The sequence below is a fragment of the Acinetobacter sp. ANC 4910 genome, from assembly GCF_004331035.1.
Lineage (GTDB): Bacteria > Pseudomonadota > Gammaproteobacteria > Pseudomonadales > Moraxellaceae > Acinetobacter.
The window spans coordinates 1-115343 of sequence record NZ_SJNT01000007.1; the positions used below are offsets into that span (position 1 = coordinate 1).

Annotated in this window: 105 protein-coding genes (1 of these 105 running past the window's edge); 50 read left to right on the plus strand and 55 right to left on the minus strand. The window is 38.3% G+C overall.

Annotated features, from left to right (window positions below; translation table 11 throughout):
• Positions 1 to 406 precede the first annotated feature (406 nt).
• The 4 genes from E0H82_RS09055 to ftsY form a co-directional block, all read right to left on the minus strand.
• Positions 407 to 1078, minus strand: coding sequence for a DUF2057 family protein (locus E0H82_RS09055; protein ID WP_131264333.1), 672 nt, complete (start codon positions 1076 to 1078; stop codon positions 407 to 409).
• 251 nt (positions 1079 to 1329) lie between these two features.
• Positions 1330 to 1923, minus strand: coding sequence for a nitroreductase family protein (locus tag E0H82_RS09060; protein ID WP_131264334.1), 594 nt, complete (start codon positions 1921 to 1923; stop codon positions 1330 to 1332).
• 183 nt (positions 1924 to 2106) lie between these two features.
• Positions 2107 to 2793 carry a nitroreductase family protein gene (locus E0H82_RS09065; protein ID WP_131264335.1) on the minus strand — a complete coding sequence of 229 codons (687 nt, stop codon included), beginning with the start codon at positions 2791 to 2793 and terminating at the stop codon, positions 2107 to 2109.
• 174 nt (positions 2794 to 2967) lie between these two features.
• A complete protein-coding gene (gene ftsY, locus E0H82_RS09070; RefSeq protein WP_131264336.1) occupies positions 2968 to 4071 on the minus strand; it encodes a signal recognition particle-docking protein FtsY in 1104 nt (367 codons plus the stop codon).
• A gap of 219 nt (positions 4072 to 4290) precedes the next feature.
• Here ftsY and E0H82_RS09075 point away from each other — a divergent pair, with 219 nt between their 5' ends.
• A complete protein-coding gene (locus E0H82_RS09075; RefSeq protein WP_416224497.1) occupies positions 4291 to 5631 on the plus strand; it encodes a M16 family metallopeptidase in 1341 nt (446 codons plus the stop codon).
• Between the two features lie 15 nt (positions 5632 to 5646).
• Positions 5647 to 7275 (plus strand): M16 family metallopeptidase, encoded by a 1629-nt coding sequence (locus E0H82_RS09080; protein WP_131264338.1) that lies wholly within the window; start codon positions 5647 to 5649, stop codon positions 7273 to 7275.
• A 290-nt stretch (positions 7276 to 7565) separates the two neighbouring features.
• On the opposite strand, the gene E0H82_RS09085 is transcribed toward E0H82_RS09080, so the two are convergent.
• On the minus strand, positions 7566 to 7928 hold the full coding sequence (locus E0H82_RS09085) for a hypothetical protein (RefSeq protein WP_131264339.1): 363 nt from the start codon (positions 7926 to 7928) through the stop codon (positions 7566 to 7568).
• A gap of 219 nt (positions 7929 to 8147) precedes the next feature.
• Between E0H82_RS09085 and E0H82_RS09090 the strand changes: the two genes are divergently transcribed.
• From E0H82_RS09090 to E0H82_RS09100, 3 genes are all read left to right on the plus strand, one after another.
• Positions 8148 to 8381 carry a hypothetical protein gene (locus tag E0H82_RS09090; protein ID WP_131264340.1) on the plus strand — a complete coding sequence of 78 codons (234 nt, stop codon included), beginning with the start codon at positions 8148 to 8150 and terminating at the stop codon, positions 8379 to 8381.
• Positions 8382 to 8520: 139 nt separating this feature from the next.
• Complete coding sequence (locus tag E0H82_RS09095; RefSeq protein WP_131264494.1) at positions 8521 to 8895, plus strand: DUF2750 domain-containing protein; 375 nt, start codon at positions 8521 to 8523, stop codon at positions 8893 to 8895.
• 144 nt (positions 8896 to 9039) lie between these two features.
• Positions 9040 to 9471 (plus strand): CBS domain-containing protein, encoded by a 432-nt coding sequence (locus E0H82_RS09100; protein WP_131264341.1) that lies wholly within the window; start codon positions 9040 to 9042, stop codon positions 9469 to 9471.
• Between the two features lie 58 nt (positions 9472 to 9529).
• Here the strand turns inward: E0H82_RS09100 and trpB are convergent, their stop codons facing one another.
• From trpB to E0H82_RS09145, 9 genes are all read right to left on the minus strand, one after another.
• A complete protein-coding gene (trpB, locus tag E0H82_RS09105) occupies positions 9530 to 10738 on the minus strand; it encodes a tryptophan synthase subunit beta (protein WP_131264342.1) in 1209 nt (402 codons plus the stop codon).
• Positions 10739 to 10815: 77 nt separating this feature from the next.
• Positions 10816 to 12003 carry a vWA domain-containing protein gene (locus tag E0H82_RS09110; RefSeq protein ID WP_131264343.1) on the minus strand — a complete coding sequence of 396 codons (1188 nt, stop codon included), beginning with the start codon at positions 12001 to 12003 and terminating at the stop codon, positions 10816 to 10818.
• 13 nt (positions 12004 to 12016) lie between these two features.
• Entirely contained in the window at positions 12017 to 12868 is an 852-nt protein-coding gene (locus E0H82_RS09115) for an AAA family ATPase (RefSeq protein WP_131264344.1), read from the minus strand.
• A gap of 20 nt (positions 12869 to 12888) precedes the next feature.
• Positions 12889 to 13272: a hypothetical protein gene (locus E0H82_RS09120; RefSeq protein WP_131264345.1), complete on the minus strand. Its 384-nt coding sequence runs from the start codon at positions 13270 to 13272 to the stop codon at positions 12889 to 12891.
• A 20-nt stretch (positions 13273 to 13292) separates the two neighbouring features.
• Positions 13293 to 13595, minus strand: coding sequence for a YcgL domain-containing protein (locus E0H82_RS09125; RefSeq protein ID WP_131264346.1), 303 nt, complete (start codon positions 13593 to 13595; stop codon positions 13293 to 13295).
• 132 nt (positions 13596 to 13727) lie between these two features.
• On the minus strand, positions 13728 to 14870 hold the full coding sequence (locus tag E0H82_RS09130) for a ribonuclease D (protein WP_131264347.1): 1143 nt from the start codon (positions 14868 to 14870) through the stop codon (positions 13728 to 13730).
• Positions 14871 to 15109: 239 nt separating this feature from the next.
• The gene (recR, locus tag E0H82_RS09135; protein ID WP_116760801.1) at positions 15110 to 15706 is read right to left on the minus strand and encodes a recombination mediator RecR; all 597 of its coding nucleotides are present in this window, start codon (positions 15704 to 15706) and stop codon (positions 15110 to 15112) included.
• 56 nt (positions 15707 to 15762) lie between these two features.
• Positions 15763 to 16092: a YbaB/EbfC family nucleoid-associated protein gene (locus E0H82_RS09140; protein ID WP_116760803.1), complete on the minus strand. Its 330-nt coding sequence runs from the start codon at positions 16090 to 16092 to the stop codon at positions 15763 to 15765.
• Positions 16093 to 16119: 27 nt separating this feature from the next.
• Positions 16120 to 17307 (minus strand): O-succinylhomoserine sulfhydrylase, encoded by a 1188-nt coding sequence (locus E0H82_RS09145; RefSeq protein WP_131264348.1) that lies wholly within the window; start codon positions 17305 to 17307, stop codon positions 16120 to 16122.
• 143 nt (positions 17308 to 17450) lie between these two features.
• Here E0H82_RS09145 and E0H82_RS09150 point away from each other — a divergent pair, with 143 nt between their 5' ends.
• The 5 genes from E0H82_RS09150 (at position 17451) to E0H82_RS09170 (ending at position 22251) form a co-directional block, all read left to right on the plus strand.
• A complete protein-coding gene (locus E0H82_RS09150) occupies positions 17451 to 18542 on the plus strand; it encodes an alpha/beta fold hydrolase (protein ID WP_131264495.1) in 1092 nt (363 codons plus the stop codon).
• Positions 18543 to 18552: 10 nt separating this feature from the next.
• Positions 18553 to 19425 carry an NAD(P)-dependent oxidoreductase gene (locus E0H82_RS09155; RefSeq protein ID WP_131264349.1) on the plus strand — a complete coding sequence of 291 codons (873 nt, stop codon included), beginning with the start codon at positions 18553 to 18555 and terminating at the stop codon, positions 19423 to 19425.
• A 724-nt stretch (positions 19426 to 20149) separates the two neighbouring features.
• Positions 20150 to 20419 carry a YARHG domain-containing protein gene (locus E0H82_RS09160; protein WP_131264350.1) on the plus strand — a complete coding sequence of 90 codons (270 nt, stop codon included), beginning with the start codon at positions 20150 to 20152 and terminating at the stop codon, positions 20417 to 20419.
• A gap of 44 nt (positions 20420 to 20463) precedes the next feature.
• Positions 20464 to 20883: an HIT family protein gene (locus E0H82_RS09165; RefSeq protein ID WP_131264351.1), complete on the plus strand. Its 420-nt coding sequence runs from the start codon at positions 20464 to 20466 to the stop codon at positions 20881 to 20883.
• 252 nt (positions 20884 to 21135) lie between these two features.
• The gene (locus tag E0H82_RS09170) at positions 21136 to 22251 is read left to right on the plus strand and encodes a porin (RefSeq protein ID WP_131264352.1); all 1116 of its coding nucleotides are present in this window, start codon (positions 21136 to 21138) and stop codon (positions 22249 to 22251) included.
• Between the two features lie 37 nt (positions 22252 to 22288).
• Here E0H82_RS09170 and E0H82_RS09175 read toward each other — a convergent pair whose 3' ends face one another.
• The gene (locus E0H82_RS09175; RefSeq protein ID WP_131264353.1) at positions 22289 to 23689 is read right to left on the minus strand and encodes a methylenetetrahydrofolate reductase C-terminal domain-containing protein; all 1401 of its coding nucleotides are present in this window, start codon (positions 23687 to 23689) and stop codon (positions 22289 to 22291) included.
• Between the two features lie 148 nt (positions 23690 to 23837).
• Positions 23838 to 24308 carry a DUF6231 family protein gene (locus E0H82_RS09180; RefSeq protein WP_131264354.1) on the minus strand — a complete coding sequence of 157 codons (471 nt, stop codon included), beginning with the start codon at positions 24306 to 24308 and terminating at the stop codon, positions 23838 to 23840.
• Positions 24309 to 24340: 32 nt separating this feature from the next.
• Here E0H82_RS09180 and E0H82_RS09185 point away from each other — a divergent pair, with 32 nt between their 5' ends.
• The gene (locus tag E0H82_RS09185; RefSeq protein WP_131264355.1) at positions 24341 to 25213 is read left to right on the plus strand and encodes a DUF2797 domain-containing protein; all 873 of its coding nucleotides are present in this window, start codon (positions 24341 to 24343) and stop codon (positions 25211 to 25213) included.
• 52 nt (positions 25214 to 25265) lie between these two features.
• Here E0H82_RS09185 and E0H82_RS09190 read toward each other — a convergent pair whose 3' ends face one another.
• The 3 genes from E0H82_RS09190 to E0H82_RS09200 form a co-directional block, all read right to left on the minus strand.
• Positions 25266 to 27134: a SurA N-terminal domain-containing protein gene (locus E0H82_RS09190; RefSeq protein ID WP_131264356.1), complete on the minus strand. Its 1869-nt coding sequence runs from the start codon at positions 27132 to 27134 to the stop codon at positions 25266 to 25268.
• A gap of 131 nt (positions 27135 to 27265) precedes the next feature.
• Entirely contained in the window at positions 27266 to 27538 is a 273-nt protein-coding gene (locus E0H82_RS09195; protein WP_004697018.1) for an HU family DNA-binding protein, read from the minus strand.
• Positions 27539 to 27706: 168 nt separating this feature from the next.
• Positions 27707 to 28171, minus strand: coding sequence for a phasin family protein (locus E0H82_RS09200; protein ID WP_131264357.1), 465 nt, complete (start codon positions 28169 to 28171; stop codon positions 27707 to 27709).
• Between the two features lie 188 nt (positions 28172 to 28359).
• On the opposite strand from E0H82_RS09200, the gene E0H82_RS09205 reads away from it, so the two are divergent.
• The 8 genes from E0H82_RS09205 to fdx all read left to right on the plus strand — a co-directional run bounded on the left by E0H82_RS09205 (position 28360) and on the right by fdx (position 34510).
• Positions 28360 to 29007 (plus strand): hypothetical protein, encoded by a 648-nt coding sequence (locus tag E0H82_RS09205; RefSeq protein WP_131264358.1) that lies wholly within the window; start codon positions 28360 to 28362, stop codon positions 29005 to 29007.
• A gap of 112 nt (positions 29008 to 29119) precedes the next feature.
• Positions 29120 to 29596, plus strand: coding sequence for an Rrf2 family transcriptional regulator (locus E0H82_RS09210; RefSeq protein ID WP_016166295.1), 477 nt, complete (start codon positions 29120 to 29122; stop codon positions 29594 to 29596).
• 1 nt (position 29597) lies between these two features.
• A complete protein-coding gene (locus E0H82_RS09215) occupies positions 29598 to 30815 on the plus strand; it encodes an IscS subfamily cysteine desulfurase (RefSeq protein WP_131264359.1) in 1218 nt (405 codons plus the stop codon).
• Positions 30816 to 30916: 101 nt separating this feature from the next.
• Complete coding sequence (iscU, locus tag E0H82_RS09220) at positions 30917 to 31303, plus strand: Fe-S cluster assembly scaffold IscU (RefSeq protein WP_116760828.1); 387 nt, start codon at positions 30917 to 30919, stop codon at positions 31301 to 31303.
• 36 nt (positions 31304 to 31339) lie between these two features.
• Positions 31340 to 31660 carry an iron-sulfur cluster assembly protein IscA gene (gene iscA / locus E0H82_RS09225; RefSeq protein WP_116760830.1) on the plus strand — a complete coding sequence of 107 codons (321 nt, stop codon included), beginning with the start codon at positions 31340 to 31342 and terminating at the stop codon, positions 31658 to 31660.
• A gap of 87 nt (positions 31661 to 31747) precedes the next feature.
• Positions 31748 to 32263 (plus strand): Fe-S protein assembly co-chaperone HscB, encoded by a 516-nt coding sequence (gene hscB / locus E0H82_RS09230; protein WP_131264360.1) that lies wholly within the window; start codon positions 31748 to 31750, stop codon positions 32261 to 32263.
• Positions 32264 to 32297: 34 nt separating this feature from the next.
• Positions 32298 to 34157 (plus strand): Fe-S protein assembly chaperone HscA, encoded by a 1860-nt coding sequence (gene hscA, locus E0H82_RS09235; RefSeq protein WP_131264361.1) that lies wholly within the window; start codon positions 32298 to 32300, stop codon positions 34155 to 34157.
• Positions 34158 to 34171: 14 nt separating this feature from the next.
• A complete protein-coding gene (gene fdx / locus E0H82_RS09240) occupies positions 34172 to 34510 on the plus strand; it encodes an ISC system 2Fe-2S type ferredoxin (protein ID WP_116760836.1) in 339 nt (112 codons plus the stop codon).
• Positions 34511 to 34607: 97 nt separating this feature from the next.
• On the opposite strand, the gene E0H82_RS09245 is transcribed toward fdx, so the two are convergent.
• From E0H82_RS09245 to E0H82_RS09260, 4 genes are all read right to left on the minus strand, one after another.
• Positions 34608 to 36011 (minus strand): adenylate/guanylate cyclase domain-containing protein, encoded by a 1404-nt coding sequence (locus tag E0H82_RS09245; protein WP_131264496.1) that lies wholly within the window; start codon positions 36009 to 36011, stop codon positions 34608 to 34610.
• Positions 36012 to 36133: 122 nt separating this feature from the next.
• Positions 36134 to 36568 carry an HIT domain-containing protein gene (locus E0H82_RS09250; RefSeq protein WP_131264362.1) on the minus strand — a complete coding sequence of 145 codons (435 nt, stop codon included), beginning with the start codon at positions 36566 to 36568 and terminating at the stop codon, positions 36134 to 36136.
• Positions 36569 to 36791: 223 nt separating this feature from the next.
• Complete coding sequence (gene mfd, locus E0H82_RS09255; protein WP_131264363.1) at positions 36792 to 40250, minus strand: transcription-repair coupling factor; 3459 nt, start codon at positions 40248 to 40250, stop codon at positions 36792 to 36794.
• A 181-nt stretch (positions 40251 to 40431) separates the two neighbouring features.
• Positions 40432 to 40788, minus strand: coding sequence for a hypothetical protein (locus tag E0H82_RS09260; RefSeq protein ID WP_131264364.1), 357 nt, complete (start codon positions 40786 to 40788; stop codon positions 40432 to 40434).
• A gap of 741 nt (positions 40789 to 41529) precedes the next feature.
• Between E0H82_RS09260 and putP the strand changes: the two genes are divergently transcribed.
• Positions 41530 to 43041, plus strand: a complete 1512-nt coding sequence (gene putP / locus E0H82_RS09265) for a sodium/proline symporter PutP (protein WP_131264365.1) — start codon at positions 41530 to 41532, stop codon at positions 43039 to 43041.
• A gap of 45 nt (positions 43042 to 43086) precedes the next feature.
• Here putP and E0H82_RS09270 read toward each other — a convergent pair whose 3' ends face one another.
• Positions 43087 to 43578, minus strand: a complete 492-nt coding sequence (locus E0H82_RS09270; protein ID WP_131264366.1) for an Lrp/AsnC ligand binding domain-containing protein — start codon at positions 43576 to 43578, stop codon at positions 43087 to 43089.
• A 118-nt stretch (positions 43579 to 43696) separates the two neighbouring features.
• On the opposite strand from E0H82_RS09270, the gene putA reads away from it, so the two are divergent.
• The 3 genes from putA to E0H82_RS09285 all read left to right on the plus strand — a co-directional run bounded on the left by putA (position 43697) and on the right by E0H82_RS09285 (position 49218).
• Positions 43697 to 47446, plus strand: a complete 3750-nt coding sequence (gene putA / locus E0H82_RS09275; RefSeq protein ID WP_131264367.1) for a trifunctional transcriptional regulator/proline dehydrogenase/L-glutamate gamma-semialdehyde dehydrogenase — start codon at positions 43697 to 43699, stop codon at positions 47444 to 47446.
• 222 nt (positions 47447 to 47668) lie between these two features.
• Positions 47669 to 48751, plus strand: a complete 1083-nt coding sequence (gene trmA, locus E0H82_RS09280; RefSeq protein ID WP_131264368.1) for a tRNA (uridine(54)-C5)-methyltransferase TrmA — start codon at positions 47669 to 47671, stop codon at positions 48749 to 48751.
• 239 nt (positions 48752 to 48990) lie between these two features.
• Positions 48991 to 49218, plus strand: a complete 228-nt coding sequence (locus tag E0H82_RS09285) for a hypothetical protein (protein ID WP_026441170.1) — start codon at positions 48991 to 48993, stop codon at positions 49216 to 49218.
• A 66-nt stretch (positions 49219 to 49284) separates the two neighbouring features.
• Here the strand turns inward: E0H82_RS09285 and E0H82_RS09290 are convergent, their stop codons facing one another.
• The gene (locus tag E0H82_RS09290; protein WP_213073961.1) at positions 49285 to 50010 is read right to left on the minus strand and encodes a phosphodiester glycosidase family protein; all 726 of its coding nucleotides are present in this window, start codon (positions 50008 to 50010) and stop codon (positions 49285 to 49287) included.
• A 171-nt stretch (positions 50011 to 50181) separates the two neighbouring features.
• On the opposite strand from E0H82_RS09290, the gene E0H82_RS09295 reads away from it, so the two are divergent.
• Positions 50182 to 50718, plus strand: a complete 537-nt coding sequence (locus E0H82_RS09295) for a lecithin retinol acyltransferase family protein (RefSeq protein WP_131264370.1) — start codon at positions 50182 to 50184, stop codon at positions 50716 to 50718.
• A gap of 145 nt (positions 50719 to 50863) precedes the next feature.
• On the opposite strand, the gene E0H82_RS09300 is transcribed toward E0H82_RS09295, so the two are convergent.
• Complete coding sequence (locus E0H82_RS09300; RefSeq protein ID WP_131264371.1) at positions 50864 to 52588, minus strand: glutamine--tRNA ligase/YqeY domain fusion protein; 1725 nt, start codon at positions 52586 to 52588, stop codon at positions 50864 to 50866.
• Between the two features lie 167 nt (positions 52589 to 52755).
• Between E0H82_RS09300 and E0H82_RS09305 the strand changes: the two genes are divergently transcribed.
• Together E0H82_RS09305 and E0H82_RS09310 are read left to right on the plus strand one after the other, a co-directional pair.
• Positions 52756 to 53265 (plus strand): peptidylprolyl isomerase, encoded by a 510-nt coding sequence (locus tag E0H82_RS09305; RefSeq protein WP_131264372.1) that lies wholly within the window; start codon positions 52756 to 52758, stop codon positions 53263 to 53265.
• A gap of 87 nt (positions 53266 to 53352) precedes the next feature.
• Entirely contained in the window at positions 53353 to 54072 is a 720-nt protein-coding gene (locus E0H82_RS09310; protein ID WP_131264373.1) for a UDP-2,3-diacylglucosamine diphosphatase, read from the plus strand.
• A 64-nt stretch (positions 54073 to 54136) separates the two neighbouring features.
• Here E0H82_RS09310 and hpaI read toward each other — a convergent pair whose 3' ends face one another.
• Positions 54137 to 54934, minus strand: coding sequence for a 4-hydroxy-2-oxoheptanedioate aldolase (gene hpaI / locus E0H82_RS09315; protein WP_131264374.1), 798 nt, complete (start codon positions 54932 to 54934; stop codon positions 54137 to 54139).
• Positions 54935 to 55179: 245 nt separating this feature from the next.
• Between hpaI and nfsB the strand changes: the two genes are divergently transcribed.
• Positions 55180 to 55833, plus strand: a complete 654-nt coding sequence (gene nfsB, locus E0H82_RS09320; protein WP_131264375.1) for an oxygen-insensitive NAD(P)H nitroreductase — start codon at positions 55180 to 55182, stop codon at positions 55831 to 55833.
• Positions 55834 to 56123: 290 nt separating this feature from the next.
• Here the strand turns inward: nfsB and E0H82_RS09325 are convergent, their stop codons facing one another.
• The 4 genes from E0H82_RS09325 to E0H82_RS09340 all read right to left on the minus strand — a co-directional run bounded on the left by E0H82_RS09325 (position 56124) and on the right by E0H82_RS09340 (position 59829).
• The gene (locus E0H82_RS09325; protein ID WP_131264376.1) at positions 56124 to 56990 is read right to left on the minus strand and encodes an EamA family transporter; all 867 of its coding nucleotides are present in this window, start codon (positions 56988 to 56990) and stop codon (positions 56124 to 56126) included.
• A 90-nt stretch (positions 56991 to 57080) separates the two neighbouring features.
• Complete coding sequence (gene fba, locus E0H82_RS09330; protein WP_131264377.1) at positions 57081 to 58118, minus strand: class II fructose-bisphosphate aldolase; 1038 nt, start codon at positions 58116 to 58118, stop codon at positions 57081 to 57083.
• 120 nt (positions 58119 to 58238) lie between these two features.
• The gene (locus E0H82_RS09335) at positions 58239 to 58499 is read right to left on the minus strand and encodes a hypothetical protein (protein ID WP_131264378.1); all 261 of its coding nucleotides are present in this window, start codon (positions 58497 to 58499) and stop codon (positions 58239 to 58241) included.
• A 142-nt stretch (positions 58500 to 58641) separates the two neighbouring features.
• Complete coding sequence (locus E0H82_RS09340; protein ID WP_131264379.1) at positions 58642 to 59829, minus strand: phosphoglycerate kinase; 1188 nt, start codon at positions 59827 to 59829, stop codon at positions 58642 to 58644.
• Positions 59830 to 59966: 137 nt separating this feature from the next.
• Here E0H82_RS09340 and E0H82_RS09345 point away from each other — a divergent pair, with 137 nt between their 5' ends.
• Genes E0H82_RS09345 through E0H82_RS09355 form a run of 3 tightly spaced genes read left to right on the plus strand, consistent with a single transcriptional unit; the run spans position 59967 to position 62122 of the window.
• A complete protein-coding gene (locus tag E0H82_RS09345; protein ID WP_131264380.1) occupies positions 59967 to 60350 on the plus strand; it encodes a DUF2237 family protein in 384 nt (127 codons plus the stop codon).
• On the plus strand, positions 60350 to 60940 hold the full coding sequence (locus E0H82_RS09350; protein ID WP_116760879.1) for a Maf family protein: 591 nt from the start codon (positions 60350 to 60352) through the stop codon (positions 60938 to 60940). The genes E0H82_RS09345 and E0H82_RS09350 overlap by 1 nt, the downstream gene beginning before the upstream one ends.
• A 15-nt stretch (positions 60941 to 60955) precedes the next feature.
• Complete coding sequence (locus tag E0H82_RS09355) at positions 60956 to 62122, plus strand: cupin domain-containing protein (protein ID WP_131264381.1); 1167 nt, start codon at positions 60956 to 60958, stop codon at positions 62120 to 62122.
• A gap of 47 nt (positions 62123 to 62169) precedes the next feature.
• Here the strand turns inward: E0H82_RS09355 and E0H82_RS09360 are convergent, their stop codons facing one another.
• Both E0H82_RS09360 and E0H82_RS09365 read right to left on the minus strand, forming a co-directional pair.
• On the minus strand, positions 62170 to 64059 hold the full coding sequence (locus E0H82_RS09360; protein ID WP_131264382.1) for a 7TM diverse intracellular signaling domain-containing protein: 1890 nt from the start codon (positions 64057 to 64059) through the stop codon (positions 62170 to 62172).
• On the minus strand, positions 64056 to 64745 hold the full coding sequence (locus E0H82_RS09365) for a response regulator (RefSeq protein WP_131264383.1): 690 nt from the start codon (positions 64743 to 64745) through the stop codon (positions 64056 to 64058). Before E0H82_RS09365 ends, E0H82_RS09360 begins: the two co-directional genes overlap by 4 nt.
• A gap of 313 nt (positions 64746 to 65058) precedes the next feature.
• Between E0H82_RS09365 and E0H82_RS09370 the strand changes: the two genes are divergently transcribed.
• On the plus strand, positions 65059 to 66729 hold the full coding sequence (locus E0H82_RS09370) for an FMN-binding glutamate synthase family protein (protein ID WP_131264384.1): 1671 nt from the start codon (positions 65059 to 65061) through the stop codon (positions 66727 to 66729).
• A 64-nt stretch (positions 66730 to 66793) separates the two neighbouring features.
• Here the strand turns inward: E0H82_RS09370 and E0H82_RS09375 are convergent, their stop codons facing one another.
• From E0H82_RS09375 to E0H82_RS09390, 4 genes are read right to left on the minus strand one after another with little or no spacing between them, the layout of a single operon-like run.
• Positions 66794 to 67837: an alpha/beta hydrolase gene (locus tag E0H82_RS09375; protein WP_131264385.1), complete on the minus strand. Its 1044-nt coding sequence runs from the start codon at positions 67835 to 67837 to the stop codon at positions 66794 to 66796.
• Positions 67837 to 68958: a YdcF family protein gene (locus tag E0H82_RS09380; protein ID WP_131264386.1), complete on the minus strand. Its 1122-nt coding sequence runs from the start codon at positions 68956 to 68958 to the stop codon at positions 67837 to 67839. The genes E0H82_RS09375 and E0H82_RS09380 overlap by 1 nt, the downstream gene beginning before the upstream one ends.
• A gap of 3 nt (positions 68959 to 68961) precedes the next feature.
• Positions 68962 to 69996, minus strand: coding sequence for a UDP-N-acetylmuramate dehydrogenase (gene murB, locus E0H82_RS09385; protein WP_131264387.1), 1035 nt, complete (start codon positions 69994 to 69996; stop codon positions 68962 to 68964).
• A 13-nt stretch (positions 69997 to 70009) separates the two neighbouring features.
• The gene (locus tag E0H82_RS09390) at positions 70010 to 70519 is read right to left on the minus strand and encodes a low molecular weight protein-tyrosine-phosphatase (RefSeq protein ID WP_131264388.1); all 510 of its coding nucleotides are present in this window, start codon (positions 70517 to 70519) and stop codon (positions 70010 to 70012) included.
• Positions 70520 to 70639: 120 nt separating this feature from the next.
• Here E0H82_RS09390 and E0H82_RS09395 point away from each other — a divergent pair, with 120 nt between their 5' ends.
• Both E0H82_RS09395 and E0H82_RS09400 read left to right on the plus strand, forming a co-directional pair.
• The gene (locus E0H82_RS09395; RefSeq protein WP_131264389.1) at positions 70640 to 71800 is read left to right on the plus strand and encodes an iron-containing alcohol dehydrogenase; all 1161 of its coding nucleotides are present in this window, start codon (positions 70640 to 70642) and stop codon (positions 71798 to 71800) included.
• A 29-nt stretch (positions 71801 to 71829) separates the two neighbouring features.
• Positions 71830 to 72285: an acyl-CoA thioesterase gene (locus E0H82_RS09400; protein ID WP_131264497.1), complete on the plus strand. Its 456-nt coding sequence runs from the start codon at positions 71830 to 71832 to the stop codon at positions 72283 to 72285.
• 3 nt (positions 72286 to 72288) lie between these two features.
• Here the strand turns inward: E0H82_RS09400 and dnaX are convergent, their stop codons facing one another.
• From dnaX to E0H82_RS09420, 4 genes are all read right to left on the minus strand, one after another.
• Entirely contained in the window at positions 72289 to 74391 is a 2103-nt protein-coding gene (dnaX, locus tag E0H82_RS09405) for a DNA polymerase III subunit gamma/tau (RefSeq protein ID WP_131264390.1), read from the minus strand.
• A 322-nt stretch (positions 74392 to 74713) separates the two neighbouring features.
• A complete protein-coding gene (locus E0H82_RS09410) occupies positions 74714 to 75973 on the minus strand; it encodes a serine hydrolase domain-containing protein (RefSeq protein WP_131264391.1) in 1260 nt (419 codons plus the stop codon).
• An 87-nt stretch (positions 75974 to 76060) separates the two neighbouring features.
• Positions 76061 to 76915, minus strand: a complete 855-nt coding sequence (locus E0H82_RS09415; protein WP_131264392.1) for a MaoC family dehydratase — start codon at positions 76913 to 76915, stop codon at positions 76061 to 76063.
• Between the two features lie 144 nt (positions 76916 to 77059).
• Positions 77060 to 78451 carry a 3-oxoacyl-ACP reductase gene (locus tag E0H82_RS09420; RefSeq protein WP_131264393.1) on the minus strand — a complete coding sequence of 464 codons (1392 nt, stop codon included), beginning with the start codon at positions 78449 to 78451 and terminating at the stop codon, positions 77060 to 77062.
• Positions 78452 to 78694: 243 nt separating this feature from the next.
• On the opposite strand from E0H82_RS09420, the gene E0H82_RS09425 reads away from it, so the two are divergent.
• The gene (locus E0H82_RS09425; protein WP_131264394.1) at positions 78695 to 80221 is read left to right on the plus strand and encodes an acetyl-CoA C-acetyltransferase; all 1527 of its coding nucleotides are present in this window, start codon (positions 78695 to 78697) and stop codon (positions 80219 to 80221) included.
• Positions 80222 to 80287: 66 nt separating this feature from the next.
• On the opposite strand, the gene E0H82_RS09430 is transcribed toward E0H82_RS09425, so the two are convergent.
• Both E0H82_RS09430 and aceI read right to left on the minus strand, forming a co-directional pair.
• On the minus strand, positions 80288 to 80863 hold the full coding sequence (locus E0H82_RS09430) for a DedA family protein (protein WP_131264395.1): 576 nt from the start codon (positions 80861 to 80863) through the stop codon (positions 80288 to 80290).
• Positions 80864 to 81154: 291 nt separating this feature from the next.
• On the minus strand, positions 81155 to 81583 hold the full coding sequence (aceI, locus tag E0H82_RS09435; protein ID WP_131264396.1) for a chlorhexidine efflux PACE transporter AceI: 429 nt from the start codon (positions 81581 to 81583) through the stop codon (positions 81155 to 81157).
• A gap of 133 nt (positions 81584 to 81716) precedes the next feature.
• Between aceI and E0H82_RS09440 the strand changes: the two genes are divergently transcribed.
• The 4 genes from E0H82_RS09440 (at position 81717) to E0H82_RS09455 (ending at position 85726) form a co-directional block, all read left to right on the plus strand.
• Positions 81717 to 82607, plus strand: a complete 891-nt coding sequence (locus tag E0H82_RS09440) for a LysR family transcriptional regulator (RefSeq protein WP_131264397.1) — start codon at positions 81717 to 81719, stop codon at positions 82605 to 82607.
• 87 nt (positions 82608 to 82694) lie between these two features.
• Positions 82695 to 83681 (plus strand): transaldolase, encoded by a 987-nt coding sequence (gene tal, locus E0H82_RS09445; RefSeq protein ID WP_131264398.1) that lies wholly within the window; start codon positions 82695 to 82697, stop codon positions 83679 to 83681.
• Positions 83682 to 83759: 78 nt separating this feature from the next.
• Positions 83760 to 84413 carry a leucine efflux protein LeuE gene (leuE, locus tag E0H82_RS09450; protein ID WP_131264399.1) on the plus strand — a complete coding sequence of 218 codons (654 nt, stop codon included), beginning with the start codon at positions 83760 to 83762 and terminating at the stop codon, positions 84411 to 84413.
• A gap of 140 nt (positions 84414 to 84553) precedes the next feature.
• A complete protein-coding gene (locus E0H82_RS09455) occupies positions 84554 to 85726 on the plus strand; it encodes a benzoate/H(+) symporter BenE family transporter (protein ID WP_131264400.1) in 1173 nt (390 codons plus the stop codon).
• 57 nt (positions 85727 to 85783) lie between these two features.
• On the opposite strand, the gene E0H82_RS09460 is transcribed toward E0H82_RS09455, so the two are convergent.
• Together E0H82_RS09460 and E0H82_RS09465 are read right to left on the minus strand one after the other, a co-directional pair.
• Positions 85784 to 86128 carry a DMT family transporter gene (locus E0H82_RS09460; RefSeq protein ID WP_131264401.1) on the minus strand — a complete coding sequence of 115 codons (345 nt, stop codon included), beginning with the start codon at positions 86126 to 86128 and terminating at the stop codon, positions 85784 to 85786.
• 70 nt (positions 86129 to 86198) lie between these two features.
• Positions 86199 to 87206, minus strand: a complete 1008-nt coding sequence (locus tag E0H82_RS09465; RefSeq protein ID WP_131264402.1) for an alpha/beta hydrolase — start codon at positions 87204 to 87206, stop codon at positions 86199 to 86201.
• Positions 87207 to 87529: 323 nt separating this feature from the next.
• On the opposite strand from E0H82_RS09465, the gene E0H82_RS09470 reads away from it, so the two are divergent.
• Positions 87530 to 87973: a universal stress protein gene (locus E0H82_RS09470; protein ID WP_131264403.1), complete on the plus strand. Its 444-nt coding sequence runs from the start codon at positions 87530 to 87532 to the stop codon at positions 87971 to 87973.
• A 121-nt stretch (positions 87974 to 88094) separates the two neighbouring features.
• Entirely contained in the window at positions 88095 to 88538 is a 444-nt protein-coding gene (locus tag E0H82_RS09475) for a universal stress protein (protein WP_131264404.1), read from the plus strand.
• Between the two features lie 295 nt (positions 88539 to 88833).
• Here E0H82_RS09475 and pepN read toward each other — a convergent pair whose 3' ends face one another.
• Complete coding sequence (gene pepN, locus E0H82_RS09480; protein ID WP_131264405.1) at positions 88834 to 91443, minus strand: aminopeptidase N; 2610 nt, start codon at positions 91441 to 91443, stop codon at positions 88834 to 88836.
• 198 nt (positions 91444 to 91641) lie between these two features.
• On the opposite strand from pepN, the gene E0H82_RS09485 reads away from it, so the two are divergent.
• The 4 genes from E0H82_RS09485 to thiM all read left to right on the plus strand — a co-directional run bounded on the left by E0H82_RS09485 (position 91642) and on the right by thiM (position 94716).
• Entirely contained in the window at positions 91642 to 92085 is a 444-nt protein-coding gene (locus E0H82_RS09485; protein ID WP_131264406.1) for a hypothetical protein, read from the plus strand.
• Between the two features lie 164 nt (positions 92086 to 92249).
• Entirely contained in the window at positions 92250 to 92513 is a 264-nt protein-coding gene (locus E0H82_RS09490) for a hypothetical protein (protein ID WP_131264407.1), read from the plus strand.
• Between the two features lie 163 nt (positions 92514 to 92676).
• A complete protein-coding gene (locus E0H82_RS09495; protein ID WP_131264408.1) occupies positions 92677 to 93834 on the plus strand; it encodes a hypothetical protein in 1158 nt (385 codons plus the stop codon).
• 60 nt (positions 93835 to 93894) lie between these two features.
• Entirely contained in the window at positions 93895 to 94716 is an 822-nt protein-coding gene (gene thiM, locus E0H82_RS09500) for a hydroxyethylthiazole kinase (protein WP_171458281.1), read from the plus strand.
• Between the two features lie 30 nt (positions 94717 to 94746).
• On the opposite strand, the gene E0H82_RS09505 is transcribed toward thiM, so the two are convergent.
• Positions 94747 to 95478, minus strand: coding sequence for a hypothetical protein (locus E0H82_RS09505; protein ID WP_131264410.1), 732 nt, complete (start codon positions 95476 to 95478; stop codon positions 94747 to 94749).
• A gap of 505 nt (positions 95479 to 95983) precedes the next feature.
• On the opposite strand from E0H82_RS09505, the gene E0H82_RS09510 reads away from it, so the two are divergent.
• Together E0H82_RS09510 and E0H82_RS09515 are read left to right on the plus strand one after the other, a co-directional pair.
• Complete coding sequence (locus tag E0H82_RS09510; RefSeq protein ID WP_116760938.1) at positions 95984 to 96469, plus strand: Lrp/AsnC family transcriptional regulator; 486 nt, start codon at positions 95984 to 95986, stop codon at positions 96467 to 96469.
• Between the two features lie 333 nt (positions 96470 to 96802).
• Positions 96803 to 98260: a DASS family sodium-coupled anion symporter gene (locus E0H82_RS09515; RefSeq protein ID WP_131264411.1), complete on the plus strand. Its 1458-nt coding sequence runs from the start codon at positions 96803 to 96805 to the stop codon at positions 98258 to 98260.
• A 137-nt stretch (positions 98261 to 98397) separates the two neighbouring features.
• Here E0H82_RS09515 and E0H82_RS09520 read toward each other — a convergent pair whose 3' ends face one another.
• Positions 98398 to 98619, minus strand: coding sequence for a hypothetical protein (locus tag E0H82_RS09520; protein WP_131264412.1), 222 nt, complete (start codon positions 98617 to 98619; stop codon positions 98398 to 98400).
• A 117-nt stretch (positions 98620 to 98736) separates the two neighbouring features.
• Here E0H82_RS09520 and E0H82_RS09525 point away from each other — a divergent pair, with 117 nt between their 5' ends.
• Both E0H82_RS09525 and E0H82_RS09530 read left to right on the plus strand, forming a co-directional pair.
• Complete coding sequence (locus E0H82_RS09525) at positions 98737 to 98997, plus strand: hypothetical protein (protein WP_131264413.1); 261 nt, start codon at positions 98737 to 98739, stop codon at positions 98995 to 98997.
• 54 nt (positions 98998 to 99051) lie between these two features.
• Positions 99052 to 100686, plus strand: a complete 1635-nt coding sequence (locus tag E0H82_RS09530; RefSeq protein WP_131264414.1) for a hypothetical protein — start codon at positions 99052 to 99054, stop codon at positions 100684 to 100686.
• 61 nt (positions 100687 to 100747) lie between these two features.
• Here the strand turns inward: E0H82_RS09530 and E0H82_RS09535 are convergent, their stop codons facing one another.
• From E0H82_RS09535 to E0H82_RS09555, 5 genes are all read right to left on the minus strand, one after another.
• Complete coding sequence (locus tag E0H82_RS09535; RefSeq protein WP_131264415.1) at positions 100748 to 103387, minus strand: bifunctional aconitate hydratase 2/2-methylisocitrate dehydratase; 2640 nt, start codon at positions 103385 to 103387, stop codon at positions 100748 to 100750.
• 294 nt (positions 103388 to 103681) lie between these two features.
• Positions 103682 to 103951, minus strand: coding sequence for a hypothetical protein (locus tag E0H82_RS09540; protein ID WP_131264416.1), 270 nt, complete (start codon positions 103949 to 103951; stop codon positions 103682 to 103684).
• 247 nt (positions 103952 to 104198) lie between these two features.
• Positions 104199 to 104558: a hypothetical protein gene (locus E0H82_RS09545; protein ID WP_131264417.1), complete on the minus strand. Its 360-nt coding sequence runs from the start codon at positions 104556 to 104558 to the stop codon at positions 104199 to 104201.
• 111 nt (positions 104559 to 104669) lie between these two features.
• Positions 104670 to 105104, minus strand: a complete 435-nt coding sequence (locus E0H82_RS09550; RefSeq protein WP_131264418.1) for an I78 family peptidase inhibitor — start codon at positions 105102 to 105104, stop codon at positions 104670 to 104672.
• 138 nt (positions 105105 to 105242) lie between these two features.
• Positions 105243 to 105446, minus strand: coding sequence for a hypothetical protein (locus tag E0H82_RS09555; RefSeq protein ID WP_131264419.1), 204 nt, complete (start codon positions 105444 to 105446; stop codon positions 105243 to 105245).
• A 407-nt stretch (positions 105447 to 105853) separates the two neighbouring features.
• On the opposite strand from E0H82_RS09555, the gene E0H82_RS09560 reads away from it, so the two are divergent.
• Entirely contained in the window at positions 105854 to 107005 is a 1152-nt protein-coding gene (locus tag E0H82_RS09560; protein WP_131264420.1) for an acyltransferase family protein, read from the plus strand.
• Positions 107006 to 107498: 493 nt separating this feature from the next.
• Positions 107499 to 107735: a hypothetical protein gene (locus tag E0H82_RS09565; RefSeq protein ID WP_228258645.1), complete on the plus strand. Its 237-nt coding sequence runs from the start codon at positions 107499 to 107501 to the stop codon at positions 107733 to 107735.
• 555 nt (positions 107736 to 108290) lie between these two features.
• On the opposite strand, the gene E0H82_RS09570 is transcribed toward E0H82_RS09565, so the two are convergent.
• Together E0H82_RS09570 and E0H82_RS09575 are read right to left on the minus strand one after the other, a co-directional pair.
• On the minus strand, positions 108291 to 112811 hold the full coding sequence (locus E0H82_RS09570) for a translocation/assembly module TamB domain-containing protein (RefSeq protein WP_131264422.1): 4521 nt from the start codon (positions 112809 to 112811) through the stop codon (positions 108291 to 108293).
• Positions 112812 to 112842: 31 nt separating this feature from the next.
• A protein-coding gene (locus E0H82_RS09575; protein WP_131264423.1) for an autotransporter assembly complex protein TamA crosses the window boundary here: on the minus strand, positions 112843 to 115343 show its 3' portion. The gene runs 271 nt beyond the window's last position; the window shows 2501 of its 2772 coding nt (coding positions 272–2772); its start codon lies off the right edge, out of view; the stop codon is at positions 112843 to 112845.

Here is a 115343-nt window from a genome sequence, read left to right on the forward strand (position 1 = left end):
TTTCTCAAATAAACTTCGAGTAATTTCTACCATCAATCAATGAAAATAATTTCGATCAATCAATCAGTAAAAATCCACACAAGTTGTTCTTCATAATCTCTTAATGATCTTTCCAACACCTCGTCAGTGCTAGAAGCTGGACTTCGATAAACTTAACAACTCAGCGCTTCGCGCTTCGTTCGTTTCCGTCTATCTCGTCGGTATGGGGTGCATTCTATACGGTTTTATTACGAGTGCAAGCACTTTTAACCAATAATCGTAGAACACACCATCAAGCGACTAGTAATTAATCAAATCGAACATTTATAACGCTAAATTTAACATCAGAGCGTATTTTTACAGATTGCTATAAAGAAAAAACTCAGTACACATACATATACTGAGTTCATTTATAGTGAAAGATAGCTTAGTTTGCTTGTTCTGCTACCCAACCCATAAATTTTTGTCGTTCTACTTTATTTGCTTTTTTCCATAATTCAATTAATTGTTGATCTACAGCGATAGCATTTGATTTGGTATTTGTCGCAACTTGTAGTGTCGAAGACTGTGGGTTTACCACAGGCTGTGCATATACAGCTGGCGGCTGATTGGCGGGCGTAGAATTCTTTTGTGTTAAATCTAATGCCCCACCAAACATGCTACGGCTTAACCATGGTTTTTGTTCTGTATTTGCACCAGTTTGCTGAACCAAAATTTGTTGCTTTTTATCTAAAAGTGCGATTGTAGGTTGCTGTGCGTATTTTTTTGCATCTTCAAACGTTTTTGGTGCATTGATTAAAGCCAGTTGATAAGTTTCATTGTCTTGAAGGCTGGGTGTTTTTAAAGTAACAACACCCGATTTAACGATATCATGCTCACCAGACATATGTTCAAAATACTGAATGTAGCGAACGCTAATGTCTGAACTACCCGCATCTAATTTATAGGCATTATTTTCTGAACGGAATAAACCTGTATTCACTTCTTGATCATTTACCGCAAGAATCTTGATTGCTTCTGGAGCAGTGATTGTAACCGCTGAAAATACCGAACTACTTACCATTAATGCCGCTGTAGCAAATGTTAAACGTAAAGCCATTTTGCCTTCTCTTGATTCATTGTTAAATTTTAGTTGCACTATGCAAGTTCTAAATGACAATTTTATGACAAAGTCCTTTTTGAAATGCAACCGATATCTTTAACTTATTTTTATATTCTTTACAGAATAGATGATATTGGCATTTGGTCGAGAGCAAAGTCCAAATGTACATCGTATATGTACTTAAATATAGAAATTTGATCATTTAACGATACCGCAATCATCAATAGAGATGACTGCGGCAAAGACATTTAGCTAAATGTTTTAAAGCGAATATTATCGTCTAGATATGTTTTTTCGCCAGCAGGCACTTCGATTGAACCTAATACTAATTGGGCACGTAGTTTCCAATTGCTTGGAATGTCATAAGTTGCTGTAACTTCAGCATCAATTACAGGATTATAGTGCTGCAAGGATGCACCAATATTATGTTCAGCCAATATTGTCCAAACCGCATATTGAGCGATTGCAGATGAATGCTCCGACCATACCGGGAAGTTATCTGCATAAAGAGCAAATTGTTCTTGCAATGATTTCACAACATCTTGATCTTCATAAAAAAGAACAGTAGCGTAACCAGCAGCGAAACTGTCTATTTTTTTACTTGTATTTTCGAATGCTTCCGCTGGAACCATTTTACGCAAGGTTTCGCGTACAATTTCCCAGAACTTATGATGTGATTGACCAAATAAGCTAACAACACGTGAGGTTTGAGAGTTGAAAGCTGATGGGCTTTCACGTACAGCATCTTTAATAAGCTGTTCAACTTCAGCTTGCTCTAACTTTACATTCTTTCCAATTGCATAAATTGTACGGCGTTTTTTCATATGATCTAAGAATGCCATTATTTTGTCCTCATTCATTTGTTCGTTTAAATAGAGAGTTATATCTCAATTGACTTTGAGATATCTTAAGCCCTTTGTAAATTATATAAAGACCTATGATTGTGACAGTCTGTTTTATATTTAGAACGTTCAATGTCTTACAAAATATATCCTATTAAAAATCAAACGAAATTGTTTATTCTCTTACTTAAAAACCAAGAATTCTGCTTCTTTCTCAGTAACATCAACATACTCTGCATCTTGTTCGATAGAACCAAATACCAGTTGAGTTTTCAATTTCCATTTTGGACTTATTTTAAAGTATTGCGCGACTTTGTAATCAATTGACGGACTGTAATAATTAAAGTTCGCACCGATTCCTATTTCTGCCAAAGCCATCCAAACTGCATATTGTGCCATTCCTGAACTCTGTTCTGACCACAATGGTAATTCTGCTGAATTTAAGGGTGAATTCTTTTGTGAGTTTTCGATGGCTGTTTGATCTTCAAAAAATAAAACTGTTCCATAAGCCGCGTTGCATTTCTGAATCTTTATTGCAATTGCTGGAAATAAGTGTTCGGGTATTTGTGTTTTTTGAATTTCTTGAACCAAATGCCAAAATTCGGTATGTGCTTTGGAAAATAGAATAACAATACGTGTGGTTTTCATGTTCACTGCCGATGGGCAACTTAAAGCAGCTGCATGAATCAACTCGGTTAAATATGCTTGATCATATACTAGGTGCTTACCTAATTTCTGTATGGATTGGCGTTGTTGTAATTGTTGAAGATAATCCGATTCTTTTGAATCAGTTTCATTTTTTCTATTAAAAATTAAGTCCGTTGTAATTTCAGTTGTTAGCACTTGGCTAAGTTTATCGAATAGTGCCATTGATTACCCCGTAGAACCCAAATACACATATTTTTTTTAAGGCTTTTATTCTAACGTCAAATTTCCGGGAAATAATCATTTACTGTGGAAAGGCTGTTCTCTTTTAAATCAACTAAATACCCTAAAAAAGATAAACTCCGCATTTTGCGGAGTTTATGTGAAATATACTGCTTTTTATTTTTCTGTTTCAAATAAAGCAGCTACAAATGATTTTGCCGAGAACGGTCGTAAATCATCAATTTTTTCACCGACGCCAATAAAGCGAATTGGAACATGGGTACGACTTGCTATGTTAAACAGAACACCACCTTTTGCTGTTCCATCTAATTTGGTGATCGTAATACCTGTGAGACCAACAGCTTCATCAAACAGTTCTACTTGGTTAATCGCATTTTGACCTGTGCCTGCATCGACCACCAACATAATTTCGTGTGGTGCTGTAGCATCGATTTTTTGCATAACACGCTTAACTTTCGTCAATTCTTGCATCAAATGACTTTTGTTATGTAAACGCCCAGCAGTATCGGCAATTAAAACATCTACCCCTTTTGCACGCGCACTTTCAAAAGCATCAAAAATGACAGAAGCACTATCTGCACCATGACCTTGAGCAACCACGGCGATATTGTTGCGCTCACCCCAAATTTGCAATTGCTCAGTTGCTGCTGCACGGAAAGTATCCCCAGCCGCAAGCATGACTTTTTTACCCTCACCTTGCAAACGCTTAGCCAATTTACCAATGGTGGTAGTTTTACCTACACCATTTACACCCACGACCAAAATCACAAATGGGTTTTTGTTTGGATCGATATGCAAGGGTTTAACCCGCGGAGCCAACAAGTTAACCAATTCTTCTTGCAATGCTTTATATAGTGAATGCGAATAAATTAAATCACCGCGCGCTGTACGCTCAGTTAAATTAGCGATAATTGCTTTGGTCGCATCTACACCAATATCTGCAACCAAAAGCTGCTCTTCAACTTCTTCAAGGAGTTCATCATCAATTTCTTTACCACCGATCAAAATATTGACCATACCATCGGCAAAGTTTTTACGGGTTTTGGTTAACCCTTCTTTCATTCGGTTAAAAAAGCCGCCTGTTGACTTTTCGATAGTTTGCTCATCGGAAGTTTTTTGAACTGGAGTGTTAATTTCTTCAGCTTTTGGAGTCTCAATAATTGGCACATTTACCGCAGGTAAACTTGGTAAAGTTACATCATCATCCCCAATATCAGCATCAATCAAAAATTTATTTTGCCCAGTAGATTGTTGTTGCATGCCGAATCCTTTGAAAAGCAGCGCGTTAAAAGTTAATAATTTTAGCATAAAAGATAAGGATTTTCCTTATCTTGCCGTATCGTGTAAATCAGCTACAAAAAGCTACACCCTTACCTTGCATTTACAAATGATTTTCTTAAGAATGAATTTAAAGACCAAGGTTTGTGAGCCCCCTAAGTGTTTGGCAAAAATAATAATAAACGCCTAGAACAACGCACTATACTCTTGGGTATATTGATCTTCATTTGTCCGATTTATTGCCTTCCAGTTTATGCAAAACCTCAAAACTCCCTAACAAACTCAACCTCAGAATATACTTTAGACAATGGACTGAAAGTCATAATCCGCGAAGACCATCGTTCACCTATGGTCATGACACAAATTTGGTATGCTGTTGGCAGCAGTGATGAATCAGGAAACCTTTTAGGTATTTCTCATGCTTTAGAACATATGATGTTTAAAGGCACAATCAAAGTGCCCAATGATGAATTTACTCGTTTAAGTCGGCTGTATGGTGGCAGTGTGAACGCAGCAACTTTTACCAACTACACCTACTACTATCAACTCTACCAAAAAGACTTTTTACCCTTAGCTTTAGAGTTAGAAGCAGATCGTATGAGCAATTTACTTCTCAGACAGCAAGACTTTGACACTGAAATTAAAGTTGTTATAGAGGAACGGCGGCAAAGAATTGATGATAATCCTCGTGCTCTCGCATCTGAGCGGTTTAAATGGATTGCTTACCCAACCAGCCACTACAGACAACCTGTAATTGGGTATATGAGGAATTTAAATACTCTTCAATTAGACTCTCTTAAAAAATGGTATCAAGACTGGTACGCCCCGAATAATGCTATTTTAGTTATTGTTGGTGATGTAGATACCCAGCAAACACTCAATCAAGTAAAACAATTCTTTTCTGCTATTCCAGCAAAAGTATTAGCTCAAAGAAATGAAGTTCAGGAATATACAAATATTGGCTATCGCTACATGGAGGTTAAACTTCCTGTACAAGTTCCAAATCTCTTTTTGACTTGGAATGTTCATTCTTTAGCTACCGCACAAAATCCACAAGATGTCTATGCATTGATTATTATCAAAAATATACTAGATAGCGGTATAACTTCACGCCTTCAAAACAATTTAGTACGCAATCAAAAGTTAGCGACTTCAATTAGTGCATCTTATGATCCATATAATCGTGGTGATAGCCTTTTTAGTATTACTGCCTTACCCGTAGAAGGCGTTTCACTGGAGGAGATTGAAAAAGCTGTATTGGTTGAAATAGAAAATTTAAAAAACAGCCCTGTATCTGATGATGAGATAAATCGTGTAGTGACAAGATATATGGCCGATTTGATTTACAGCCAAGATGATATTGCGGGACAAGCTCGAATGATTGGAACATTGGAGGTGAATGGTTTGAGTTATCAGTTAATTGATCAATTACAGCAACATTATGAAGCTGTTACCCCAGAAGATATCCAGCGCGTAGCCAATACCTATTTCAACCAGACAAATCTAAGCAATATGCATATTCTTCCTGAACAACAAAAATAACCAAGGGATAAGTAAATGTGGAAATTTCATTTATGTATCATGACCTCTTTTTTATTTTTACCTGCCAGTTTCGCAGAGGTTATACAAAATACAGAAACAACAAACGGGTTCAGCTCAATTGCTCATTTACAGAGCATCAAAAATATTCAGGAAAATACTCATCAAAATGTGCCCTATGTGCATGAACTCAATAATCGCTTTCATGTTCGATCACTCTTTGTGGAATCGCCAACTTTACCAATAATCGACATTCAACTCACATTTAATGCCGGTTCAGCAAGAGACTCTGAAATTGGCACTAATCTTTATGGTTTATCCAATATGGCCGCACAACTTATGGATGAAGGAACAACCAACTACACAGCGCAGGAAATTATTTCAACTTTTGAAAGTGTTGGAGCCAAGTTCAGCGTGGCTGCATATCGAGATATGTTTATCATTAAATTAAGAACTTTATCCGATCCTGAAAAGTTACAACCCGCTTTGGCAATGATGCTTGAAGTATTGAATCACTCTACTTTTAAGACACCAAGTATTGATTTGATGTTAAGTAATACTGCTGTAGGACAAAAACAATTAAAAGAAAATCCAGATCGTATGAAAAATATTGTGTTTTACCGTACTTTATATGGCAAACACCCTTATGCCGAGCCAATTACCGGAACTCAATCCAGTATTAAACGTATAAGCCCTGAAAATTTGATACAGTTTCGCAAACAATTTTTGGTGCGTAATAATTTAAATATTGCAATTACAGGACAATTAACGCTTAAAGAAGCATTAAAACTGTCTGAAAAAATAGCCAAGCAATTCCCCGCAGGAAACAAGGCTGATCCCCTTCTAGCCCCCAATATTCGTACAGATTTTAACATTCGGCATATCCCTTATGCTTCAAGCCAAGCACATATTATTATGGGTGAAATTGGAATGACTCGAGATGATCCAGATTATTTAGCACTTCAAGTGGCTAATCGCATATTTGGAACAGGAGGATTTAATTCCATCTTGAATCAAGAACTCCGTGTTAAACGAGGTCTTACCTACGGTGCATATAGTAATTTTAATTTCATGCAAGTAGCAGGTCCATTTAGCTTAGGCTATTCAACAGAACAAGAACATTTGCTCGAAAGCATTCAGATTGCACATCAAGCCTTGATCAATTTCATTAACACACCAATTGACCAACAACAACTTGAAGAGACCAAACTCGGCATGATGCGAGCTTTTCCCAATAACTATAGTAGCAACGCAACGATTAATGCTCAGTTAGGCGCTATAGGGTTTTATCATTTACCTGCTGATTATTTAAATCACTACGGTGAAAAATTAAATGAATTAACCGCTATTCAAGTACAAAACGCGATCCGAAAGCATTTACATCCAGATCGACTAACTATTGTAATTTTCAGCAAAAACCTAGATAAATCCACCTTAGAACACATCTTGCAAGAAAATTTAAACACGAGTAAAAAATTAGCTCCACCCAAAACAACACTTCCTAAAATGGGCGAACAGTATCATCCGCCAAAGGAGGAAGCTCCTTTGCCTGATTCTTCTCTGTATGATATGCCCTCATCAATTTCAAGTAATGACCTATGGTCACCTGATGCTTATACAAAAGTTGATCTGCCATATCTTGAGTAGAAGGATAATAAGCTTGCCGAGATAACTGTTTAATTTGATGATACTGCTCTGGCGTCACAGGTCTAAATAAGGCAAAAGTAGCAAAAAAAAGAATCGCACCAATAATTAACACGACCAAGAAATAATATAAATTCTCTAATTTAAACTGATAAAAAAAATGAATAATTTTTTGCTTTGCGCTATGCATACACTACCTCGAATGATTAGGTAGTGTAGGTTGACAACAATAGAATCTCAAGTTTATTTGCCCAGTCTTAACTTCAAATGGCTAAAAATGGGCAAATTCTGTCTTAAGCGCTTGTAATATTACGAACTACAGCAAAATAAAGGATAAAAGCAATTAACGCTAATGCCAGTACAATGGTAAATACACCTACACCATGTTCTGCATCTGCAGGATGCAAGTCCTCATCATCTGCAATTCTACGCAGTTCTCCATCATACATTTTATAAAATTCAACACGCTGTTGTGGCTCCAGTGTTCGCGTAAAATCATACACACGCTTACGCTGAGCCAAACAATATTCCCCTAAATGAATTTCATTATGAAAAATAGCCTCGTCTAATTGTTGACGATGATAGTGAGCTAATTCAATAATTTTTTCCGCGTTCAGTGGTAAATCAAAAGTGAAACCATCTATTGTATTTGTCATATTATTCTCCTTTTAATTACAGTATCCTGTAGATCCATAATAATAAAAAAACTTTTTGACTATTGTTTAATCATGTAACTTGAATTTATTCGTACAACCCCCATATGTTATTTGACTTTTCATCTAATCTGTAATATTAGTTTAATAATACTTAGTTAAATTAGTATGAAGACTACAAAAGTCTAGCTGTGCAATCATAATTACAATAAGGAGTTATCTATGATTCAACAAATTTCTCATCATGAATTAGAACATGTGTATGCTAACGCGGTAAACACGATTCAATCGCAAAAAAACTTTGTCGAAGCAGTTCTACAATTGGAAGATGTCGCACGTGCGGGCCATGGTAAAGCTGCAATGTTCTTAGCTGAACTTTATTATCAAGGATTCCGTGTAGAGCGAGATTCTCTTAAAGCTCAATACTGGCAGAAAATGGCCACGATGCAAGCGTAATTAAACGTCACTTAGGTGGCGTTTTTTTGGGCTTTATTTTTTTAAAAAACATATTTACTTACGATTTTTCGCAAAGCTTACACTGAAGTTTAACCTAATCTTTTTACAATAACTCATGACTTCACAACGTTTGTCCAATATGAAACAAATTAGTCAATTACAACCAATCGCAAAAGACTTATTTTTTAAAATTACTGTTCTTAAATCCATGATGTACTGCGGTGTGTTATGGGGTTTATACAATCAAGGTTGGGCAATCATGTCTGACCAAGATGATTTTATTTTTCCGTTCTGGATGAATAGCGCTCAAGCACATAAATATGCAGAAGTTCATTGGCCAAGCTATACGCCCCGTAGGATCACACCTGCTGATTTTCAAAAGTCATTACTACCAACTTTAGCTCGACTCAACGTCATTCCTGCGCTATGTAATTCTTCTAGCCAAAAACTTAAACTAACCACTCAGCTAATGCGCCATTTTTTCTTTGCTGATTTACAGTTTCAACCAGCATAAGCCCAACTTTTAAGCGAAATAAAGTATTTTCTTCAAAGCCCTTATTTCGCTTAAATGCAATTAATGACTCTTCAGGTATTTGCATTTTTATTGTTTCGCGTTAAGTTAAATATCAAACAATAAACAACATCAGAGATGAATAATATGACTAAAGTTGCACAAGTCCTTCAAGATAAATCAGAACAGTCAATTTTTACAATTCGTCCAGATTCTACCGTATTTGAAGCAATTACACTTATGGCAGACAAGGGCATTGGCGCTTTAGTCGTTACACAAGACGAAAAAGTCGTTGGTATTGTTTCTGAACGTGATTACACGCGTAAAGTCGCCTTGATGGAGCGAACTTCTGCTTCCACGAGCGTGAATGAAATTATGACAGCGGCTGTACTTACTGTAACAACAAATACGAGTATTGAAGATTGCCTTGAATTAATGACAGTTCGCCACCTTCGTCACCTACCCGTAGTCGAAGATGATCATTTGATTGGATTGATTTCAATTGGTGACTTGGTAAAAGCAGCAATGGCAGATCAGAAAAATTTGATTGAACAATTACAACAATATATTTCTGGATAATGAAATATAGGTCAATATAAAAAAGGTCAGCGTATGCTGACCTTTTAAAATTCAAGTTTTAATTTAGACCGAGTTTGTCTGCAACATAGTCAGAATCTTTATCACCACGACCAGATAAATTCACCACGATTTTCACATCTCTTGGCAATTTGGGTGCTTCACGCAATGCCCATGCGACCGCATGCGAGCTTTCTAATGCTGGCACAATCCCTTCAACACGCGACAAAGTCATAAACGCATCTAAACACTCTTGATCCGTTGCTGTTGTATATTCAACTCGTCCTAAATCTTTAAGAAAGCTATGTTGTGGTCCCACGCCTGGATAGTCCAAACCAGAAGCAATTGAATGTACAGGTAATGGTTCACCTTGATCATCTTCCAATACATAACATGCCATACCATGAATTTGACTTGGTTTACCCAATGTTAAGGTCGCTGAATGCATAGCTGTATCCAAACCATGACCAGCAGGCTCAACACCCACCAATTTTACATCTGTATCATTTAAAAATGCGGTAAACGCACCGATTGCATTAGAGCCACCACCGACACAAGCAACAATATAATCGGGATTTTGTCCAAAACGGTCTTGAGTTTGTACTTTAATTTCTTTACCAATAATACTTTGAAAATCACGCACCATTTTCGGAAATGGATGCGGTCCCACGACAGAACCAATAGCATAAATATAGTTTTTCGGATCGTTCAAGTACTCCTCAAAAGCACTATCCACAGCATCTTTTAGGGTTGCTGTACCACGCGTAACCGAAACCAGTTTTGCCCCAAGAATCTTCATTTTCACAACATTTGGATGTTCTTTCTCAATATCCACTTGCCCCATATGAATTTCACATGGAATTCCAACTAGAGCACAAGCCGTCGCTAAAGCCACACCGTGTTGTCCCGCGCCTGTTTCCGCGATGACTTTGGTTTTACCCATGTACTTGGCAAGTAATGCCTCACCAAGACAATGATTAATTTTATGTGCGCCAGTATGATTCAGATCTTCGCGCTTTAAATAAATTTGCGCGCCACCCAATTGCTCAGACAAACGTTTGGCATGAAATAAAGGACTCGGTCGACCAACATAATTTGCAAATAAGTCTGCAAGTTCATTTTGAAATTCTGGCGTATGACGAATTTCTTCATATGCCACGTTAATTTCATCCATAGCCTCTTTAAGATGCGGAGGAATAAATTGACCACCATAAGGTCCAAAAAAACCTTCAACATTAGGTAGGTCAACTCCATTAATTTGATGATTCATCTCTTATTCCCCCTAGGCTACATTTATTATTTCTTACTTTATTGAATGCTTAACACGCGTTTAAAAACATGGTGAATTTAACGTGCCAAGTATTTGGTTAAATCCTCTACCCCTTTTAAGGTCATCGGATACATATGTTGTTCAAAAATCTGTTTGATTGCGCTAATCGTTTGGGTGTAATGCCAATAATTTTCTTCTTCAGGATTTAGCCATGCTGTTTTATCAAAATGCTGACGTAAACGATGTAGCCACACTTGCCCCGATTCATCATTCATATATTCAACAGAACCACCGACTGAATTGAGTTCATAAGGTGCCATACTTGCATCACCCACTACAATTACACGATAGTCACGTGCATAGGTATTGAATAAATCCCATGTGTTCATGCGGGTGTTGGAACGACGTACATTATCTTTCCAAACATAGTCATATAAACAGTTATGGAAATAGAAATATTCGAGTGTTTTAAATTCTGTTTTGGCTGCACTAAATAGTTTTTCACATTGTGCAATATGAGAATCCATTGATCCACCCACATCAAACAACATCAATACTTTAACGCGGTTACGGCGTTCAGGCACCAATTGAACATCCAAAATGCCCTGTTTGGCAGTTTCTTTAATAGTGCCATCTATATCCAGTTCTTCGGCAGCACCTTGACGGGCAAACTTACGCAAACGGCGTAATGCCAATTGCATTTGGCGTGTTCCCAAAATCTGTTCATCATCCAAATTACGGTATTTGCGCTGTTCCCAAACTTTTACTGCAGAACGCTTCCGCCCTGGCCCACCAATGCGTACACCCTCAGGATGATCTCCGTAAGCACCAAAAGGAGAAGTCCCTCCCGTACCAATCATCTTGTTTCCACCTTGATGTTTTTTATGCTGTTCGCGTAATCGCTCTTCCAACATTTTCATCAATTCTTCAAGGGAACCTGCTTTTTTCAACTCTTCACGCTGTTCTGGCGTGAGATGCTTTTCTAATAATTCTAGATCAAACCAATCTTTGGGTAATTGCTGAACTTGATTGAGTAATTCATCCAAATTAAAAGTAGAAATACCATCAAAATAGTCTTTCATACCCCGATCAAATTTATCGAAGAAACGCTCATCCTTCACCATGATGGTTTTGGCGAGCTGATAAAACTCTTCTTGATCGGCAAATACCAAGCCTGATGCCACCGCCTCATTCAGATCGATGAGTTCTCGTGTAGATACAGGCACACCATATTTGCGTAAGGTATAAAACAAGCGCACAAACATGCGTGTTTCTCCTTTAGCGACGCGACATAAAAGCTAAACGCTCAAGCAACTGTACATCTTGCTCGTTTTTAATCAATGCACCATAGAGTGGTGGAATCGCTTTAGATTTATCATGATTACGGAGTACATCTTCTGGCATATCATCTGCCATCAACAAACTTAACCAATCAATCAATTCTGAAGTTGAAGGTGGTTTTTTAAGACCAGGCACTTGACGTAATTTAAAGAAAACTTGAAGTGCTTCATTCACTAAAGCAGTTGAAACCTGCGGAAAATGCACATCAATAATTTCACGCATGGTTGCTTCATCTGGAAACTCAATATAATGAAAGAAACAGCGACGCAAAAATGCATCTGGTAATTCTTTTTCATTATTTGAAGTAATGATGACGATTGGACGCTGAGTTGCGGTAATGGTTTCGCCTGTTTCATACACAAAGAAAGACATTTTATCGAGTTCGTGCAATAAATCGTTTGGAAACTCGATATCTGCCTTGTCAATTTCATCAATCAACAACACACAGCGTTCTTCACTGGTAAATGCTTCCCACAATTTACCTGGTTTAATGTAGTTTTTAATGTCGTAGACACGGTCATCACCCAACTGGCTATCACGCAGACGTGAAACCGCATCATATTCATACAAACCTTGCTGTGCCTTGGTTGTAGACTTGATATGCCATGTGATGAGTTTTAGACCTAAGCTTTGTGCAACTTGCTCTGCCAGTAAAGTTTTACCTGTTCCCGGTTCCCCTTTAACCAATAATGGCTTTTGCAATGCACGTGCAGCCTTCACTGCAAGCTTTAAACTATCAGTCGCAATGTACTGACTTGTACCCGTAAATTGTTGAGCATCAACAGACATAAGATAACCTTATTTTTTATTTAAAGTGGTGAACTTTTCTTGTTAACTACAGAAATTTCGCGTCTATCACTATATTTAGACCAGCAATACCCCACGATCAACCCTAAACCAAGAACACATAAAATTGCAGATAAATTAAACCAGATGAGCGGGTTTTCTTTAGTCAGTATGCCAAACATTAGACCAAAAAATGCAGGTGCAATCGAAGCATTTGTCCCTTCAGAAACCGTTGGTGTCAACATAACAGCAAAAACAATCACCCAACTAATTCCACCAAACGGTTTTGGTAGGCGTTTCGCGATTGCATACCAGCACCATAAAATAATGATGCTGCCTAGCAAATACACACTGACTGCAATTGTATCTTCAGGAATTGTGTCTAAAATTGAAAGAAAATTATTCATAGTACAACTCCTGAGAAAAATTAAGCGCCACGTAAGCCTTCTGGGGCTACTGCATTCGGGTTAATTAACCCTTCTGGTGGCATTTGAATAAAGAAACCATTAGTTTCAATCGAATCTATCACGTGTAATACATTCACACGCGCTAACTTGCGTGTCTCGGTCAACTCGATATGCATAACAAACGTCGCGCGACCAAAAGCAATACGTAAAGCTTCTGGAACAACGTCTAATGGATTAGATGCTTCTGCATCATTTTCAGAGGGACGAGCAACATAAAGATACATCTCGTCTTTTTTGCTCGATTTATAGATTGAACAATGCATGCTTGGAACATTACTTAACTTAGAAAACACAGCGCCAAGCATACAACAAAAAATAATCTGATTCAGTAATGATTATTAACGCAGCAGTCGTCAATTTGTCTAAGTGTCAATTCTTTAAACAAATTTGAATGACTATTGTGCAACTTGCATTTGTGTAGATAAATATTGCTGATCTGCATGTAATACTTGAATGAGCGGCTTGGTCAAAAGCTCATAGCGCCATCCTAGTAAATAATTTGGCAAATCTTGTTCAGCGCGCCCAGACACAACATGCTGATACACAGCATTGAGCCACTTTTTACGCAGTAAGACTTCCTTAGGAACCATTGTTTCATTCACCACATTTTGAATGACCGCGTCGACCTTATTACCAATTTCTTTAGACGAGTGGCGAATTGGACGTGCCATGCGTAATGGCCATTCTTCTTGAGCTGGTAAAAACTTCAATAAATCTAAAATGGTTTTCCCGTGCTCACGTAAAATATTCTGACGAATATCTTTGATGTTGCACAATTGGAAATGATTTTTTGGATTCTTCTCAACCAAATCAATCATGCTTGAATTTTTAAGAATAAAACTACGCGGTTGATTTAGTGCTTTAACCATCTGCTCACGCCAAACTGCCAATTGCTGTAATTGCATGAGTTCACGGCGTGAATGTCGATAATTTCCAATATCTTGATAGAGCAAAGCCAGTGGAGTTTCTTGACCAATTTCATAGGTCAGATTTCGGCAGTCTTCCTGAGCAAAATCTAACAAGTGCTTTTCTTGCAACTCAGATCTAACTTTTTGTGCCAATGCCATAATATACAGCACGTCATTCGCAGCATAATTGAGTTGTTCCGGCGACAGCGGACGTGCCAACCAATCTGAACGGGTCTGATCTTTATCAATATCGACATTGAGCATTTGCTTCAGAGCATTTTGATAACTGACTTGCAAGCCATGACCCAAGAATGACATCCCAATTTGGGTATCAAATACATTACTCAGTGACTTATCTTTTGCGTAATGATAAATCAAATCAATGTCTTCACCACAAGCATGAAACACATTCAACTGTGCATTAAATATTTTTTTCCAGAACCCACTTAAATCTAAAGTTGTTCCATCTAACAAGTAGACTTGGTCAGCAACGTTAATTTGGAACACCCCAAGCTTTGGCCACAAGGTATCCACTTTAATAAACTCTGTATCAAGCCCATAAATGGAGTTTTCATCCATGATGGACAAAAAGTTATTTAAATCTGTTTGGTGCTGAATAAACTGAAACATACTGCCGAGTCTAGGAATAGATTCTCTAAAAAGGTATCTTACCTTATATATAACAATTATCTATAAAAATTTTAATTTTCTACTAAAGAATTAGTTCAATTTTAGTATATAAGCTCTATTTATCTGTTTATTGATACTTTTTTTATATCATTGATTTTTATAAAATATACCAAGCGTTAAAATAACATTCAAAAGTTAAAGTACCGCCCCTCTAAAATAAGCATGAAACAAGTATTCACTTATTTCATGCGCATCCGGTTATGTACAGCCTGACTTAAGGTATGGCTGTCGACATACTCAAGCTCCCCCCCTTGTGGCACACCTTGTGCAATTCTTGTCATATGCACTGGCAGATGCTTACAGGCTTCAACCAGATAATGTGCGGTTGCTTGACCTTCAACAGTCGCGTTGGTTGCAAGAATCACTTCTGTAATTTTGCCATCTGTTAAGCGATGTACCAAATGCGGTATACCAATTTCGTCTGGTCCAATACCATCCAGTGGTGACAAATGTCCACCTAAAACATGATATTTACCGCGAAAACTTCCGCTTTGCTCAATTGCCATGACATCTGCTGGAGATTCCACTACGCACAATAGCTGGTCATCACGCTCAGTTGATAGGCAAATATCACACACTTCTTCCTCTGTGAGTGAATGGCAAACACAACACTCATGAATGTGATTTGTCGCCTCTGTCAAAGCATGGGCCAAGCCCACTGCACCTTCCCTATTTTTCATAATCAGATGCAATGCCATACGTTGTGCAGACTTTGGTCCAACACTTGGCAAAATTCTTAAAGCTTGAACCAATTGTTCAAATCGATCACTAAACACTGTTATTCCTATATAAAAATACCTCCCTAAAAAGGGAGGTAAGCAACCACTTGGGATTAGAACATTCCCGCAAGGCCTGGTGGCAAGCCCATACCCGAACTCGCACCTTTTAAGCGCTCTTCAGAAATAACTTCTGCCTGACGTGCAGCATCATTCATTGCAGCCGCAATCAAGTCTTCAATCATATCTGGATCATCTTGCAACAATTCAGGATTAATCTCGATGCGTTTTACTACATTACGGCAAGTCATAGTTACCTTAACCAAACCACCGCCTGCTTCTGCATGAACTTCAGTCTGTGCAAGCTCCTCTTTGGCTTTTTTAAGATTAACTTCCATATCTTTTTGCATGCGTTGTGCTTGTTGCATTAGCATATTAATGTTCATAAAAATCTCCGAACATAAAATTAAAAATTAGATTAAGTCTAAACCACGTGCGATATCACGAATAATATCATCAATATCTTCTAAACCAACAGAAACACGAATTAAACCTTCACGAATACCCGCTGCCTGTTTAGCCTCAGCCGACATTCTGCCATGCGACGTAGTCGCAGGATGGGTAATCGTTGATTTAACATCACCCAAATTACTAGTAATCGATAAGAAGCGAGTGTTGTCGATAACCGTCCAAGCCCCTTCACGCTCGCCTTTCACCACAAAAGAAACCACACCACCAAAACCAGATTGCTGTTTCTTTGCCAGCTCATGTCCTTCATGGTTTGGTAAACCTGCGTAGTACACTTTTTCAACATTCGGATGTGCATCGAGCCATTCTGCTAATTTCTGTGCACTGGCACAATGTGCTTTCATGCGTAAACTTAAAGTTTCCAAACCTTTTAAGAAGATCCACGCATTAAACGGGCTCATAGAATTACCGAGTGTACGAATAACACCGTTAATTTCTTCAACCAATTTATCCTTACCCACAACCGCACCACCTAAAGCACGACCTTGACCATCAATATATTTCGTTGATGAATAGATAATCAGGTCTGCGCCGAACTTAATTGGTTGCTGTAAGATTGGGGTACAGAAAGTATTATCGACTGCAAACAAAGCATCATGTGCATGGGCAATATCAGCAATCGCCTGCATATCACCCACTTGAGCCAATGGGTTCGACGGTGTTTCAATAAATAAAAGACGCGTATTAGGACGAATCGCTTGTTTCCAACCGTCTAAATCTTCCAAGCCTACAAATGTTACATCGACACCAAATTTGATGACATATTTTTCAAAGAGCGAGATGATCGAACCAAAGACAGCACGTGAACACACGACATGATCACCAGCTTTTAAATAGGCCAAAGTTACAGCATGAACAGCTGCCATACCTGAACTAGTCGCCACTGCACGTTCAGCACCATCTAATACAGCTAAACGTTTTTCAAATGCCTGTACAGTTGGGTTGGTATAACGTGAGTAAGTATTGCCTTCAATTTGTCCTGAAAATTTGGCTGCTGCATCTGCCGCATTTTCACATACGAAAGAAGATGTTAGAAAAATTGGCTCACTATGCTCACCTTCAAAAGTACGTGTGTGACCGGTACGAATCGCTAAAGTGTCTAATTGATATTCGATGTCGTCGTATTGGCTCATTTCTACGATTCAGTTCTCAGAACTGCCTTTGTGAATAATTGCCAACATTTTGAGCGTCTACGGCATTTCAGGTCAAGGTAAAATGTAAAATTATCGTTTAGACTTCGAACAAATCTTCATGTAGGTCAATAAATATGCCCACGATGACAAAACTAAAACAACGGATCGCCAGTCAGAAAGTCCAACTCAAAAACTTATCTACCCGCATCTTTAAGCAACATTCACTTATTCTGTCTGAAAGCACACCTTATGAAATTGTCGCCTACAATGATTATGCTAAAGTGCGTTACTACCCAGCTATCTCAAAGCATTATCTAGAACCTCTAGTTTTTGTTGCCCCTTTTGCCATTAATATGGCGATATATGATTTGTTTCCTTATCGGTCTTTAGTAAAGCATTTTCAAAATAAAGGCTTTGATGTGTATTTAGTTGAATGGAAGCAGTTTCGCTTTCGTGACCGACATATTCATTTTCTTACCATCGTCGACTACGCACTGCCTGACTGTATTAACAAGATACGCAGTCATGCTCAATCTGAGCAAATTTCACTCCATGGTTGGAGTATGGCGGGCATTTTTGTTCTACTTTATAGTGCCTTGCAGCAGCCTAATTTTGTTAAAAATTTAATAGTTTTAGGCAGCCCAATCGATAGTTATGCATCAGGATTCATTGGTAAAATTAATCAAAATATGTATCAACTTATCCAAAAAAATGCATCACTCAATCAACTCTTGTTTTCAACCAATATTCCAAAAAAATTTACTCATACGCCAGGGCGTTTAAATTCTATTGGTTTTAAAATTCTAGATCCTAAAGGCTGGTATGCAAGTTATAAGACGCTTTTAAATAACTTGGATGATTTGGAAACCATCAGTGAAAATGCCACAATTAGCCAATTTCTCAATAATATGATTGATTACCCTGGTGGGATTAACCAAGACATGATTTTTAAGATTTGGCTGAAAAATGAACTAAAAAATGGGGTTATTCAGCTTAAAGATAAACAAATCAAATTAAATTCAATTACTTCGTCCTTATTGATTGGCGCAGGTCAAACCGATCAACTTGTTACAGAAGCAGCAATAAAACCATTATGTGAATTGACAAACAGCCAAGATGTCACGTTTACTCTTATCCCCGGAGGGCATTTGGGTTTAATGTCAAACAAGACAAGCGCTGAACATTTTTGGCCCAAACTCACTTCGTGGTTAGAACAAAGATCGACAAAGATATAAAGGAAAAATTATGATTCATTCAGTTGCTTTTATCGGTTTAGGTGCTATGGGCTATCGCATGGCAGCTCATCTCCCTAAACATTTTGAAACCGTGTTTGTTTGGAATCGTAATTTTTCCAAAGCCGAACAACATGCAACTGAATACGGAACCCTTGCCGTATCTTTACAAGATGCAGTTAAAGCAGACATCATTTTTTCTTGCCTTCCAACCAGCCAAGATGTTGAAGCGCTTATTTCTGGACTAGAATTAAAAGCAGGTAGTATTTGGATTGATTGCACGAGTGGTGTACCAGAGTCTGCTAAAAATCTGGCAGAAGCTTTACAGACACAACAAGTGACTTTCTTAGATGCTCCTGTCAGTGGTCAAACCATTGGAGCTGAAAATGCCACACTAACTGTAATGGTGGGTGGTAATGCTGAAGCATTCGAAAAAGCCCTCCCTGCCTTACAAGCGATTGGAAAACTCATTAAGCATGTGGGCAACTCTGGTGCAGGTTTCGCCGTGAAAGCAGTCAATAATATGCTTCTTGCAGTGAATCTCTGTTCTGTTGCCGAAGGCTTTACCACGTTAAAAGCACATGGTGTTAATTTGGGTGAAGCACTGGATTGCATTAATGCATCTAGCGGTAAAAGTGGAGTGACTGAAACCGTACTACCTCAACGCGTTTTAAACCGCAGCTTCCCTCTTACCTTTGCTTTACCGTTGTTAGCAAAAGATACAGGTATCGCTCTAGATTTAGTCCGTGATGCTAAACTTTCAGCACCTGTAATTGCATTGACACAAAGTCTGATACAAGCAGCAAGTGATCTTTCACCTGTAGAAAGTGATTTTTCTAGTGCTGTAAAATTATATGAATCTTGGAGCAAAATTACGTTAGAGTAATTTTTCTATTTAAAATAAATAACTTATACTTATTTTTATTCCATATCGTAAAGTATTTTGAGTTCTCTGGAATGCCTATGAATTTTTAGATTTCACTAGACATTCCAGAGAACCAAATCTTTCACTCTGTTTTTACGTCTTCATTATTGAAAATATTTTAGCAGGCACTCAAGATAAACCTACCGAAGATTTAAATGACCGTAAGTTAGCAGATGATTCAAGATTGGTTTGATATTATTGATAATCAGAATTATTGGTGGTGTAAATTTTCTTCTGTTTGGAATTATTAGCTTCAACTTCTAATTTATTAATATTAAGCAGTTATAAAAATTTTAAATACAAAATTGACCAATTAACCCATTATATTTAAGTCATTTTTAAATTTAAAAATGGTAATTTCTCGTGTTAGATCCGATTTACAAATAAGCATAACAACTTGAAATTAATAGTCACTTTACAAACCCCAAATGACTAAAGAATTTTAGCGCAATTAACTTACAAATAATGCAACATACCGTAGAACGACTAGATATAACTACAACCCCAAAATTAGCCCTTTGTTATCAATTTAACTTTACAAAACTATTGATACATATAAATTTTACCTATCATGTTGAGTAGAATTACGTTAGAGTAATTTATTGCCATTGAAGATGACAAATTAAACCCCAATATTGTAATCAGGTATTAAACATATACTGTTACAAACCATGAGGAAACTCTTATGAGTAAGTTGCTTATTGCTTGTCTTGCAGGTTTATCAACTTTTATTAGTGCGAATTCTTTGGCTGCAACGCCAGAGCAAGAGTGTCAGAAACTTAAAAATGATCATGATGTAATTTATGCATCTAAAGGTTTCTGCTTCAAAGACCCTGAAGCAAAAGCGAAGTTTGGTAATGACAACTGCTACACCACCAAACCTAAATTTTCAGATAAAGAGCAGCAACGTCTTGACGAAATCAAAGCACGTCAGAAAGAACTAAATTGTAAATAACAACTGAATTCCCTCCTTCAATGGAGACTGTTAAAGGAATAATTATGGCTTACGATGATCAAAATATTTTTGCAAGAATCCTACGTGGAGAGCTTCCTGCAATCAAAGTGTATGAAGATGATCAGGTTCTTGCTTTTATGGATATCATGCCGCAAGCTGAAGGACACACCCTAGTCATTCCTAAAACTCCAGCAGTAAACTTGCTCGATCTTCCAGCTGAAACCGCTGCTTACACCATTCAGGTCACACAAAAAATTGCACGTGCAATGGAAAAAGCACTTGGCGTAGATGGCATAATCTTAATGCAATTAAGTGGAGCTGCTGCCGGACAAACTGTTCCGCACATCCACTTTCACCTTATCCCAACCAATGTACATCAGTTAGGCAAGCATGCTGCACAAATGGGTGATCAAGAAAAGATTAAAGCGCAGGCTGAAAAAATTAAAGCTGCTTTAGAAGCATAATTTGATTATCTAAACAACAAATGGAGCCATTCGGCTCCATTTTTTTACTTAAGATAAAAAAACAAAATAAAACTGAGAGTTATCCAATCACATCGCGTCATCAAACTGTCATTTAGTTTTCACTTTGCTGTCACAAAGTTTACAGATACTGCATAGCAAGTTGGTGAGCTATGTAACGAATTGTACAGAAGCGAGCTGAAAATAAGAGTTTGTAGGCACTTGCCATAAAAATCGTGTTTTGGAGAAATCTCAATGAAAAAATTGCTACTTGCTGCAGCAGTCACAACTTTAAGCTTAAACGCAGCACAGGCAGCGCCAACATTGTACGGTAAACTAAATGTATCGATCGACAATGTTGATAACAAAAGTTTTGATGGCAAGAGTGATGTCACTGAAATCAACTCTAATGCTTCACGCTTCGGCATTAAAGGTGAAGAAAAGCTAACAGAAAAGTTATCTGCAATCTATTTAGCAGAATGGGCAATCGCAACTGATGGTTCTGGTTCAGATACAGACCTCAGTGCGCGTAACCGCTTCATCGGTTTAAAAAGTGATGGTATCGGCGCGCTAAAAGTAGGTAAATTTGACTCTTACTTCAAAACTGCTGCTGGCAATAATCAAGATATCTTCAATGACCACACAATTTTAGATATTACCAACACCATGTATGGTGAAGAACGCTCAAACAACGTTCTAGGTTTTGAATCTGACCCTAAATTACTTGCTGGCTTATCATTCAATGTAATGTTCCAACAAGGTGAAAGTTCTTCTAGTGTAACAGCTGGTTCAACAGGTAATGATGATAAACGTGATGGCTTTGGTGATGCTGTTTCAGCTTCAGTCAACTATGAAAATAAAGACTTAGGTTTGGCACTAGCTGTAGCAGGTAACTCAGGTATCCAAGGTAAATACAACGCTTACAGCTTAAAAGATATTTACTCTGATGCTTACCGTGTGACAGGGTCTTATGATTTCAGCACTATTGGTCTTAAAGGTCTTGTACTTGGTGGCTTGTGGCAACATGCTGAACCTAAAGATGACTTAACTGCTTATAACACGGGTAAAACAGATACTAATGGTAATGCTGTTACTGCAAACTACAAAGGCTTAGAAGAAGATTCTTGGATTACAGCAGTAACTTACAAAATCGGTAACACACCTTTTGCTGTAAAAGGACAATACCAATCGGCAAAAACTGCACGTGATGGTCATGACGATCGTACGATTGATCAGTATGGTATCGGCTTAGACTACAAAATTAACAAACAAGCACGTTTCTACGGCATCGTAGCACAACAAAAACGTGATTGGTTAAGTGATGACGACAAACGCACTGTAATCGGCACAGGTATGGAATACAACTTCTAATCCCAATCACTTTAAAAAACACGCTTCGGCGTGTTTTTTATTTGGGATTAAACCAATTTACCCAAGAACTCGTTCCTCGCGACTCAATTGGAACAGTATCAATCATGCGCTTTTTAAGCACATCAACTTGATCCACTTGCTGTGCTAAACGTGCTTTTACCGAGTGAATACACTCTCGATCTCCAAACTCACAACGATCTAAAGTTGTGCCTCCACAAGGACCATTTGCCAAGCCTTTAGGACAAGTTTCAGGACAAATATATAAAGTATCCGCAAGGCGACACTGACCACAACTTTCACAGCCTACAACGCCGTGTTTAGATAAGTATTCAGACTTTATAAGTAATTTATTGGCAAAATGACCAGACCAAAGCTTAGGATTAAAAAATTTGCTTCCTACGTTCCGTGCAATCTTGGAATCAAACATTGAATCATGCATAAACTGCATACTTTTATACTTGAGCACCTGTTCCGTAGATGGTTTTTCTTGAAACACATCAGGCTTAGACTTTAGTTCATCCCCCGACTTCAATTGATGCAGTTCACTCCAAATCTGCATACATTGATCAAAACTTAAATCCCTAAAACAAGTTAGAGCCTGTTCTAACTTTTGCTGCTCTTCGGGTTTATGGCAGGCAGATAAATGCACACCCGCAAATCCCCAAGAACGGCAAATTAAAATCTGCAAAGCGCAACGTGCATAGACATTTTGTTCTGCAAGCACAGCATCAATGCTCTGTTCTTGTTGAAGTAACTGCAAAAGATGTGGGGTCAAAACAATTCCTGCAACTTTTTGCTTGAACATAAATTCTGCACGTGCAGCAGTTAATGGCATTACACAAGCAAACAAATCAATCTTTGAATGCTGATTTGCTAAATATTGCTTCGCTTCTTTTAATGCATCCAAATCAAACCCTAATTGGGTTACAACATAGTCTGCCCCTGCCAACACTTTTTTATCCAATTTATAATATTGGGCATCATGCTCAGCTTTCGTATATTTAAATGGATTTAGCGCCACCCCAACTTTTATTTCAGGCGCGAGTTTTTTGGACTGCATCACAGCATTCACGGATTCTAAATAACGCGTCCGTGAAAAATTTATATCCTGACCATTTTGATGATGCTTTAATTTATCACCTGTTAGCAACAACACATTCGAATAACCGTGTACCTGTGCCGCTCGAATAAATTCATTAAAATCAGCTATATCTCGCCCTTTACCAGAAAAATGTAAGATTTTCGGAATCTCAGCAGCATAATTTTGAGCAATTACCAATGGCTCAGGATCATCATCGGTACGTACACGATCAGCAATCGTCATTGTGACTGGATAGCCACCTATGCACGATGGGACCGGCTGTGTATGCTTGGTCGGTAAGTATTCTAGAAAAATAGAAAATGGCTGATTTTGCAAGGAATCAGTAAGTAAAGGCATCATATCTGGAAGATGTGTGACAAATGTCAAAAAAAGGAAAGCAGCTTATTATAAAAGATGAAAATGCTCATTGGCAAAATAAATAATGAGCTTGTACAAACTTAAAAAGTACAAACCCATTTTTACAATTCTTTCCCAAATGTAGAAATTACCAGCGAAATTTATTCCAGTTTTCAGGATTCGCCCAATATTTCGAGTTAAACCAATCTGGGACATGTTTATAATTTAGAATATTGAATTGCCATATTGCCATATCATGACCCTGCGCTGACTTTTCAATGAGCTGAGTAAAACCAAGTGAACGCATTAATTTATGATCTTGCTCATTCGTGACCACAACTAACTTTTTCGCCATTAAATCTCGTAACTTTACTAAAAATTGTGCTTTGGTCGTATCTGATAAGCTGCTCATCTCTAGGTTATCGAGTACAACAAAACCCAAATCATAACGTTGCGTAAAAGGCAGACTTAGAAACTCAGTTACGTTAAAATAAGTCCAACGAATTGATTGATTCTGGTCATATTGCTCTAAATTTTGACCAATACACAATGCAGTTTGAATAGGCTGTTCCTGAGATAAATCGTCTAGCATAGAAGTGATGACATTCTGTTCAGCCATAACTGCATCCTTATTATTTGAGTGAGCTTTTCATGGAACTACAAGGCATTTGCCATAAAATGCATGCAGGTCTCAAGGACCTTAGTGTAACTGATCAACAGACTCGCAAGGCAAATGTTGAATATAAATTTATCCTAGATCGTGCAGAAATTGAGCTTCCATTCAGTCTAGGCCAAGAAATTGAGTTGGAATGGACTGGAAATATTTCTTGTGTTTCTTGCGGCAGCAAAACACCGAAATCCTATTCACAAGGGCATTGTTTTAAATGTTTTAAAACTAAAGCTTCTTGCGACATGTGTATTATGAAACCTGAGACATGCCATTATCATCTCGGAACTTGCAGGGAAGATAATTTTGCTCACGAAGTCTGTTTTCAACCCCATATTGTATATTTAGCCAATTCTAGCGCTTTAAAAGTAGGAATCACTCGTCTTGGACAAATGCCAACACGCTGGTTAGATCAAGGAGCTACCCAAGCCCTTCCAATTATGAAAGTTGGTTCTCGTCGCTTATCTGGTCAACTCGAAATCATGTTTGGAACTCAAGTTGCCGATAAAACTGACTGGCGCAAACTCCTAAAAGGTGAAGCTGAACCTTTAAATTTAATTGAAGTGCGTGAGCAATTGATTGAAGAATTTTCACCTAAAATTCAAACTATACGAGATGAATTTAGCCAAAATCTTGAATTCAACGAAACTGTTGAATTGCTTGAAAATGAACAGCCTCGTGAGTTCATTTATCCTGTCGACCAGTATCCTGAAAAGATTAAGTCACACAATTTGGATAAAACCCCAATCATTCGCGGCAAGCTGCAAGGGATTAAAGGACAATATTTACTGCTAGATACAGGTGTGATTAACATCCGTAAATATACGGGCTATGAAATTATTCTTCGCGCTGAATAATTTCATAGACATAAAAAAACCAGCCTAGGCTGGTTTTTTTATTACCGTATTTTTATTTAATCTTCGCTTGGCTTTTTAAATATTGAGTATAGTCATCAAGCTCTTGCTGACCACGGAGTTGCTGATAAAGCTTCGCTAACTCAGTCAACTGTTCTGGTGTCAAAGCATTTGCAGCAGTCTTATTCACATTGGAAATTGCAACCACAACAAATTCATTAGGTAAAGATGCAGTTGTTACTGACCACATACCCGCTTTAGGTGCAGGAACACTAAATGCTGCTCGCTCAATCTGACGCTTTAAGCCTTGCGAGCGGGTAAACACGCCAGCATCTTCAAAACTTAATTGATTTTTAGCCAAAACCGTTGCAGCAGGTTGAGTTTTAAACTCATCCAATGCTTTTTGGATCTTCGCTTTTGCAACTGCAGCCGCCTTCACTTCAATCAATTTTGCTTTCACACGTGCGCTTGCTTCAGCTAAAGTTTGTTCACCAGCTGCATGATAATCACGTACTTTTACCCAAACCACGTCACCATTAGCCAATTGAATGTTACTCGAAGCATTGCGATCGCCATTTTTCACATCATCATTAAAGAGTTTAGCTTTAACATTTGCCTGACTTAAAACTGGATGCTGCATGCCTAAAGTTAAACCTTTAATGGATTGAACCTGCACACCTTTAACCTCTTGAGCCACAGTATCAAGTGCGTCACTACCCACTACCATTTCATTCAAGTTATTTACAGTATCAGAGAATGCATTCGCCGTTTTTGCCTTTTGCACTTCAGCAATTAAACGCGGCTTTTCAGTTTCAAAAGATGGCAATTTCATTGCAGGTGCTTCAGCAGAAATAATATGATAACCATATTGGGTCTTCACTGGTGCAGACACTTGACCTGACTTTAATGATGCAACTGCTGTATCAAATGCAGCACCAAATACCCCTTTATCATAGGCAGCAATAACACCACCTTTAGATTTTGAGTCGGTGTCATCCGAATACTTCTGAGCAGCATCATTAAAGCTCATACCTGCTTTAATCTGTGCAGCCACACTGTCAGCTAATTTTTTCGCATCAGCATCTGAGCGCGAATCAGCTGTAATAAGAATATGTTTAACTAAAGGCTTAACTGTAGACTTCTGAGATTCAACAAACTTTGTATAAGCTTGTTGTAATTCTGCATCTGAAATTTGCACATTCGCCGCAGGTACATTAGTTGGACTTAAAACCACAAAATCAACATCTACACTTGCAACTTGTCTAAATGCATTTTTATGTTTGTTATAATAATCAGAAACTTCTTGCTGGCTAACTTGAATGCCTTTTTTATAATCATCAAGCTTGATACTTGCCAAATGAATCGTACGTTGCTCAGTTTGCAAATTCGCAATTTGTTGAAGATCAACCTTACTCACCAAGGTGTAATCCATCACCATTGATGTCATCATTTTCAATGCATGATCTTGGCGTAAATTTTCAATCAATGCTTGGCTTGTTAAACCTACTGATTTTAAATAATTTGCATAAAGTGCTTCAGAAAACTTGCCGTTTTCTTGCAAGCTTGGTTGTTGTGCAATCATTTGCTCAATTTGAGCATCGCTCAATGAAATGCCCAATTTTTCTGCTTGTTGTAATAATAAGTTACGGGCAATCAACGACTCTAAAGCTTTATCTTTAATAAAAGACTGATTCAACAATGTTTCATCGCCATTTACATAAGATAAGTATTGCTGACTATAAGACTTTGTCGCATTTTCCAGCTCTTTATTGCTGATTTCTTGCCCATTCACTGTTTTTGCAGTGTCTTTAGAACTACCACTACTAAAATATCCTTCAATACCTACAAGTGCTAAAGGGGTCAAAAACAAAATGAGCAGAACTTTGCCCAACCAGCCCTTAATAACTTTACGAAAAGATTCCATAAGTATTCCAATATTTTATTTGTGCCGCATTTTACCCGAAAACCTGATATGAATGAATGCGTTTAGCCATCAAATCAGCATTATTAATAAAAAACGCGCCGAGAAGGCGCGTTTGGTAATCTGTTAAAAGATTAAGCTACAGAATCTTTTAAACCTTTACCTGCTTTAAAGCTAGGAACTTTGCTGGCTTTAATTTCAAGAGTCGCACCAGTTTGTGGATTACGACCTGTACGTGCAGCACGTTCTTTTACATTAAAAGTACCGAAGCCCACAAGTGTAACTGTATCACCTGATTTAAGCGCTTCTGTGATTGAAGCAATTGTCGCGTCTAAGGCTTTACCTGCATCAGTCTTAGACAATCCCCCTTTTTCTGCAATTGCATCAATTAATTCTGATTTATTCATGAAGATGAAGTCCTCTAATATCGTTTATTTAAGGTTCAAGGATATAGTTTAAATTACCATAACGCCTTTATAGCAATGCTTTAGGGGAGAACGCAATACTCCTCTTAAGCTTTTCTATAAATTTAATCGTAAATTAGACTGGAAAAAATAGGAAACTCTCCAAATCTGTCACTTTTTTTCAATTTTTGCTTTCAATTGTTCATTTTCTAGAATTAACGCATCTACTTTGCTATGTAATTGTAAAATCAAATTTTCCAAATGTTGAATATCTTTTACTGTGACCAAACCAATTCGATTTAGCGAATGGTGCACACTATGATCAATTAATTTTTCCACCTTATCCTTAGTATCAACAACAGACTCTTTAGCTTTTTCAGAAACTTTTTCGACCGTTTGGTCAGCAATTTCCGTTGTTTTGGACTCAAGCTCTTCACCAACTTTAACCAAAGAGTCAAATAGCTTATTTCCCTCTTCTTCCGCTCTTGAAAAAGCACCCAAACCTGCCAGCCAAATTTGTTTGGTATATTTTCTAAAATCCAAACCTGACTTCGAGCGCTGCCTTAAAGCTGTTTTATTCAGAGTTTCCGTAGGAATACCAAGATCATCTTCGTCTATTTTTGTCGTTTTATTCATTTGAGCCACTCCTGCCTACTTTATGTCCTGTTCAACACTGTATTTATATAAATAGACTCATCATAGCAAACTTAACACTTGATCGATTTGCAAAACTGTTCTACAAAGCAGGTTTAATATGCAATTTATTTCAGTCCTCAAACACATACAATGAGATAGGACTTTTTTACCCGCAAGGATTAGGTTTTATGAGCGATTCGCAACAAAGACAAAATCAACCACATTTGTTGCTGACAACATCCATGATTGTTTTAGAAACGATTTTTACTTTTGTGGTTAAGCGTGATGCTGTGGTTGCACTTCAAGCCAAAAAATTCGTAGATCAAAAAATCGCAATTAAAATTAATAGCTACGTCCCTTATTTCGACTTTTATGTACAATTTAACGAACATGGTATTTTGTTTGACACTAAAGCTCCTGAAAAAGCTGTAGATCTAGATGTTAGAACTACGCTAATGGATTTAATTAAGATATTTGTCTTTGCCAACAGACGCAGCATTAAAACCATGCGTATAGATGGTGACATTACACTTAAAGATGAATTTCGCGATTTAGTACTACTTTTCAGTGCACCTAAAGTACTAGCCGACTGGAAACAATGGTTTTTAGAGCCTGTTGACGAAGAAAATATTACATCGTCAAATAAACGGGTTGCCCCACTCTTAGAAAAGATTGATCAGCAACGTTCTAAAATCAACTCACTCCAAGTTGAAGTAAAACAATATAAAAATCGCATACGTCGCTTAGAACAAAAACAAAAGCGCATTAACATTGCTTTTTTTGTAATCACAGTACTCCTGATTAGTTTATTTGTGTATAATATTTGGCTTCCATAAATCACTATTTTTAATATTAATTAAAAGAAAAGAATTGGTCTTAAAAAAACTTGACTATTTTAGTCAGGATTCATAGAATCTACACATCTAGTCTAAACATGTGTATCGAATCATGCGCTTAACAACTCGCGGTCGCTACGCGGTGACTGCTCTACTTGATCTAGCTTTGCAGCCTACTGAACAAACGATCACACTAGCCGAAATTGCAGCTCGCCAAACTATTTCCGTTGCATATCTTGAACAACTTTTTGCCAAGTTAAAACGCCATGGATTAGTTTCTAGTGTTCGTGGTGCGAATGGTGGTTATCACCTAGCTCGCAGCGCTGAAGACATCACTGTGTTAGAAATTATTGAAGCTGTAAATGAAACTGTAGATGCAACACGTTGTGACCACAAAGGCAACTGTCAAAATGGTGCAATGTGTTTAACACATGATTTATGGCAAGAACTCTCTCACCACATTGCCGATTATCTCGCTAAAATCACACTTGCTGATCTTGTAGCTCGTGACAACGTACAAACCGTTGCTATTCGTCAAAACACAGCATCTTTTGATTCAGCCCTTTTATCGGTTACAGGTAGTATTTGAAATGAAACGTCCAATTTATCTTGATTATGCAGCAACCACCCCTGTAGACCCTCAAGTTGCAGAACGCATGATGGAATGTTTAACTTTCGATGGTACTTTTGGTAATGCGGCTTCACGTTCTCATGCATACGGTTGGCAAGCTGAAGAAAAAGTTGAATATGCACGTGAACAAGTTGCGAATTTAATCAAAGCAGATCCTCGCGAAATCGTTTGGACTTCTGGTGCAACTGAGTCTGACAACCTAGCATTAAAAGGTGTAGCTCAGTTTTATGCTTCTAAAGGCAAGCATATCATCACCAGTAAAATCGAACACAAAGCAATTTTAGACACTTGCCGCGAACTAGAAGCTGAAGGTTTTGAAATTACTTATCTTGAACCATTACCACAAACAGGTTTAATTACCCCTGAAATGGTACAAGAAGCGATTCGTCCAGATACCATTCTTGTTTCACTGATGATGGTGAACAACGAAATTGGCACCGTGACTGATGTTGCTGCTATTGGTGAAATTACTCGCGCTAACAAGATTTTCTTCCATGTTGATGCTGCTCAAGCTGCGGGTAAAGTTGAAATTGATTTGTCTACCTTAAAAGTAGATTTAATGAGTTTCTCGGCACACAAAATTTATGGCCCTAAAGGCATCGGCGCATTGTTTGTTCGTCGTAGCCCTCGTGTACGCCTAAAAGCACAAATGCATGGTGGTGGTCATGAGCGTGGTATGCGTTCTGGTACTTTACCAACACACCAAATTGTAGGTATGGGTGAAGCATTTGAACTTGCAGGCAAAAACTTGGTTGCAGAACAAACTCGCTTACGTGTGTTGCGTGACAAACTTTGGAATGGTTTACAAGATCTTGAACAAGTATTCCTTAATGGTCACCCAACTCAAAACGTTGCCAACTATTTAAATGTGAGCTTCAATTTTGTTGAAGGTGAATCATTAATGATGTCACTCAAAGATGCTGCGGTTTCTTCGGGTTCTGCATGTACATCTGCAACTTTAGAACCATCTTATGTACTTCGTGCATTAGGTCTTTCTGATGAGTTGGCTCACAGTTCAATTCGCTTCAGCTTTGGTAAATACACCACAGAAGAAGATATTGATCATGTGTTAAGCGTGACCCGAGCTGCTGTTGATAAGTTACGTGAACTGTCTCCGCTTTGGGATATGTATAAAGAAGGTATAGATCTTTCTACAGTCGAATGGGCTGAACACTAATTCTACTCTTTCAATGAGATCATCTCGCATGAACTCATTGATTAAACCGAATTTAACCCCATATTAATATTAACGCTGACCCCGAGGTTTGGAGAAGCATCATGGCATATAGTGAAAAAGTAATTGATCATTACGAAAACCCCCGTAATGTTGGTGTTTTAGATAAAAACGCTGAAAATGTTGGTACTGGTATGGTTGGCGCACCAGCTTGTGGCGACGTTATGCGTCTTCAAATCCAAGTTAACGACGAAGGTGTAATTGAAGAAGCTCGCTTTAAAACTTATGGTTGCGGTTCTGCAATTGCATCAAGTTCTTTAGTGACTGAATGGTTAAAAGGTAAAACTTTAGACCAAGCTCAAGCCATCAAAAACATTGATATTGCAACTGAGCTTGCACTTCCACCAGTAAAAGTTCACTGCTCTGTACTTGCGGAAGATGCAATTAAAGCTGCTGTTGAAGACTATCGCAACAAGCAAGCCAAAGCTTAATTGTTTCAAAATCAGTGAAAGAATAATGGAGTTTTCATGATCAATTTAACTGAAAATGCTGCAACTCATATCAGCAATTACTTAAAGAATCGCGGTAAGGGTGAAGGTATTCGCGTTGGTGTGAAAACTTCTGGCTGTTCAGGCTTAGCATATGTACTTGAATTCGTTGATGAAGTTGATACACATGATGAAATGTTTGTACAGTTCGGTGTTAAAGTCTTTGTAGATCCAAAAAGCCTAGTCTATCTCGATGGTATGGAAATGGACTATGTTAAAAATGGTCTAAATGAAGGCTTCGAATTTAACAACCCGAATAAAAAAGGTGAATGCGGTTGCGGTGAATCTTTCACGGTTTAACCTCCTATTACCTTCTTCCTTAAAACAGTGTCTTTACACTGTTTTAATTCTATTTATTTACATGAAATTATTGCGGATCCATCTTCCATGAATCATTTTGAGTTGTTTAACCTCCCAGTAGCGCTCGATATTGATTTAGCAAGTTTAAAAAGTGAATTTTTAAAACTGCAGCAACAATATCACCCTGATAAAGCTGAAGATAAAGATCAAGCTTTGATTAAATCAAGTGAAATCAATCAAGCATTCAAAGTTTTATCTCATGTGGATAGCCGTGCTGGTTACTTGTTAGCGCTCAAAAAACAAGATCACCATTTAGATCAGTCGATTAGTGATTTTGAATTTCTTCAATCTGCGTTAGAAATACGTGAGCAACTTGATGAAGCATCATCAACTGAAGATCTCAGCTCTCTTAAAAAAGAAGTTTTTCAATGGATTGATGGTTTAATTCGAGAATTCAAAATCGATTACACGGATGAAGATTGGTCCGAAGCACGTGACACCGTCAGAAAATTACGTTTCTTTCAAAAAGTCATGCTCGACATAGACAGAGCTGAAGATCGTTTCTTGGAAGATGATAGTTTCGATCTTGATGATGATTTCTAATTTTTTAAATTTTGCTGCTCAAAGGATGTAACGCATGGCACTCTTGCAAATTGCAGAACCGGGGCAATCAAGTGCACCTCATGAACACCGTATCGCGATTGGAATTGACCTAGGCACAACCCACTCTTTAGTCGCAACTGTGCTTTCAGGAAAAGCCAAAGTTCTTAACGATGAACAAGGTCGAGTGTTACTTCCTTCTATCGTTCATTACACCCAGCATCAAGCCCATTATGGCGATGATGCAAAACCGTTTATTACCACAGATCCTAAAAATACCATTGTTTCTGTTAAACGGTTTATGGGACGATCTAAAGCTGACATCAAATTTCAACACCCCTACACACTTGTGGGTGAAGACCATCAAATGCCAGCATTTGAAACTGCACTAGGTCGTAAGACTCCTGTTGAAATTTCTGCTGAAATTTTAAAACAACTGAAAGACCGCGCTGAAGAAAGTCTCAAAAATCCAGTTAATGGTGCTGTTATCACGGTTCCTGCTTATTTTGATGAAGCTCAACGCCAAGCAACACGTGATGCTGCCCAACTTGCAGGCTTAAATGTTCTTCGTTTATTGAATGAACCAACAGCTGCGGCCGTTGCTTACGGTTTGGATCAAGAAACCAATTTAGCAACTGATCGCAACTATGTGATTTACGATCTGGGGGGCGGTACATTTGATGTTTCTATTCTTCGTTTTTCGCAAGGCGTATTCGAAGTTTTAGCAACAGGTGGACATACCGCATTAGGTGGTGATGATCTTGATCGTCTGATTGTGAAATGGGCAAAAAAACAACTCAACATCGAACTTCTTAATGATGCTGAATATGCACATTTTGTTGTAGCAGCACGTAAAGCAAAAGAAGCCTTATCAGATGCAAATGAAGTTGAACTTAAACTTCTTGATCAATCATTACAACTTGATCGCCCTACTTTTGAATCGATTATTCAAGTTGCACTTGATAAAACCATCAGCGTTTGTAAACGTGTCATGCGTGATGCTAAATTAGAACTCAATGACATTCAAAACGTGGTTTTAGTGGGTGGTTCTACGCGTTCTTATGCTGTTAAAAAAGCAGTTCAGAGCGTATTCAATCAAGAACCTCTATGCACCATTAACCCCGATGAAGTGGTCGCAATTGGCGCATCCATTACAGCCAACCAATTAATTGGCAACTCAACTGATGGCTCATTACTCTTAGACGTTACCCCACTTTCACTTGGCTTAGAAACCATGGGTGGCTTAGTTGAACGCCTGATTTCTCGTAATACTGCAATTCCTGTTGCACGTCGTCAAGAATTCACCACCTATCAAGATGGTCAAACCGCCATGTTGATTCATGTGGTACAAGGCGAACGTGATTTGGTCGAACATTGCCGTAGCTTAGGTCGTTTTGTATTGCACGGCATTCCACCAATGACAGCAGGACAAGCGCGCATTGAAGTAACCTTCCAAGTCGATGCAGATGGTTTACTCACTGTAGCTGCAAAAGAAACTACTTCTGGTGTACACGCACAAATTGATATTAAGCCATCATATGGTTTATCTGAATCAGACACTGAGCGACTATTACTTGATGGCTTTAAGTATGCTGAAGAAGACAAAAATCTTCGCCACCTTCAAGAAACTAAAGTAGAAGCACAGCGTGAACTTGAAGCTTTGGTTCAAGCCTTGAAAGTTGATACGCATCTTCTAAGCACCGAACAGCTTGACCTACTGAATACAGCAAAGACTCAGCTAGAGACTCAGCTACAAGGTGAAGATATCAAAGCAATTGAACAAGCAATTGAACAGCTTAAAATACACAGTGATAATTTTGCCGCATTACGCATGAATCAACATATTGATGCTGCATTAAAAGGCACTAAACTCGAAGACTGGTCAAACTCAAACTAATTAAGGTAAAGATTATGCCACGTATTAAAGTACTTCCACATGCGCAATTCTGTCCAGAAGGTGCTGAGTTTGAAGTTGAGCAAAATGCAAACTTATGTGAAAGCTTACTCAAGAACAATATCCGAATTGAACATGCCTGTGACATGTCATGCGCATGTACGACTTGCCACGTTATTGTTCGTAAAGGTTTTGATAGTCTTGAAGAAATGAATGATGTTGAAGCCGACTTGCTAGACCGTGCTTGGGGCTTAGAACCTGACTCACGCCTGTCATGCCAAGTCGAAATTGTTGATGAAGATTTAGAAATTGAGATTCCTAAATACACCATCAACCATGCTTCAGAAAATCACTGATCCTTTCTTATGTAAAAAACCACGCGAATGCGTGGTTTTTTATTATTCAACTTTTTTATTTTATATAAAAATGATATTAATTCTGCATCATTTAGATTTAATGAGTATGTGTATTTTCAATAGACTGAATCACTTCATCTTCAAGCTTTAGCTTCACAACACCCTGTGAATTAGTTAATTTTTGCTGAGTTTGAATACGCTTAATCATTTTATCTAACACAGTGATCAATTCAGGATACTCGAAGTTTTGCACTTCATCCAAGTTTAACAATAAGTGAAAACCTTTGTATTCATAATCAAACCAACGCTGGTAATCTGTTTTTTGAGAAGTATACTTCTCCATCACCTGCCAAGTTCTCACAGGACCCTGAATCCCTTTCAAATAAATGGGTGATTTAGGCGCACACAAATAATCATTTTTAATCAGGTTGTAGGTATCATCAGAAATTAAAATTTCATCAACTGCTGCGGCACTCTGTAATCGAGCTGCCAAATTCGCATCACGACCCACAATCGTATAAGCCATACGATGTGCAGCACCATAATTCCCTACGTGACAATAACCAGTACTGATTCCCATACGAATATGCAACGGAGGATAACCCATTTTAATCCAGCGTTCACGAAGCAATTTCATTTGCTGACGCATAACCATTGCCATTTCTACACAGGTTTTTGCATCTTGCTCTACACCTTGTGTATTTGGATCACCAAAGAAAATTAAAATAGCATCGCCCATGAATTTATCAACAGTACCTTCATATTGCTTGGCAATTTCGGTCATGTGACTTAAATAATCATTAAGTAAGTAGGCAAGATCATCTGGAATTAGCGTTTCAGATAGCTCAGTAAAACCCTGAATATCGGAAAAAAAAACTGTCATTTTTTTACGCTTGTATTCAATTTTGGCCTCCGACTCTCCTTTCATGATCGATTGCCATAGCTGTAGCGGCGCATAACGACTGAGTTGATTTGCGAACTCCATATAGCGATTCATTTGATTATAATAATATTCACGCTTGGTATGGATATAGCGAATGCGGCGGCTTTGATAAATAATTCCAACACCAAAATAGGTGATTAAACATAAAAATGAAAGAACCGTCAGTTCTGACGATGTATGTTCGAAATACTCACCAAACCCAAAAATAAAAATATTACCAAAATAAAAGACAGCAACGCCAAACACACAAGTGAGCATGGCCGAGAAAAAAGAAACTTTTGTATTAATAGATGAGAATAAAATTGCAAAAATTGCAGTAAAAGTCAGCACTAAACTTAAATGCACGGCCGACAACATAATTGCAATAACCACTACATCAATCGCAAATAATGTATTGCGCTTGGTATGATAACCAAACTTGAAGTCTAACCAATTCGAAAGCTTAGGAAGAATTAATGCCACAATTCCAAGCAGAATTGGTACATAAATTTGATATTTGGTTTCTGGGGATGTGTAGTGATAAACAACTAAAAGTAGAGATAGCATTGCATATCCCATCACACGATGAAGATATTCAAAATGCTTAGGGTCTCTATCTATCCAATTGCTTAATGATAGCACTACCTACTCCAGAACCCGAATCTAATCACAATTCATCCATAAACAAAGATTTTCTGGGATCAATCCATGCGCCAGTCAAATGGCATGTCACCTTGACCACGTAGAGCAAGCATTAATGTTTGACGCATATGCGCAAGAACTTCATTGGTATATGGAACTGCTGGTGTACCCCAAACTGGTTTAGGCCAAACCACGTCATTTTGATAACGGACAACATGATGAAAGTGCAACTGAGGAACCATGTTACCTAATGCTGCAACATTCATTTTATCAGCGCGAAATACACGTGAAAGTTGACTAGATAACCAACTTGATTCGCGCAAGAACTGCTCTTGATCTGCTTGACTCAATTCATATAGCTCAGTTATTCCAGGTACACGTGGAATAAGAATCAGCCAAGGAAACTGCATATCATTCATTAAACGACATGTAGAAAGCGGAAAATCGCCTACCAAAAACGTATCTTGAGCAAGTTGTGGATGCAAACTAAACATATCTTTATAAATGATGGAAAATTAGAATGATGGTTAATACTATCACATCAAACTAGAGCTGAGTATTCTATAAAAGGTGTTTCATTACAAATAAAGCACTATTTTATATGATATTGATCACATTTAACACTTTAATAATTTTTCTAAATAAATCAATTGCTTCTTCGGCTATCATTCCAATCTTACTTTTAGAAAGTCAAGCCAAAGAAGCGCGTTCTAGAGACTAATTTAACTCTTTAATCAAACTCTCAAGTAACTCATTAATAAATTGGATTCTTTTTTGAAAATCTTCCAACATCACCATGACTTTTAGGCGCTGACCACCTTCCATTCTGAAGAAGGTCGGATGTTTTTGCATCATACTAATGATACTCATCGCCTGCACAGGTGTATCTTGTGAAAATTCAATATAGCCACCATTGGTATTAATATCGATTTTAGTAATACCAAGGTGTTCGGCTTTCAGACGCAACTGATGCACAGCAAACAATTGCTTGACAGGTTGTGGTGGAATACCAAAACGATCAATCAATTCCATACGAATATTATCGAGTTTTTCTTGATGATCTGTATTACTAATACGCTTATAAAAAAGGAGTCGTTGATGAACATCCCCCAAATAATCATCTGGAATTAATGCAGGCATATGTAAATTGATCTCAGCCGTTAATGACAACGGTGCATCAAAGTTTGGTGTTTTACCCTTCTGAATGGCTTTGGTCGCTTTTTCAAGCATTTCCATATACAAGCTATAACCAATTGCTTGCATAGAACCACTTTGCTGCTCACCGAGTAATTCACCCGCACCACGAATTTCAAGATCTTCCGTCGCCAACATGAAACCCGCACCCAAGGTTGCAGCACGTTGAATGGCATCGAGTCGTTTTTCTGCATCACCTTTTAGTCCTTTAATGGAAGGCACTAACAAATAGGCATAAGCTTGGTGATGCGAACGTCCAACACGTCCACGCAATTGATGCAATTGTGCCAATCCCAACTTATCGGCACGTTCAATTAAGATTGTGTTGGCATTTGGGACATCAATCCCTGTTTCAATAATGGTTGAACAAACCAAGACATTATATTCTTTATGGTAAAACTGCTGCATGACTTGTTCAAGTTCACGCTCTCGCATTTGCCCGTGCGCTACAGCAACGCGTGCTTCGGGCACAAGTTCACGAAGATTTTCTGCCGCTCTTTCGATGGTCTCAACTTCATTATGCAAGAAGTAAACTTGTCCACCGCGTAGCAGTTCACGCAGAATGGCTTCTTTCACTGATTCGGACGTATGCTCCTGCACAAAAGTTTTTACAGCTAAGCGGCGTGCAGGTGGTGTAGCAATAATCGATAAATCACGCATACCACTAAATGCCATATTCAAAGTCCGCGGAATTGGCGTTGCGGTAAGAGTCAGCATATCCACATCGGCACGCATCGCTTTGATTCTTTCTTTATCACGCACACCAAAACGATGTTCTTCATCTACAATCATTAGACCGAGATTCTTAAACTGGACATTCTCTTGCAGAATCTTGTGGGTACCCACCACAATATCGACTTTACCTTCGGCTAAATCTTCAATGATTTTGAGATGAGTTTTACTAGAACCAAAACGCGACAATACTTCTATACGAATTGGCCAATCCGCAAAACGGTCTTTGAATGACTCAAAGTGCTGCTGAGCCAATAAGGTGGTCGGAACCAACACAGCAACTTGCTTATTATTTTGGACTGCTAAAAATGCTGCACGCATAGCAACTTCAGTTTTACCAAAGCCAACATCACCACAGACCAGTCGATCCATAGGTTTGGCAAGCTGCATATCATGCAACGTTGCTTCAATGGCATTCGCTTGATCTAAAGTTTCTTCGTATGCGAATCCACTCGCAAATTGCATATATAAGCTTTGATCTAATTCAAAACTGATCCCTGGTTTAGATTGACGACGTGCCTGTATATGTAGCAGTTCTGCTGCCACATCATGAATTTGTTCTAAGGCTTTACGTTTTGCCTTATTCCAAGCATCTGTACCCAGTTTATGTAATGGCGCTAAATCAGGATCACCACCACTATATCTACTGATTAAATGCAGATTCGTTACAGGAACATAGACTTTGGCCGCATCTGCATAATCAAGTTGCAAAAACTCATGTTCTTGCTCATCGATACTTAGCGTAATTAAACCTGCATAACGCCCAACGCCATAATCAATATGTACTACTGGTGCACCAATACTCAGTTCAGTCAAACTTTTAATTAAGAACTCTTCTGAAACTTCTTGCTGACGTTTACGTCGGCGCTGTACTACACGATGCTCATAGAGTTGATTTTCCGAAATTACACTCAGTTGACCTCGTACAACCAGACCACGATCAAGTGGTGCGTTGGTAATTGCAATTGCTTGTAAAGATTGCTGGAAATCAGCAAAGCTTTCGACACTTGGAATATCACCCAAAAAAGGGCGCAAAGCATCTTTTAAAGTTTCGCGCCGACCTGCACTTTCTGCGACAAGCAATACTGGATGGTTCACTGCATCTAAATATTGCTTTACAGCAGCAAAAGGTTTTTCTTGCTTAGGGTCAACCGCTAAACGTGGTGGAGTTTCAGTATCTAAATTGATTGCACCTGCGCGTTCTTCTACCGCTTCGGCAGACGCAATGACACGGGAAAACTTATTTAATTGTTCTATGACCACGTTTGGCGAAAGAAATAACTCTTCGGGTGGCAAGATAGGATGATCAACATTGTGCCGACGGTCTTCATAACGGCGTAAAACTTCTTTCCAGAAGCTCGATATCCCCTCGTCTAAGCCATTATCCGTAATGACAGTGCCATTCCGTGGTAAATACGCCATAAGCGTACTTTGGCTTTGCATCAAAGACTTATCAAAAAACAGCGGTAAATAAAACTCAATACCTGGCGAAGCAATCCCTTCGAGTACATCTTGATAAATTGGGTTCTTTTTCGGATTTGCCGTTGGAAAACTTTCCGCGTAACGGTCTCTAAATAAAGAACGTGCTTCTTTTAATGGAAATTCCTTGGCTGGGAGTACACTAAATTTTTCTAAATTTTGCGTGGTACGTTGGGTTTCAGGATCAAAAAATTTTAAGCTTTCAATTTCGTCATCAAAAAGGTCGATTCGTATAGGTGAATTTTGACCCGATGAAAAAATATCCATAATACTGCCGCGAACAGCAAATTCACCATGATCATATACCGTATCGACCAGATGATAGCCTGCCTGAATCAAGCGCAGTTTTTGCTTTTCAATATCAAATTTTTGTCCAATCTGAATATCAAAATGCTCCCCTAACACCCAAGACGTTGGCGCAACCCGCTGTGCCAAAGTCGAGGCGGAAACCAACAATACCCCTTGCTGCGGCATGTTGGATAAAATAGCCAAACGTTCCGAAACAATATCCTGATGAGGAGATAAGCGGTCATAAGGTAAAATTTCCCAATCTGGAAAAATAGTGGGTTTTAGCCCATAAAATTCAAGTTCACTTTCCAACTGCGCTAAGTGCTGACTATTTCGTGCAACAAGAATAAAAAGTTGCTGATGTTTTTTTGAGATTTCTTTAAATAATAGTGCAGCAGCTGAACCTTGTAATTGTCCAATCCAGCGTTTGTCACCTGCTTTCAACTTAGACAGATTGAGTTGAGCAATTTCTTGTTCGAACATGTAGATCGCTTTTTAGAGATAAGTCACTTAATTACAATCTTATCATGCAGCTAAAAGTACATAAAATTTTTATGCAGTTATATAGTCACTGAATTCAACCGAGCGATGACAACATACATGGCGATTACATTGAAAAATTGCATGCTTGAGGTAGAAAATTCTCCTTACTCATGTTCGACGCCTATTTATCTCGAATAAAATTACGATAGTAATCATTCAGCTTTTTCACAATACTCTTAAACTGGAGTAAATTTTCTTCAGTATTGCCTAAACGTACGACAAATTTCTGCTGTGTAATTTCCAAATCAATCTTTTCATTAATCAACATGGCTGCGTAATAAAGTGCTTGCAGATCATCAAACTTATTTAAACGACGGTTAGAAAAATATTCTAGCCGTTCGGACAATTCCTGATTTAGAACAATTTCGCCTACAATATAGCCCTGCTGTGGATCAAACTGAATCGCGTGTTCTAACAAGTAAGCTTCTTCTTCTTTCACTTTAGAACTTTTAAATACATCTTTAAGCTTGTTCAGCATCTCAGCACATCCCGCCAACCTTTTGAATGACTATTATATAGTGCAAATACTTAAGTCTTTCGTTCGGCACGATTTAAGAGCTAGTTTTTATTCACTTAGACCATCAATGCGCTATAGTCGTACCATGCAAATATTGTGTTCAATCTAATTTTCACCACTATAAATGGAAATAAGACGGGTACTTTTACCCTCCCAGTCTCTTCACTATTTTGAAGTAAAAAAATCATTGGTAAACTATAGAATAACTATACAAATGTAGAGTATAGAAGTGTAAAATCAAACTTGGCAAAATTTAATTGAAAAATATAGCAATATCAAAATTGCTCTAAAAAAGCTTAATTTTTAAGTTTCATGGCTTGATTGCTGCAAAAGAAAAAGTCAATTAAAGGTATCTAACTAATATTTCTTGCAAATAATGACAAATCTTATTGTTATTTTATGTAAACAAAATCATTTTTTTAAAGAAATCCCATCTTTATAGGCTAAATTACCATCAAATATGGTGAATAATCATCTTTTCAAAGCATTCATTCTTAAAAAAAGCCTTTTTACATATGCTCAGTATAATTTTTTGTCATTTTTAGTTTTGTAACTAAAATTACATTTCGCTACACAAAATGACTATAAACACCCTAGAAATGTAACAGTAAGTAATTTTGCTTTTATGATTGAATCACCTCCTCGCTATTGCAGCTCAAAAAATCATCTTGGATTGATGGTTTTAGTACAAAGGATGGGCATATGAGTCAAGTGAACCCTACATTAATCACCTTTATTTTTTACATTATCGCAATGGTCGGTATTGGCCTATATGCCTATAAGGCAACTTCAGATTTCTCTGACTACATTTTGGGTGGACGTAGTCTTGGAAGCGTTGTAACTGCACTTTCTGCAGGTGCATCGGACATGAGCGGCTGGTTGCTCATGGGTTTACCAGGAGCAATTTACCTCTCTGGTCTCTCTGAAGCGTGGATTGCTATTGGTCTAATTATCGGCGCATGGCTAAACTGGCTTTTAGTGGCAGGACGTTTACGTGTTCACACTGAATTTCAGAATAATGCACTGACCTTACCAGATTTTTTCACTGGTCGTTTTGGTGATAAAAAGCGTGTATTACGTATTATTTCAGCATTCGTTATTTTAATCTTCTTTGCTATTTACTGTGCTTCGGGCATGGTTGCTGGCGCACGTTTATTCGAAAGCTTATTCGGATGGAACTACTCTACTGCCCTTTGGATTGGTGCACTCGCAACAATTTCATATGTATGTATTGGTGGTTTCCTTGCAGTAAGTTGGACGGATACATTCCAAGCAGGCTTAATGATTTTTGCCTTGTTGTTGATGCCAATGATTGCTTATCTTTCTATTGATAACCATAGTCAACAGTTTGGTGTATTGCTTGAAACTGCTCGTCCACAAGCGTGGAATATGCTTGAAGGACTGAGTACCGTTGCCATTCTATCATCAATGGCGTGGGGCTTAGGCTATTTTGGTCAACCACATATCCTTGTACGCTTTATGGCAGCCGATTCTGTGAAGACGATTCCAGCTGCACGTCGTATTGGTATGGCTTGGATGATTTTATGTCTTGGTGGTGCAGTAGGTACAGGCTTTATTGGTATTGCTTACTTCCAACAACACCCAGAACTCGCAGCCGTTGTTTCTCAGAACCCTGAAACAATTTTTATGGAATTGAATAAAATTTTATTTAATCCATGGGTGGCTGGTATTATCCTTGCTGCAATTCTTTCAGCTGTTATGAGTACTTTAAGCTGTCAGCTTCTAGTTTGCTCAAGTACCCTAACTGAAGATTTGTACAAAGCATTTATCCGTAAAAATGCAACGCAAAAAGAATTGGTTTGGGTTGGTCGTTTGATGGTTATCAGTATTTCTATCCTTGCGATTACTCTTGCTCAAAACCCAGACAGTAAAGTTTTAGGTTTGGTGGCTTATGCTTGGGCTGGTTTCGGTGCTGCATTTGGTCCATTGATTATCTTGTCTTTGTTCTGGAAGCGTATGACACTGAATGGTGCAATCGTGGGTATTCTTGTCGGTGCAATTACCGTGATCGTATGGAAAAATACGATGGGTTATACTGGCTTGTATGAAATTATTCCAGGCTTCATTCTATCGTTCATCAGCATTATTGTTGTGAGCCTTCTTGGTAAAGCGCCAGAGAAAGAAGTTATTGACCGTTTTGAACAAGCAGATGCTTTTTACAAACGTGAAATGGCTGAATTGAAGAATAAATAATTCTTCGTACAGTTAAAAAATAAAGGGGCTAATGCCCCTTTATTTTTATCTACTCTTTTTAACTTTAAGGTTTAACTTCGCACTTTCTTTAATCACTTCCATAACAGGATAGCTTCGGGTTTCTTTAATACCGGGTAACTGCCAAAGCACCTGCCCTGATATTTTACGAAACTCTTCCATACTGGCGCAGCGGATCTTTATAACAAAATCAAATCCACCACTGGTCATGTGACATTCGACAATTTCTGGATACTGCATCACTGCCTCACAGAACTCATCTAATACATTTGGTGTAGTTTTATCGAGTAAAATCTCTACAAAGACCACAAAATTTGAGTTCAACATCGCAGCGTTTAACTTAGCTTCATAACCAAGAATAAACCCATCTTTACTGAGCTTCTGTACCCTTGCCAATACTGCCGTTGGTGACAAGTTCACTTCTTCTGCCAATTTAATATTCGATATTCGACCATCATTTTGCAGAATATCTAAAATTTTAATATCCGTTCGATCAAGCGATAAAATTTGGCTAGACATCTGAATTAATCTCTAAAAATAAGGGAAACTATAGTGAGTTATTCGGGTTTATTTCTGTGATCATTAATTATATACGGCAATTTGCTTAACTCAATCTTTTCAGTCACAGGAAGTTGGCATGAATACGATCATCTCCCCAATTGATGGAACAAAGCCTCATCAAGACTATATTACGCTTTTCAAAGAAAAGACTGCTTATGAAACAGAGATAAACACTGCGTGGCGCCGTGCCGAATCTGAATGTGTTGAAAATCTACTTGAGCATAGCAAAATTTCAGATGAATTGAATACGCGTATTCAAGACTTAGCGTTTAACCTTGCACACACTTTACGTGAACGTAAAAGTTCTGCGGGTAAAGCAGGTATTGTACAAGGTTTATTACAAGAGTTCTCTTTATCTTCTCAAGAAGGTATTGCGCTCATGTGTCTTGCTGAAGCGTTATTACGTATTCCTGATACTGCCACACGTGATTTACTCATCCGTGACAAAATTAACCAAGGTAACTGGAAAGATCACATTGGTCAAAGCAACCTAATGTTCGTTAATGCCGCTGCGTGGGGCTTAATGTTAACAGGTATGCTGATGGAAACACCGAAGCAAGCTAGTCTTTCGAGTATGCTGACTGGCTTAATTGCACGTAGTGGTCGTGGCGTAATCCGTAAAGCTGTAGACGTTGCTATGCGTATGATGGGCGAACAATTCGTTACTGGCGAAACCATCAAAGAAGCATTAAGCAACGCTGAACGTCTGGAAGATAAAGGTTTCCGTTATTCATACGATATGCTGGGTGAAGCTGCATTAACAGATCACGATGCAGAACGTTATTTCGATGACTACACCAACGCAATTCATGCAATTGGTCAAGCATCAACAGATAAAGATGTTTATAGCGGCCCGGGTATCTCTATTAAGCTTTCTGCTTTACACCCGCGTTACCAACGTTCACAGACTGAACGTGTACATAACGAACTTTATAGCAAAGTTTTGGAATTGGCTCGTTTAGCGAAAAACTACAACATTGGTTTAAACATTGATGCTGAAGAGTCTGAGCGTTTAGAACTTTCTCTTGAACTCTTAGAGCGTCTTTGCTTCGAACCAGAATTGGCGGATTGGAAAGGTATCGGCTTTGTTATTCAAGCGTACCAAAAGCGTTGCTTCTACGTTGTAGACTATGTGGTTGATCTTGCTAAGCGTAGCAACAAGCGTCTAATGATCCGTTTGGTGAAAGGTGCTTACTGGGACAGCGAAATCAAGAAAGCACAAATCGAAGGCATGACTGACTATCCTGTATTTACGCGTAAAGTACATACTGACTTGTCTTATATTGCTTGTGCGAGAAAATTACTGGCTGCACCAGATCAAATTTACCCACAATTTGCGACGCATAATGCTCAAACTGTTGCCACTATTTATGAATTGGCAAAACCTGAACAATATTATGTCGGTCAATACGAATTCCAATGCTTACACGGCATGGGTGAACCTTTATACGAGCAAGTCGTTGGTCCAAAATCTGAAAAGAAATTAGATGTTCCTTGCCGTATTTACGCACCAGTGGGTACGCATGAAACTTTATTGGCTTACTTAGTACGTCGTTTACTTGAAAATGGTGCTAACACCTCTTTCGTAAACCGTATTGCCGATAAGAGCTTGAAGATTCAAGACTTGATCGAAAATCCACGCGAAGCAATCTTAACTGCTGCGAAACAAGAACAAGCGGTTGGCTTAAAACACCCTGCTATTCCATTACCAAAGAATTTATATGGTGCATTGCGTCACAACTCTTCAGGTGTCGACTTAGCTAACGACAGCGAATTATTGAGTTTAGACACGACAGTTCAAAACTTAATGTCTCAGCAATGGGCTGCTCAATCAATGGGTCCTGGTTTAGCTGAAATTAACGCAGCAGCAGAAGTCGCTGTAATCAACCCTGCTGTCCATACAGACAAAGTTGGTAGCGTAAAAGAAGCTTCTGCTGAACATGTGAATCTTGCGCTGACTAATGCTGCGAATGCACAAGCTGCTTGGGTCAATACGTCGAAAAATGAACGTGCTGCATGTTTAAACCGTGCTGCTGACCTAATGGAAAGCCGTATTCAAGAGCTGATGGTTCTGTTATGCCGTGAAAGTGGTAAAACGTATGCCAATGCGATTGCCGAAGTACGTGAAGCGATAGACTTCCTTCGTTACTACGCTGCACAAAGTATGAACTTAGCTGCAAATGCACAAATTGAGTCATTAGGCACAGTATTGTGTATTAGTCCATGGAACTTCCCTCTTGCAATCTTTAGTGGTCAAATTTCTGCTGCGCTTGTTGCAGGTAATACAGTTATTGCCAAACCTGCTGAACAAACGCCACTTATTGCTGCTTTAGCCATTCAAATGCTTTGGGAAGCAGGTGTACCAGAAGCGGTTGTACAGTTAATTCCTGGTCGCGGTGAAACTGTTGGCGCACAACTCAGTGCCGATCCACGCATTCAGGGCATCATGTTCACTGGTTCTACTGAAGTTGCGAAAATTCTTCAGAAAACAGTTGCGAAGCGTTTAGCTACAAATGGTCAACCGATTCCGTTAATTGCGGAAACAGGTGGTCAAAATGCCATGATCGTTGATTCATCTGCTTTAACTGAACAAGTTATTTTAGATGTTGTGAACTCTGCTTATGACAGTGCTGGTCAACGTTGTTCTGCATTACGTATTTTATGCGTACAAGAAGACAATGCTGAAAGTGTAATTCGCATGCTGAAAGGTGCCATGAAACAGTTAACTGTAGGTAATCCTGCATTGTTAAAAACTGATATTGGTCCAGTCATTGATGCCGAAGCACAAACCAATATCCAAAACCACATTCAAAAAATGCGTGGTAAAGGTTATGCGGTTCATCAGTTCATGCATAACGACAATGCTGATGCGAGCCTGACTCAAGGTACATTCATTCCACCTACGTTGATTGAATTGCCAAACTTAAACGACCTTGAGCGCGAAGTCTTTGGTCCAGTATTACACGTAATCCGTTACCCACAAGGTAATGTGAAAGCTGTAGTCGATCAAATCAATGCGAAAGGCTACGGTTTAACCATGGGTCTACATACACGTATTGATGAAACCATCAACACTGTCATTAGCAACTCAGAAGTGGGTAACTTGTATATCAACCGCAACATCGTTGGTGCTGTTGTTGGCGTACAACCTTTCGGTGGTGAAGGCTTATCTGGTACTGGTCCTAAAGCGGGTGGTCCACTCTACTTGTACCGTTTAATGCAAGAATGCAGCGCGAAACAGTTAAGTACACCATTTGCAGTAGGTAAAGTATTACAGCCTGCACCGAAAAATGAAGTACATGAACAGTTCTGTGCATGGGTTAAACAGCAATTCCCACAAGTGAAATTGCCTGAAGTCCCTGCGCTTGCTTCTGGTCAAGTGTATGAACTGAACGGCCCTACAGGCGAAAGCAACCAATATACGATTGTTGCACGTCACTGTGTATTGTCTCTTGCAGAGCAAGAACAAGACCAATTGGTTCAATTAAATGCAATTTTTGCAGTGGGTAGCCAAGCTGCTGTACTTGCAGACAATGTATTTGCATTAAAACATATGTCTTCTATGCCTAAAGCTGTTGCTCAACAATTCAAAGTAATCCAAAGCATTGCAACGGGTGATTTTGATGCGGTTCTACACCATGGCACAACAACTCAGGTACTTGAGTTACAAGCAACCATCGCTCAACGTTCAGGTGCGATTGTGGGGATTACCCATTTACAGCCTGCGGAACAAAACATTCCAGTTGAACGTCTTGTGATTGAACGTGCAATCAGCATTAACACTGCTGCTGCGGGTGGTAATGCAAGCTTAATGACCTTGAACTAAGGTTTAAAGCATCCTGTTAAAGGGTTATCTTTCCCTTACCAAGCCATTACTGGTCTAATGGCTTGGTTTCTTTTTATTTGAGAAAAGCATATTTTCTCCATATTCATCTAACCGTTACCCAGTTCTTTAGATTTTCATTCGAAGTTGCCGAATTCGCTTAGTCTTCTTCAGTAAACTTTGTTACCATCCCTGTTTTCTACGTTTTATAATTTTTGACTGCATATGACTTCATCTTATCAGCAACAACTTGATGCCAAAGTTGAACGTATTTCTGCACAATTTGCCGAATTCAATCCTCCTTCACTTGCTGTATTTGCATCTCCAGAACAACATTTTCGTATGCGTGCAGAATTTCGTATTTGGCATACAGATGAAGATATGTTCTATGCGATGTTTGAGCGCGACGAACAACAACAAAAACAAGTCATTCGTATTGATGAATTCCCAATTGCTGATGCCAGCATTAATCAACTGATGCCAGTGCTTTTGGCAGAACTAAAAAGTCATGATGCCCTTTCAAAACGCTTATTTGAAGTTCATTTTTTAGCGACTTTAAAAGGTGAAATGCTTGTTTCACTGATTTATCGCTGCCCACTTGACGAACAATGGCAAGTTTTAGCTAAACAGCTTGCGGAAAAACTCAATATTAAAATTATTGGTCGTAGTCGTGGTCAAAAGGTTGTGCTTTCTGATGAATTTGTGGTCGAGGAACTGCAAGTTTTTGAGCGTAAATACAAGTACAAACAAATTGAAAGCAGTTTTACTCAACCCAATGCTCAAGTCTGCCAAAAGATGTTGGAATGGGCATGTAATGCAGCAAAACACACGAACAAAGACTTATTAGAACTGTATTGTGGTAATGGCAACTTTACACTACCGCTTTCAATGCATTTTAACCGTGTTTTAGCTACTGAATTAGCAAAATCATCTGTCTACGCAGCGCAATGGAATATTGAACAAAATCAGATTGATAACATTCAAGTAGCACGACTATCTGCTGAAGAGTTTACCCAAGCCTATAATGGCGAACGTGAATTTAGACGCCTACAAGAAGCACAAATTGATATCAGCAGTTATGATTTTGATACGGTGTTTGTCGATCCACCTCGTGCAGGTATTGATGATGAAACATTGAAACTGTTGCAGCGTTTTGAACGCATCATCTATATTTCCTGCAACCCAGACACTTTACATGACAATTTGAAGCAACTGACTCAAACCCACAAAGTGACTCAATTTGCCTTATTTGACCAATTCCCTTATACACATCATGTAGAATCGGGTGTGTTACTAGAAAAATTGTAAAAATTAATTTTACTAAAACATCATATCCTCAAGTCATTTAAAACAATAACTTGAGGATTTTTATTTGAAATAAAGTAGTTAATTTCACCATACATTTAGACCTGTCATAAAACCGTTAAATCTTGCCATTATGATTGAAATTTTGCGTGTTCAACTGCTGCTTTTATCACTTAGACCATCTTGCATTATTTATAAAATTGGCTATATTTCGTTCTATGTTATTCATGAATGAAGGCTCTATGAGTTTTTGGCAAAAATTGTTTGCTGCACCGCAGCAGTTGAATGAGCATAAAAATCAAATCGCGTGTGTCGAAAATGATTGCTCATGCAAAACAGATGAACAACTGTTAAAGGCTCTTGCTCAAGCCACAGATGACGATGTCATCATTGGCATTAAACGCGTTTTAGCCTCTCGAGGTTATAGCCGCAAAGAGCTAAACGAAATCACCCGCTCACCATTACAGTGATGCCGATTTCGTCATTAAAAAGCATTGGTTAAACCAATGCTTTTTTATTTTCAACTTCAAAATTTTCTAGCGGCAAGTCTGATCTTCAATATAGGCCAGCATCGGCCCAGACGGACTACTCTGAGTATTGATATCCTTCTCAGCCAGATACATCGCTGAAATTGAACCATCTAAATATAAAGCTTGCTCTAACTTGAGCTCGTTTTGCATAAAACTCGCCAAAGTATAAAAATTCACAGCTTGCTCAGTCAGCACAAAATACAATACTTGATCTTTTATCCCCACGGCGTTACGTATTTTCAAGGATGTGCTTTCTGCCATGAAAATTGGATTGATTCGTCGATTAAGCACCAACATCGGTCCAGACTGCGTCGCATAATCAGCGTTGAATTTCTTCTTGGTATATTGCGAACTACTTAAAATGATCGCCTGTTTACTGTTCCATGCCAGAACACCGTTTGGCTTTAAATAAAAATTTCCCCAACCTCGATGCAGATTCAATGGATATTGCGCCTGCCTTTTTTCAAGGTATAAACCAACAGGATTGAAATTCGAATGAAACATACCTGCATTCATTGCAAATAGCATGCCCTCACATGGTGCTAGTTGCATTGGTATATTGGTGAAATAATTAATGGGCGTTTTACGCTCCTGTTGATTTAAAAATAAACGTAGCTTTGCCAGATCATGCACTTCGACCACTGTAAAATTGAGATCATTATATTCACGCGTATAACTTTTAACTTGTGCCTCAGATTGTACCGATAACAAACTGAATAGGAGTATGAACACAAGCTGAATCCTTTGCCTGAATTTTGTATACATACCATCAAACACTCTTTAGCCGCTTATTTTTATTTTATTGCTTTTTGTAGCATTCATATTCAACTATTCACCTATCTCCATCATTCCAAGTAAACTACATGCTAATATACAGCCGTAGTTTATTCGTTTAGTGTAGCAATGCATCAACAGAAAAAACCGTTTCCTATTGGGGCACATTTGGTGGTAAAACACTTCGCCTACTCCCATCATGGGATTTATATTGGGCGTGGACGTGTTATCCATTATTCAGGTTTTGCCCACTTCTATAAAAAAAGACCGATTGAAATTACGACTCTGGCAGAATTCTGTCATGGTAAAAAAATTGATGTCGTCCAATACCAACAACCTAAATATTCAGGTCGCAACGTCGTGCGCCGTATGCGCTCACGTATGAAAGAAAACCACTATCACCTGATTATGAACAATTGTGAACATCTTTGCACTTGGGCAATTACTGGGGTAGAAAGCAGCCCTCAAGTGGTTCGTATGATGAACCGATTAACCACGATTGGTTATGTCAGTTCAATTATGAGTTATATGAACAGTATGCTGCTGACCATTACCACGACTTGTTTTGCACTTGCGCTTTACATTAAAAAGAAGCTGCGTGATAAAGCAAAAATGCAAACAAAAACCTATTTATTCCTTAAAGATCAGGAACACAAAAATCGTTAAGTTGATGTTTAAAAGTACCATTTTCTCGTTTCAAGCTATTTATCATATTTAATCCAATCTTTTGCAATCTCTATTCCCAAAAGCAATTGACATTAAAAAAGCCCCTCAACTCAGGTTCAGGGGCTTTTATATTTCAAATCAGGTTTTATTTGCCTGGTTTAAAACTGTCTTTTAAATCTAAGATACGGTTAAACACTGGCTTTTCAACTGTATGGTCATAACGATCTGCCACAAAATAACCTTCACGTTCAAATTGGAAACGTTGTTCAGGCTCTGCTTGTGCCAATGCAGGCTCAATGACTGCTTGTACAACTTGTAATGATTCTGGGTTTAGATTCGCCAAGAAATCATCGGTTGCGTCAGGTGCAGATTCAGTGAATAAACGGTCATAAATACGCACTTCAGCAGGAACACCTTTGCTTGCAGATACCCAGTGAATGACCCCTTTCACTTTACGACCTTCAGGATTTTTCCCTAAAGTTTCAGGATCAATTGAACATTTCAGTTCAACTACTTCACCATTTTCATCCTTAACCACTTCGTCACACTTGATCACATAAGCATGACGTAAACGTACTTCACCCTCAGGCACCAAACGCTTAAAGCCTTTTGGTGGAATTTCTTCAAAATCTTTACGATCAATATAGATTTCAGAAGTCAAAGGAATAACGCGCTCACCCATATCTACATTTGGATGACGTGCATGCACCAAGTCCAAAGCTTCAGGTAAATTCGTTAAAGTGACTTTTAGTGGATTCAAGACTGCCATACCACGACCAGCCGCATTTTCAAGCGATTGACGGATACAGAACTCAAGCATTGCAACATCGACAATACCGTCAGTCTTAGTCACACCTACACGCTTACAGAAATCACGTAAGCCCTCAGGTGTAAACCCACGACGACGCATACCGACGACTGTTGGCATACGAGGATCATCCCAACCATTGACATAACCGCCTTCAACCAATTTACGTAATTTACGTTTTGAAGTAATAGTGTAATCAATGTTTAAACGGCTAGATTCGTACTGACGTGGCACTGCGGCTGAATGTACTTTCTCAATCACCCAGTCATAGAATGGGCGGTGATCTTGGAACTCCAATGTACATAAAGAATGAGTAATGCCTTCAATTGCATCTGACAATGGATGAGCGTAGTCATACATTGGATACATTTTCCATTTGTCACCCGTTTGATGGTGCTCAGAATGCAAAACACGGTAAAGAATTGGGTCACGCATATGGACATTTGGAGATGTCATGTCGATTTTGGCACGTAAAACCGCTTCACCCTCTTTCGTTTCACCATTACGCATTTTTTCAAAACGCTCAAGGTTCTCTGCAACAGTAGCATCACGGTAAGGAGAGTTTTTACCCGGTTCAATAAAGCTGCCACGATTTAATTTAATTTCTTCTGGCGATTGCAAATCCACATAAGCATCACCTTGTTCAATCAATTGCACCGCCCATGCATATAACTGATCAAAATAACCCGACGCATAACGTGGTTCATCTTTCCATTCAAAACCTAACCATTTTACATCGTTGGCAATACCATCAACATATTCTTGTTCTTCGGCATCAGGGTTCGTATCATCAAAACGAAGATTACAATAACCATCAAATTCTTGTGCGATACCAAAGTTTAGGCAAATCGCTTTTACATGACCAATATGTAAATAACCATTCGGCTCTGGCGGGAAACGCGTTACAACGGTTTGTGTACGCCCAGATGATAAATCGTCAGTAATGACCTGACGTACAAAATCCAAGCCAGGCTGTTGTTCTTGCTGCGCAGCATCGACAGAGGCATGATTACTTGGTGTCGGGTTATTTGGCAGAGATGCAACAACATCATTTGGCTTCATAGTAGATAGATCACTTCTAAAAATAAAAAACAGGATATTTTAAACGCAATTTCAGTATTTTTAACAAAGAAATGTACGTTTTTACTTGCCTTGTAGTTTACAGTTTGCTTATGCTTCTCTCAACCAAAAACCCATGGCTTTTATGTCCATGTTAAGGAGATTACACAATGAGTTTTCCTCAAGTCGAATTAAATACCAATAAAGGTCGTATTGTTCTAGAGCTTAACGCTGAAAAAGCACCTAAAACAGTTGCTAACTTTTTAGAATATGTTCGTGACGGTTTCTATGACGGCGTAATTTTCCACCGTGTGATTGATGGTTTCATGATCCAAGGTGGCGGCATGGACGAAAACTTCAAAGAAAAAGCAACGCGTGACTCAATTGAGAACGAAGCTGACAATGGTTTAAGCAATGATGCTGGTACGATTGCAATGGCGCGTACCCAAGCACCTCACTCTGCATCTGCTCAGTTCTTCATTAACGTGAAAAACAACTCTTTCCTTAACCACACTGGTAAAACAGCACAAGGTTGGGGCTATGCAGTATTTGGTAAAGTGACTGAAGGTCTAGATATTGTCGATGCAATCAAAAATGTACGTACTGGTAACCGTGGTTACCATGCAGATGTTCCTTTAGAAAACGTTGTAATCGAATCTGCAAAAATCATTTCTGAGTAATTAATCTCCCTAAATCCCTCTTTACAAAAGAGGGACTTCCTCCCTTTGTAAAGGGAGGTTAGGAGGGATTATTTAAAGGATAAAAGCGTGACCTATCTGTTTATATCAGATTTACATTTGTCACCCGATCACCCTCGACTCGTTCGAGGGTTTTTCGCTTTGCTCAAAGAATATCAACACCAGCAAACCCAGCTCTATATTTTAGGAGATTGGTTCAATGCTTGGATTGGTGATGACTATACCGCCCCATGGTTAGATGAAATCGTTACGGCTTTACAACATTTTCACGCCGCAGGTAATCAAGTCTATTTCCAAGTGGGTAATCGTGATTTTGCCTTAGGTCAAAAATTTCTCGATCAGTTTCAGGGTATTTTGTTACCAGACAGCCATGTCTTAGAGATTAACCAACTTAAGCTCCGACTTGAACATGGCGATGCCTTATGTACCGATGACATCGGCTATCAACGCTTTAAAAAGGTCATTCGCAATCCTCTTGTTCTTGGCTTTCTGCGAAAAACCCCTCTCAGTTTCCGTACCAAACTTGCCAATGGCTTCCGAAAGAAAAGTCATGCTGCTCAGCAGTTTAAAAGCTACGAAGTCATGGATGTCAATCCGCAAGCAGTTACTCAGGCTTTGGCAAATGTGGATATCTTAATTCATGGGCATACTCATCGTGCTGCCATTCATGAGCAAGACGGTAAAAAGCGCATTGTGCTCGGTGATTGGAGAGAAGCTTCAGCACAAATTCTGGTTATTGATCCTAAACAACAAGACTTAATATTAAAGTTAAGTCCATTTAACTACTAAGTATTTAAAACTCTTATTTTTCGATGCCTTACCTGAACACTATTTTTGCGATACATCCTCAGGCTTAATAGCCACCGTCTACTCGCATTTTCTCACTGCCCTTTTTATACTTCGCCAACAGCGCTCTTAATCCATTCATCAAGACACTGGTATCTACGCCCACAGCAACAAACTCTGTTCCTAATTCGATGTATTTCTGCGTGACTTCATCTGTAGTAGATAAAATCCCTGCGGCTTTTCCTGCTGCACGTATTTTCTGTATTGCTGAAATGACTGCTTTTTTCACCTCTGGATGGTTCGGATCACCTTGATAACCCATCGTTGCAGATAAATCGACTGCTCCAATAAAGACCCCATCAATCCCTTCAACTTTAAGAATTTCATCTAAATGACTTAAGCCTTGTACTGACTCAATTTGAATCAACAAACAAATTTGTTCATGCGCGTGTGCATAATAATCTGAAATACTGTTCCAACGCGTTGCTCGAGCCAATGCTGCCCCTACGCCGCGAATTCCTTCTGGTGGATAACGTACGGCTTTTACCATAAGCTCTGCCTGCTCAACGGTTTCCACCATCGGAATTAATAAGGTTTGTGCCCCAATATCTAATAATTGCTTAATTAGTTGCACACTGCCAACGGGTGGACGTACCACAGCTTGTGAAGAATAGGCAGCCATACTTTGCAGTTGTAATAGTGTGGTCCTTAAATCACTAGGGGCATGTTCACCATCAATTAAAAGCCAATCGTAACCCGCATTTGCAACAATCTCGGTTGCATAGGCATCTGCTAAACCGACCCAAAGTCCAATTTGCTGTTGGCTTTTTAATCTTTGCTTAAAATGGTTAATGGTGTCAGGCATCATGATGAGCTAGGTTTAAATGGCGTGATGATAATAAGTAAATCGATTTACAGCGTAAAATGCCAATATTGATTTTCTATCTGATGATCATATTCAACACTTAATCATGCATAATTCTGCGCTTATCTTATAATTGAACAAGCTTTGATAGAACATATATGAACGATGCTTGAATCTGATACATGAAACGATTAATGTGAATATTCCGCTAATAACAGCATCGATTTGACCTCGGAGTGATTTTCATGGATCTTTTGAATATTTCAAAAACTCGTTATACCACTAAGGCTTACGACCCTTCCAAGAAAATTCCACAAGAACAATTTGAACACTTACTCGAAATTTTACGTTTAACACCTTCTTCAATTAATATTCAACCTTGGCATTTCTTTATTGCAGATAACCAAGCAGCCAAAGAACGCATTGCTAAAGCTTTAGTGGGTAAATATGCCTACAACGCACCAAAAGTATTAGATTCATCACATACCATTTTATTTTGCACCAAAGCAGATATTACTGAAGAGCATTTAGAAAATTTATTGGCACAAGATGATGTCAGTGGTCGTTTTAAAGATGCCACTGCAAAGCAAGGTCAAAAGGATAGTCGTACAGGTTATGTCGATTATTACCGCAATGAAAAAGGTGATATTCAACGTTGGGCAGAAAATCAAACCTTTATCGCGCTCGGTCAAATTTTACTCGCAGCAGGGATTGAGCATATTGATGCTACCCCTATTGGTGGTTTTGATGAGGATTTATTAACTGAAGAATTACAACTTACTGAAAAGGGCTTAATTCCTTCTGTGCTATTAACATTAGGTTATCGCAGTGAGACAGATTTTAACGCCAAGCTACCAAAATCTCGTTTAAATAAAGAAGACGTTTTCACCAAGCTGTAAAATTTTCTTGTAATAATAAGGGACAATTGATTTGTCCCTTTCCGAATAAAGGAACAAATCTTGCTTAATTTAGATACATATTCTACCTAAGCAGAGGTCAGCAATGTCTTTATTTGTTCAGCTTCCAATCAAATTTGAATGTAAACACTGTCAACTCACCTATTTTCATGCCTATGCGCCATCTGCATTACATAAACCACTCTGCCCAGAATGTCATCGTACGGGTTTACTCATGGGTGTTGCGGAAAAAACCGATTTACTTCGTTATCCAATAACTTGGGTTACCAAATTTATGAAACAGTCATGGCATAGGCTAAACAAAGCACACTCATAATTCCTAAGCCCAATCCTAGACTGGTACTGGTTTTAAGTTTTTCTTTAAAGAAAATAAACCCACTCAACACCCCTAATGACACCACCAAAATATTCATCCCTGCAAATACAATTGCGGGGCTATCTTTTAGCAACATGTGTGCTTTAACGTATAGCGCGATATTGGCAAAATTAAGCACGCCCAAACACAAACCAAACAAAATATTTGTAGCTGATCCAATCTGCTTTGTAGTTAATACGACATATAAAAGTGAAAATACAAAGGCACATATAAACATTAAGTTTAAAGCCACAGAGAACTGCACCCCCAAACCTGTCGTGTATTTCAGCAAGATATCCACCAAGGCATAACCCACCCATACACTTGCCAAATAAAACATCCCCGAAGTACCAACGCTAGAATGGCTATTCGTTACTCGATGCGAGTAGATAATACATAAAACCGCAATGACACCTAGCCCAATCCCAATAAGTTTGAGTGTGCCAAACTGCTCATTAAAGATAAAATAGGCTGCCGTAAGTGACAAAACCACTGAAAGACGTTGTGCAACTTCAGTTTTGACAATACCTGCCGTTTGTAATGACTTCGATAAGCATAAAAACACACTTGGCAATAACATGCCTAGACTGAGAATAAGCCACCACGGTGTATTACTCGGAGAAACATGGCTTAAATCTAGTTTGAACCAGTAGAAACATAAAAGACTCGCAATCGCATAATTCCAGCAAATCATATGTATAGGATTCAAGCCTTTAGCCTTACAAACTTTCAGTAATATTGATACTAAAACGCTGCAAAATGCTGCTGCAAAGATCAGTTCCATTAAATACCATCCCCCAAGTTTTCCGCCAATCATATAAAAAAGCCCACATAAGTTATGTGGGCTTCAATTTATAAATAATTTGTGGAGCGATTATTTATAACGTTCAACCATTTTCTCTAAAGAAATTGGACGAATTTTGTCAGCATTGCCCGCTGTACCAAATGCTTCGTAACGATCAACACAGATCTGTTTCATTGCATCAACAGTTTTAGCAAAGAATTTACGTGGATCGAATTCGCTTGGTTGTTCTGCCATCATACGGCGCATTGCACCAGTCGATGCTAAACGTAAGTCCGTATCGATGTTGATTTTACGCACACCATGTTTGATTGCTTCAACCAATTGCTCAACAGGAACACCGTAAGTTTCTTTGATGTCGCCGCCATATTGGTTAATTACAGCCAACCATTCTTGTGGTACAGAGCTTGAACCGTGCATTACAAGATGTGTATTTGGAAGTGCCGCATGAATTTCTTTAATACGGTCAATTGCCAAAATGTCGCCTGTAGGTGGACGCGTAAATTTGTACGCACCGTGTGAAGTACCTACCGCAATTGCAAGTGCATCGACATTGGTATCTGCAACAAACTGACGTGCTTCTTCAACTGAAGTTAAAAGTTGAGAATGATCGAGAACACCTTCAGCGCCCACACCATCTTCTTCACCCGCCATACCTGTTTCTAGGCTACCTAAACAACCAATTTCACCTTCTACAGAAACACCGCATGCATGCGCCATTTGTACTGTACGACGTGTTACATCAACGTTGTATTCATAAGTCGTCGGTGTTTTACCGTCTGCACCTAATGAACCATCCATCATTACTGATGAGAAGCCCAATTGAATTGAACGTTGGCAAACATCTGGATCTGTACCATGGTCTTGATGCATTACCACTGGAATATGTGGCCATTCTTCAATTGCAGCCAAGATAAGGTGACGTAAGAATGGAGCACCTGCATATTTACGCGCACCCGCTGATGCTTGTACGATAACAGGTGAGTTTGTCGCATCTGCTGCAAGCATGATTGCGCGCATTTGTTCTAAGTTGTTTACGTTGAATGCTGGTACGCCGTAAGCATGTTCGCCGGCGTGATCCAAGAGCTGGCGCAATGAAATAAGAGCCATAATGTCCTCCCAGGTAATGCGACATATTCTACATGCTCATTAATTTCAATTCAGCAATAAATAACACTATTTAAAAAAAATCCCCGCAATTGCAGGGACCTTCACAGAAAATACGATAATTTATTGAGCAGTGGCCTTTGAAGCTTCAGCTTCTGTTGCAGGAGTCGCAGCATCGGCATCTACATTGGCAACTTCTGCTGGCACATCAGTATTCTTTTCATCCATAACTGGCTTATCTAATGAATCAATTGCAGCTTGTTGCTCTGGGGTAACTTTTTCTTCTACTGCTGCATCTGTTTTCGGTGCTTCATCTTTTTTTGCACAAGCAGTTAAAGCCAATGGTGCGATTAATAAAGCAGCAAGCGTTAATTTTAGGTTCATCACATTATTCCTACAACAGGTGATTTAATAGGCGTGATTTTATTTCAAAGATGTGACAGTTTGATGACCTAAAGATGAATGCAATAAAAAAGGCTGACCGAAGTCAACCTTTTCTAATTCATCTCATTCGATGAATTATTTTTTAAGCACGTTCTAAAAGAACAGCGACTGCTGGAAGTGTTTTACCTTCAACAAATTCAAGGAAAGCACCACCACCCGTTGAAATATAACCAATTTTGTCAGCAACTTCATATTTGTCGATCGCAGCTAAAGTATCACCGCCACCTGCAATTGAGAAACCAGCCGATTCAGCAATCGCAAGAGAAAGTGTTTTCGTGCCTTCACCAAATTGATCAACTTCAAATACACCTACTGGACCATTCCAGAGAATTGTTTTTGACGTTTTTAAAATTTCTGCAAACGCTTGCGCTGTTTCTGGGCCAACGTCCAAAATCATGTCGTTATCTGTAACATCTTCAACTTTTTTCACCACTGCTTTTGCAGCAGCCAATGAACCCAAGAAATCATCAAAGTTAATTTCAGATGCGTCTGCAACAACAACGTCTGTTGGAAGTGGAACAGATACTTTTGCTGCAATCGCTTTTGCTGTATCGATTAAATCATTTTCACACAATGATTTGCCAACATTGAAGCCTGCTGCTGCCAAGAAAGTATTGGCAATACCGCCACCTACGATCAATTGATCACAAATATCTGACAATGAAGTTAAAACATCAAGTTTAGTCGATACTTTAGAACCTGCAACAATTGCGACCATTGGTTTTTCAGGGGTTTGTAATGCACGACCTAATGCATCAAGTTCAGCCGCAAGAAGTGGGCCCGCAGCTGCAACAGGTGCTAAACGAGCAACACCTTCAGTTGATGCTTCAGCACGATGTGCTGTACCAAACGCATCCATCACAAACACATCACAAAGTGCTGCATATTTTTGTGCAAGTTCTGGGTTGTTTTTCTTTTCACCGTGGTTGAAACGGCAGTTTTCTAACAGGACCACTTGACCCGCTTGAACATCAACACCATCAAGATAGTCAGTAACTAACTGAACGTCTTGACCTAGAGCTTCGGTTAAGTATGCTGCAACTGGAGCTAATGATTGTTCAGCTTTTGGCTCACCTTCTACAGGACGACCAAGATGTGAATACACCATGACTGCTGCGCCTTTATCTAATGCAGCTTTGATTGTCGGTAATGCAGCACGTAAACGTGCATCACTGGTAATCACACCATTTTTAACAGGAACGTTTAAGTCTTCACGAATAAGGACTCGTTTACCTGTTAAATCAAGGTCAGTCATACGCTGAAAATTCATGTATAGCTCTCTGAATATATAAAATCGGCACGATTTTAAATGATTATGCAGAAAAAGGTTAGCTTCTTTTGTATAAAAGCTGCCGAAAGCGTTAGTTTTGATTATGATATTGAAAAGCCACAAATTGATTCACTGCTATGTCATTTCATCCAGATCCTAAAATTAACCGCTTAAATGTATTTGGCGAACCCTTAGCCAGTTGTTGTTTTGACCCAATTACAGGTTATTTCCGCAATGGATTTTGCCATACCGCAACAACCGATTTAGGGCAGCACACCATGTGTGCACAAATGACTTCAGAGTTTCTAAATTTTTCACAGAAAGTTGGCAATGACTTAATCACCCCTGTACCCGAAGTTGGTTTTTCTGGTTTACAACCTGGCGATTTCTGGTGTATTTGTGTGACACGTTGGGTGGAAGCTTATCAGGCGGGTCAAGCCCCTCCTGTTAAAATCCATGCCTGCCATCAAGCCGTTCTTTCTTATGTTCCACTGAATGTATTAATGGATTATGCCATCTGATGAATACCCAAATCATTCTGGCTTCAAGCAGTCAGACACGCAAAGATTTAATGGATCGCTTAAAGATCCAATATGATTGTGTTGTACCAGATATTGATGAATCACCCCGTGGTGAATTACATGCAGATGATTTGGCTCGTCGTTTAGCCTTTGAAAAAGCCAATGCCATTGCACAGAAACATCCTGACTCGATTGTCATTGGTTCAGACCAAGTGGCTTGGCGTGAAGGTGCCCCAGATATTTTTATTGGTAAACCGCTCTCGGCAGATAAAGCCATTCGTCAGTTACAAGCCAATTCTGACAAAATCGTCTATTTCAGCACTGCACTGAGCGTACAACAACATTCAACTGGCTTTGAACAAACACTGGTAGAACACTACAAAGTAAAATTTAGAAAACTGAGTTTGGCAGAGATTGAACGTTATGTCGCCATAGAGCAACCGCTACATTGTGCGGGTAGCTTTAAATGTGAGAGTTTGGGTATTAGTTTATTCGAACAAATGATCGGACACGATCAAACCACATTAATGGGCATGCCGATGATCCAACTGTGCCAAATTCTTCGTCAATTAAATATTTTAGTTCCTTAATTTAGGCTGTAATTTATGTCCCAACCTTTAGATGTTTTAGGCGGCATCACCGCTGAACAGTTTCTTCGCGAATATTGGCAAAAGAAACCTTTACTTGTACGCAATGCTTTACCTGAGATCATCAACATCTTAGAACCGAATGATGTGATGGAACTGGCTTTAGAAGAGCATGTGACTGCACGTTTAATTAAGCAAAAAGATAAAGACCCAAATCAATGGACAGTGAAATCTTCACCTTTAATTAAAGGCGATTTCCAAAAGATGCCAAAACTTTGGACATTACTGGTTCAAGCCGTCGATCACTACTCGTTTGATTTGGCTGAATTGTGGAAAAAGTTTCCATTTATTCCGCAATGGCGCCGTGATGACATTATGGTGTCATATGCCCCGAAAGGCGGTTCTGTTGGAAAACACTTTGACTTTTATGATGTGTTCCTTGTGCAAGGTTATGGGCATCGTCGTTGGCAGCTTGGGCAAATGTGTGATGCCAATACCGAATTTGTTGCAGGCCAACCTTTAAAATTACTGCCAGAAATGCAGATTGATTTTGATGAAGTACTCGCACCTGGCGATTTACTCTATGTCCCACCGGGTTTATCTCATTACGGTGTCGCGGAAGATGACTGTCTCACCTTCTCATTTGGTTTCCGTATGCCAAATATGGCAGATGTGATGGATCGAGTTAGTGACAAGTTTGCTGATAATACTTTCTTAAAAAATCCATTAATTGATATTCAAAGACAACAAGCCAATTCAATTGGGCAAATCACCCAATCAGAATTGGATTATTTAAAAGCTCTGTTACTCGAACGCTTACAAAACTCATCCGAACTGGATAATGCCATTATCAGTTTAATGTCAGAACCCAAATATCCAGACAATATTCCTGAACCTGATGAAATTGAAGCAGATGACTTACGTGAAATTCTAGATACAGGTTATGAAATTTTACTCGAACCTGCGTCACGTTTATTGTATGCCGAACAAGAGCAAGCATTATTGTTCTGGGCGAATGGCGAGCAAATTTGTATTTCTGAAGATTCTAACAATCTGTTAAAGCAAATTGCAGATGGTCAAATATTAGCCTTTGATCAACAATTTAATCATGACGAAATTTTAGAAGATTTCGCTCACCTGATGAATGATTCAATTCTGATGCTACTCCCACCAGCTGAAGAATAAGTCAAAGTTACAAAGGCATTCAATCTCGTTTTGAATGCCTTTCCTGATTATTTATCTTCCTTAATTTCTAATAATGCTTGAACCACAGTTTTGCCCTTTTCAGAGCTGACTTGTAATTCAGCACCTACACGTTCTAAACGCATTTTCATACTTCGAATTCCAATGCTCATCCCATTTTGAAAATTACTCTTCACATCAAAACCCACACCATCATCCTCAATGGTTAAAATCAGTTGGCGTTCATAGGGAAATACCATAGAAACAAAGACATGTTTCGCCTGACTATGTTTCACAATATTGGTCAGACTTTCCTCCAAAACCCGAATAAGGGTCAAACACTGTAAAGCATTCGGTACATAGCCCCAGTTTTGTGGAAAAGACCATTTCGATTCTATGTCCAATTCATCCATAAGCTGACTAAAACGGTGTCGAACTGGTGCTACCCATAAAATGGGATTTTCAGGAACGCGTGAATCCAGACTTGACCCACTATCAATGATTTGTCTTAAATCATCCCGCAACAACTTTAAAATAGACAAAAATTGCTGATTACTCATATTGTGTTCCGCCTGATCGACAATAATCATGGAACGCACCAACGATGAACCTAACCCATCATGTAAATCATGTGAAAGATGAATTCGCTCTTGTAAACGAACATTCTCCAATTCAAGCTTATGTTTTTCATTCATACTGGCATATAAATCTTGACTGACCTGATGCATTTTTTCTTCTAGTCTTACATTGAACTTCTCTACACGGCGAGTATTTCTGGCTAATTTCACCCCTAAAATAAGCACGACAAAGATCGTAATGATTGGAGATGTATAAGGAGAAAGTGGTTTTATATTTTTATGTAAATCCGAACCCAGAAGTAAGCTATCAAATAATGCACAAATTAAAATACCAGTAAGACAGAGCAACAGAAAAATATACTCTCTCTTTTTTGTTTTAAATGTAATGTAACCTAAATAAAGATAAGTTGCTAAAAACAATAAAATATAGAGGATAAAAATATTAATAAAAACAGGTGTTATCCATTCTACTGATGTAAAAAATATCACAATTAATGCTACAAAAGTAACAACCCAAATACTGCGCTCTAAACGTGGTAACTCAAGACGAATAAATCTAAGCAAATATGTACAAAAGCACACCATATAAAGAATAAAAAAGCTGATATTGGCTTGTGCAGAAATCACATTATTCGGAAAAGGTTTAGTTTCTGTCACTAGAATATTGGAAATAAATAAAACCCAAAGTATGCAACTGAGTGCGAACCATGCAAAAGTTGTTTCTGAACGCCTAAAAATCCATATTGAAAAACATAACAGACCTAACACGAGTGAAATGATGATATTGATTTCAAATAAAGTTCGTCTATTCCAAACTTGTTGCTGATGTTGATCATTAGCCACTTGCACATTATGGAAAGAAATCCCTCCAAGTCCTGCTCTTTGAAAGGCATAACCATTTACATAAATTAAAAATTCATTCTCTCCAGTTTTAAAACTAGATGGTGTTAATACCCAATATCTAGGCATATTCCAGCTTTTCGATAAGGGTTCAACCAAATTTTTATCACGCCAAAGCACATTACGATTAAAATAAACTGCACCCGCAGAATTAATATATTCAATCGAAAATGCAAAAGATTCACTAAGTGTTCCTGAAGAACAATCAGGTTTCCAAAGTATTTTATACCACGCACCACCATTATAATTTGGCTCATGGATAGCCCAATTATCAGGTAACTCTACCTCTTTCCAACCCGATGTAGGAATATGGTGAATCGAATCCGTTTTTACAAACTGAATCGGTTGTACTTGAATCGTACAATGCTCATCTACGGAATAATAAGATGATGCTGCGTAAGTCTGCATATGAATGCAAACCAATGCAAACATACCCAAAATCCGCAGAATCAGTCCGGTCATATAATCCCTAAAGTTCTTGCTGCACTTACAGCTTTCGTCCTTTTTGAAACAGAAAGTTTCCGATAAATATGCTTAATATGACTTTCTACTGTATAGCGTGAAACAAATAATTGTTCGGAGATTTCACGATTACTTAACCCTTGTGCAACCAAATCCAAAATTTCCTTTTCACGATTGGTCAATGCTTCCATATCAACGGGTAAAGCATCCTGTTGTTGACTTTTATCATGTGAGTTTTCTTGAACTGCAATTTGGCTCAGAATCTCTCGGGCAATAAAAGGATCAATTGGCGCGCCACCACGCAAAATACTACGGATCGCTAACAAGACTTCAGCATCATCACGCTCTTTTAACACATAACCCGTCGCACCTGCCTTAATGGCAGAGAATAAGCTCGACTGTGTACTCCATGCTGAAATAACCAGAATTAAGGCACTCGAATCTCTTTCACGTAACTTTTCAATAAACTCGATACCATTTCCATCTGGCAAACCTAAGTCTACCAATGCCAATGAGACCGGAATTTCCTCAATTTTTGTAAATGCTTCTTTAAGATTAGAGACAAAATGTAATGTCTCAGTTTCATATCCCAGTTCAGTTAGAATTCTTCTTAGACGGTTTTGTATAATTGGTTCATCTTCCAGAATAATTACTGGTACTGGCAACATTGTTTCATCATTGCTCATGTAACACCCCATTTTTGGTATGTACTATACTCAAATTTTTAAGATGACTCATATCCCTATATTTGGGTAAATTAAAGCTTTCTCCTTTAATTGAATACCTATCTCCTAAGATACACTCATCGCTTACTTTTTACACAAAAAAACTACTCAGTCGCATAAATTAAATGAAAATAAACATGATTGTTATGTAAACCACTCGACTTTTTTAATGATTTATTAGTGAACTTTTAACACAAATAGTTACTTGTACTCATCATTAAATATTGGCATTGTGAAATGAAATAAACTTCAGGCACAAGGATGAATTATAACTATGCCGAATCCAGCACAAATTGTACGCCACAAATTACTGAACACTTTTTTCTCGCGTCATTCTGTTTGGTTCACTTTTATTTTTATTGCACTTAGCATCACTTGGTTTAGACTCAATTATGCGCCTCATTATATTTATTATTTCCTCTCAGATACGACGCTTAACCTATTATGGTTAATCAGCACACTATTAAGTTTGGTTGGTGTGTATGACTTATTACAGAATCGACATTCAATTTTAAAAAACTACCCAATCATTGGACATTTTCGCTTCTTATTTGAAGAGTTCCGACCAGAAATTCGGCAATATTTCATTGAATCTGATGAAGATGCTTTACCCTTTTCAAGAATGCAACGCAGCTTAGTTTATCAACGCGCCAAGAATGAAAATTCAGATAAACCTTTTGGTTCCATCATCGATGTGTATCAGCAAGACTATCGCTTTATGACCCACTCGATTCAACCCTGTCCACCTGCTGATCCTTCTACTTTTCGCATCGAAATTGGTAATTCGCAGTGCGCTCAACCTTATAATGCATCAATCATGAATATTTCTGCCATGAGCTTTGGTAGCTTAAGTGCCAATGCTATTCGCGCATTAAACAAGGGAGCACAACTAGGTAATTTTTACCATGACACAGGTGAAGGTAGCCTTAGCCCGTATCACTTAGAATATGGGGGGGATATTGTCTGGGAACTGGGGAGTGGATATTTTGGTTGTCGCACGGAGGACGGTACTTTCGATCCTGTAAAATTCGCGCAGCAGGCCGTAATTCCCCAAATTAAAATGATTGAGATTAAACTGTCGCAAGGTGCTAAACCTGGACACGGTGGTATTTTACCTAAAGATAAGATTTCTGCGGAAATTGCACAAATTCGAGGTATTTCCCGCGATCGGGATTGTATTTCCCCCTCAAAGCACTCAGCCTTCAATTCGCCTATTGAAATGCTACAGTTTATTCAAAAATTGCGTAAACTCTCTGGCGGTAAACCCGTAGGATTCAAATTGTGTATCGGTCAGCCTTGGCAGTTTATGGGTATAGTCAAAGCTATGCTTCATACACAAATATTACCTGACTTTATTGTTGTTGATGGTTCGGAAGGTGGTACAGGTGCTGCTCCCATCGAACTGATCAATAACATGGGTACACCACTCCGCGAAGGTGTTTTATTTGTCCATAATACATTAATTGGTGCTGGACTTAGAAAACACATCAAGATTGGTGCCAGTGGCAAAATCATCAGTGCTTTTGATGTTGCTAGCACCATGGCGATTGGGGCTGACTGGGTCAATTCAGCACGTGGCTTTATGTTTGCCATTGGTTGTATTCAAGCACAGAGTTGCCATACCAACCAGTGTCCCGTCGGTGTTGCAACGCAAGATCAAGATCGTCAAAAGGCAATACATGTGCCTACAAAAGCTGAACGTGTTTTCTATTTCCACAAAAATACCCTGCGCGCCTTATCCGAAATGATTGCTGCGGCGGGTTTACGCCATCCTTCAGATATTAAAGCCCACCATTTAGCCCAGCGAATTAATGATCGTGAAATTAAAAACTATGCTCAATTGCATTTTTGGCTAAAAGACGGTGAACTTCTGAACTGCGAAAATAAAGATCAGGAAAACTTTTACTTCCGCATGTGGAATCTGGCAAAAATGGAATATTTCTAGCATCAAATGGACTTGGCTAAAATTTTAGCCAAGTCTGTTCAAAACATATATTTTAAAATGCAGCTTAATAATACTCACCAGCACTATGTGCATGTAAAAAGGCAGGAATTAAACCAGTTAAAGCAGCCCGAATGTCGGCCCGTTCATTAATTAATTGATGTGACCCTTCTTCTAACATTAACAGGGTTTGCAATCTAAATTTCTGACGGATAAATTCAATGTTATAACGCCAGTCTACGGTTTGGTCTAATGCACCTTGGGCCAACCAAACGGGTATACGACAAGAAGGTCGTTCTTCCATCTGCTGCATCCACTTCGACATTGCTAAAATCCAGTCCATACCCATCATACGAGGTTGCAAAGGATCTTTTAAACGAACAAAGCGTAAAAATTCAGGGTTATGATTATTCCGACGGAAATGTCTTGGAACTTGACGCTTAATTCGACGAATAATGCCTAAACCGACAGAGTTGTGCCACCAAGCCGATTTAGCAGGTCGAATTAAAGGTGACAATAATAGAACACGCTCTACATATGGATTTTCACGGCGCTCGGCAAACTCAAGTAAATGATGCATTAAAATCGCACCACCTGTACTTTGTCCAATCCCTAACCATGGTTTAGGAAGTTGTGAAGCATTTTTCACATATTGATATACCGCATGTAAAACACGCTGATAATGATCAAAATCTTGAATACTCGCAGGCGAACCATCACTCAACCCATGACCCGGTAAATCATAAGTAAGCACACTGAAACCTTGTTCAAGTAGTTCACGGATAATCGGCTGATAAATTCCGCTGTGCTCTAAATAGCCGTGTAAAAGTAATACTGTTCCTTTTATTTCTACTTTCCCTTCAGCATTTGCTTTGGGTTGAAACACTTGCACATGCAATTTAAACAAAGGCATTTGCACAAAACCTTGCCAATGTTCACAGTCAAGTAGATGAAGGCCGTACAACTTACGATAAGCCTGTAATTCAACCGATGGTGAAAATGCATGATTTAAATTTAATGGACTTAAAACCTGTGGCGTCGTGTCTCGATTAGGCACAGGTAAATCTAGTTGTTTCAGTATGCTTGGATTTAAAAATGGAATTTCAGGCATTAAGGTACCTCTCGGCAATCACTTGAGCCGAATAACATGTCGCGAATGGTCGCCAACATTTCATAATTTGCGCGGCGGCTATGATCATAGTTCTGTTGGCTCGGCTGCCAAGCAGTTAATTGGGTTGGCATTGGTGCCTCAATAGGCAGAGTCTCAATTCCATTTAAAGCAAATAAACGGCGCGTTCTAGGCATATGATACTGATCCGTAATAAGAATTACGGTCGGTGCTCCTCCTTTCTTTTGTAATAATAGCGAGCTAAAGCGTGAATTTTCACAGGTGTTCATACTTCTATTTTCTAATAGTTTTGCATCGACACCACGCTCTTTTAGCCAACGCTGCATATAAGGGGCTTCTACTCCACTCAGTACAATTGGTAAGTTATACACTTTCTCTACAGCTAGCGTTTTCTCTAATCTTAATTTTGTATAGTCATTCACAACTATATCTTTTCTATTTTTGTCCAAGGTTAAACCACCACCTAACACCACAATGGCATAAGGTTGAGATAAAGCCCCTTTCGGTGTTTCATTCTGTTCTTTAATTTGAGCAATATCTTTTTCAATTTGTCGTGCATCAACACTTTCAACTACAGGTTTTACTTCATGTATCTGTAGAAAATCCAGATACTTTTCCATCAAGGCTTTATTTTCTTTGCTGTCTAACTCTAATAAGTCTTTTACATTTTGGGTTGGATCTTCAGGCGCGGATGCAGCTTGCTTGGGATCTGCCAAAAGCGGAACTTGAGGGCGTTCTTCGTCCTCGTTTTGTTCTTGCTGCTCTTTATTAATGACGTCTTGCAACGCAGTGTAACGGGCCTGAATTTGCGGTAAATTTTCAGAATTGTTTTGCTGAATTTCCTGTTCCATCAATTTGAGATAAGCTTGACGTGCAATCCATAAATTAGAACCCGGTTCAAGATTTTCGGCTTCACTTAACGCTGCCATTTTTTGACTTTTTGCAGCCACTTCATTCACTTCTACAGGAACAAAGGTATTCAATGCTTTGACCACCAATTTTGAATAAAATGGTGAATAGATAAAAACCATCAGGCAGCCAAAAAGTACAAAAAGCAAAGCTGCAATTTGTACAATACGAACCATCCAATGTGTTTTAACCATTAATTATCCCGTGTGCGATTGAATTAAACCGACTGCATTAAATAAAACAGGTTCTGGCTCTAAGTTGATATTGAACTTATTCAGCACAGCTTGCTGAACTGCACGATAAGTTGCCTGCACATCCAGCAAAGTCGCATTTTCATAGTTCACCAAAACCAATGCCTGTTTTGCAAACATACCAACCATACCTAAACGCTTACCTTTCCAACCCGCCTGATCAATTAACCAACCTGCAGCAATTTTAATCTGTCCATTTGCTTGAGGGTAATGGGGCAATTGAGGGAATTTCGTATTTATTTGGTCAAAACATTGTGCAGAGATCACAGGATTTTTAAAAAAGCTGCCCGCATTCGGATATTCTTTTGGATCTGGCAACTTACTTTGACGAATTTGAATAACTTGATTTTGTAAATTTTCTGCGCTTAAGTCATCCCCCACAGCTTGTTTTAAATCACCATAGCTCAGCTTCAAATCGGCATGTTTCAAAAGCTGAAAAATCACTTGAGTGATAACATAACGCTCAGGTTCATCTTTAAAAATACTGTGTCGATAAGCAAATTGACAATCTGATGCGAGAATTTCAATAAATTGATGTGTCGTGCGGTCATAAACCCGTACAGCATGAATAAATTCACCGACTTCGACCCCATAAGCACCAATATTTTGTACTGGGGATGCTCCCACTAAACCCGGGATTAAGGCTAAATTTTGCAAACCATATAAATGTTGGTCAGTCGTCCATAGCACAAAATCATGCCATACTTGACCCGCACCAACGGCGAGCGTCATGGTTTGGTCATCTTCATTTAACGTTTCAATACCTTGAATATCCATATGAACAACCAAAGCATGTATCTGCTCAGGCAAAAGCATATTGCTCCCACCTGATAAAATTAAAACATTGAGCTGCTGTTGTTCTGCATAAGATAAGGCTTCCAGCAACATCGACTCATTTTCAATTTTTACATAGTGTGATGCGACCGCACCCAAATTTAAGGTGTTAAAAGGCTTAAGTTGAACGTTATTTTGAATATGCATGCTAAAACCTAAACTAACCTTTCATCTGTTGTTGAAGTATCTGAACCCAAGCCAAACTACTTGATTCACATTGATCAAGTACACGCTCAAATCCATCATCACCACCATAATAAGGGTCTGGCACCGCTTGTTGAAGGAATTTTTGATCATGCTGACTCATCAGGGCAATCTTTGCGCGAAGCATATGCTGCCCGAGAACTGATTGTGCCTGCTGCATTAAAGCTTGAATATCTTCTAAATTTTCATAATCCATTGCCAAGATCAAATCAAATTCAACAAAATCATGAATTTTGAGCTGGCGCGCACGTAAAGCAGATAAATCATAACCCCGATGTTGGGCATGTTTCTGGCTTCTTAAATCAGGTGCCTTATTCGGATGATAATTGCTGGTTCCCGCGGAATCGACCTCAATATTCAGTTGATGTGCATCACAGTAATGTCTAAAGACCACTTCTGCTGTGGGCGAACGGCAGATATTTCCAAGACAGACACATAACACCTTGTAGGGCGTTTGCGATGACATAAGCACCTCAATAGAACGTTTATTTTGCAATGTCTTATGTTAAGTTATTTGGAGGATGAATCCCACTAAAACTGTATAACAAAAACACGTAAATATTGATAAAGCATGAAGGAATTGCCAATGTATGACTTTCAGTTTCAAACTGTTTCCCGAATTATTTCTGGTCTAGGCTCAATTAAAGAACTCACAACGGTCTTGACTGAACAAGGTGCTAAGAAAGTACTGTTGGTGACAGATAACGGTATGCTACAACAGCAGTTACATCACCCTATTTTAGAAATTTTGGAACATCTGTCATTAGCCCATGTGACTTATGGAGATGTGATTGCTGATCCACCTGAACATGTTGTCAATGCAGCCGTAGAATTTGCGAAACAGGAAAAAATTGACACAGTGATTGGCTTTGGTGGAGGTAGCTCTTTGGATGTTGCAAAACTGATTGCAATTTTGGCCCATCCAGACCAGCCGCAAAAATTGGCTGAACTCTATGGGATCAACAATGTAAAATCTCCTCGATTACCCTTAATTCTAATTCCGACGACTGCGGGTACAGGCTCTGAGGTAACGCCAATATCTATTGTGACTACAGGTGAAACCACGAAAATGGGTATTGTCTCACCTGTACTGTATGCTGATGTCGCCATTTTAGATGCAACTTTTACCCAAAATTTACCCGCGCATATTACGGCAGCAACAGGTATTGATGCCATGGTTCATGCCATCGAAGCATATACTTCAAAAATTAAAAAAAATCTCTATGCCGATATGTTAGCCAAACAAGCATTGAGACTACTCAATCAAAATTTAAAACGGGTACTCGAAGATGGTTCGAATCTTCAAGCACGGCAGAATATGCTAAATGGTTCGATGTTTGCAGGTCAGGCGTTTGCCAATGCCCCTGTAGGTGCAGTACATGCCTTGGCTTATCCTTTGGGTGGACATTTTCACATTTCGCATGGTCACAGTAATGCCTTGGTTTTAACTGAAGTCTTGAAGTTTAATGCACCGAATGCCAAGCATTTATATGCTGAATTGATGACATGGATAGACCCTTATAGCAAAGGTTGCACTGATGGATTATGTGATTTATTTATCGATCATATGCAAAACCATTTAGACCGAAGTGGTTTAACTTTAAAGCTCAATGCACTGAATGTGCCAAAGACTGCTATTTCAACACTGGCACAGGACGCCATGTTACAAACCCGACTACTACAAAACAACCCACGGGATCTAAGCCTGAATGATGCTGAACAAATTTATCACGCAATTTACGCTTAACTCATCCCTTAGCAAAGGACATGCAGAAAATGAAACCCCAAGCCAAATTTAAAGAAAATTATCCTTTTATTTTTCCCATACAAACACGCTGGTCAGATAATGATATTTACGGGCATGTGAACAATGTCAATTATTACAGTTTCTTTGATAGCGCAGCGAATGCACTACTGATTCAAAAAGCTCATTTTGATATACATCATTCACCGATTATTGGCTTAGTGGTAAGTTCATCTTGTCAGTTTTTACAAGAACTTTGTTACCCCGAAGTGATTGAAGTCGGTGTGGCAATCAAACGTATGGGAAACAGCTCTTTGGAATATGACTTGGCCATCTTTAAGGCCAATCAAAATACAGCCGCAGCACAGGGACAATTTATTCATGTTTTTGTAGATCGAGAGCAGCGCAAAAGTACGCCGATTCCCATGAACATGCGTCAGGCTCTACACACTTTTATGCAAGTTGAGCCTGACCAGAAATTCGTTTAATCGTTATTTCAATTGAATGTTATGTAATTCAGCATCAAAACTTTGGATTAAATCACGCACGACAGGTTCTGTTTGTAACAACTCCTCTGCCCGCTGATAAGCTCGTTCTTTTCGTTGATGCTGTAAGAGATAAGGTGTGGTATCTGTCACCGCACCATATTCAATTTTAAACAAGGTCTTCGGCCACTGGTTTTTTAGTGCCTGTTCAAGAGCATGTTGGGATTGACCCAATAATTGCTGATATTGTTCTGGAATATGAAATACAGATTCAGCATTAATTTGACCCGTCATCAGACCATGTTGTGCCAATTCTTGCACCGCAGGTGATAATTCACTATGTCTGAACCAGAACTCCCACTTAGCTAATGTCCACTCACCTTCCAAGATTTGCTCTTGTACACGCAAAATATCTTGCGGCATAAGCTTTGCAGTTTCTGTATTCGATGCAGTTGGAGCTAATAGAGACTCTATTTCAGGCTCAGGTTGCTCAATAAGCGGCTGAACCGCTGAATGTGTTTCGACCTCATCAGCCGCCAAATTAAAGAGTGTGTCTTGAGCTGTATCAACACTTGTAAAACCTAAGTCGGCTGATAATGACTCATTTTCAACAGATGCTTCGACTGGACGTTCTACTTTTTCTTCTACGGCAATTGGTACAATTTCTTCAAATAAGAAGTCATCACTACTTGCATCAGATGAAGCTTCGTATGATGTATCAGTCTCTTCATCAAGGTCGAATAAAACCTCTTCACTTGCAGGGTCAAACACGATTTGATCTGAATGACTCGTTAAATTGGCCGTTTCTTCAACCTGCTCTGGAATTTCTGGTAATGCAGACTCATCTTGTAGATTTGTCTCAACAGCAAGGTTTTCTACAAGTGGCGTAACTTCCGCTATCGCTTGGATTTGATCTTGCGGAGCTGCAACTACAGTATTGATATTGCTAACAGCTTGTTCAGAAGCCAACACTGGTGCCGACTGAATTTGTGTCGCAGGAGTTGAAACCAAGACTTCATTTGGTTGCAAAGGTCTAAAGGCTAACAAACGTAGCACACACATTTCAAAACCTTGTTCTTGCGTCACCGCAAGTTGCAAATCTGCACGCCCTTTACACGCAATTTGGTAATAAAGCTGTAAATCCTGATCTGCAATCAATTTGGAAAGTTGTGAAATTTTTTGATTAATTTCGGCACTATATTTCAAACTCAAATCAGGCAAATATTGCAATAATGCCAGTTCATGCAAAGTTGAAATCAACTGATCTAAAACCAAAGAAACATCTAAAGCCTGTTGTCTAAATTGCAACAACAATTGACTCACACGCGCTTTTTGATTTTGATGAATTGCCAACAATAAATCATAAATAATGGTGCGATCAATCAAGCCCAACATCTCTTTCACATCTTGATGTTGAATCGCACCTTGACCATAGGCAATCGCTTGGTCAGTTAAAGAGAGCGCGTCACGCAGCGAACCTTGTGCAGACTCAGCAATTTGCCAGATTGCATCTTGTTGAGATGGAATCTGTTCTTTTTCCAAAATTTTTGTCAAATGCTCGGTAATTTCATCGACCGCTAGAGGACGCAAGGTAAATTGTAAGCAACGTGAAATCACCGTAATTGGGAGCTTTTGCGGATCTGTGGTTGCAAATAGAAATTTCACATGCTCAGGCGGTTCTTCTAAGGTTTTAAGCAAGGCATTAAAGGAGTGTGTAGAAAGCATGTGTACTTCATCAATCAAGTACACTTTATAACGTCCCTGAGTTGGAGCATACGGTACGTTATCTAAAAGTTCTCGCGTATCTTCTACTTTGGTTCGTGACGCTGCATCGATTTCAATCAGGTCGATAAAACGACCTTCATTCACCGCTTTACAAGTGGCACACACTTCACACGGCGTCGCTGTTACACCTGTTTCACAGTTTAAGCATTTTGCCAAAATACGTGCAATTGTGGTTTTACCCACGCCACGCGTACCTGTAAATAAATACGCATGGTGTAAACGCCCACGTTCCAATGCACTACTCAATGCACGCGAGACATGGTTTTGCCCCACTAATTCATTAAAATTACGGGGACGATATTTACGCGCAAGTACCTGATACATGTATGCTCCTTTTCACAGGTCTAAGCATACTGTTTTTTTGCCTAAGAGTGAATGAACAATCTCAAAGCGAGTCGATGATTGTGGAAATTAAACACGCGATTGATCCCTTAATATTAAATTCAGTCAATGTGCACTTTAAATCAATCAGCAATTTGATCTTATTCAGTCACATCTTTCACATAATTTAAACGACATTTCTTTAAGTAACTTGAGTAGATTTTCCATATTTGACCACCTTTAAATATGCTTAAATCAAAGACAATGCCCATCGCACCTATCATTTATTAAGTATGTGAAGTCTCTATTATCCAATCTAAAAATCTTAGAACCACCCCTTACGTCCTGTTAGAATTTTATCGGCACAGCGTAATGTTTCTTGTGTTAAGCCCCATAAACGATAGTCTCCAGTGATGGACGCCGTTGCAAAATTATGTATGTAAGCAAAACTTAATTGGCGCTCTGGATCACACCAAGCACCTGAACCATTAAAACCCATGTGCCCAAAACCTTGTGGAACTTGTTTGCCTAAAGTCAGGACACGGTGATACCCCAAACGCCAATGCATCGGGATAGGCATAATTCGGTCACGATGCTGATATTGAATCTGCGACATGCGTTGAAATACTTCAGGCTTAATCAATTGTTGCTGTTGCCATGAACCACCTTGAGCCAACATGGCATAAATTTTTGCCAAACTTTCAGCAGAGAAAATGCCATTGGCAGCAGGAATTACGGCTTGTAAACCTTGTTCACTAAAAAAACTAAAATTCTTCATACCTTTAGGAATCATAGCATCTTGAAAATCTTGCGGATTTTGCCCTGACCATGTCGTAACACGATTCATTAAAGTCGTTTTCTTGGTTGTATTTTTTCTTTTTGAAGAATCAGAACTTGAGCTTTTAGAGTTCGCCTTGGGGAATGGTCGTGCAACCCGATCAAGTTGTGATTTTGGCACACCAAAATAAGCATCGTGTATATGAAGAGGTTGTAACAAATACTGCTGCATTAAATTCGCTAAACTTTGTCCTGTTGCTTTTTCCAAAACACCGCCCACTAACCAGCCAAAAGTTAAAGGTTGATAGGCTGCATCTTCACGCACATCAAACCGTGGTTTGCTTTGGGCAATCCGATTTAACATAAGCTCCCAATCGGCCATTTGAGCTGCATCTTGAACCAAATTACGGATGTCAAATAAGCCACTTTGGTGACTTAAAATATCTGCCAAGCGAATGTTGGATTTACCATTTTGTGCAAATTCAGGCCAATATTCTGCAATTGGTTGATCATAATCAAGTAAACCGCGACTCACTAAAATATGAGCTAAGGTTGCCAAAACACCTTTGCCTGTTGAATAACAGACCGACAAAGTATTCTTTTCCCATTGTTCTGTCGCTGATTTTTTTCCTATATAAATATCAACGACCTTTTCGCCCTGAAAATAAACACACAGTGCAGCCCCACCTTGATGCATTCGCGGATGTTGTAAGCGACTGAACTGTCGAGCAAGATCAGTAAAATTTGGGTCTACATGACCTTTATATTGATTTGCATCTGCTAATAAGTAAGCTTTCAATTCTCTCATCTTATATCCTTATAATTTTTTAATTATTGATACATACATAAGTAAAAAAGCCCAAATTATTAAAATTTGGGCTTCTCTTCAACTCTATTAGCGCGCGGTAATATGACCAGTCACATGTGGTTTTTTATTTTTACTATTTTGAATCATGAAGTCGATATCATTTCCTGTCTGCACAGTTAAGAACTCTACTTTTGAGGGTAAATACATAGGTAATTTAAACCACACATCGGCCTCATAACTGTCGGGTAACGTTAAATTGGCTAAGGCTTTTGCTTTACTCCACATACCATGTGCAATCGCTTGTTTAAAACCAAATGCCTTGGCTGTAATTGCATGAATATGAATTAAATTAAAATCACCAGAAGTTAAGGCATAACGACGACCCATATTTTCTGAAACTGTCCACTCGGCCTGAAGCGTATAATTTGGGCGAGTTTCTTCTTTTGCTTTAGTAGCCGCTTTAGTTTCAGTTTTTTGACGTGCAAGATAGGTCGTCACCCCTTGCATCACGACTTCGTTGCCCACTTTTGCGGTGGTGATAAAGTCAAACTGCACACCTTTGTCATGCGGTTTTAATTCACCAAACTGGCAAGATAGACATAAGCTTTCATTTACACCAATTTTACGGCTTTGAGAAACTTGATTACGAATATGTACCAAACCTAAAATCGCAAAAGGAAATGCCTCTTGCGTCATCATATGCATTTGTAAACTTTGGGACAAAACAGCCAAATAAATCGCTGGAATATAACCATTATTTTTAAATCCACACACGGCGTTATACGCTTTCAAATGCTTTGGATCAACCTTAAAAGAATCCACCACATATTCAACTTGCGGAAGAACTTTTTCGCCTTTAGGCTTTTTAAAGATCAGTCCCTGCACGACTTTCGGATAAGCCAAATAAGGTTTCGGAAGTTGAGAAAAATGGCGCGTTTTCATGTTGAACCTATGTGAAGTTTTTATTTCAATATTTTTGAAAGCTTCTTCTCCTTCAAGGAGAAGAATGGGATGAAGGAAAAATTCCATTCCCTTTATTGGTTTTCCCTCTCCTTCAAGAAGAGGGAAAATTCTAAATTTTTATGATTAAGCACCCAATAAACTTTGTCCGCAAACACGAACAACGTTACCATTTAAGCCCGTTGAAGCCGTTGAAGCAAATAAGGCAATGGTTTCTGCAACATCGACAGGTAAACCGCCTTGGCTCATCGAGTTCATACGACGACCTGCTTCACGAATAGCAAAAGGAATTGCCGCTGTCATTTGTGTTTCAATAAAGCCTGGTGCAACTGCATTAATGGTTATACCATTTTTTAAGATCGGTGCAGTAAATTTCACCACTCCAATAACACCTGCTTTCGATGCAGCATAGTTGGTTTGACCTAAGTTCCCAGCAATACCTGAAATTGAAGATACACAGATAATACGACCATTGGCATTTAAACCATCATGTTCAAGTAAATAATCATTAACACGTTCAATCGCAGACAAGTTAATGTTGATGACCAAATCCCAAAATTCTGGCTTCATATTGGCCAAAGTCTTGTCACGTGTAATACCTGCATTGTGCACAATAATATCAACACCGCCCTGTGCTACAGCAGCTTCTTTAATTTTCTGACCTGCATCTGCTGCGGTAATATCAATCGCTAAAGTCGAACCACCAATTTCACTCGCAACACGGTCTAAGTCAGCTTGCTGTTGCGGCACATCCAAACAAATGACATGTGCGCCATCACGTGACAGTACATGTGCAATTGCCTCACCAATACCACGGCTCGCACCTGTGACTACTGCTGTTTTACCTGCAAGTGGTTTCACCCAATCTACATCAATCACATCTGCTTTAGACACACGAATGACTTGACCCGAAACATAAGCAGAACGCGGCGATAATGCAAAACGTAACGTAGACTCTAAATTTGCTTCTGCACCTTCATCTACATAGACCAATTGTGCTGCAATACCCTTTTTAAATTCTTTACCTACAGATTTAACAAAACCTTCCAAGGCACGCTGAGCAATGGCTTGCTTTACTGTTTTAGCCGTTTCAGGTGTTGTTCCCACCACAATGACACGCCCCGAAGCAAGAATCTGGCGTGAAATCGGGTTAAAGAAATTATAAAGTTCTTTTAGCTGTTCAGAATTTTGAATACCAGAAGCATCAAAAATGACAGCTTTGAACTTCGACTCACGGTCACCATCGTTAAATGCATTCAGCTTTAACCCTTGTGTTGCAGCAACTTGTTGTAATTCTGCATTGTTGCCTGCGTAACTGTTGGCATGAATATTCGCCAACACCTGAGAAATTGCACCTGATAATGTACCTGCTGGTGCAGCACCAACCAAAACTGCACCTTTGATTACTGGCGTCGCAGAGTCAAAACGATCTAAAAAAGTGGGTGCTGGCAAACCTAAATTTTTAATGACAAATTTACCAATTGGAGATTTTGCGAATGCTTGGTATTGGTCAGTCATGTTTATTATCTCTCAAAACGAATTAAATTTATTTGATGGCTTTTAAACTACTGTTTAACTTCAATATCATGTCAAAGACATAGATTTCAATAGACCCATCAGTTTCCGTTGAATCATACTTGAGTTAATCTAGTGATGACTTGACCTGAATGTATTCTGCAATGTCATTGTAGTCAATTCGAGCTATGCTGTATTGTGTTAATGTACACCTCAAGAATACTGTAACATGCTTGGAAAAGCCTTATGAGCAAAACAACTCAAGATAATCCAGCAGTCGATCATTCTGTGGCAGAAACTGTGTCAAATACATCAAAAGCACGTACTCGTACACGCAAAACAACTGACACAGCTTCTACGTCTGCAACCCCAACGACTAAAACAACACGTACACGTGCAACTTCTTCGCCTCGCAAAAAAGCAGCACTTAGTACAGCTAAAACTGAATCTACAACTCAAACTTCTGTCCAACAGGAAAAAATTATGAGTCAAAATACTCCTCGCCGCGTTGCAATTATTGGTGGTAACCGTATTCCATTCGCTCGTTCGAATGGTGCTTATTTCACAGCATCAAACATGGATATGTTTACCGCAGCATTAAATGGTCTTGTTGAACGTTATAATCTTCAAGGTCAACGTCTGGGTGAAGTAGTTGCGGGCGCAGTATTAAAACATAGCCGTGACTTCAATATGACTCGTGAATGTGTTTTAGATAGTGCTTTAGCACCTGAAACTCCTGCTTATGATCTACAACAAGCATGTGGAACTGGCTTACAAGCAACCTTCCAAGTAGCGAATAAAATTGCCTTAGGACAAATTGAAGTCGGTATTGCGGGTGGCGTAGATACAACTTCAGATGCGCCAATTGCTTTTGGTGATGGTTTACGTAAAGCTCTGCTTGAACTCAATATTGCAAAAACAGCTAAAGACCGCTTAAAAGCATTAACCAAAATTAACCTAAAAGATTTAATGGATGCCCCTAAAAATGGTGAGCCGCGTACAGGGCTTTCTATGGGTGATCATCAAGCCATTACTGCATTAGAATGGGGTATTGCACGTGAAGCACAGGATGAACTTGCTGCATCTTCACATCAAAAAATGGCAAAAGCTTATGAAGAAGGTTTCTTTGATGACCTGATCACGCCATTCTTAGGTTTAAATCGTGATAACAATTTACGTGCAGACTCTTCAGTTGAAAAACTGGCAAAACTTAAACCAGTATTTGGTAAGGGTGATGCGCGTACCATGACCGCAGCCAACTCTACCCCTTTAACTGATGGTGCATCATGCGTATTACTTGCATCTGAAGAATGGGCAAAAGCCAATGGTCATGAAGTACTGGCTTATTTAACTTTTACTGAAACTGCTGCGGTAGACTTCATTGGCAAGAATGGACCAAAAGAAGGCTTATTAATGGCTCCTGCTTATGCAGTTCCTCGTATGCTTGAACGTGCTGGTATTACCCTGCAAGACTTTGATTATTACGAAATTCATGAAGCCTTTGCTTCACAAGTACTTTCAACTTTAAAAGCTTGGGAAGATCCACAATTCTGTAAAGATCGCTTAGGCTTAGCTGCACCTTTAGGTTCAATTGACCGTAGCAAACTCAATGTTAAAGGTTCTTCTTTGGCAGCAGGTCACCCATTTGCTGCAACGGGTGGACGCATTTTAGCAACGGCTGCAAAACTTCTTAACCAAAAAGGCTCTGGTCGCGTACTCATCTCGATTTGTGCGGCGGGTGGTCAAGGTGTAACGGCAATTGTTGAAAAATAATTGATTGTTATGTCTTAAAAAAAAGCACCTGATTTAAGGTGCTTTTTTTGTTTTAAATTCGATTAATTACCTGCGACTTTTAACATATGAAATCAACATAAAAACACCTCTTGTAAGTAATATACAAAAAATGACTGCCAAAATGATCCATGCCGAATAGTCATCATCATGCAGGAAGCCCTGCCAAAATTGATGCAACCAATGTGAAACTTGTAAACCGACACTCACCACAACAAATGCCCAAATAAAACAAGCCAATAGATTGATTACCATATAACGCAAAACTGGATATTGCTTAATCCCAATAATCATGGGAAGTATCGTTCTTAAGCCCCAAGCAAAACGCATCAATAAAATACTTAAGGTCGGATAGTTTTCTATCAGTACACTGGCTTTTTGAAATCTCTGTTTTAATTTGGGGCGTTGATCAATAAAGTCATATCCATATCGTTTACCAATTTGGTAATACAGTTGATCACCAATAAAACCACCGATCATTGCAGAAACAATCAATAGCCAAAAATTAAGTACATGCTGATGTACGGCATAAGCACCGAGCATGAGTATCGTTTCACCTTCGAAAAAAGAACCAATGATGACGGCAAAATAACCATAATGCTGTAATAAGTGAGTCCAATCCATCTGCATACTCTTTTTATCGTTATTATGATCTCTTTATTTAAAAATCAAAGCTGAGATACCACTCGAACTTTTAGAGATTATAAGATAGATCATTTAAAAGACGAAAAACGCATTTGAGATATGATTACAAAGTTATTTAATCTATCGAAAATCCGACTCAAGATGCATCAATCATTACCCATCGTCAGACAATTGAGATAATGCAATATTTTTTATTTTGTAATAAGTTTGCTGTTAAGCGATTTAGCGTCCATAGATAAAAAAGCCACTTATTTGTGGCTTTTTTACTTCTTAGGACTGCTGAACAGGAGAATATCCTAAACGCATTTCAATATGGTCATAACACCATTGGAAAATAAAGGTATAAACCAAAATACACATGGTCAAACTGAGATCCAATAATATGGCTTGCCAAATGGTCATGTCCATTGCATACGCCACCATTGGAATCGTGGCTAACATCAAACCACCTTCAAATCCAATCGCATGCATAATACGAACAGCGACTGTACGCTGCAATTTACGGCGTTGCTCAAACTTTTCAAAAAAATGATTAAAAATCATGTTCCAAAATACAGAAGTGACCGCCATAACAATGCCTAGGCTTCCTGTAACTTCCATGGGCATATTAAAAATAAAACTTAATGCGATGGCAATGATGACCAACAGGATGATCTCATAGCTCAACGCATGAACAATCCTTCTCTTGGAAATCAACATTTAAAAATACTCTTTGTCTTCGATATTTGCTATTTTATGTTTATGATATTGATTAATCGAGTTAGATTCTTTCAGTTTTATTGAAAGGTCTATCTTGAAACTTTTTTTAGTAACTTAAGCAAAAAATACGCCAATGAATATTAACCAAGATCAATTGATTATTTTCCAGACAGTGATAGAAACTGGTTCTTTTTCCGCGGCTGCAAGAAAACTTGGTAAAGTCCCTTCCGCGATTAGTATGTCTATTGCAAATCTTGAAATTGATCTGGATCTAACACTTTTCACTCGTCAAGGGCGTGAGCCGATTGCAACTGCTCAAGCCATCACTTTATATGAGAAAACTCAACAACTTCTCATTGAAATGAATCAATGGAAACAACATGCCTTTGCCTTAGCTGGAGGTCTAGAATCGAGTTTAAACATTGTGGTGGTTTCCGAATTACTCCATACGCATTGGACGGACTACATTCTGCTGTTGGAACAACGCTTTCCTGAACTTCAAATCAACATTTTTTCAGCACCGCAAGAAGATGCATTGCAAATGTTGCTCGATCAATCTGCACAATTAGCATTGATGTTTGAGCGCGAACAATTACAAAGTGGCGAACAATTTGTAGAATTAAAGCGGGAAACGCTTATTGCAGTCGCATCGAAACAACATCCTCTCGCTCAACATGAAAAAATAAGCTACGAACAATTACTGCAAAGTCGACAAATTGTTGTGGCGAGTCGTGACCGAAGTTTAAAGCCTGAATTGCTTTTTTCTAAAAATTATTGGCGTACAGATAACCATCACTCCTCATGTGCCATGATTTTACAAAACTTAGGTTGGGGCGTACTTCCTTATGAAATGCTGAATGAAAATTCATCATTGCAACAACAATTAAAAATCCTGAATTTCCAAGATTTCTCACCCAAATTTGAATATTCCGTCGATTTAGTTTGGAGTCGAGAAAGTCAACTGGGTGCGGCAGCGCATTTTTTGATTGATCATATTCGAAACAGCAAAAAAAATACGAATTAGCTAACCTAGAACCCTGATTTTGCTTGGGTCAGACAAAGTTTGTGGTATAACTAAATGACGGGTACAACTTTTAAGAAATAGATCTCAATGACACAGAATGCGTTAAACCAATTAAAAAAGATGACAACCATCGTTGCTGATAGTAGTGACTTAGCGGCAATTGAAAAATTTCGTCCACTCGATGCAACGACTAACCCTTCTTTAATCACGGCTGCAGCCAATCAATCAGAAAACAAAGTTTTAATTGAAGCTGCGTACGATCAAGCAAAACAAGAAGGCTATACGTCTGACGAATTGATTGAACGTACCATTGATATTCTGACCGTAAAATTTGGGGTAGAAATTCTTAAACTCATTGAAGGTCGTGTCTCAACTGAAGTTGATGCATCTTTGTCTTATGATACAGAAGCCACCATTGCCAAAGCCAAAGAGCTTTTAGCACTTTATAAAGCTTATGGCATTGATCAAAACAGAATTCTGATCAAAATTGCATCTACTTGGGAAGGTATTCAAGCTGCTCGTGTACTAGAAGCAGAAGGTATTCACTGTAACCTCACACTGCTGTTTGGTTTACATCAAGCCCAAGCCTGTGCAGATGCTAAAGTAACCTTAATTTCGCCATTTGTTGGGCGTATTTTGGATTGGTACAAAAAAGCTGAAAATGTACAAAACTATCCTATTGAAAAGGATCCTGGCGTACTTTCTGTGAAGCAAATTTATCAATATTACAAACAGCACCACATTCAAACTGAAATTATGGGTGCAAGTTTCCGTAGCATCGATCAAGTACTCGGTTTGGCAGGCTGTGACTTGTTAACTGTATCGCCTAATTTATTGGCTGAATTAGAACTCGATACACGTGAAGTACAACTTCAGCTCGATCCAAAGCAAATTACAAGCAGTTCAGAACAAGCAATCATTCTTGATAAAGCGACGTTTAAAGACCATTTAGAACATGATCTAATGGCGTTCCAATTGCTACAAGGTGGTATTGATGGCTTTATTAAAGCACGTGAACAACTGAGTACCTTATTACGTCAATCTTTCGGTTTGGATGCTGAAATTCAGGCTTAAAATCATGCACTATAAGTGTGCAAACTTTAAGCCCATTTTGTTACAATAGCAAAATGGGCTTTTTATAATGAGTATATTGTGTTTGGCATTACAGATCTCAGTACCTATATTATTGGAACAATTTTAATTGTTATTCTTCCCGGTCCAAATTCATTATATGTCATGTCTATTGCCTCACGCTTCGGAACACGTATAGGTTATCTTGCGGCTTTAGGCGTTTTTACTGGCGATCTCATTTTAATTCTTTGTACCATCTTCGGTGCTGCTTCTTTATTACATAGTTTTCCATGGCTATTTACCGTTCTAAAAGTAGTCGGTGCAGCTTATCTAGCTTACTTGGGTAGCCGACTCATCATTGCAAGCGTCCGTACTTGGAAAGGGACGACTGCTCAAGCATTGGAAAGCTCAAACAAAAGCATCACTTATAAAGATGCTCAACCCTATCGTACTGCACTAACAATTAGCATCCTCAATCCTAAAGCGATTTTGTTTTATCTGTCTTTCTTTGTGCAATTTGTCGATCCGAACTATTCATACCCAGCAATTAGCTTCACCCTGATGTCAGTTATTTTACAGATCATTAGTATGCTTTATTTAAGTATTCTGATTTTCTCTGGCGTACGTTTTGCGGCATTTTTCAATCAGCGTTATCGCCTGACTTCAGTTGCCGTGGCAATCGTTGGATTTGCTTTTTTAGGTTTTGGAATTAAATTGGCATTTTCAACACTATAGTTGAATAAATTTCAATAAACACCATTGAAACGTGAAATATCGTTTAATTTTCAGATATTCACTTTTCCAAAATATAGCTTAAGCGTATGATGCAAGACCTAGATTTAAACCTTTGGTCAAAATAGAATAAGTACGGATACATGCAAAAACTCATTCAAGATTTTTCTATTCCCGCAGTCTTTGCTGGTTTCATTACGTTTTTGATTGGCATCAGTGTTTCAGCAGTGCTGGTCATTCAAGCTGCTCAAATTTTAGGTGCAAGCACCGAACAAATCACCTCGTGGTTTTGGGCTTTAGGGCTTGGAATTGGTCTGGTGGGTATGTTTCTGTCTTGGAAGCTCAAATATCCAGTATCTACTGCATGGTCTACCGCAGGTTTAGCGCTAATTATTGCCACAGGCAGTGATTATAGCTTAAATGAAGCAATTGGTGCTTTTCTGATTTGTGGCTTAATTACGGCGGTTTTAGGTTATTTAGGCATTTTTGAAAAAATTCTAACGCTTATTCCACAAAGTCTGACCAGCGCGATGTTAGCTGGTGTTTTATTAAAATTCGGCATTGAACTCTTTGCTAGCCTTAAAACTGATTGGGGATTTATTTTATCCTTATTAGCAGTTTATATTGTTGCGAAAAAACTGACTCCTCGCTACAGCATTGTATTAACCGTTATTACTGCGATTGCCTTGTGCCCAGTATTTTTAGACTTTCATGCCCCTACTGTTACATGGAGTATGGCTAAACCCATCTGGATAACACCTGACTTTACTTGGTCTGCGATTTTAGGTCTTGCACTTCCCCTGTTTGTGATTAACATGGCTTCACAATATTTACCTGGCATTGCCATGATTAAAAGTTATGGCTATCAACCTCATGTCAATCAATTGATTGGGGGGACTGGACTCATTCAAACGGTACTGGCACCTTTTGGTTGTTATAGTGTCAATATTGCAGCGATTAGTGCAGCAGTCAGCTTAGACGATCAAGTACATCCAGACCCAAGTAAGCGCTATATTGCGGGTATTAGTTGTGGCTTCTTCTATGTGTTAATGGGGTTATTTGCTGCAACCCTCACTAGCCTTTTAATGTCGTTCCCACATATTTTTATTGTTACGTTAGCTGGAATTGCACTATTTGGTACCATCAGCCATAACATTGCACTGGCCTTTCATGAAGTGTCTGACCGTGAAGCTGCGCTCATGACTTTTTTATTTAGTGCATCTGGCGTTCAGTTTTTTGGCATTGGTTCTGCATTCTGGGGACTACTGTTCGGCTTTGTCGTTGCATTCATTATGAAATTGAACATCAAAAAATAATTACCACAGAACAAAAAAAGCATGCAGAATTTGCATGCTTTTTTTCACCGCTTTATATCAATGTCCAATCGAGTTTGAAAAAACATTCATTACAATTACCCCTCCAACAATCATGGCAATTCCAATCAAAGCAGGTAAATCTAAAATTTGTTTAAATACAAAAAATCCGACCAAAGCCGTTAATACAATACCCACACCGCCCCAAATTGCATAAGCAATTCCTAGGGGAATAGTTTTAATCACTTGCGATAATAAATAAAAAGAAATGACATAAAACACAACCACCAACAGGCTTGGTCCTAATTTTGTAAAACCCTCAGATTTTACTAAAAATGCAGAGCCAGTCACTTCGGAAACAATTGCCAAAGCCAACATGGCATAAGCTAACAGTAGGACATTCATGCTTTATTTACTTCCCCCATATTTTATCGATGCAGTTTAACAGTTCATAATTGCTCATTATATGATTTTTCTATAATTCAGAATCCAAATCACTGACTTTTTGTACAAAAGAAATAGTTTGATCAAACGTTTGCTGACTGGCTTTTAACCCCATAAGAAACTGATACTCGTGAATTAATAACTCTTTACTCTCAGGATAAAACACAGCAGTTACAGGGATTTTCTGCTGCTTTAATGCTGCAACGAAAGGAACCGATTGAGTCGCTGTTAAAAAGTCTTTATTACCACCACTAATGAACACAGGAGGATAGTTTGGAGTTAAATGTTGCATTGAAGATATTTCATTTAAGAAAGCGGCATCATCTTTACGCTCCCCTGTATATGCCTTAACAAGGCTATAAATGCCCCATTCCACAACCCTATGCTCATCAGGTGCTTTAGCCACAAAAGATGCTATATCGTAAATACCGCAATGCAGAATTAATCCTTTCAACTGTTGCGGTTGGATCGCAGGTACAAAATTTGATTCTCGTGCAAATTGAGGATTTGTAAGTAATGCTGCGTAGTGGCTTGTTAAATTAGCACCTGCTGAATCACCTGCCATATAGAGTTGATTCGCATCAATATGGTAGTCTTCAGCATGTTTACTAATAAACTTAAGTGCCTGATTAATTTGTAATAACTGATTAGGATAAATCACTTGAGGAGCAAATTGATACTCTACCGATACGACATTAAAACCTTGTGCAGCAAGTAATTTAAAATATCCACGAGCATTTTCTTTGGAACCAGAAATCCACCCCCCACCATGAATCCAGATAATTGTCGGTCTTAAGCCCAGTTCTTCGATATTTTCAGGTTGATATAGATCAAGTCCTAATTTGGGATTTCTGGAATATTCAATATTTGACTGAATCAATACGTTTTTAGGTGCATGCTTATCTAACATTTTTTTCTGTATTTCTGTGGCCGTGTTAAAACTTCGCGCAATAACTTTGCTACTTTTTTGAGTATTTTGGCATGCGGTTAACAACGTCAATACACAACTTAAAATGATAAAAATCGTCTTTTTATGCATGAACAATTCCAAGTTTTTTTTAAGTCTTTTCATAATGATATGTATTTAAATAACTTTTTCTAACAGACTTATTTTAACTGAAAAAGCCACGCCATCTGCATAAAAAATCAGGTAAAAACTTCCTATTTTTAATCGCAACCTTTTAATCCAAATCTGATGAAAACACTCAACTTTTAACGTTTAGATGAAATCTAAAAACATTAAAAATTTCTAATTAATTGAATGAATTTACGCTGTTTTTTCACTTTATAAATTGATCACAATCGGACTATGTGCTATCTATAAATAAGTAGCAATAATGATAAACAACAGGAGTAAATCCGATGTCTTACCAACATATTTTAGTTCCAGTAGACGGCTCTGCAATTTCATTCTCCGCAGTTAAACAGGCCGCGATTATTGCGAAAGCATTTGGCAGCGAATTAACTTTAATTAGCCTTGTTGCAGAAGATCCTTTTACTGAAGTCGACTTTTATTATTCTTCTGCAATTATGAAAGAATACTTTGTACAAGCTTATGCCAATGCTGAAAAAGCACTAAAAGAAGCGGTTGTCTTTGCTCAAGCTGAAGGTGTCGAACCAACAACTCAAATCATTAAAGGGCAAGTTTCTGCGGAAGGTGTGGTTCAAACTGCTGAAGAAAAGAAATCTGACTTAATTGTCATGGGTTCGCATGGTCGTAAGGGATTCCAAAAGTTTTTACTCGGTAGCTTCGCGCAAGATGTGCTCCGCGGTACACATTTACCTGTTTTAATTGTGAAAGAATAAGTTAAAAAATCAAGCACCTACTTTTAGGTGGGTGCTCATTGAAGTATCTTTCGTAGATGCTTTAAAAGTTCTCTAATACATAAAGCCAAGTTTTTATAATAATGATCGAAGGTGTGCACTCATGACTTATCAACATATTTTAGTACCTGTCGATGAATCTCCAATCTCCTACACTGCTGTTGAGCAAGCACTTTCTCTAGCTAAACTATTAAACTGCCGTGTTACTGTAATGTGTGTGGTGGCTGTCGACCCTTTTGTCGGCGTCGACTTTTATAAAGTTGCCCCAGCAATTACAGATTATTTTATGCAGGCTGAAGAAAATGCCCAAAAGCGTTTGGCAGATATTAAACAATCCTTCGTTCGAGATGAAATTGAGGTCGACACCAAAGTCATTCGTGGTGTTTCTGTTTCAGATGGCATTATCCAAATTGCGGATGAAGTCAGTGCAGACTTAATCATTATGGGCTCACATGGTCGTACTGGCTTCAAAAAGATGATGCTTGGTAGTGTTGCACAAGCGGTACTTACACAATCTCCTATTCCAGTTCTGATTGTAAAAGTTTAAAGCACATAATATAAAAAATCCCTCTACGTCGAGGGATTTTTTATATGTCTGTTCGGGAAAATGCAGAACTTACATTATTAAAAGCAACTTTATTAGTTTTTAATTTGAATCGCACTCGCCATTACATCTTCAGGCACTTGATCTGTAAATATCCTCTGGCATAAAGCTATACACCTTCCCCTACACAATTTTTAGTTTCAATTTTAGTTGTTTAGCCTTTAATGAAGCCAATAAAAAGGCTATTTCCCATTGCTGAAAAATAGCCTGAACATGCTTAAAGTTTAGAAACTTTTTATCAGATACTCAGCATACTATTTAAAGTTTCCACCACATTTTTAGATTTGACTTGCGGCTTTAAAGCTTCTAAAGATGCCAATACATCAGAACGTTGTGGTTCAGCTAAAGTATACCAACGAGATAAAACCTGTAATAAACGTGAACCTAAAATTGGATTCTTTTCATCTAAATACTTGGCCAAATCTACAAAATGTGCAACACCAAAGCTCCATGTATTCGCAGGATTACTGTTTAAACCGCCGCTTACAGCTCGAATTCGGTTGGGTACTCCCAAATCATAATCTGGGTGATTAATCAAAGCACGAATACTTTCTGCTGTTGCATTCGGATGTGACGCTTGCACCGTAAACCATTGGTCAAGCGAAAGTGCTTCATCTTTGAAGCGCGTATAAAAGTCTTGGAGAGCAGTTGACGCTTGTGGTGCATCATTCCATACTAAAACACGCAAAGCTCCTAAACGCTCTGACATATTACGTGTATTGGTATATTGACTATATGCCAAATCAAATGCTTCCATATCGCCTTGACGTGCCAACATCATCAACATGATATTTTTCAATGCCCGCACACCCATTGCCTGTGAAAAATCTTTCTGCAAATCAGGGTCTAAAGCCAAGTATATTTCTTTACAGAATTGACCTAATTCACGTGCCAAGGTATTTAACAATGCATTACGCTTTTCTTGAATTACGGCAGGATTATAGTTTTGATCAATACGACTGCCCAAGTAACCTTCGCTCGGAACATCAAACAAACGGGAAGCCAGTAAAGGATCTTTTTCGACAAGCGCTGGCAACGTATTTTTAATGGCTTGTACATAAATTGCTGCATCATGATCATTCAATAAAACACGCTCTAACAAGGTTTGTGTTGCCTGCCATTGGTTAAAGCCGTTGGTTTCATATTGAAGCAAGAACGCCAACTCTTCATCTGAATAGTTAAATTCAAGATTGACTGGTGCAGAGAAATTACGTAATAAAGATACGACAGGTTTCGCTGTTACACTCGTAAAGACAATGCTAGCTTGTTCTTGATCGAACAAATACACACCATCTTTTACACCATTTTCAAATAATGCTTCAGATTTCAGCGTGTATTGTTCACCCGTTTCCGCATTAAATAATGCCAGTGCAACAGGAATAGGCACTGCTTTTAAGTTCGGGTATTTCGCATGGGCTTTAAAACTTTGCTTAAAACTCAAACGATACGTTTGTGCCACAGCATCATACTCACCTGTCGCTTCAAGTTTTGGAGTGCCTGGTTGATTGTACCAAGTCAGGAACTTTGACAAATCAACACCTGAACCCGCAGTTAAAGCAGCAACCCAATCTTCAACGGTTACCGCTTGACCATCATGACGGCGGAAATATTCATCTGTACCTTTACGGAATTTTTCTTTTCCTAATAAGGTTGCCATCATGCGGTTAATTTCCGCACCTTTCTCATATACAGTAGCTGTATAAAAGTTATTGATTTCTACAAAATGGTCAGGACGTGGCGGATGTGATAGCGGACCTGAATCTTCAGGGAATTGATGTGCTTTTAATACCGCCACATCATCAATCCGTTGTACGGCTGCCGATTGTAAGTCTTCCGAAAAAGATTGATCACGGAAAACCGTTAAGCCTTCTTTCAAACACAGTTGGAACCAGTCACGGCAAGTAATACGGTTACCGGTCCAGTTATGGAAGTATTCATGTGCAATGACCGATTGCACACGCATAATTGCAGCGTCTGTCGTGTATTCTTCATCAGCCAGCACACATGAGGTATTAAAGATATTTAAACCTTTATTTTCCATTGCACCCATATTGAAAGCGCTGGTGGCAACAATCATGTAATTGTCTAGATCATATGGACGACCATAGTGTTCTTCATCCCAACGCATGGAATGTTTTAAGGCTTCCATCGCAATATGGCATTTTGGAATATCTTTTTCTTCAGCATAAATTTCCAAAGCCACATCACGTCCTTCAGAGGTCGTGTATCGATCTTTTAAGACAGCTAAATCACCAATCACACAAGCAAAAAGATAGCTTGGTTTTTTGGTTGGATCTTGCCAAATCGCAAAATGGCGGTCTTCACCAACTGAACCTGTTTCAAGCAAATTACCATTGGCCAAAAGTACTAGGTATTTTTTATCGGCTTCTACACGTGTCGTAAATACAGCTAGGACATCAGGACGGTCTGGATAGAATGTAATTTTACGGAAACCTTCAGGTTCGTTTTGCGTTACATACAAATCTGATGCTGCTTGGTATAAGCCTTCAAGTTGCGTGTTTGATTCTGGATGAATGACCACTGATGTTTCTAAAATGACTTCATTTGGTGCATTGTGAACGATGAGCTGCTCACTATCTAAAGTGTAATCGCTCGCATTTAAAACCTGACCATTTAAACAAATAGATTTCAGCTCTAAATCACGTCCCAATAAGACCAAATCGCCTTCTGTCTGGCGTTTCATTACCAAATTGGCATCCACTTGGGTATATTCTGCATAAACCTGAATATCCAAATTGATCGAATCAACCAGAAATACAGGTTTTTCATAGTCTTTTAAATAGACAGTTTGGTCTGCTTCAACCACTGGATTTGCCGCAATGTTCATATCATTTCCTATTTGTCTTTTTAGCATTGACATTTGCATTGCGTAAAATCCTTCAACACAGCACAAGTATCTTTGCCCTTATTTATCATTCAATATGGGTGTTTATTTTCTGCATTTCAATCATGATTGTGCATAATTTTAAGGAGATGTATTTTATTTATACGCTTTATTCCTCTTCTATGAGTATGTCTGCTAAAAATGAAAATACAATACCTGTTTTACAGCAGCATCCTGCTAAGTTTCGCATCAGCTGCAATTGCCGCGCCAACTATTGAATACATGGAATGTCTGGGGGCGGATCAACAACATAATTTTGTTTTGGTTGCCCCAATTCAAAATGAGCAAACAATAAAACTGATGTATTTTCCTTATTTAAAACCCATTTCTTTGCATTATATAAAAACTGAAAATATTGAAATGGCAGAAGGTCGCCCCTTTGAACAACATCTTTTTTTCAACGAACGTCATTCCCAACGTAATACAGGACAATATGAAATTATTCTGCAAGGTGCACGGATTTATGCCGTGATCTATACTGCGAAGCATTCAGGTGTAATCACGGCTTATCAAAATTATCTGGCAGATGAACAAAAACAGAAAGTGAATCAGACACTCATAGCCCATAAATTACAGTGTATTTAGCGCATACGTCCCTATTTCAGTTACACACCGTTTCGTATCACTGGTGCGGGTGACATTTTTATGACTTATCTTTCAAACTGACTACAATTTGTGCACGTTTTTTGCTTGTTAATAGATGTGCAAAGCGCACTATAAAAATCAGCAAAATAAAAACGAGGTGCAAAATGTATATCAAAGAACTCTTAATCCGTACGGAAAATATTAAAGTCATGCAAACCTTACACGCAGCAGGAATCGATCATAAAGTGATTGCCACATTTATGTGTTGCGAAGGTATTCCAATGCAAGCGCAAGAAGTTAGCAGCGTTTTAAATCAATATGATGCTTTAGGAAGCAAAAAAATTCCTTCCAAAAAAGTCAAAGCCTTAATTTGTGCCAAACAACTCGGAGAAGATGACGAAACCCTGCCTTGCCCGGCAGCCTATTAAATTCTTTTTAGTCACTTACGAATAAAGAGCTGCTTAAATGAGTCGCTCTTTTTATTTGCAAAACATCAGCAAAGCGTTGCACAAATGCTTAACAGTTCAGCTCAGTACAACGACTAAACGGTGTATAATCTTAAGCACTGATTCAATTATTCGATGACCAACCATGCTGCTCCAAATTCTGCAAAAACAACTGGATGAAAGCACAACTTGTCCGCTTTGTCAGGCAGCAATGTATTGGGTAGAAGCAGAACAGTATGATCAAGATGTGCAATTTCATGAATGTAGTCACTGTGCACATCGGGTGTTCCAATCCGATAAATTTACTTGCCACTGTGGCGGTTGTGCTTCAAAACGTAAAAAACTACTGCAAGAAACACGACTGCAAGAGCAACGAAAACTCAAAAAGAAAGAGATTGTAGAGCTAGAACTTAGCCAACTCAGTTTTCTGCACAAACTGTTTTTACTCAGTATTCTGGACAATCAGATTCAGGAATATTCAGCACATGACGAATTTATTCATTGGGAAAAAATTAAATATCAACCCATTACCCCCAATTATTATTTTCAAAGTACCTTGCTTAAGCAACTGTTAAAAGATCAGATTTTAATTGCCAAAGATTTCGCAGAAGAAGCGCATGAATATTATGTCAATGTTCGTCTAGAAGGTTATACAGAACCAAGTTTGTTCAGTATCACCCAACAACTCAGACATTGGTTTTACGAAAATTTAAAACTCGGTATCCCATTTAAAGACGCTGACGAAGTTAAAAACACGCTGTATTTAATCTTGTATCAAGAAATCGTTCAGTTTATGCAATTTTACTGCAAATCTTGGGGGGTTCAAATTGCGGGAAATCAGAGCTTTCAAACCTTTTGTTATCGTTTAATGGATACTCTCGCAGTGGGTCAGATTTATTACCTGATGCAAACTGGATTAGAATATCTGCATGAACAAAAAGCGCTTAAGCCTCGCAATGAGAACTTCATTAATACCAACTTACTCAAAAAAACTGTTCAGCAGTATCGAGAACGGTCACTCGCAGAAAAATGGGAAACATCTACACTTCCTCGTTTACCGACTATGCCCCTCAGTAAAATGAGTGAAATCCTATTTTTTAAGTTTCTCGGTTATGATGAACGTATTTTCTTTCAACCTGTGTGGCGTTCGTGGAAGAAAATTGAACCGCGTTTAAACTTTTATTCAGTCAAACGCTGTATGTATTGTGGTTCCAACGACTTAGCCGTTGACTATGATGCCGAAGAATATGTGTCATTATTTTGTCGACGTTGTAAGCATCAGGACCACTATTTCACACGGTGAATGGTGAACATCATGTCTACACTTTCAAACCAACCCATAATTGACCTTCAGGATAATTTAGTGGATCAAACCGCAGCATTACTACAGAAAATTATTGAAGCACATACTCAGCTTCGTGCGACCCAGCCTCTAGTACAATGTATTACCAATAGTGTCGCAGCCAATTATGTAGCCAATGTTCTACTCGCATGTGGTGCTTCACCGGCCATGATTGACAACCCCTTTGAAGCAGAAAGTTTTACTCGTATTAGTAGCGCACTCAGTATTAATCTGGGCACGCCAACAACAGAACAAATGCAGGCAATGCAAATTTCTGCCAATACCGCACATCAAACTTCTATTCCTTGGGTACTTGACCCTGTTGGTTATGGCAACATTTTATCTTGGCGCTCAGAAATGACCAATGAATTGTTGCAATATCAACCTACAGTGATTCGAGGGAATGCTTCTGAAATGAGTGGACTGGCAGGTAATCAGGTTGCAGGTAAAGGGGTAGATAGTACACTGGATAGTGCTGAAGTCTATGTACAAGCTTGGGCTTTGTTAAACCATGCAGAGTGTATTGCGATTTCGGGAGAATCCGATTTTATTCTTTCTAAAGAATTGAACCGTGTCATTCAAGTGAATGGTGGTTGCTTTCTACAACCGCGTGTGACTGCAACAGGTTGTGCGCTTGGTGCTTTAATTGCAGCTTATTGTGCTGTAACCGATGCAACTACTGCAACGCTAACAGCACATGTGCATTTTGCCGTGGCAGGACAATTGGCTTACCAAACAGCACAGACTGTGGGATCATTTAATGTTGCTTTCTTAGATGCATTAGATCGTATTGATACAGAACTATTGAATGAATATGCGGATGTTAAAATCATCAATCGTTAAGAAAGTGAGCAACCTCTAACACTGATTCGCTTAGCTTGCCGCACGTTCAATCGCACTCAATATTGCAGCTTCTGTCAACATTTTGGTATTGAGTTTACTTACACACATCATGCCCATTCCATCAAAGAAATCTGGTGTGTGTTGCATAAAGAAATCGATATGTTGATTTGCATGCTCATGAATATGAATCGATTCATCTAAGGCAGTTTCAGGGATTACTCTAGGATGTACATAAATATCTTCCCCACGTTTTTGCACATCAGATTTTCTCAATGCAATTAATTTAAGTATTTCAAGGTAGTCTTGAGGTGTATCCATATCAGTGCGTGGATAAAAATTCTGTGCACAAGATGCAAGTAAAGCATAAGCTTTCGGTTGCATTAAGGTCACCACAATCCACAAAGGAAGAAGTGGATGTTTGATACTATGTTGTATTGCCACTTTAATGATTGAATTAATGGTTTTGTTGGCTCGTTGATAGTTGGGTAAAAATGATCCACGAGAATTCGCCACAAAAAGATTCTTTTCACGAATATTCAGTTTTAATATAAGAATACTGTTATACCCAATTAAACGAACGCCATCAAAATACTCGACTACTTGCACCGATATCGCATCAGAATCATGCATAAAATCATGCAATTCTTGCTTACAGGTATCAGGAAAAATAATACGGTCAAATGCTAAAAGTTGTTCTAGATATTGGTTCTGATGTTCAGGTAATAACTTCTTATAATCTGTTATTGTTTCAGAAATATTCATAACTCCGTCCGAGTTGAATAGACCTCACCATTCTAATCCCAGATGATTCTGTCTGACATCCCCTAAATTAGGTAATTAAGCCTTAAAGGTATAGTTAAAAGACGATTATTCATCTTTTAAATCAATCAATTAAAAAGTTATTATCTCATTCAAATCAATAAGATATAATTAAAATATAGGTTATAACAACATCATAAACATTCAAAAAATTAATCCATATTTTTTTTAAGATTTTTTGTCAATGATTATACAGGCTGCGATCAATTTCACTGATTATGCAAATAAAGTGCGTTATAAGATGAACCAATAGCATCTTTAAGTCACCCTTACCTAAAAATGCTATTGGTTCAATTATCACTTTTAACCCATTCAGTGATAATTTATATATCTAGTGTAATCATTAACTTGCACAATTATCTGCTGTATTTAAAGTAATTTAAAAAAATTTCAGCATAAGAATGAAGTATATTTATATTTTAAAGAAGATTCTTCTATGGAATGAATTTTGAACAGCACAGAATATACACTAGATAAAATTGATCGGAAGATTTTATCTGCTTTAAGACAAAATGGCAGATTGACCGTCGCACAACTCGCAGATGAAGTCGGACTTTCCTCCTCCCCTTGTTGGACACGTTTAAAACGTTTGGAGACTCTAAAAATCATTGATGGCTATACTGCCAATATTAATCCTAAGGCAATTGGCATCAATGAATTATTCTTTATCGAAATCACACTAGAACGACATGACGACGAAATTTTGGAGCAATTTAGCCAAACTTTAGCAGACATTCCTGAAGTGATTGAAGCTCATTTAGTGACTGGAGATTATGATTATTTGGTCAAAGTTGCTGTAAAAAATGCTGAACACTATGAGCGTTTTTTAAGAAAAAAACTGTATTCAATTAAAGGAATTCGACATACTCGCTCGACTTTTGCTTTACGGCCACTCAAATCTGCAACAACTTCAGATTTAATGTTAATTGAATAATCCAAAACTCTTTTACTGCAATTTAGGCGGATCTGTGTTTTAATATACTGAGTATGAGATGAGCCTTATATGAGTATAGCGCGAGCTATACGACTAGCCCCTGAAAAATGGGGCTTTTTATTGTCTGTTTGAAATAATAAATTCATCATAAATATATAAACTGTTATTAAGAATAAATGAATTGAGCATCATTATATGCGTATTGAAGTCAATCATTAGCGAGACAAAATCTAAATATTTCTTTTATTGAGAATATGTTAACCACACTAGACTTCGACAAAATCACTGTTCATTATAAATCACATAATAACTATATTTTTGGAGTACGCTTCAATGGGGTTCAAACTCATACCAACCATAATTTCAGTATCACTTACCCTTATTATTTGGTTTTTCATTCCAGTCCCACAAGATGTCTCTGCAAATGCTTGGCTTTTATTTGCCATGTTTATTGGTGTTATTTCAGCCATTATTGGTAAAGCAATGCCTATTGGTGCAATTTCGATTATTGCTATTGCACTGGTTGCGATTACCCGAGTAACAGCAGATAACCCTAGCGATGCTATCAAAGATGCATTAAGTGGTTTTGCCAATCCCCTGATCTGGTTGATTGGTATATCCATCATGATCTCAAAGGGGTTACAAAAAACAGGGCTAGGTGCACGACTGGGTTATTACTTTATTGCAGTTTGGGGGAAAAGAACCATTGGTATTGGCTATAGCCTTGCATTATCTGAACTGATTCTTGCACCAGTTACCCCAAGTAATACCGCACGTGGAGGTGGAATTATCCACCCTATCGTTCGCTCTATTGCAACGAGTTTTGATTCCGATCCAGAAAAAGGCACTGAAGGTAAAATTGGTAAATATCTGGCTTTGGTCAATTACCATTCAAATCCTATTACTTCTGCCATGTTTATTACGGCTACTGCACCGAACCCTTTAGTCGTTGAACTCATTGCGAAAGCGACCAATAGTCAAATCCATTTGAGTTGGACCACATGGGCATTAGCCATGGTTTTACCTAGTATTGTGGCATTAGCAGTTATGCCGATTGCACTTTACTTTATGTACCCACCTGAAATTAAAAAAACACCAAATGCGGCACAATTTGCCAAAGACCGTTTAAAAGAAATGGGCCCCATTACCTTACATGAAATAATTATGTTGGCTGTATTTGGAATTTTATTATTACTCTGGGCCGGTATTCCTGCCATGCTATTGGGTGATATGTGGACATTAGACCCAACCACAACCGCATTTATTGGTTTATCTCTTTTATTACTCACTGGTGTTTTAACTTGGGATGATGTCTTAACTCAAAAGAGTGCATGGGATACGGTAACTTGGTTTGCTGCATTGGTCATGATGGCGACCTTTTTAAATAAGCTCGGCTTAATCGCTTGGTTTTCTGGTGTTTTACAAACTAGCATTGGGCAGCTTGGCTTAACGTGGGTTCCTGCTTCCATGCTTTTACTCTTTGCTTATATGTACGCCCACTATATTTTTGCCAGTACCACTGCACATATTACCGCTATGTTTTCAGCATTCTACATTGCAGGTATCGCACTAGGTGCTCCTCCAATGTTCTTTGCACTGATTATGGCAGCAGCATCAAGCATTATAATGACGCTGACTCATTATGCGACAGGTACATCTCCTATTATTTATGGTTCTGGCTACACCACGCTTGGTGAATGGTGGAAAGCTGGTTTTGCCATGAGCATTATCAATATAGCTATTTTTATTGTATTGGGCGGACTTTGGTGGAAGATGTTGGGCTATTGGTAATTTAATATCTGCAACAAAATCAGACCTTCATAAAGTAATGTCTATACAATTAGCCCCCTAAATAAGGGGGCTTTTTAATGTCTGTCTATTACAGAAACTTCGTTATAATTCTACTCACTGAATAAAAATATATTTGATTAATTAGACTCGATGTCATAGACCCAGTTTCGTGCTTGTTGGTCTGTCGTGGTTTCACAAACATAATAGTCATGATCCCATGAGTCTTGATGGAAAATTTCCATTTTTCGATAGGTCACTTGTTTGCCATTTTCCACACAAATAAAGCTATCGCCTTGATCTTTCACTTGAGTTCCGTTTAGGAAACCACCTATACAGAGGAATCGAGATTGTTTGGACATTTAATAAATTTATAAGACATTCAAATGTATATACTATAATTAATAAACTTAAGATTAAATAAGTCATTATAATAAAACCACCCCATAACACCATAATCTCAAAATTAGTGAGCAAAAATGAATCAAAATATTGAAAGTGAAATTATTTTTAACACCTTTTCATTTTATGAAAATCATATAAAAAATGTCTTGGATATTTATAATGATAAAACATCTAACTTATTTTTATTAAGAGACCCAATTTATAGTTTCTTCAGTGGACAGGAACTAGCTACTGAGAATTTTAACAAATATAAACCAACTATTTTATCAGAGGGACATCTTTACGCATTTTTAATACATAAAGATTTTAATAATTTTATTAAAAAAAATTATTAATCTTTCCATATATGGTTACGAGCTTGTTACTATTATTGGACAGCTCACGATCCTATGTGCAAAATAGGATCTTTAATTTTCCCATTAATCCAACATTTTATTAAGCCTTCTCAAACTATTACCTACCTTTTTCAATTACACACTTTACAATCTGTAATTCATTATTTAATTGAGTACAAAGATCCTCTTTTAGATAAAGCTCATCAAATTCTTATTGGATATTTTCCTTCGGAAGAGGAGTACGAAAATAAATTAGAATGGGAACTTCCAATTTTACTTACACAAGATCTTATTTTATCCAAAAAACCAAATACTAAAGAAAACAATGATATACGCACAAAAAATATTCAGAGCATCAAAACTATATACGACGAAGAATCAGAAAATTTTACTTATGAAGGAAAAATTCAAATTTTACTCAAATTATTCTTCCATGAGCAATATTACGAATATTCTTATCAAGAGATAATCAAGATTATAACTGAGAAGGATATAATTAATACTATTAAATCAGGAAATACAGAGTTTATTAAAAATATTTTCGCAACAATTTTTGAAAAAGGAGATTATCTTAAATGTGTAACATTATTAAATTTAATTAATCAAAATGAAAATCAAGCCTCCTTTAGGAGCCAGCATGGAATCTTAATTCCAAATTATCAAAAATTTTCTTTATTGACAAACAGCGAACAACTTAATTATTTTTCTCTAGATCAATACCCTAAGTACCAAAAACTCATAGGTATAGAAAATCAAGCTTTAACTTTAACTACAGTTTTAAAAGATAGTCCTTTAAATGTACTTTATGAAAATATAGGAAAACCATATGGTTTTCCTAATAACGAATTTGATTTCTCTAAGCTTTTAGATTCAACTATTGATTGTTACTCTCTTAATTCAGATATTTACGATCAGCTCAACTATTTAACAATAGTACCTTCTCATAGTCATCCACTTCAAGCTTCTCTCAACCATCTCGGCAAGTTAGCACCAATCATAAATTATTCTTTAAAAGAAATGAAGGAATTCCATCACAACAAGAAATTTGCATTTTTGTTAAGTGAGAACTCTTTAATGCCAGATTATGAAAAAAACTTTATTAAAGCTTATTTTAATGAAGATATCCTCATCATTGAAAATCCTTCGGAATCTGAAATAAAAGAAATTCTTAATGACGTTACCTTTACACACATATATATATCTGCACATGGAAACTATGAACACTCATCAAGACAAATAGATAGCTTAGAATTCAACCAAGGAAATATAATACCTGTCTCGGTTTTTGACAATCTTGATAATTCGAGTGAATACCAGCGTACTATTATTCTGAATGCATGTTCAGGAGCACATCAAGGAATTAATTTAAACTTTTTCCATAAAGGCATCGCATCAAATTTGTTAAAAAATCAATTCGTAGTTTTTTCAAATTTATGGCCAATTTCTTCCGAATATGCAGTAATTCTAGGAATTCTTTTAATATTTAATTTACACAACAATGATGACTTACGAGAAGTTTATCATAGTACTTTAAATACATTAAAACTAGATAACGCAGTTATTTTTGAAACTTTAAAAGCTTTACACCCTGCGTTTGAAAGTATTGTAGAAAAGATATCTGATTCAGATAAATCATTCATAAAATTAAATGATTTTAGAAATTTAGGCGCATTTTGCTTATATAGCTAAAAAGTAGGGGCTGATTAATCAGCCCCTATCTTATACCGCTTATTACTTAATTATCAAAAAATTAAGTCAACTGAGCAGCAGCAATTTTCTTAGTATCAACATTCGCAGCAGCGTCAGTATAGTCGCCCATTTTGTCGAAGCTTAAGTATTGGTAGATGTCAGCAGACATGCTATCAATTTGAGCTGCATACTGTTGGTATTCTTCTGGAGTTGGTAATTTACCAAGTACAGCAGCAACAGATGCAAGTTCAGCAGACGCTAAGTAAACGTTAGCACCTTGACCTAAACGGTTCGGGAAGTTACGAGTAGAAGTCGATACACAAGTTGTGTTCGGCGCTACACGTGCTTGGTTACCCATACATAATGAACAACCTGGCATTTCAGTACGCGCGCCAGCTTTACCATAAGTATTGTAGAAACCTTCTTCCATCAATTGACGTTCGTCCATACGCGTAGGTGGAGCAATCCACAAACGAGTTGAAAGTACGCCACCAGGAACTTTCTCTAACAACTTACCAGTTGCGCGGAAGTGACCAATGTTTGTCATACATGAACCAACGAATACTTCGTCAATTTTCACGCCTTGAACGTCAGAAAGCAATTTCGCATCATCTGGGTCATTCGGGCAGCAAAGAACTGGTTCAGTAATTGTAGCAAGGTCAATTTCATACACTTTAGTGTATTCAGCGTCAGCATCAGCTTTAAGAAGTGATGGGTTCGCTAACCATTTTTCCATGTTCTCAACACGACGAGCCATAGTACGCGCATCGCCATAACCTTCAGAAATCATCCACTTCAACATTGTGATGTTAGATTTCAGGTATTCAGCAACTTTCTCTTCAGAAAGCGTGATAGAACAACCAGCAGCAGAACGTTCAGCAGATGCATCAGAAAGTTCGAATGCTTGCTCAACAGTAAGGTCAGTTTCCATTTCTGTTAAGTCGATCTCAAGGATACGACCAGAGAAAATGTTTTTCTTACCTTTCTTCTCTACAGTTAAGTCACCTTGCTGAATCGCAACGTAAGGAATTGCATGTACAAGGTCACGTAGTGTGATACCAGGTTGCATTTTACCTTTGAACTTAACAAGTACAGATTCAGGCATGTCTAATGGCATAACACCAGTCGCAGCAGCGAAGGCTACAAGACCAGAACCCGCTGGGAATGAAATACCAATTGGGAAACGAGTATGCGAGTCACCACCAGTACCAACTGTATCTGGAAGAAGCATACGGTTTAACCAAGAGTGAATAATACCGTCACCTGGACGTAAAGATACACCGCCACGGTTCATGATGAAATCAGGAAGCGAGTGTTGCATTTGAACGTCAACTGGTTTTGGATATGCAGCAGTATGACAGAAAGATTGCATAACAAGGTCAGCAGAGAAACCTAGGCAAGCTAAGTCTTTCAATTCGTCACGTGTCATTGGACCAGTCGTATCTTGCGAACCAACAGTCGTCATTTTAGGTTCACAGTAAGTACCTGGAAGTACGCCTTGACCTTCAGGAAGACCACATGCGCGACCAACCATTTTCTGTGCTTGAGTGAAACCTTTGCCAGTAGCAGCAGGTTGAACTGGAGTACGGAATAAAGTAGATGGAGCAAGACCTAAAGCTTCACGCGCTTTAGTGGTCAAACCACGACCAACGATTAAGTTGATACGACCACCCGCACGCACTTCATCTAGAAGTACTGGAGTTTTAAGTTCAGCTTCAGCAATTACTGCGCCGTCTTTAGTTGCAGTTACTTTTGCAGCAGCATGATCAATGTTAAGAACGATTTCATCGCCCATGTTCATGTTTGCAACATCAATTTCGATTGGCAACGCGCCAGCATCTTCCATTGTGTTAAAGAAAATCGGAGCGATTTTAGAACCTAAGCAGTAACCACCGTCTTTTTTGTTCGGGATGTGAGCAATTTCGTCACCGAAGAACCAAAGTACAGAGTTAGTTGCTGATTTACGGCTTGAACCTGTACCAACAACATCACCTACGTAAGCAACTTGGTTGCCTTTCGCGATTAAGTCTTTGATTTGGTTTAATGGACCAACCTCACCAGGAACTTCTGGGTTAATACCGTCACGTACGTTTTTCAACATTGCATTTGCATGCAATGGAATGTCTGGACGACTCCATGCGTCTTGTGCAGGTGACAAGTCGTCAGTGTTAGTTTCGCCAGTTACTTTGAAAACAGTAAGTTTGATTTCAGTTGGAACATCTTTACGGCTAGTGAACCATTCAGCATCAGCCCAAGATTGCATAACCGCTTGTGCATTCACATTACCCGCTTTCGCTTTGTCTGCAACGTCATGGAACGCATCAAATACAAGAAGAGTTTTCTTCAATGCTTCAGCCGCTAATTCAGCAAGTGCAGCATCATCAAGAAGAGCAACTAAAGGAGCAACGTTATAACCACCAAGCATAGTGCCTAGTAAGTAAACCGCACGTTCTTTAGAAACTAATGGTGAAGTCGCCTCGCCTTTAGCCAAAGCAGCTAAGAATGCAGCTTTAACATATGCAGCTTGGTCAACACCCGCTGGAACACGGTTTTCTAGTAAATCAACTAAAAATGCTTCTTCGCCAGCTGGTGGGTTTTTTAATAATTCAACTAATGCAGCTGTTTGAGCATCATCAAGTGGCTTCGGTGGGACTCCGAGTGCGGCACGTTCTGCAACGTGTTGGCGGTAAGCTTCTAGCACGGTGTTATTCCTCTTTTTTAAAAAATTATTTACGCATTCCTGCTTTAAATAAAGCTACGCAAATAATATGGACTGCTTGATTTTACTAAAATTCCAGTTAAAAGTTAATGCGCTACAAGTGTTTCTTCGTGATGCCCATTATTTTCTAACTAAATGATGCTCATATCAATTGCATATAAAAACAGCAATATAGTCAGATCATTTGGACTTTTTTCACATTAGCTTTGAACTGCTATTCAAAAATAAAAAAGGCAACTTATGTTGCCTTTTTTTATTCCAGATAAATATTCAACCTTAGTGGACAGTGGTTTCTCGTAAATACTCCGCCAAGGCAGATTTATCCCCTTCAAATTTGACCTGAACTTCATCCTCATGCAGCATAAGATGCTGTGCGCCAATAAATGAAATTTTTACAGCATAGAGCTTTAGATCTGTATCAATTAAGTGTTGTATATAAACTCTATCACCAAGACTGAGCACATAATGACTCCCCTCAATGATCATACAATGTGTTTCATCTTGTAAAAGTAAATCTGCGTGATTTAAGTAACCGACAACTTCCATATCTCACCTCATTGGTTGTTATTATTCTGCCTTCATTATTGTTTAAAAATTGATAGTTTTCTAGATCCTCAAATCTCATTCATCATATATTTTAAATATACTTAGGCTATTTTATTGCTCATAAATAAAACTATGTTGTTCTGTGCAAAACCTACCCAAGCAAAAAAGCCTTGTATCACAATTACACAAGGCCTCATTTTACATTTAGCTTTTCAGGAAGGATTGTATTTTATCCGTTATAGCTCATTTAAAACTGCTTATACTCTGGCAATTTATCGTGTGGTGTGACCAAACATTTCTCTATAGTTTGTGCCTTAATTTGCTCACGTGCTGCGTCTTTATCTTGTTTAATTTGCTCTTCTGGCAAGGCATAGACTTGTTCAATAATCCCCAAAATGAACTTTTTGGTAAATTCATCATCAATTTTATTCGCGTGTTCTATGGCTTTATCTTTTTCAATAGCACTTTGACGATCAAGCATAATTGAACGTGCAGCATTGCCCATACTGGTACAGTAACCATGCCATTGTTCTTCAGGCGTTAATGGCTTCTTTTCAGAACATCCAGCTAATGCTGCCACAATAGCCAAAAAATAAACTTTTTTCATGCATACTCTCCAATTTTGCGCCCTATGATAGTCAAACTTTTTAAAATGAAGAACTCTTACTATCTGCAAATGTGAAAAAAGCCCTGATTTGGGCTTATTTCACTAAACAAATTATCCGCAACTCGCTTGAACCACTTTATTGTCTTTCGGATTAATCGTAACCGTAACACGGTCTTCACGATAATCCATCGTCACAGGTTGACCTGGTTGGACTAAACGTACGACATGTGCACTCGTTTTTTGTTTAATTTGCACCTCGGTCAAGCCACTCTGCCCAACCAACGCTGCCGCCTGTTCAGGTACACATTTTGCCTGATTTGCATGGAAAAATTCCCACTCTTCAACAATCTGCCCGTTAGGTAAATGACAATACCCAACTTCACCATTCGTTTCTTTTCTAATTTCTAATTTACCTTTTTGTTCAACACAAAAAGTACTTGCTGGATTTGCCATACCAACGTTCGGTTTTACAGTTTCACTCTTTTGTGCAGTGCTACAACCCGACAAAGCCGCCATAATCAGTCCAAGCATCATAATTTTTTTCATAAAGGATATTTCTTTAAATAAAAGACTAACATAGCAAAAACATTGAAAACAAACTGTGCGTTTTTTGCTAAATATCAATCAAAAAAGCCCATCAAATGATGAGCTTTTTATGCTTAAAACTTCTTTTATACATTAAATTTAATTCACTGAATGAATATCAAGCTCTTCATTTTTCGCTAAAACTACAGAAGCTAAAATTGGTGTCCCTAAAATAAAAGGTATAGAGAAGATCCAAAAGATCACGGTATAGTCAGGATTGAAGAAAAATTGAATAGCTATTGCCGCCAAGATTAAAACAGAAAATAAAATCGCTGCAAAACGCAGTACAAATTTGATTGGCATAGTGATCATCGCTCTATATTTAGCTCGTTTACTTACTATACACATACTTTTCATATGGCTTTATTGATTTTAGGTATCTAATGACTGTTATTTATAGATTTTCTTAATCTACATGAAACATTCCATGCGTTATGGAACTGCTTTCTAGAAAATCGTTGAAATATACGAATTATAATAAAAGCTATATTTTTAAAATCGATGAATTAAAAGTACTGGTTCAGAGAAGCTACAATTGTACTTTTTAACTTGATTTGGGCACTCTAATCACTGAGATGCTCAACATAAGCCCATGATGCAACAGACAACTGAAGCAAATATACATTTAATATATTTAAAAATTAAAATCATGTGGAAATAATGAAGATGGATACATAAAATGCCCATGTAATCTTTTCAACAACGTTCTTATGCAATTTTTTCCGATTGATGCCCTTTATCTTTTTTTAATTCTAATTTTGTGTATCGGGCTTGCCGCTGTTCTTTTAAATAAAGTTCAATTTTTACCGACTGAAATTATTCAACGCTCTTCACCTTTGGATGGTTTACGTGGGATTCTCGCTCTTTCTGTGCTTGCCCATCATTTCTATATCACCTATGTATGGAAGACTGTGGGTGAATGGGTAAAACCTGAATTTACTTTAATCAATAATTTCGGTGGGACTGCTGTTTCGCTCTTTTTCCTTATTACTGGTTATCTTTTTATCAATAAAATGATGCAAGTGGATATCAATTGGAAACAACTTTACCTATCTCGAATAAAGCGAATTTATCCTCTTTATATAGCAGCTTTCGTGTTTATTCTTACGATTACTTTAATTATTATTGAGATTAATAGTGCTAATTTTGGGGCTTTATTGAAATGGGTAAGTGATTGGCTTCTTTTCAAAGGTGGAAGCTTTGAAGGGTTTGAAAGTGGTCTGATCATAGCAGGTGTAAGTTGGACATTGGCGTATGAATGGAAGTTTTATTTTAGTCTTCCAATTATTTATTGCATTTATCACAAAAAAATTCCCTTAGCTTTATCTCTTGTCATTATTGCAGCTCTGCTTTTCTATATTTTCAAGGAAAAGTCTCACTATTATTATGCTCTATTTATTCTTTCTATTCCTGCAATTAAACTGAAACATCAGTTTAAACGATTTATGATTGAGTCACCTAAAAAAACGAATGTGATTGTAATTACATTAAGTTTGTTTTCTTTATTATTTACAGAACCCTATACCTTTTTACAAATGATTCCTTTAGCGATTATTTTTGGATTTATTGCAAATGGTTATAACTTCTTTGGTGTCCTTTATAACCATGGTTTACGAATACTTGGAGAGGTGAGTTACAGTATCTATCTTATTCATGGTGCTATATTGTACTTTTTCTTTTCTATTCTGAATCTTATAAATTTTAACAATATCTCTTTATACTCCTATTATCTTTTATTCCCTATTATTTTTAGTGTCGTTGTGTTGTTATCACTCTTCACATATAAATTTATTGAGAGTCCATTCTTAAGAAAAAAATCAACCCCATCTAAAGTTGATCATGGATTAGTCACAAATAAGTAAATAAAAGTGATCACTCTTTTAAGTGGTCATTTTATTTAATTAAGTTATACCTTTGATGTGATTCATTTAAACATGTTTTTATTGCCATAATTAAACAAATTTACGCTATATTTTACCTATATCTTGAATAGCTTAGGTTGTATATAACATATTTTCTGTATCATAAACTCCTTTGCTGGATAGCTTTGTTGAAGAAAGCTGTCCATAATTGCTTATTCAAAAAATATGATCTCCAGATGAGTAAACCTATACATAAATCTATCGCGTAACCCATTAGTCTTCTTACAATCAAACTTTGATGAATCAAGGAAATCTCTCGATTGGGTTTAACTCCAATACTCAATAGTATGCTCAAGCAAGACGCAAAAATCGACTCAGATACAGCAATTCTGGCTGTTTAATGATGAAAGTCTTATGTCATTTAACGCTACAAATAGTCTCAGGATGTGCTATATATAGCCGTTTTATCATCTTTTTGCCATTTGGTCTTTTTATGAAAAACACATCATCTTCTAATGACACCGAATCAACCGTTTTAGGTTGGAAATTTATTGTCATCGTTGGCGCTATAACGACTATTTTTTTTACTTTTTTATATTTAGCTATGTCAAGCGATCCAGAATATATGCCCAACCGAGAGCCGAAAGTTGCTGCACAGCCTACTACGGCACCGGCACAACCTACTCAGGAATTTCACCCAGCGACTCATGATAGCAAAGATGATAAATAACATTAATTGATTGATTAAATAAGCCCTTTCTTGAGGGCTTATTTTCAAGATGAACTCAACTTATTTTGTGTATTAATATATAAAACTTAAACGACCACTCAGCCAATTTTAAAAGCTCTAAATAACTTATTTCGCACACAAATAAAAAAAATACCGAGCTTTTTATATACCTTAACTCTGTTTTAAACAACTTATTTATAGGTATGAAAGTACATGGCTTTAGGGTGTAAATCTTTATCTTAAAATCTAGGATTGATTAAAGCTTGTAGTGAGCTCTTACAGAATACTCATGCATTATATATTCCCAATTCTATAGTTGCCGATACTCCCCCTATTAGGTCGGACTTTTTAATAAATAGAGATCCTTTTATAATCAATGCAATGGCATCAACATTAAGCCTATTGAGTTTAATTTCAGACTAAATACACATTAAATCTTTGTATATTCAATCTGAAATCACTCAACAGTCTACTTAATCTACATCAACATTTCCAATGCAGGTTGAATCAAAAAATACGTTTAAAAACAATGCATTAAAATAAAATTTCAATTATTTAGAAACGCCAGTTATAGAAGAAATCTACAGCACGATCGACTGACTGACTCGCTTCCAAATATAATTTTTGATTGATTTGATAACGTAATGTTAATTTATTGACTGGTGTAAACACTCCGACCCCATAACGAATATACAGATCTGGCGTAAGATATCCCGTCACACTCACTTGAGTATCATCACCTGTACCTTGAGCATCTAGCGCCAAACCGCTTAAACCAAAGGATTGCCCTAACTGATTAGTAAAGGCTCTTGTTCCACCCAAGCCCATACTAATACCAGCAGCAGCAATAGTATTATTCACGTCTGACTTAAATGTTTCAGTCTGATTAATATTATTCGCCCCTTCATTAATACGCCCAGTAACCAACGCATTCATGGCTTCTTGTTCAGTCAAATTACCATCATTGTAGACCTGAATATTCGGATTGCTTGCTGTACCTGTGACACGAACCCCAACGATTGTTCCTTGTATGATTTTGTTGGTATCTACATCTAATGTAGGATTTGCCAAAGGACCATTGAAACGTGCAATTGCACGATTTAAATCTAGACTTTGTCCATAGGCTTCAATTTTGACCTTTTGACTTACACCAATCGCACCATTCGCCCGCATTGCAGTTTCAACGCCACGCTGTGATAAATATAAGCGTCCAATTAATGGAATACGGCTATTAAAACCTTGAAATACGACCTGTTTACCTAAATTAATCATCACATCCGCTTTAATATCCCAAGGACGTGCTGACTTTAAGATTGCCAACTGATCTTGTCCCTCGTGTACAATTCGAACATCAGAAGAGACATCCACTACAGGTGCAGAAGATTCAGGCATCGAGATTAACGCACGCGGAACGTCAACCTCACCTTTTAATACTAATTTTTTCTGGAAAGGCATAACATCCAAACTAAAGTCTGGGGTAACTAATGCCGTAATTAACGGTGCTTGGCGAATTAATAAATTATCGCCTTTTAAATGCAGTTGAATACGTGGCTCATTTTTCCAGTCTACATTTCCTGTAAGTAAACCAACGCCTTGTCCACTATTAAACGCACCATTAATAGTTGCATGGTCACTCTGAATGGAAGAATAAACTTGCACATTGGTTAAATTAATAGGCAGTGAAATCATACTGATCACACCATCTTTTAAACGCATTTCACCAGTTACGCGTGGTTCCAGAAGCTCACCACCAATTTTCCCTGCAAAAGAAAGTGTTCCACTTAAAGTACGGATATCTTTTATAAATGGTTTAAAGACTTTTAATTGCACTTCATTAAACGCAATCTCTCCTTGCATTGGCTTATTTGCTTTAAAAGGGTCGATAATTACATTGGTATAACCCGTACCAATTTCAGGTGCTTTTACATCTAAACGAAGCTGTAGTCCTTGCGTAACAGTTTTCGCATTCACTGAAATTTCGTCATATCTCAATGAAGATGCCGTATCTTGAGGGTCTTCAGCAGCAATACCAATAATGCCTTGACGTGATACCATTCGCGCATCAATTTTTGGTTTACTGCCTTGCGCCCAAGCTGCTTTCGCATAACCATTGGCTCTTCCTGTAATTGCCAGACCTTCTGGCATAAACGCCGCGAAGTCGTTTAAGTCGAGGTTTTTGGTCACAAAAGAGATATTGCCTTTGGCTTTACTGATTCGGATGGGTTGATCGAAACATAATTCACTTTGCTGACTTGCCCAACAATGTGCTCCCACAAATAATTCTGTCGTATTTTGATTAAACACAACTGAAGCATTCTGACGTTGTACTAAACGAACGCGGACTGAGTCAAAATCACCTTTTTGAATCTGACCTAACCATGAGTGATTACCATTAAATCCGCCTGCAAGTTGTACATAAAAATTACTAAATCGGTTGTTACCTTGAACTTTTAATACGTGTGCTTTTCTGGTACCTGCAAGTGAAACAACGCCATGTTGGATTTCTCTATTACCACTTCGTAAATTTGTCATTTCTGCTTTAAGCAATGTTGGCGTTGTTTCAGAAGTTGGCAATTGACCTTGTACGCGTAATTTTTGCATACTTAGAATATTACCTAATCTAAAATCATCAACTGCCAGATTTGCCGTTGCCTGCAAACGGGGTTGCGACTGTATATTGAGATAACCATAAGCTCTACCTCTTAAGCCACCATACAGCTCATACAATGCAGGCGCATTAATTTTAAGGCGTAAGTTTTGTGCATTGCCTGTCGCTTGAACTTGGTTGTTTGCATAAGACATATACAAATTATTGGCTTCAAATTGCTGTGGTAAAAATCCTTTTTGATTATTATTTATTACCAAAGCCAAATTACCTGTACCACGTACAGGCTTATTATTAATATAACCCGCCACATTCAACTTCTGAATATTGATACGTTTAAGTGCATCAGACCAAAAACCTTCCGTTTGCACAATACCAGATATTTCTCCCCGAACCGTTGAGACAAAATACTGTGGTTTAAAACGAACCAAAGACGCATTAATATTCCAGCCAATGCCCTTACTTAAATCGACTTTACCTTGTGCAAGAATTTTACCTGCCGCGCCATCATGTTGAAATTGATCAATTTTTAGAAGTAGTGGTGTACCAGAAACTTTGACTTTTAACAACCCACTACTTTCTTTAATCTTGCTCGATTTTAAGGCACCATCGTAATTTACGGCGAAACTTTTGAAGCCACCACCTGCTTTAACATCATGGAAAAGAACCGCTACAGTACTTTTACCAGTCAACTGTACCGTTTCTTGTTGAGCCTGTTGTGGTAAATGCCCAACCAGATTAATTGCTTTAAGCTCAATAATATGTTGATTCGGTTTTGCATATCCACTCGCCTGTATTTGACCATTAACTAAATCAACTGGTGCGGCGGCAACAACAGTTTGTGGATTAAAATCTTGAGCCTTAAGCTTAGCATCCCATTTCAATTGAGTTTTATCTGTAGGTAAAATGACATTAGCTTGCCCACTCAAACTCCCTTTATTGGCAACATAACTAAAACTTGGCACTTTCAATATATTTTTCTTAATATCGAGTTGCGCTTTATATTGACCTGCTGGAAGTAACGCAGATTCATGCTGACCAATCGCCGAAGAAACCACTAGATTTTGCTGACCTTCGACTAAACGAATTTGAACATCGCCTGAATCACTTTTTAGCCACCCAATATAAGGCATGGCACGGTCAATATTTTTCCATGCGACATCAAGCAACATGGGTTGAGGCTTTTTCGGTTTCGCTTCGTTCTGATTTAATTTTAAATTCCAAGTTTCATATTGATCAAAATCAACCAAACCTGTCAAATGCAACCCTTTTTCTAAGCGACCAGTCGATGCAATTTTGGCATCGAGGCTTGGTGGTAAGAAATCTTTGATCACCTGAGGAATTAACTTATCTTTAGGGTTAATTTTATTTAAACGTCCCTGCACATCCCAATGTACATGCTTTTCCCAACTGACTAGACCTTTGGCATCCACCGTTCCATTCATCACTTGACCTTTAAACTGGTCAATATTCAGTTGATGCACCAAGTCGGTATGCATAACAGCGGTATATTTGCCTTTTGGAAGATTCTGTCCCGTTAAATCAGTCGATAATCCGAGATTGAGGCGTTGTATGTCCCCTTGATAACGAAGAACACCTGCTTGAGTAAATAATTTTTGATCGGTCAGTAATGGCCAGTGATACTTTTCAAATTGTAACTCTCCAAACATAGGGACATGACTACGAACAGGATGTACAACCCCCCAACCTGAAAGCAAATCTGGAGTATTGGTCGCAAACCCAGCTGTAATCGTATCCAAACTTCCTTTCGCAACAACCTGAATATCACGAATGTTTAGACTATGATTTAATGCAGGAATATTCACTGTCGCTTTGGCATGCAATGGATATTTACCCTGAAAATCCATGTTTCCAGTCGCATTTTTAATGGCTAGATAGCCCATATCAGCACTAGAGTCCTCAAACTCTAATTTAGTGTTAGACCAAAGTGCTTCATTTAACTCAATATCTTTGAAATTCACTGATGCTGCATGGGTTTTAATCAATAAATGATCGACATCAGCGTGATCTAAACGAAGGGTAAATGGCAATTTAATTTCTTTAAACTTAAAAGGCTCACTACTCGGTGGTGTTTTGGTAATAACCTGTAAATTACGAACATCGGCACTATATAGATGGATTTCTTTATGTACTAAAGCCCTCCACCCCAAAGTCACTTCTGCACGATCAATCTTTACATCTACCGCGGACAAGGTCACCAAAATATTTTTTAGAATAATGCCTTTTAAAAGATTACCACCTTCATATTCATAATGAATAATATGTTGACGTTCCAACACACGATTCAAAAGGAACTTACTTCCTTTGTCGGTCGAAAACATGATAGCGAAAGCAGATACAAGCAAAATCACCAAAAGAAGCAGCGTTAAAAGGACACTCCTCATAACACGATGCTTTTTAGGCAATGGTGATTCGGGTAATTCTTGTTTTTGCTGTTCTACTTCAGCCATAACCTTCTCAAGTACAAATTAAGTTTAAATTTTAAAGTGGTGAACCAATAAAGAAATGCACGCGAATTGGATGGTCTTCATCCGAAATACCCGATGCAACATCTATACGTAAAGCCCCAATCGGAGATGCCCAACGAATACCGACACCAACGCTATATTCTGTATCGTTACTAAAGTCTTTATCATAAGCATTACCAAAGTCACTGAATAATGCGGCACGCCACCCGTCTTTAAATTGATAGTTATATTCGAGTGAACCAACTGCTAATGCTTGTCCCCCAATTTTATAGCCATCCACTTCGGGCGTTAGACTCTTATAGTCAAAACCTCGAATAGACTGATCACCACCCGCAAAATACCGAAGATTATAAGGAATTTTATTAAAGTCTTCAGTCACGATATAGCCCAAGTCACTACGACCTATAAACTGATGGTCATTATTTTCACCTAAGGAATAAATGAATCGCCAACCAGCATTTAATATTGCCATATTTGCATCAGATAAAAGTGCTTCACTTCCGACTTCTACTTTATAAATTTGTCGAAAACCCTTGGTTGGATTTACACGCTTATCTGAATCTACGCGTGAAGCTTCATAACCTGCTAGGAGCGATTGTTGCTCTGTATCAGAGCTCGCCAAAAATGCGTCAGGAATATCACTTTCATTCACTACACCATTTTGGCTTAGGCGGTCTAATCGATAACGCAAACCAAATGTATGCTGCCAATTGCCCACGGAACGCTTAATAATACGGTCTGCCCCAACAACTGCAGATTCGATAGTTAAACTATTACCTTGTGCAACGCCATCTCGTTCTTCACGTTCGTAGCCTCCCACCAGACTAATGTAATCATTTAGCGGATGGTTATAAGGAATGTTATAGCGCGTATCAACTGCTTGCCGAATTTGTGATAACTCTAAGTTCGCATCAAATGAGTGGCCTCTGCGATTTACAATAGCACGACGATAGGTTGTTCTTAATCGCGCACCTGTATCAGACCCCCATCCTGCACCAACTTCAGCATTATTTAGTCGGTCTGCGTTTAAAGTCACAATAACAGGCACTTTTTTCTCATCTCGTGCTTGTATTTTCAGCCGTTCATCTTCTTCTACCCGTGACTCTTGAGCTGCTCTTTGCTGTTTGATTTCAGGGCCTATTTCCTTTTCATTTGCCCCAGCAAATTGATCTTCATCTACAACAGATTGTGTCACTTCCTTTGCAGAGTTTACGTCGTTTTGATCTTGAGCTTGCAGTTTACTACTTGCAATTTTTTCTTGATCGACTAAAGCCTGTAAATCTGGCGGAAGCTCTAAAGGCACTTCAACTAAGTCAGGACGTACCGCATCAACTAAGGTGTAGTTAAAATAACGTGAGTTGGTCAAGTTATTTGCCAATGTATTCACACGCCATAAAGCATAATCTGCACCATCTTCCCATGGCACCATCATTTTCAAGATGTCCATATCCAGTGGAAATGGCTTAGCAGGATCACTCATGCGGAATTCTGCGCCAGCTAATTTATAACGCTCACCCGTTTCAAAACGCAAATTAATGTCTGCCAAATTTTGTGGCTGTGCAACTTTCACGTCGTGCAATCGCCAATAGGCATCAAAGTAACCATTGTTTGCAGCGGCATCTACAATCCGCTTTTTCGTATTTTCATACAACCCGTGATTTAATACATCGCCAATGTCTAAATCAGGCAACACACTAATCACTTGGAATTGAGGGCTATTTGCACCAACACCACTAAATTCAATATTTTGATTATCGACCAAGACGGGCGTATTGGGTTTAATACTGACTTTAACGCGGCTTTCGCTGGTCTTCTCAAACTTAAACTCGGCTTGATAAAAGCCTACAGCCTGTGCAGACAAATTCGATAAGCTTTTTAATTGCGGCAAGGCTGCATTAAAATCACCATAGGCTTCTTGCGTAAAGCTAGACAGTTTTGCACCTACGTTATTCTTTAAATTTAAAAGTGCCTGCTGATATTCTTTGTCTGGTAAATCTGGATTCGTATTTTGTGCATCAACAATGATGACCTCAGCTTTAATCCGAGGTACTTTGGCTGTCTCTAAATCATTTTTTGAAGGTCTTAGTTTGTGATACCAACGCTTAAAAAAGCCTTTTTCTTCTTCTACGACAGGTTCAGTGACTAAGCCTAACTCTGGTAATGTTTTACCCGATTCATTGGCTTCTACGACAATTTTGCTATCCGCCTGAATACGATTCATCAATTGATCGACATTTACTGGCGCCTGATTAATTTCGGTCAGTTCCTGCGAAGTCGGATTGCGTATTACAATTTCTTGAGTCTGACCTGCACGATATCTTTCGGCTTCTGTTTTTGCTTCTTTGGCTACATTATAAATTTCATTTGCCATATTCTGATCAATAGGTGTTTCAGGCAGCTCCTCCAAATCATCAAAGGTAATTGGCTTAAAGGTATCAATTTGATCGGTATGTTGGATTTGATCTTGGAGCATGACATAACTATCAGGCGCTGAAACCTTATTTTGATAGTTTT

Coding starts and splice junctions, on each gene's coding strand:
- E0H82_RS09145 (WP_131264348.1), bottom strand. CDS start 17,307: ATGAGCCAATACGACGACATCGAATATCAATTAGACACTTTAGCGATT.
- E0H82_RS09545 (WP_131264417.1), bottom strand. CDS start 104,558: ATGAAAAAAGTTTATTTTTTGGCTATTGTGGCAGCATTAGCTGGATGT.
- E0H82_RS09495 (WP_131264408.1), top strand. CDS start 92,677: ATGCTGCTCCAAATTCTGCAAAAACAACTGGATGAAAGCACAACTTGT.
- E0H82_RS09440 (WP_131264397.1), top strand. CDS start 81,717: ATGAATATTAACCAAGATCAATTGATTATTTTCCAGACAGTGATAGAA.
- E0H82_RS09175 (WP_131264353.1), bottom strand. CDS start 23,689: ATGCCTTTACTTACTGATTCCTTGCAAAATCAGCCATTTTCTATTTTT.
- iscA (WP_116760830.1), top strand. CDS start 31,340: ATGATCAATTTAACTGAAAATGCTGCAACTCATATCAGCAATTACTTA.
- E0H82_RS09150 (WP_131264495.1), top strand. CDS start 17,451: ATGACAAAACTAAAACAACGGATCGCCAGTCAGAAAGTCCAACTCAAA.
- E0H82_RS09130 (WP_131264347.1), bottom strand. CDS start 14,870: ATGTTTCAGTTTATTCAGCACCAAACAGATTTAAATAACTTTTTGTCC.
- E0H82_RS09345 (WP_131264380.1), top strand. CDS start 59,967: ATGTCATTTCATCCAGATCCTAAAATTAACCGCTTAAATGTATTTGGC.
- E0H82_RS09395 (WP_131264389.1), top strand. CDS start 70,640: ATGTATGACTTTCAGTTTCAAACTGTTTCCCGAATTATTTCTGGTCTA.
- dnaX (WP_131264390.1), bottom strand. CDS start 74,391: ATGTATCAGGTACTTGCGCGTAAATATCGTCCCCGTAATTTTAATGAA.
- E0H82_RS09055 (WP_131264333.1), bottom strand. CDS start 1,078: ATGGCTTTACGTTTAACATTTGCTACAGCGGCATTAATGGTAAGTAGT.
- E0H82_RS09365 (WP_131264383.1), bottom strand. CDS start 64,745: ATGAGCAATGATGAAACAATGTTGCCAGTACCAGTAATTATTCTGGAA.
- E0H82_RS09060 (WP_131264334.1), bottom strand. CDS start 1,923: ATGGCATTCTTAGATCATATGAAAAAACGCCGTACAATTTATGCAATT.
- hscB (WP_131264360.1), top strand. CDS start 31,748: ATGAATCATTTTGAGTTGTTTAACCTCCCAGTAGCGCTCGATATTGAT.
- E0H82_RS09110 (WP_131264343.1), bottom strand. CDS start 12,003: ATGTTTGTGCGCTTGTTTTATACCTTACGCAAATATGGTGTGCCTGTA.
- E0H82_RS09140 (WP_116760803.1), bottom strand. CDS start 16,092: ATGAACATTAATATGCTAATGCAACAAGCACAACGCATGCAAAAAGAT.
- E0H82_RS09370 (WP_131264384.1), top strand. CDS start 65,059: ATGCCGAATCCAGCACAAATTGTACGCCACAAATTACTGAACACTTTT.
- E0H82_RS09065 (WP_131264335.1), bottom strand. CDS start 2,793: ATGGCACTATTCGATAAACTTAGCCAAGTGCTAACAACTGAAATTACA.
- E0H82_RS09085 (WP_131264339.1), bottom strand. CDS start 7,928: ATGACAAATACAATAGATGGTTTCACTTTTGATTTACCACTGAACGCG.
- trmA (WP_131264368.1), top strand. CDS start 47,669: ATGACTTCATCTTATCAGCAACAACTTGATGCCAAAGTTGAACGTATT.
- E0H82_RS09390 (WP_131264388.1), bottom strand. CDS start 70,519: ATGTCATCGCAAACGCCCTACAAGGTGTTATGTGTCTGTCTTGGAAAT.
- E0H82_RS09160 (WP_131264350.1), top strand. CDS start 20,150: ATGAGTAAGTTGCTTATTGCTTGTCTTGCAGGTTTATCAACTTTTATT.
- fba (WP_131264377.1), bottom strand. CDS start 58,118: ATGGCTCTTATTTCATTGCGCCAGCTCTTGGATCACGCCGGCGAACAT.
- E0H82_RS09340 (WP_131264379.1), bottom strand. CDS start 59,829: ATGAATTTTCAGCGTATGACTGACCTTGATTTAACAGGTAAACGAGTC.
- pepN (WP_131264405.1), bottom strand. CDS start 91,443: ATGAACATTGCGGCAAATCCAGTGGTTGAAGCAGACCAAACTGTCTAT.
- E0H82_RS09210 (WP_016166295.1), top strand. CDS start 29,120: ATGCGCTTAACAACTCGCGGTCGCTACGCGGTGACTGCTCTACTTGAT.
- E0H82_RS09295 (WP_131264370.1), top strand. CDS start 50,182: ATGCATCAACAGAAAAAACCGTTTCCTATTGGGGCACATTTGGTGGTA.
- E0H82_RS09550 (WP_131264418.1), bottom strand. CDS start 105,104: ATGAAAAAAATTATGATGCTTGGACTGATTATGGCGGCTTTGTCGGGT.
- E0H82_RS09095 (WP_131264494.1), top strand. CDS start 8,521: ATGAAACAAATTAGTCAATTACAACCAATCGCAAAAGACTTATTTTTT.
- E0H82_RS09115 (WP_131264344.1), bottom strand. CDS start 12,868: ATGTCTGTTGATGCTCAACAATTTACGGGTACAAGTCAGTACATTGCG.
- tal (WP_131264398.1), top strand. CDS start 82,695: ATGACACAGAATGCGTTAAACCAATTAAAAAAGATGACAACCATCGTT.
- E0H82_RS09570 (WP_131264422.1), bottom strand. CDS start 112,811: ATGGCTGAAGTAGAACAGCAAAAACAAGAATTACCCGAATCACCATTG.
- E0H82_RS09200 (WP_131264357.1), bottom strand. CDS start 28,171: ATGAATAAAACGACAAAAATAGACGAAGATGATCTTGGTATTCCTACG.
- trpB (WP_131264342.1), bottom strand. CDS start 10,738: ATGAATCATCAAATTAATGGAGTTGACCTACCTAATGTTGAAGGTTTT.
- E0H82_RS09555 (WP_131264419.1), bottom strand. CDS start 105,446: ATGCCAATCAAATTTGTACTGCGTTTTGCAGCGATTTTATTTTCTGTT.
- mfd (WP_131264363.1), bottom strand. CDS start 40,250: ATGTTCGAACAAGAAATTGCTCAACTCAATCTGTCTAAGTTGAAAGCA.
- E0H82_RS09540 (WP_131264416.1), bottom strand. CDS start 103,951: ATGGAAGTTGTCGGTTACTTAAATCACGCAGATTTACTTTTACAAGAT.
- E0H82_RS09460 (WP_131264401.1), bottom strand. CDS start 86,128: ATGAATGTCCTACTGTTAGCTTATGCCATGTTGGCTTTGGCAATTGTT.
- E0H82_RS09190 (WP_131264356.1), bottom strand. CDS start 27,134: ATGGAATCTTTTCGTAAAGTTATTAAGGGCTGGTTGGGCAAAGTTCTG.
- E0H82_RS09455 (WP_131264400.1), top strand. CDS start 84,554: ATGCAAAAACTCATTCAAGATTTTTCTATTCCCGCAGTCTTTGCTGGT.
- E0H82_RS09325 (WP_131264376.1), bottom strand. CDS start 56,990: ATGGAACTGATCTTTGCAGCAGCATTTTGCAGCGTTTTAGTATCAATA.
- E0H82_RS09270 (WP_131264366.1), bottom strand. CDS start 43,578: ATGTCTAGCCAAATTTTATCGCTTGATCGAACGGATATTAAAATTTTA.
- E0H82_RS09375 (WP_131264385.1), bottom strand. CDS start 67,837: ATGCCTGAAATTCCATTTTTAAATCCAAGCATACTGAAACAACTAGAT.
- E0H82_RS09305 (WP_131264372.1), top strand. CDS start 52,756: ATGAGTTTTCCTCAAGTCGAATTAAATACCAATAAAGGTCGTATTGTT.
- E0H82_RS09520 (WP_131264412.1), bottom strand. CDS start 98,619: ATGTCCAAACAATCTCGATTCCTCTGTATAGGTGGTTTCCTAAACGGA.
- murB (WP_131264387.1), bottom strand. CDS start 69,996: ATGCATATTCAAAATAACGTTCAACTTAAGCCTTTTAACACCTTAAAT.
- E0H82_RS09215 (WP_131264359.1), top strand. CDS start 29,598: ATGAAACGTCCAATTTATCTTGATTATGCAGCAACCACCCCTGTAGAC.
- E0H82_RS09565 (WP_228258645.1), top strand. CDS start 107,499: ATGAAAAACACATCATCTTCTAATGACACCGAATCAACCGTTTTAGGT.
- hscA (WP_131264361.1), top strand. CDS start 32,298: ATGGCACTCTTGCAAATTGCAGAACCGGGGCAATCAAGTGCACCTCAT.
- nfsB (WP_131264375.1), top strand. CDS start 55,180: ATGGATCTTTTGAATATTTCAAAAACTCGTTATACCACTAAGGCTTAC.
- E0H82_RS09560 (WP_131264420.1), top strand. CDS start 105,854: ATGCAATTTTTTCCGATTGATGCCCTTTATCTTTTTTTAATTCTAATT.
- E0H82_RS09170 (WP_131264352.1), top strand. CDS start 21,136: ATGAAAAAATTGCTACTTGCTGCAGCAGTCACAACTTTAAGCTTAAAC.
- E0H82_RS09430 (WP_131264395.1), bottom strand. CDS start 80,863: ATGGATTGGACTCACTTATTACAGCATTATGGTTATTTTGCCGTCATC.
- hpaI (WP_131264374.1), bottom strand. CDS start 54,934: ATGCCTGACACCATTAACCATTTTAAGCAAAGATTAAAAAGCCAACAG.
- E0H82_RS09080 (WP_131264338.1), top strand. CDS start 5,647: ATGTGGAAATTTCATTTATGTATCATGACCTCTTTTTTATTTTTACCT.
- putP (WP_131264365.1), top strand. CDS start 41,530: ATGAGTCAAGTGAACCCTACATTAATCACCTTTATTTTTTACATTATC.
- E0H82_RS09410 (WP_131264391.1), bottom strand. CDS start 75,973: ATGAGAGAATTGAAAGCTTACTTATTAGCAGATGCAAATCAATATAAA.
- E0H82_RS09530 (WP_131264414.1), top strand. CDS start 99,052: ATGTGCAAAATAGGATCTTTAATTTTCCCATTAATCCAACATTTTATT.
- E0H82_RS09470 (WP_131264403.1), top strand. CDS start 87,530: ATGTCTTACCAACATATTTTAGTTCCAGTAGACGGCTCTGCAATTTCA.
- E0H82_RS09185 (WP_131264355.1), top strand. CDS start 24,341: ATGGAACTACAAGGCATTTGCCATAAAATGCATGCAGGTCTCAAGGAC.
- iscU (WP_116760828.1), top strand. CDS start 30,917: ATGGCATATAGTGAAAAAGTAATTGATCATTACGAAAACCCCCGTAAT.
- E0H82_RS09525 (WP_131264413.1), top strand. CDS start 98,737: ATGAATCAAAATATTGAAAGTGAAATTATTTTTAACACCTTTTCATTT.
- E0H82_RS09420 (WP_131264393.1), bottom strand. CDS start 78,451: ATGACTGACCAATACCAAGCATTCGCAAAATCTCCAATTGGTAAATTT.
- E0H82_RS09260 (WP_131264364.1), bottom strand. CDS start 40,788: ATGCTGAACAAGCTTAAAGATGTATTTAAAAGTTCTAAAGTGAAAGAA.
- E0H82_RS09415 (WP_131264392.1), bottom strand. CDS start 76,915: ATGAAAACGCGCCATTTTTCTCAACTTCCGAAACCTTATTTGGCTTAT.
- ftsY (WP_131264336.1), bottom strand. CDS start 4,071: ATGCAACAACAATCTACTGGGCAAAATAAATTTTTGATTGATGCTGAT.
- E0H82_RS09425 (WP_131264394.1), top strand. CDS start 78,695: ATGAGCAAAACAACTCAAGATAATCCAGCAGTCGATCATTCTGTGGCA.
- E0H82_RS09205 (WP_131264358.1), top strand. CDS start 28,360: ATGAGCGATTCGCAACAAAGACAAAATCAACCACATTTGTTGCTGACA.
- E0H82_RS09245 (WP_131264496.1), bottom strand. CDS start 36,011: ATGGGATATGCAATGCTATCTCTACTTTTAGTTGTTTATCACTACACA.
- putA (WP_131264367.1), top strand. CDS start 43,697: ATGAATACGATCATCTCCCCAATTGATGGAACAAAGCCTCATCAAGAC.
- aceI (WP_131264396.1), bottom strand. CDS start 81,583: ATGTTGATTTCCAAGAGAAGGATTGTTCATGCGTTGAGCTATGAGATC.
- E0H82_RS09250 (WP_131264362.1), bottom strand. CDS start 36,568: ATGTTTAGTTTGCATCCACAACTTGCTCAAGATACGTTTTTGGTAGGC.
- E0H82_RS09465 (WP_131264402.1), bottom strand. CDS start 87,206: ATGCATAAAAAGACGATTTTTATCATTTTAAGTTGTGTATTGACGTTG.
- E0H82_RS09300 (WP_131264371.1), bottom strand. CDS start 52,588: ATGAAGCCAAATGATGTTGTTGCATCTCTGCCAAATAACCCGACACCA.
- E0H82_RS09125 (WP_131264346.1), bottom strand. CDS start 13,595: ATGCATTGTTCAATCTATAAATCGAGCAAAAAAGACGAGATGTATCTT.
- E0H82_RS09515 (WP_131264411.1), top strand. CDS start 96,803: ATGGGGTTCAAACTCATACCAACCATAATTTCAGTATCACTTACCCTT.
- E0H82_RS09505 (WP_131264410.1), bottom strand. CDS start 95,478: ATGAATATTTCTGAAACAATAACAGATTATAAGAAGTTATTACCTGAA.
- E0H82_RS09490 (WP_131264407.1), top strand. CDS start 92,250: ATGTATATCAAAGAACTCTTAATCCGTACGGAAAATATTAAAGTCATG.
- E0H82_RS09100 (WP_131264341.1), top strand. CDS start 9,040: ATGACTAAAGTTGCACAAGTCCTTCAAGATAAATCAGAACAGTCAATT.
- E0H82_RS09380 (WP_131264386.1), bottom strand. CDS start 68,958: ATGGTTAAAACACATTGGATGGTTCGTATTGTACAAATTGCAGCTTTG.
- fdx (WP_116760836.1), top strand. CDS start 34,172: ATGCCACGTATTAAAGTACTTCCACATGCGCAATTCTGTCCAGAAGGT.
- E0H82_RS09475 (WP_131264404.1), top strand. CDS start 88,095: ATGACTTATCAACATATTTTAGTACCTGTCGATGAATCTCCAATCTCC.
- E0H82_RS09090 (WP_131264340.1), top strand. CDS start 8,148: ATGATTCAACAAATTTCTCATCATGAATTAGAACATGTGTATGCTAAC.
- E0H82_RS09350 (WP_116760879.1), top strand. CDS start 60,350: ATGAATACCCAAATCATTCTGGCTTCAAGCAGTCAGACACGCAAAGAT.
- E0H82_RS09285 (WP_026441170.1), top strand. CDS start 48,991: ATGAGTTTTTGGCAAAAATTGTTTGCTGCACCGCAGCAGTTGAATGAG.
- E0H82_RS09360 (WP_131264382.1), bottom strand. CDS start 64,059: ATGACCGGACTGATTCTGCGGATTTTGGGTATGTTTGCATTGGTTTGC.
- E0H82_RS09195 (WP_004697018.1), bottom strand. CDS start 27,538: ATGAATAAATCAGAATTAATTGATGCAATTGCAGAAAAAGGGGGATTG.
- E0H82_RS09120 (WP_131264345.1), bottom strand. CDS start 13,272: ATGAATAATTTTCTTTCAATTTTAGACACAATTCCTGAAGATACAATT.
- E0H82_RS09355 (WP_131264381.1), top strand. CDS start 60,956: ATGTCCCAACCTTTAGATGTTTTAGGCGGCATCACCGCTGAACAGTTT.
- E0H82_RS09400 (WP_131264497.1), top strand. CDS start 71,830: ATGAAACCCCAAGCCAAATTTAAAGAAAATTATCCTTTTATTTTTCCC.
- E0H82_RS09335 (WP_131264378.1), bottom strand. CDS start 58,499: ATGAACCTAAAATTAACGCTTGCTGCTTTATTAATCGCACCATTGGCT.
- E0H82_RS09485 (WP_131264406.1), top strand. CDS start 91,642: ATGAAAATACAATACCTGTTTTACAGCAGCATCCTGCTAAGTTTCGCA.
- E0H82_RS09165 (WP_131264351.1), top strand. CDS start 20,464: ATGGCTTACGATGATCAAAATATTTTTGCAAGAATCCTACGTGGAGAG.
- E0H82_RS09180 (WP_131264354.1), bottom strand. CDS start 24,308: ATGGCTGAACAGAATGTCATCACTTCTATGCTAGACGATTTATCTCAG.
- E0H82_RS09155 (WP_131264349.1), top strand. CDS start 18,553: ATGATTCATTCAGTTGCTTTTATCGGTTTAGGTGCTATGGGCTATCGC.